At 64.0% G+C, this 112,002-nt stretch carries 108 protein-coding genes (2 of these 108 cut by a window edge); 65 read left to right on the forward strand and 43 right to left on the reverse strand.

Annotation, left to right across the window (positions count from 1 at the left end):
• The 5 genes in view from def (CXR43_RS02235) to CXR43_RS02255 are tightly spaced (at most 52 nt apart) and all read left to right on the forward strand, a layout consistent with a single transcriptional unit that may run on beyond the window.
• A protein-coding gene (def, locus tag CXR43_RS02235) for a peptide deformylase (protein WP_103332400.1) crosses the window boundary here: on the forward strand, positions 1 to 140 show its end. 376 nt of this gene lie to the left of the window's left edge; the window shows 140 of its 516 coding nt (coding positions 377–516); the start codon falls outside the window, past its left edge; the stop codon is at positions 138 to 140.
• Positions 140 to 640, forward strand: coding sequence for a peptide deformylase (def, locus tag CXR43_RS02240; protein ID WP_103332401.1), 501 nt, complete (start codon positions 140 to 142; stop codon positions 638 to 640). Before def (CXR43_RS02235) ends, def (CXR43_RS02240) begins: the two co-directional genes overlap by 1 nt.
• Positions 637 to 1,137, forward strand: a complete 501-nt coding sequence (gene def, locus CXR43_RS02245) for a peptide deformylase (RefSeq protein ID WP_103332402.1) — start codon at positions 637 to 639, stop codon at positions 1,135 to 1,137. Before def (CXR43_RS02240) ends, def (CXR43_RS02245) begins: the two co-directional genes overlap by 4 nt.
• The gene (gene fmt, locus CXR43_RS02250; protein ID WP_103332403.1) at positions 1,134 to 2,030 is read left to right on the forward strand and encodes a methionyl-tRNA formyltransferase; all 897 of its coding nucleotides are present in this window, start codon (positions 1,134 to 1,136) and stop codon (positions 2,028 to 2,030) included. Before def (CXR43_RS02245) ends, fmt begins: the two co-directional genes overlap by 4 nt.
• Before the next feature lie 52 nt (positions 2,031 to 2,082).
• On the forward strand, positions 2,083 to 2,325 hold the full coding sequence (locus CXR43_RS02255; protein WP_103332404.1) for a GlsB/YeaQ/YmgE family stress response membrane protein: 243 nt from the start codon (positions 2,083 to 2,085) through the stop codon (positions 2,323 to 2,325).
• A 12-nt stretch (positions 2,326 to 2,337) separates the two neighbouring features.
• On the opposite strand, the gene CXR43_RS02260 is transcribed toward CXR43_RS02255, so the two are convergent.
• The 7 genes from CXR43_RS02260 to CXR43_RS02290 form a co-directional block, all read right to left on the reverse strand.
• Entirely contained in the window at positions 2,338 to 2,859 is a 522-nt protein-coding gene (locus CXR43_RS02260; protein WP_103332405.1) for a TetR/AcrR family transcriptional regulator, read from the reverse strand.
• A 39-nt stretch (positions 2,860 to 2,898) separates the two neighbouring features.
• Positions 2,899 to 3,543: a trimeric intracellular cation channel family protein gene (locus tag CXR43_RS02265; protein ID WP_103332406.1), complete on the reverse strand. Its 645-nt coding sequence runs from the start codon at positions 3,541 to 3,543 to the stop codon at positions 2,899 to 2,901.
• Positions 3,540 to 4,001, reverse strand: a complete 462-nt coding sequence (rnhA, locus tag CXR43_RS02270) for a ribonuclease HI (RefSeq protein WP_103332407.1) — start codon at positions 3,999 to 4,001, stop codon at positions 3,540 to 3,542. Before rnhA ends, CXR43_RS02265 begins: the two co-directional genes overlap by 4 nt.
• A gap of 60 nt (positions 4,002 to 4,061) precedes the next feature.
• On the reverse strand, positions 4,062 to 4,514 hold the full coding sequence (locus tag CXR43_RS02275; protein WP_103332774.1) for a DUF3429 domain-containing protein: 453 nt from the start codon (positions 4,512 to 4,514) through the stop codon (positions 4,062 to 4,064).
• A 228-nt stretch (positions 4,515 to 4,742) separates the two neighbouring features.
• On the reverse strand, positions 4,743 to 5,696 hold the full coding sequence (gene ispH, locus CXR43_RS02280) for a 4-hydroxy-3-methylbut-2-enyl diphosphate reductase (protein WP_103332408.1): 954 nt from the start codon (positions 5,694 to 5,696) through the stop codon (positions 4,743 to 4,745).
• A 74-nt stretch (positions 5,697 to 5,770) separates the two neighbouring features.
• Positions 5,771 to 6,208, reverse strand: coding sequence for a YqaA family protein (locus tag CXR43_RS02285; RefSeq protein WP_246831250.1), 438 nt, complete (start codon positions 6,206 to 6,208; stop codon positions 5,771 to 5,773).
• A gap of 141 nt (positions 6,209 to 6,349) precedes the next feature.
• Positions 6,350 to 6,928, reverse strand: coding sequence for a LabA-like NYN domain-containing protein (locus CXR43_RS02290; protein ID WP_103332409.1), 579 nt, complete (start codon positions 6,926 to 6,928; stop codon positions 6,350 to 6,352).
• A gap of 170 nt (positions 6,929 to 7,098) precedes the next feature.
• Between CXR43_RS02290 and folK the strand changes: the two genes are divergently transcribed.
• The 11 genes from folK to CXR43_RS02345 all read left to right on the forward strand — a co-directional run bounded on the left by folK (position 7,099) and on the right by CXR43_RS02345 (position 15,919).
• On the forward strand, positions 7,099 to 7,674 hold the full coding sequence (gene folK, locus CXR43_RS02295) for a 2-amino-4-hydroxy-6-hydroxymethyldihydropteridine diphosphokinase (RefSeq protein ID WP_103332410.1): 576 nt from the start codon (positions 7,099 to 7,101) through the stop codon (positions 7,672 to 7,674).
• 75 nt (positions 7,675 to 7,749) lie between these two features.
• On the forward strand, positions 7,750 to 8,103 hold the full coding sequence (gene rpoZ / locus CXR43_RS02300) for a DNA-directed RNA polymerase subunit omega (protein WP_103332411.1): 354 nt from the start codon (positions 7,750 to 7,752) through the stop codon (positions 8,101 to 8,103).
• A gap of 30 nt (positions 8,104 to 8,133) precedes the next feature.
• On the forward strand, positions 8,134 to 10,251 hold the full coding sequence (locus tag CXR43_RS02305) for a RelA/SpoT family protein (RefSeq protein WP_103332776.1): 2,118 nt from the start codon (positions 8,134 to 8,136) through the stop codon (positions 10,249 to 10,251).
• A 48-nt stretch (positions 10,252 to 10,299) separates the two neighbouring features.
• Positions 10,300 to 10,977 (forward strand): DUF2062 domain-containing protein, encoded by a 678-nt coding sequence (locus CXR43_RS02310; protein WP_103332412.1) that lies wholly within the window; start codon positions 10,300 to 10,302, stop codon positions 10,975 to 10,977.
• Positions 10,978 to 11,122: 145 nt separating this feature from the next.
• Complete coding sequence (locus CXR43_RS02315) at positions 11,123 to 11,839, forward strand: DUF2062 domain-containing protein (protein ID WP_103332413.1); 717 nt, start codon at positions 11,123 to 11,125, stop codon at positions 11,837 to 11,839.
• Positions 11,840 to 11,866: 27 nt separating this feature from the next.
• The gene (locus CXR43_RS02320; RefSeq protein WP_103332414.1) at positions 11,867 to 12,619 is read left to right on the forward strand and encodes a pyridoxine 5'-phosphate synthase; all 753 of its coding nucleotides are present in this window, start codon (positions 11,867 to 11,869) and stop codon (positions 12,617 to 12,619) included.
• Positions 12,620 to 12,707: 88 nt separating this feature from the next.
• On the forward strand, positions 12,708 to 13,130 hold the full coding sequence (acpS, locus tag CXR43_RS02325; RefSeq protein ID WP_103332415.1) for a holo-ACP synthase: 423 nt from the start codon (positions 12,708 to 12,710) through the stop codon (positions 13,128 to 13,130).
• 62 nt (positions 13,131 to 13,192) lie between these two features.
• Positions 13,193 to 13,981 carry a signal peptidase I gene (gene lepB, locus CXR43_RS02330; RefSeq protein ID WP_103332416.1) on the forward strand — a complete coding sequence of 263 codons (789 nt, stop codon included), beginning with the start codon at positions 13,193 to 13,195 and terminating at the stop codon, positions 13,979 to 13,981.
• A complete protein-coding gene (gene rnc / locus CXR43_RS02335; protein ID WP_103332417.1) occupies positions 13,978 to 14,664 on the forward strand; it encodes a ribonuclease III in 687 nt (228 codons plus the stop codon). Before lepB ends, rnc begins: the two co-directional genes overlap by 4 nt.
• Complete coding sequence (gene era, locus CXR43_RS02340; RefSeq protein ID WP_103332418.1) at positions 14,661 to 15,578, forward strand: GTPase Era; 918 nt, start codon at positions 14,661 to 14,663, stop codon at positions 15,576 to 15,578. Before rnc ends, era begins: the two co-directional genes overlap by 4 nt.
• 2 nt (positions 15,579 to 15,580) lie before the next feature.
• Complete coding sequence (locus tag CXR43_RS02345) at positions 15,581 to 15,919, forward strand: DUF1491 family protein (RefSeq protein WP_246831251.1); 339 nt, start codon at positions 15,581 to 15,583, stop codon at positions 15,917 to 15,919.
• On the opposite strand, the gene CXR43_RS02350 is transcribed toward CXR43_RS02345, so the two are convergent.
• Positions 15,911 to 16,516 (reverse strand): Pr6Pr family membrane protein, encoded by a 606-nt coding sequence (locus CXR43_RS02350; RefSeq protein WP_146036453.1) that lies wholly within the window; start codon positions 16,514 to 16,516, stop codon positions 15,911 to 15,913. The genes CXR43_RS02345 and CXR43_RS02350 overlap by 9 nt on opposite strands.
• Before the next feature lie 76 nt (positions 16,517 to 16,592).
• Between CXR43_RS02350 and recO the strand changes: the two genes are divergently transcribed.
• Both recO and CXR43_RS02360 read left to right on the forward strand, forming a co-directional pair.
• Entirely contained in the window at positions 16,593 to 17,318 is a 726-nt protein-coding gene (recO, locus tag CXR43_RS02355) for a DNA repair protein RecO (RefSeq protein WP_103332420.1), read from the forward strand.
• 116 nt (positions 17,319 to 17,434) lie between these two features.
• Entirely contained in the window at positions 17,435 to 18,646 is a 1,212-nt protein-coding gene (locus CXR43_RS02360) for an MFS transporter (RefSeq protein WP_103332778.1), read from the forward strand.
• Between the two features lie 117 nt (positions 18,647 to 18,763).
• On the opposite strand, the gene CXR43_RS02365 is transcribed toward CXR43_RS02360, so the two are convergent.
• On the reverse strand, positions 18,764 to 20,431 hold the full coding sequence (locus CXR43_RS02365; RefSeq protein ID WP_103332421.1) for an acyl-CoA dehydrogenase family protein: 1,668 nt from the start codon (positions 20,429 to 20,431) through the stop codon (positions 18,764 to 18,766).
• Between the two features lie 201 nt (positions 20,432 to 20,632).
• Here CXR43_RS02365 and CXR43_RS02370 point away from each other — a divergent pair, with 201 nt between their 5' ends.
• Positions 20,633 to 21,418, forward strand: coding sequence for a sulfite exporter TauE/SafE family protein (locus tag CXR43_RS02370; protein WP_103332422.1), 786 nt, complete (start codon positions 20,633 to 20,635; stop codon positions 21,416 to 21,418).
• A 101-nt stretch (positions 21,419 to 21,519) separates the two neighbouring features.
• On the opposite strand, the gene CXR43_RS02375 is transcribed toward CXR43_RS02370, so the two are convergent.
• Positions 21,520 to 23,118 (reverse strand): phosphoenolpyruvate carboxykinase, encoded by a 1,599-nt coding sequence (locus tag CXR43_RS02375; protein ID WP_103332423.1) that lies wholly within the window; start codon positions 23,116 to 23,118, stop codon positions 21,520 to 21,522.
• A 359-nt stretch (positions 23,119 to 23,477) separates the two neighbouring features.
• Between CXR43_RS02375 and CXR43_RS02380 the strand changes: the two genes are divergently transcribed.
• The 7 genes from CXR43_RS02380 to CXR43_RS02410 are packed head-to-tail and all read left to right on the forward strand — an operon-like array spanning position 23,478 to position 28,847.
• Positions 23,478 to 24,179, forward strand: a complete 702-nt coding sequence (locus CXR43_RS02380) for a response regulator transcription factor (RefSeq protein WP_103332424.1) — start codon at positions 23,478 to 23,480, stop codon at positions 24,177 to 24,179.
• Positions 24,176 to 25,879, forward strand: coding sequence for a sensor histidine kinase (locus CXR43_RS02385; RefSeq protein ID WP_103332425.1), 1,704 nt, complete (start codon positions 24,176 to 24,178; stop codon positions 25,877 to 25,879). Before CXR43_RS02380 ends, CXR43_RS02385 begins: the two co-directional genes overlap by 4 nt.
• 18 nt (positions 25,880 to 25,897) lie before the next feature.
• A complete protein-coding gene (locus CXR43_RS02390; RefSeq protein ID WP_103332426.1) occupies positions 25,898 to 26,320 on the forward strand; it encodes an HPr kinase/phosphorylase in 423 nt (140 codons plus the stop codon).
• Positions 26,304 to 27,269, forward strand: coding sequence for an RNase adapter RapZ (gene rapZ / locus CXR43_RS02395; RefSeq protein WP_103332427.1), 966 nt, complete (start codon positions 26,304 to 26,306; stop codon positions 27,267 to 27,269). Before CXR43_RS02390 ends, rapZ begins: the two co-directional genes overlap by 17 nt.
• A complete protein-coding gene (locus CXR43_RS02400; RefSeq protein WP_103332428.1) occupies positions 27,266 to 27,661 on the forward strand; it encodes a PTS sugar transporter subunit IIA in 396 nt (131 codons plus the stop codon). The genes rapZ and CXR43_RS02400 overlap by 4 nt, the downstream gene beginning before the upstream one ends.
• Before the next feature lie 2 nt (positions 27,662 to 27,663).
• Positions 27,664 to 27,933 (forward strand): HPr family phosphocarrier protein, encoded by a 270-nt coding sequence (locus tag CXR43_RS02405; RefSeq protein ID WP_103332429.1) that lies wholly within the window; start codon positions 27,664 to 27,666, stop codon positions 27,931 to 27,933.
• Positions 27,934 to 27,965: 32 nt separating this feature from the next.
• The gene (locus tag CXR43_RS02410; protein ID WP_354000999.1) at positions 27,966 to 28,847 is read left to right on the forward strand and encodes a lysophospholipid acyltransferase family protein; all 882 of its coding nucleotides are present in this window, start codon (positions 27,966 to 27,968) and stop codon (positions 28,845 to 28,847) included.
• A gap of 12 nt (positions 28,848 to 28,859) precedes the next feature.
• Here CXR43_RS02410 and CXR43_RS02415 read toward each other — a convergent pair whose 3' ends face one another.
• On the reverse strand, positions 28,860 to 29,735 hold the full coding sequence (locus CXR43_RS02415) for a 3-hydroxybutyryl-CoA dehydrogenase (RefSeq protein ID WP_103332430.1): 876 nt from the start codon (positions 29,733 to 29,735) through the stop codon (positions 28,860 to 28,862).
• A gap of 161 nt (positions 29,736 to 29,896) precedes the next feature.
• Here CXR43_RS02415 and CXR43_RS02420 point away from each other — a divergent pair, with 161 nt between their 5' ends.
• Positions 29,897 to 30,724 carry a DUF6473 family protein gene (locus CXR43_RS02420; protein ID WP_103332431.1) on the forward strand — a complete coding sequence of 276 codons (828 nt, stop codon included), beginning with the start codon at positions 29,897 to 29,899 and terminating at the stop codon, positions 30,722 to 30,724.
• Positions 30,725 to 30,777: 53 nt separating this feature from the next.
• On the opposite strand, the gene CXR43_RS02425 is transcribed toward CXR43_RS02420, so the two are convergent.
• The 6 genes from CXR43_RS02425 to CXR43_RS02450 form a co-directional block, all read right to left on the reverse strand.
• The gene (locus CXR43_RS02425) at positions 30,778 to 31,701 is read right to left on the reverse strand and encodes an electron transfer flavoprotein subunit alpha/FixB family protein (protein ID WP_103332432.1); all 924 of its coding nucleotides are present in this window, start codon (positions 31,699 to 31,701) and stop codon (positions 30,778 to 30,780) included.
• Positions 31,701 to 32,462 (reverse strand): electron transfer flavoprotein subunit beta/FixA family protein, encoded by a 762-nt coding sequence (locus CXR43_RS02430; protein ID WP_103332433.1) that lies wholly within the window; start codon positions 32,460 to 32,462, stop codon positions 31,701 to 31,703. Before CXR43_RS02430 ends, CXR43_RS02425 begins: the two co-directional genes overlap by 1 nt.
• Positions 32,463 to 32,577: 115 nt before the next feature.
• On the reverse strand, positions 32,578 to 33,150 hold the full coding sequence (locus CXR43_RS02435; protein WP_103332434.1) for a cob(I)yrinic acid a,c-diamide adenosyltransferase: 573 nt from the start codon (positions 33,148 to 33,150) through the stop codon (positions 32,578 to 32,580).
• 3 nt (positions 33,151 to 33,153) lie between these two features.
• The gene (locus CXR43_RS02440) at positions 33,154 to 33,360 is read right to left on the reverse strand and encodes a twin transmembrane helix small protein (RefSeq protein ID WP_103332435.1); all 207 of its coding nucleotides are present in this window, start codon (positions 33,358 to 33,360) and stop codon (positions 33,154 to 33,156) included.
• A gap of 180 nt (positions 33,361 to 33,540) precedes the next feature.
• The gene (locus CXR43_RS02445) at positions 33,541 to 34,365 is read right to left on the reverse strand and encodes an SDR family NAD(P)-dependent oxidoreductase (protein ID WP_103332436.1); all 825 of its coding nucleotides are present in this window, start codon (positions 34,363 to 34,365) and stop codon (positions 33,541 to 33,543) included.
• Between the two features lie 91 nt (positions 34,366 to 34,456).
• Positions 34,457 to 34,999: an SH3 domain-containing protein gene (locus CXR43_RS02450; RefSeq protein ID WP_103332437.1), complete on the reverse strand. Its 543-nt coding sequence runs from the start codon at positions 34,997 to 34,999 to the stop codon at positions 34,457 to 34,459.
• Positions 35,000 to 35,196: 197 nt separating this feature from the next.
• Here CXR43_RS02450 and CXR43_RS02455 point away from each other — a divergent pair, with 197 nt between their 5' ends.
• Positions 35,197 to 37,500, forward strand: a complete 2,304-nt coding sequence (locus CXR43_RS02455; protein ID WP_103332438.1) for a DNA topoisomerase IV subunit A — start codon at positions 35,197 to 35,199, stop codon at positions 37,498 to 37,500.
• Here the strand turns inward: CXR43_RS02455 and bhcR are convergent.
• Positions 37,493 to 38,323: an HTH-type transcriptional regulator BhcR gene (bhcR, locus tag CXR43_RS02460; protein WP_103332439.1), complete on the reverse strand. Its 831-nt coding sequence runs from the start codon at positions 38,321 to 38,323 to the stop codon at positions 37,493 to 37,495. The genes CXR43_RS02455 and bhcR overlap by 8 nt on opposite strands.
• A gap of 155 nt (positions 38,324 to 38,478) precedes the next feature.
• Here bhcR and bhcA point away from each other — a divergent pair, with 155 nt between their 5' ends.
• From bhcA to CXR43_RS02485, 5 genes are all read left to right on the forward strand, one after another.
• A complete protein-coding gene (gene bhcA / locus CXR43_RS02465; protein ID WP_103332440.1) occupies positions 38,479 to 39,669 on the forward strand; it encodes an L-aspartate--glyoxylate aminotransferase BhcA in 1,191 nt (396 codons plus the stop codon).
• 62 nt (positions 39,670 to 39,731) lie between these two features.
• Positions 39,732 to 40,703 carry a beta-hydroxyaspartate dehydratase BhcB gene (gene bhcB / locus CXR43_RS02470; RefSeq protein WP_103332441.1) on the forward strand — a complete coding sequence of 324 codons (972 nt, stop codon included), beginning with the start codon at positions 39,732 to 39,734 and terminating at the stop codon, positions 40,701 to 40,703.
• 4 nt (positions 40,704 to 40,707) lie between these two features.
• Complete coding sequence (gene bhcC / locus CXR43_RS02475) at positions 40,708 to 41,871, forward strand: 3-hydroxy-D-aspartate aldolase BhcC (protein ID WP_103332442.1); 1,164 nt, start codon at positions 40,708 to 40,710, stop codon at positions 41,869 to 41,871.
• Between the two features lie 78 nt (positions 41,872 to 41,949).
• Complete coding sequence (gene bhcD, locus CXR43_RS02480) at positions 41,950 to 42,909, forward strand: iminosuccinate reductase BhcD (RefSeq protein WP_103332443.1); 960 nt, start codon at positions 41,950 to 41,952, stop codon at positions 42,907 to 42,909.
• Positions 42,910 to 43,009: 100 nt separating this feature from the next.
• Positions 43,010 to 43,996, forward strand: a complete 987-nt coding sequence (locus tag CXR43_RS02485) for a type I glyceraldehyde-3-phosphate dehydrogenase (protein ID WP_246831252.1) — start codon at positions 43,010 to 43,012, stop codon at positions 43,994 to 43,996.
• A 138-nt stretch (positions 43,997 to 44,134) separates the two neighbouring features.
• Here the strand turns inward: CXR43_RS02485 and CXR43_RS02490 are convergent, their stop codons facing one another.
• The 4 genes from CXR43_RS02490 to puuE all read right to left on the reverse strand — a co-directional run bounded on the left by CXR43_RS02490 (position 44,135) and on the right by puuE (position 48,512).
• Positions 44,135 to 45,370 carry a Coenzyme F420 hydrogenase/dehydrogenase, beta subunit C-terminal domain gene (locus CXR43_RS02490; protein WP_103332445.1) on the reverse strand — a complete coding sequence of 412 codons (1,236 nt, stop codon included), beginning with the start codon at positions 45,368 to 45,370 and terminating at the stop codon, positions 44,135 to 44,137.
• Positions 45,371 to 45,685: 315 nt separating this feature from the next.
• Positions 45,686 to 46,162 carry an ureidoglycolate lyase gene (locus CXR43_RS02495; RefSeq protein WP_103332446.1) on the reverse strand — a complete coding sequence of 159 codons (477 nt, stop codon included), beginning with the start codon at positions 46,160 to 46,162 and terminating at the stop codon, positions 45,686 to 45,688.
• Positions 46,163 to 46,257: 95 nt separating this feature from the next.
• Positions 46,258 to 47,100 carry a bifunctional allantoicase/(S)-ureidoglycine aminohydrolase gene (locus CXR43_RS02500; RefSeq protein ID WP_103332447.1) on the reverse strand — a complete coding sequence of 281 codons (843 nt, stop codon included), beginning with the start codon at positions 47,098 to 47,100 and terminating at the stop codon, positions 46,258 to 46,260.
• Complete coding sequence (gene puuE / locus CXR43_RS02505) at positions 47,097 to 48,512, reverse strand: allantoinase PuuE (protein ID WP_103332448.1); 1,416 nt, start codon at positions 48,510 to 48,512, stop codon at positions 47,097 to 47,099. The genes CXR43_RS02500 and puuE overlap by 4 nt, the downstream gene beginning before the upstream one ends.
• A 155-nt stretch (positions 48,513 to 48,667) precedes the next feature.
• Between puuE and uraH the strand changes: the two genes are divergently transcribed.
• Together uraH and CXR43_RS02515 are read left to right on the forward strand one after the other, a co-directional pair.
• Positions 48,668 to 49,021: a hydroxyisourate hydrolase gene (gene uraH / locus CXR43_RS02510; protein WP_103332449.1), complete on the forward strand. Its 354-nt coding sequence runs from the start codon at positions 48,668 to 48,670 to the stop codon at positions 49,019 to 49,021.
• Between the two features lie 122 nt (positions 49,022 to 49,143).
• On the forward strand, positions 49,144 to 50,574 hold the full coding sequence (locus CXR43_RS02515) for a hypothetical protein (protein WP_168219723.1): 1,431 nt from the start codon (positions 49,144 to 49,146) through the stop codon (positions 50,572 to 50,574).
• A gap of 23 nt (positions 50,575 to 50,597) precedes the next feature.
• Here the strand turns inward: CXR43_RS02515 and CXR43_RS02520 are convergent, their stop codons facing one another.
• Positions 50,598 to 51,575, reverse strand: coding sequence for a LysR family transcriptional regulator (locus CXR43_RS02520; RefSeq protein WP_103332780.1), 978 nt, complete (start codon positions 51,573 to 51,575; stop codon positions 50,598 to 50,600).
• Positions 51,576 to 51,690: 115 nt separating this feature from the next.
• Between CXR43_RS02520 and CXR43_RS02525 the strand changes: the two genes are divergently transcribed.
• Positions 51,691 to 52,929 carry a urate hydroxylase PuuD gene (locus CXR43_RS02525; protein WP_103332451.1) on the forward strand — a complete coding sequence of 413 codons (1,239 nt, stop codon included), beginning with the start codon at positions 51,691 to 51,693 and terminating at the stop codon, positions 52,927 to 52,929.
• A gap of 51 nt (positions 52,930 to 52,980) precedes the next feature.
• Here the strand turns inward: CXR43_RS02525 and CXR43_RS02530 are convergent, their stop codons facing one another.
• Entirely contained in the window at positions 52,981 to 54,090 is a 1,110-nt protein-coding gene (locus CXR43_RS02530; RefSeq protein WP_103332452.1) for a zinc ABC transporter substrate-binding protein, read from the reverse strand.
• 77 nt (positions 54,091 to 54,167) lie between these two features.
• On the opposite strand from CXR43_RS02530, the gene CXR43_RS02535 reads away from it, so the two are divergent.
• Genes CXR43_RS02535 through CXR43_RS02545 form a run of 3 tightly spaced genes read left to right on the forward strand, consistent with a single transcriptional unit; the run spans position 54,168 to position 56,234 of the window.
• Positions 54,168 to 54,689 carry a Fur family transcriptional regulator gene (locus CXR43_RS02535; RefSeq protein WP_103332453.1) on the forward strand — a complete coding sequence of 174 codons (522 nt, stop codon included), beginning with the start codon at positions 54,168 to 54,170 and terminating at the stop codon, positions 54,687 to 54,689.
• Positions 54,686 to 55,450 (forward strand): metal ABC transporter ATP-binding protein, encoded by a 765-nt coding sequence (locus tag CXR43_RS02540; RefSeq protein WP_103332454.1) that lies wholly within the window; start codon positions 54,686 to 54,688, stop codon positions 55,448 to 55,450. The genes CXR43_RS02535 and CXR43_RS02540 overlap by 4 nt, the downstream gene beginning before the upstream one ends.
• Positions 55,443 to 56,234 carry an iron chelate uptake ABC transporter family permease subunit gene (locus CXR43_RS02545; protein WP_103332781.1) on the forward strand — a complete coding sequence of 264 codons (792 nt, stop codon included), beginning with the start codon at positions 55,443 to 55,445 and terminating at the stop codon, positions 56,232 to 56,234. The genes CXR43_RS02540 and CXR43_RS02545 overlap by 8 nt, the downstream gene beginning before the upstream one ends.
• Before the next feature lie 84 nt (positions 56,235 to 56,318).
• On the opposite strand, the gene CXR43_RS02550 is transcribed toward CXR43_RS02545, so the two are convergent.
• Positions 56,319 to 57,341, reverse strand: coding sequence for a PRC-barrel domain-containing protein (locus tag CXR43_RS02550; protein WP_103332455.1), 1,023 nt, complete (start codon positions 57,339 to 57,341; stop codon positions 56,319 to 56,321).
• 395 nt (positions 57,342 to 57,736) lie between these two features.
• On the opposite strand from CXR43_RS02550, the gene CXR43_RS02555 reads away from it, so the two are divergent.
• Positions 57,737 to 60,235 carry a GcvT family protein gene (locus CXR43_RS02555; protein WP_103332456.1) on the forward strand — a complete coding sequence of 833 codons (2,499 nt, stop codon included), beginning with the start codon at positions 57,737 to 57,739 and terminating at the stop codon, positions 60,233 to 60,235.
• 49 nt (positions 60,236 to 60,284) lie between these two features.
• Here CXR43_RS02555 and CXR43_RS02560 read toward each other — a convergent pair whose 3' ends face one another.
• The 9 genes from CXR43_RS02560 to xdhA form a co-directional block, all read right to left on the reverse strand.
• Complete coding sequence (locus CXR43_RS02560; protein WP_103332457.1) at positions 60,285 to 61,082, reverse strand: GH25 family lysozyme; 798 nt, start codon at positions 61,080 to 61,082, stop codon at positions 60,285 to 60,287.
• A gap of 94 nt (positions 61,083 to 61,176) precedes the next feature.
• Complete coding sequence (locus tag CXR43_RS02565; RefSeq protein ID WP_103332458.1) at positions 61,177 to 62,253, reverse strand: NAD(P)/FAD-dependent oxidoreductase; 1,077 nt, start codon at positions 62,251 to 62,253, stop codon at positions 61,177 to 61,179.
• Positions 62,254 to 62,385: 132 nt separating this feature from the next.
• Positions 62,386 to 63,477, reverse strand: a complete 1,092-nt coding sequence (locus CXR43_RS02570; protein ID WP_103332459.1) for a BMP family ABC transporter substrate-binding protein — start codon at positions 63,475 to 63,477, stop codon at positions 62,386 to 62,388.
• A 51-nt stretch (positions 63,478 to 63,528) separates the two neighbouring features.
• Positions 63,529 to 64,458: an ABC transporter permease gene (locus CXR43_RS02575; RefSeq protein WP_103332460.1), complete on the reverse strand. Its 930-nt coding sequence runs from the start codon at positions 64,456 to 64,458 to the stop codon at positions 63,529 to 63,531.
• Positions 64,458 to 65,546, reverse strand: coding sequence for an ABC transporter permease (locus CXR43_RS02580; RefSeq protein WP_103332461.1), 1,089 nt, complete (start codon positions 65,544 to 65,546; stop codon positions 64,458 to 64,460). Before CXR43_RS02580 ends, CXR43_RS02575 begins: the two co-directional genes overlap by 1 nt.
• A 59-nt stretch (positions 65,547 to 65,605) precedes the next feature.
• Positions 65,606 to 67,132 carry an ABC transporter ATP-binding protein gene (locus CXR43_RS02585; protein ID WP_103332462.1) on the reverse strand — a complete coding sequence of 509 codons (1,527 nt, stop codon included), beginning with the start codon at positions 67,130 to 67,132 and terminating at the stop codon, positions 65,606 to 65,608.
• Complete coding sequence (xdhC, locus tag CXR43_RS02590; RefSeq protein WP_103332463.1) at positions 67,129 to 68,058, reverse strand: xanthine dehydrogenase accessory protein XdhC; 930 nt, start codon at positions 68,056 to 68,058, stop codon at positions 67,129 to 67,131. The genes CXR43_RS02585 and xdhC overlap by 4 nt, the downstream gene beginning before the upstream one ends.
• Positions 68,051 to 70,504 (reverse strand): xanthine dehydrogenase molybdopterin binding subunit, encoded by a 2,454-nt coding sequence (xdhB, locus tag CXR43_RS02595; protein WP_103332464.1) that lies wholly within the window; start codon positions 70,502 to 70,504, stop codon positions 68,051 to 68,053. Before xdhB ends, xdhC begins: the two co-directional genes overlap by 8 nt.
• Positions 70,501 to 71,916, reverse strand: a complete 1,416-nt coding sequence (gene xdhA / locus CXR43_RS02600; protein WP_103332465.1) for a xanthine dehydrogenase small subunit — start codon at positions 71,914 to 71,916, stop codon at positions 70,501 to 70,503. The genes xdhB and xdhA overlap by 4 nt, the downstream gene beginning before the upstream one ends.
• 222 nt (positions 71,917 to 72,138) lie before the next feature.
• Here xdhA and dnaE point away from each other — a divergent pair, with 222 nt between their 5' ends.
• On the forward strand, positions 72,139 to 75,570 hold the full coding sequence (gene dnaE, locus CXR43_RS02605; RefSeq protein WP_103332782.1) for a DNA polymerase III subunit alpha: 3,432 nt from the start codon (positions 72,139 to 72,141) through the stop codon (positions 75,568 to 75,570).
• Positions 75,571 to 75,584: 14 nt separating this feature from the next.
• Here the strand turns inward: dnaE and CXR43_RS02610 are convergent, their stop codons facing one another.
• Positions 75,585 to 76,205, reverse strand: coding sequence for a hypothetical protein (locus CXR43_RS02610; RefSeq protein WP_246831253.1), 621 nt, complete (start codon positions 76,203 to 76,205; stop codon positions 75,585 to 75,587).
• Entirely contained in the window at positions 76,202 to 76,633 is a 432-nt protein-coding gene (locus CXR43_RS02615) for a DUF1489 family protein (RefSeq protein ID WP_103332466.1), read from the reverse strand. Before CXR43_RS02615 ends, CXR43_RS02610 begins: the two co-directional genes overlap by 4 nt.
• Before the next feature lie 128 nt (positions 76,634 to 76,761).
• Here CXR43_RS02615 and CXR43_RS02620 point away from each other — a divergent pair, with 128 nt between their 5' ends.
• From CXR43_RS02620 to CXR43_RS02660, 8 genes are all read left to right on the forward strand, one after another.
• Positions 76,762 to 79,038, forward strand: a complete 2,277-nt coding sequence (locus CXR43_RS02620) for an adenosylcobalamin-dependent ribonucleoside-diphosphate reductase (protein WP_103332467.1) — start codon at positions 76,762 to 76,764, stop codon at positions 79,036 to 79,038.
• Positions 79,039 to 79,393: 355 nt separating this feature from the next.
• The gene (locus CXR43_RS02625) at positions 79,394 to 80,239 is read left to right on the forward strand and encodes an AAA family ATPase (protein ID WP_168219724.1); all 846 of its coding nucleotides are present in this window, start codon (positions 79,394 to 79,396) and stop codon (positions 80,237 to 80,239) included.
• A gap of 281 nt (positions 80,240 to 80,520) precedes the next feature.
• The gene (locus CXR43_RS02635; RefSeq protein WP_146036455.1) at positions 80,521 to 81,057 is read left to right on the forward strand and encodes a DUF6634 family protein; all 537 of its coding nucleotides are present in this window, start codon (positions 80,521 to 80,523) and stop codon (positions 81,055 to 81,057) included.
• 69 nt (positions 81,058 to 81,126) lie between these two features.
• Positions 81,127 to 81,678: a metallophosphoesterase gene (locus tag CXR43_RS02640; protein ID WP_103332471.1), complete on the forward strand. Its 552-nt coding sequence runs from the start codon at positions 81,127 to 81,129 to the stop codon at positions 81,676 to 81,678.
• A 103-nt stretch (positions 81,679 to 81,781) separates the two neighbouring features.
• On the forward strand, positions 81,782 to 82,033 hold the full coding sequence (locus tag CXR43_RS18215; RefSeq protein WP_354001000.1) for a DUF6634 family protein: 252 nt from the start codon (positions 81,782 to 81,784) through the stop codon (positions 82,031 to 82,033).
• Between the two features lie 113 nt (positions 82,034 to 82,146).
• Positions 82,147 to 83,181, forward strand: coding sequence for an AAA family ATPase (locus CXR43_RS02650; RefSeq protein ID WP_246831254.1), 1,035 nt, complete (start codon positions 82,147 to 82,149; stop codon positions 83,179 to 83,181).
• A 42-nt stretch (positions 83,182 to 83,223) separates the two neighbouring features.
• Positions 83,224 to 84,452 (forward strand): IS3 family transposase gene (locus CXR43_RS02655; protein ID WP_103332473.1). Its coding sequence is split into 2 segments (ribosomal slippage): positions 83,224 to 83,476 and positions 83,476 to 84,452, totalling 1,230 coding nucleotides; the frame shifts between segments, so codons are not numbered across the junction.
• A gap of 95 nt (positions 84,453 to 84,547) precedes the next feature.
• Positions 84,548 to 84,763, forward strand: coding sequence for a hypothetical protein (locus tag CXR43_RS02660; RefSeq protein ID WP_146036456.1), 216 nt, complete (start codon positions 84,548 to 84,550; stop codon positions 84,761 to 84,763).
• Between the two features lie 307 nt (positions 84,764 to 85,070).
• Here the strand turns inward: CXR43_RS02660 and CXR43_RS02665 are convergent, their stop codons facing one another.
• Positions 85,071 to 85,331, reverse strand: coding sequence for a hypothetical protein (locus CXR43_RS02665; protein ID WP_103332475.1), 261 nt, complete (start codon positions 85,329 to 85,331; stop codon positions 85,071 to 85,073).
• Positions 85,332 to 85,546: 215 nt separating this feature from the next.
• Positions 85,547 to 86,644, reverse strand: coding sequence for a redox-regulated ATPase YchF (ychF, locus tag CXR43_RS02670; protein WP_103332476.1), 1,098 nt, complete (start codon positions 86,642 to 86,644; stop codon positions 85,547 to 85,549).
• 137 nt (positions 86,645 to 86,781) lie between these two features.
• On the opposite strand from ychF, the gene trpA reads away from it, so the two are divergent.
• Complete coding sequence (trpA, locus tag CXR43_RS02675) at positions 86,782 to 87,582, forward strand: tryptophan synthase subunit alpha (RefSeq protein WP_103332784.1); 801 nt, start codon at positions 86,782 to 86,784, stop codon at positions 87,580 to 87,582.
• 140 nt (positions 87,583 to 87,722) lie between these two features.
• On the opposite strand, the gene CXR43_RS02680 is transcribed toward trpA, so the two are convergent.
• On the reverse strand, positions 87,723 to 88,043 hold the full coding sequence (locus tag CXR43_RS02680; RefSeq protein ID WP_103332477.1) for a hypothetical protein: 321 nt from the start codon (positions 88,041 to 88,043) through the stop codon (positions 87,723 to 87,725).
• A 108-nt stretch (positions 88,044 to 88,151) separates the two neighbouring features.
• On the reverse strand, positions 88,152 to 89,069 hold the full coding sequence (gene argC / locus CXR43_RS02685; protein ID WP_103332478.1) for an N-acetyl-gamma-glutamyl-phosphate reductase: 918 nt from the start codon (positions 89,067 to 89,069) through the stop codon (positions 88,152 to 88,154).
• 134 nt (positions 89,070 to 89,203) lie between these two features.
• On the opposite strand from argC, the gene CXR43_RS02690 reads away from it, so the two are divergent.
• On the forward strand, positions 89,204 to 90,367 hold the full coding sequence (locus tag CXR43_RS02690; RefSeq protein ID WP_103332785.1) for an alpha-hydroxy acid oxidase: 1,164 nt from the start codon (positions 89,204 to 89,206) through the stop codon (positions 90,365 to 90,367).
• Here CXR43_RS02690 and CXR43_RS02695 read toward each other — a convergent pair whose 3' ends face one another.
• Positions 90,368 to 91,507, reverse strand: coding sequence for an MFS transporter (locus tag CXR43_RS02695; RefSeq protein WP_103332479.1), 1,140 nt, complete (start codon positions 91,505 to 91,507; stop codon positions 90,368 to 90,370).
• Between the two features lie 205 nt (positions 91,508 to 91,712).
• Here CXR43_RS02695 and CXR43_RS02700 point away from each other — a divergent pair, with 205 nt between their 5' ends.
• The 3 genes from CXR43_RS02700 to CXR43_RS02710 all read left to right on the forward strand — a co-directional run bounded on the left by CXR43_RS02700 (position 91,713) and on the right by CXR43_RS02710 (position 95,269).
• Positions 91,713 to 92,321: a 50S ribosomal protein L25/general stress protein Ctc gene (locus tag CXR43_RS02700; protein ID WP_103332480.1), complete on the forward strand. Its 609-nt coding sequence runs from the start codon at positions 91,713 to 91,715 to the stop codon at positions 92,319 to 92,321.
• A 130-nt stretch (positions 92,322 to 92,451) separates the two neighbouring features.
• Positions 92,452 to 93,147: an aminoacyl-tRNA hydrolase gene (gene pth / locus CXR43_RS02705; protein WP_103332481.1), complete on the forward strand. Its 696-nt coding sequence runs from the start codon at positions 92,452 to 92,454 to the stop codon at positions 93,145 to 93,147.
• 106 nt (positions 93,148 to 93,253) lie between these two features.
• A complete protein-coding gene (locus CXR43_RS02710) occupies positions 93,254 to 95,269 on the forward strand; it encodes a M3 family metallopeptidase (RefSeq protein ID WP_103332482.1) in 2,016 nt (671 codons plus the stop codon).
• 98 nt (positions 95,270 to 95,367) lie between these two features.
• On the opposite strand, the gene CXR43_RS02715 is transcribed toward CXR43_RS02710, so the two are convergent.
• Entirely contained in the window at positions 95,368 to 96,351 is a 984-nt protein-coding gene (locus CXR43_RS02715; RefSeq protein WP_103332786.1) for a GlxA family transcriptional regulator, read from the reverse strand.
• Positions 96,352 to 96,420: 69 nt separating this feature from the next.
• Between CXR43_RS02715 and bcoG the strand changes: the two genes are divergently transcribed.
• The 8 genes from bcoG (at position 96,421) to CXR43_RS02755 (ending at position 105,815) form a co-directional block, all read left to right on the forward strand.
• Positions 96,421 to 97,329, forward strand: coding sequence for a 3-dehydrocarnitine:acetyl-CoA trimethylamine transferase BcoG (gene bcoG / locus CXR43_RS02720; protein WP_103332483.1), 909 nt, complete (start codon positions 96,421 to 96,423; stop codon positions 97,327 to 97,329).
• A complete protein-coding gene (locus CXR43_RS02725) occupies positions 97,326 to 97,838 on the forward strand; it encodes a lipocalin family protein (RefSeq protein WP_103332484.1) in 513 nt (170 codons plus the stop codon). The genes bcoG and CXR43_RS02725 overlap by 4 nt, the downstream gene beginning before the upstream one ends.
• 58 nt (positions 97,839 to 97,896) lie before the next feature.
• A complete protein-coding gene (locus CXR43_RS02730) occupies positions 97,897 to 99,354 on the forward strand; it encodes a carnitine 3-dehydrogenase (protein WP_103332485.1) in 1,458 nt (485 codons plus the stop codon).
• On the forward strand, positions 99,354 to 100,517 hold the full coding sequence (locus tag CXR43_RS02735; protein ID WP_103332486.1) for an acyl-CoA dehydrogenase family protein: 1,164 nt from the start codon (positions 99,354 to 99,356) through the stop codon (positions 100,515 to 100,517). Before CXR43_RS02730 ends, CXR43_RS02735 begins: the two co-directional genes overlap by 1 nt.
• 280 nt (positions 100,518 to 100,797) lie before the next feature.
• Positions 100,798 to 102,786 (forward strand): acetate--CoA ligase family protein, encoded by a 1,989-nt coding sequence (locus tag CXR43_RS02740; protein ID WP_103332487.1) that lies wholly within the window; start codon positions 100,798 to 100,800, stop codon positions 102,784 to 102,786.
• A 3-nt stretch (positions 102,787 to 102,789) separates the two neighbouring features.
• Entirely contained in the window at positions 102,790 to 103,584 is a 795-nt protein-coding gene (locus CXR43_RS02745) for a carnitinyl-CoA dehydratase (RefSeq protein ID WP_435530779.1), read from the forward strand.
• Between the two features lie 51 nt (positions 103,585 to 103,635).
• Entirely contained in the window at positions 103,636 to 104,109 is a 474-nt protein-coding gene (locus tag CXR43_RS02750; RefSeq protein WP_103332488.1) for an OsmC family protein, read from the forward strand.
• A 92-nt stretch (positions 104,110 to 104,201) separates the two neighbouring features.
• Positions 104,202 to 105,815 carry a GMC family oxidoreductase gene (locus CXR43_RS02755; protein WP_103332489.1) on the forward strand — a complete coding sequence of 538 codons (1,614 nt, stop codon included), beginning with the start codon at positions 104,202 to 104,204 and terminating at the stop codon, positions 105,813 to 105,815.
• A 114-nt stretch (positions 105,816 to 105,929) separates the two neighbouring features.
• Here the strand turns inward: CXR43_RS02755 and betC are convergent, their stop codons facing one another.
• Positions 105,930 to 107,459 (reverse strand): choline-sulfatase, encoded by a 1,530-nt coding sequence (betC, locus tag CXR43_RS02760; protein WP_103332490.1) that lies wholly within the window; start codon positions 107,457 to 107,459, stop codon positions 105,930 to 105,932.
• Between the two features lie 114 nt (positions 107,460 to 107,573).
• Between betC and CXR43_RS02765 the strand changes: the two genes are divergently transcribed.
• From CXR43_RS02765 to CXR43_RS02775, 3 genes are all read left to right on the forward strand, one after another.
• Positions 107,574 to 109,586, forward strand: a complete 2,013-nt coding sequence (locus CXR43_RS02765) for a CocE/NonD family hydrolase (protein ID WP_103332788.1) — start codon at positions 107,574 to 107,576, stop codon at positions 109,584 to 109,586.
• A gap of 119 nt (positions 109,587 to 109,705) precedes the next feature.
• The gene (locus CXR43_RS02770; protein WP_103332491.1) at positions 109,706 to 111,289 is read left to right on the forward strand and encodes an ABC transporter substrate-binding protein; all 1,584 of its coding nucleotides are present in this window, start codon (positions 109,706 to 109,708) and stop codon (positions 111,287 to 111,289) included.
• 12 nt (positions 111,290 to 111,301) lie between these two features.
• On the forward strand, positions 111,302 to 112,002 hold the 5' portion of the coding sequence (locus CXR43_RS02775; protein ID WP_103332492.1) for an ABC transporter permease. 256 nt of this gene lie beyond the right edge of the window; the window shows 701 of its 957 coding nt (coding positions 1–701); the start codon lies at positions 111,302 to 111,304; its stop codon lies off the right edge, out of view.

Genomic DNA, 112,002 nt, shown 5'->3' on the forward strand with positions numbered 1-112,002 from the left:
GCCTGTGGTCCACCTGTGTCCAGCATGAGATCGACCATCTGAACGGCAAGCTGTTCATTGATTATCTGGGCCCGCTCAAGCGCCAGATGATCACCCGCAAGATGGAAAAGCTGAAGCGCGAACGCGCACGGCAATCCTGATGCCGGTGCGTCCCATCCTGACATGGCCTGATCCTCGCCTTGCCACCCCTTGCCTGCCAGTGGGGGACGAGGATGTGTCTTCCCTCGCCATCGACATGCTGGACACGATGTACAACGCCCCCGGTCGCGGGTTGGCAGCACCACAGGTGGGCGTGCTCAAGCGCCTGTTCGTGATGGACGTGACGTGGAAAGAAGGCACGCCCGACCCCCGCATCGTGATCAACCCGCAGATCCTGTGGCGGTCGGAAGACACGGTTGCCGGGCCTGAAGGATGCCTGTCACTTCCCGGCATCAGCACGGAGGTCACACGCGCCCGGCAGATCCGCATGGGCTGGACCGATCAGCATGGCCGGGCACAGGAAGAAACCCTGACCGGCTTTGCCGCAATCTGCGCGCAGCACGAAAATGATCATCTGGATGGGCTGGTGACCTTTGATCGCCTGTCGCCCGATCAGCGTATTGCCGCGCAGGCGGCCTATCTGCACCGGCCCTTAGCATGACCCGACCCTGCATCCCATGGCCGCACCCGGTTTTGCGCACAGCTGCTGCCGACGTGGCCCAGATCACTGATGACATCCGCGCGATCTGGGAAGAGATGATCGAGGTCATGGACGCCATGCCCGGTTATGGCCTTGCGGCCGTGCAGATCGGGGTGCCGTTGCGCCTGGCCGTTGTCGATTGCTTCGAGGCGCGCGGGCAGGCCATCCGCATGGCCAATCCCGAGGTTCTGCACGCCAGCGGTCAAATGCGCGACCATGAAGAGGCGAGCCCAAATCTGCCCGGCGTTTCTGCCGTCATCAACCGGCCGCGCGCGGTGACGGTGCGCTATCTGAACGCAGAGGGTGTGATCGAGGACCGCGATTTCGTAAACCTCTGGGCCACGTCGGTGCAGCACCAGATCGACCATCTGGCGGGGCGGATGTATTTCGACCATCTCTCCCCGCTCAAGCGCAAGATGCTGATCACCAAGGCGGAAAAGGCGCGCAAACGGCAATGAAGATCATCTTCATGGGCACGCCTGACTTTTCGGTTCCTGTGCTGGAAGCCCTTGCCAAACAGCATGACATCCTCGCCGTCTACACCCAGCCCCCCCGGCCGGCAGGACGCGGCAAGGCTGATCGTCCCAGCCCTGTGCATCAAAAGGCACGCGCGCTTGGTCTGCCGGTGCGTCACCCCGCCCGTCTGAAAGACCCTGCCGATCAGGCAGAATTTGCCGCGCTGAATGCCGATGTGGCTGTTGTTGTCGCCTATGGACTGATCCTGCCGCAAGCGGTGCTGGATGCCCCGCGCCTTGGCTGTCTGAACATCCACGCCAGCCTGTTGCCCCGGTGGCGGGGGGCGGCTCCGATCCACCGCGCGATCATGGCGGGTGACGCAACGACCGGCATCTGTATCATGCAGATGGAGGCGGGGCTGGACACTGGCCCGGTGCTGCTGCGCGAAGAAACCGCCATCGGCGCAGAGGAAACCACCGCCGGCCTGCATGACCGTCTGTCCGCACTGGGGGCAACGCTGATCTTGCAGGCGCTGGACCAACTGCCCCATCTGACGCCCCAGCCGCAGGCTGATGTCGGCGTGACCTATGCGGCCAAGATCGACAAGGCAGAGGCGCGGGTTGATTTCACGCAAGACGCCACGGTTGTCGACCGCCAGATCCGCGGGTTGTCGCCCTTTCCCGGCGCATGGGTGCAGGTCGGGGCAGAGCGGGTGAAACTCTTGCGCTCGCGCCTGACCGAGGGAAGCGGTGCACCCGGGCAAGTGCTGCATGGTTTCACCATTGCTTGCGGCAGCGGCGCGGTGGAGGTGACAGAGGCGCAGCGCGAAGGCAAGCGCCCGATGCCATCTGCCGACGTGCTGCAGGGATTGCGGCTGCCAGAGCGTCTGGCCTAGCCAATCCACATCCGGCCCCCCATAGTGGGGCTGCGCACAGGAAAGGCCCGTCATGCCCATCATTGCCCTGATCATCATTGGCGCTGCCGCAGGCTTCATCGCCACACGCATGATGAAGCTTGAAACCGACGTGCTGACGACCATCGCCATCGGCGTGTTCGGCGCATTGATCGGCGGCTTTGCCTTGCGGTTTCTCATCACCATCACCGGCTGGATGGCGGGTTTTGTAGGCGCTGTTCTGGGGGCGATGGTGCTGATCTGGGTGTGGAAGGCCTATATCCGCCCGCCCAAGTGAATGCTGTCGCGGTCAGGTCAGGCGCTTCACCGCATCTTTCAGCTTGAACCCCTTGTCCCCGGCGTCTTGCCAGAGCATCTGCCCCTGCCAGGCGGCAAACAGCAGTGCCGCCGCCTCGCGCCCCTTGGCACTGCCGCCCAGGCGCAGGGCAAGCGCCTGTTCTACCCGTGTCCGCCAGGCCATTGCGCGCTGCCTCAGGGTCGGGTCGTCCAGATGCCGGACCAACAGCGGCAGGACCGACCCATCGCCAGACACGTCCGCCAAGGCCTTGAGAAGCATATGCGCCCCCTTGACGGACAGGTCGGACAGCCCCTCTGCCGCATCCGTCGCCTGCTCCAGCACGTCCCAGCCATCCAGCAATGCGGCACGCACCATCCCCTCCTGGCTGCCATAGCGCTGCACCAGCGTCGGCGCCGCCAGCCCGGTCGCGCGCGCCACCGCGCCAAAGCTTGCCCCCCGTTCGCCCGACAGAACCAACAGCGCACGGATGCTGACAAAAACCACCGGATCAGGGATGAGCTTTGAACGGGACATTCTCTGACTGTATGCACCCGGTCAGGTCAGGCGCAACACCTATCGCTTTGGCGGCAGCGTCCGGGCGGGGCGGGGCCGGTACACCGGCAAGCGCCAGCCAAACACCAGACTGCCCGCCCGCAGAATCAGTGTCACCAAGGCGCAGGCCAACAATTGCACGCTGCCCGCCGCGCCCAGCCCGTCTGCCGCGAGTGCCGCCAGACCCCCGGCAAAGGCGCAGGAAACGTACAACTCGCCCTGCTTCAGCACCAGAGGCACCTCGTTGCACACCACATCACGCATCAACCCGCCCATGCAGCCGGTGACCATCCCCATGATCAGAACCACCGGCCAGCCCAGTCCCGCCCCAACCGCAGCCGCCACGCCCGCAGGCACCGCCACTGCCAAGGCGCAGGCGTCCAGCCACAGAATGGCGCGGTAGCGGCTTTCCAGGAAATGGGCGGTGAAGAACACGGTCACCGCCGCCAGTGTCGCCACACCCAGCATCATCGGATCGACGATCCAGAACACGTCGCGGTCCAGCATCACGTCGCGCACTGTGCCGCCCCCTGTTGCGGTCAGGCTGGCGATGAAGATGAACCCGACAATATCAAGCTGCGCCCGGCTGGCGACCAATGCCCCGGTCAGCGCGAAGACGGCGACCGAGGCATAGTCGAGGAAAGGGAGCAGCCAGAGCAGGGTCATGGCTTGCCCGGTTTGAACGGGGCCATTCCGGCACGGGCCAGGGCATCTGCGCGCTCATTCTCGACGTGGCCGGCATGGCCCTTGATCCAGCGCCATTCCACCTTGTGCCGCTCTTGCGCTGCCTCCAGCCGCTGCCATAGCTCGATGTTCTTCACCGGCTTGTTGTCAGCGGTCTTCCAGCCCCGGCGCTTCCAGCTGTGAATCCAGGTGGTCACACCATTCTTCACATAGGCGCTGTCGGTCACGATGATCAGATCCGACGGGCGGGACAGCGCCTCCAGCGCGGAAATCGCTGCCATCAGCTCCATCCTGTTGTTGGTGGTGTCCGCCTCGCCGCCCTGCAACTCGCGTTCTTTCAACACCGTCGCGCCGTCGCGCGCAATCATCAGCACGCCCCAGCCTCCGGGGCCGGGATTGCCGGAGCACGCTCCATCGGTATAGGCGTAAACTTGGGGCATCTGGCTTCCTTGCAACGACGCCCCCGGATAGGCCGGGCTGATCAGCGGGTCAACTGGCAGCTAGCCGAGGATCGGCACGATCAGACAGATCAGCACCACCGTCGTCAGCCCGATGCGCAGCCGCAGCCACCAATCCGGCGCGGTGCCCATCTTCCAGAAATGCCAGTCCAGCAGCAGCAGCCCGAGGAACCCTGCAAACAGGTTCACTGCGGCATCTCCGGGATTGCCATTCACCATGAAAAACGCCCACAGCGCCGGGGCCACCGACAGGATATAGCCGGTCGCCGCTTCCGGCCCGCTGGCCTTGGTCGCAAAGCCCCACAGCACCCCCGACATGAAGGACAGGATCACCGTGCCATAGGTCAGGCTGATATAGCTGCCAATGAACAGCGGCCCCATAAAGCGCCCGCCCCAAGCCGCCAGGGCAGGCGACAGGCCGGTCGCCGCGCCCCAGACAAAGGGGGTCAACCCTGCCACCCCAAGGATCAGGGCCGTTCTCGGAATAGGCTCCACCATCATACCTGCTCAAACGATTCTGGTCGCAAGTGATAGACTGCCCGACCGAAGGGTCCAGCCATGCGCGGCAAAATGACGGTGTTGTTGCTCTGTAGCCATCACCGGGGCGTGGCAGGTGGCCAGACGGACCAAAGGGCCGGCAATCTTGCCTCGACCTGCCGCGCGCATCAACCGCCGGAGTGTCGCAAGGATCGTGCCCCAAGGCCTGCGCCTCTGGTGTCTGATCTAGACCGGCTCCCGCAAAATGCGTGGCACCTTGAACTCCACATTCTCCTGCGCGGTTTCCACCAGTTCAACCGTGGTGGCAAAACGGGCGCGGAAGGCGTCAATCACCTCGTTCACCAGAACTTCGGGGGCAGAGGCCCCGGCGGTGATGCCCACCGAACGGATGCCCTCCAGCGCCCGCCAGTCGATATCGGTGGCGCGCTGGATCAGTTGCGCATAGGCGCACCCCGCCGCCGAGCCGACCTCCACCAACCGTCTGGAGTTGGACGAGTTCGGCGCGCCGATCACCAGCAGCGCATCGATGCGCGGGGCAATCGCCTTGACCGCCATCTGCCGGTTGGTGGTGGCATAGCATATATCCTCATGCGCCGGCGCGTGGATCGCCGGAAACCGTGCCTTGAGCGCTGCCGCAATATCGGCCGTGTCATCCACCGACAGGGTGGTCTGGGTGATGAAGGCCAGCTTGCCCGGATCGCGCACCTGCAGCCCCGCCACATCTGCCACGGTCTCCACCAGCAGCACCTCGCCTTCGGGCAGCTGCCCCATGGTGCCCACGGTTTCCGGGTGGCCGGCATGGCCGATCATGATCATCTGCAGCCCGGCCTCATGGTGCCGCGCCGCCTCGTTGTGAACCTTGGTCACCAAAGGACAGGTGGCATCGACGGCAATCATCTCGCGCCGCGCCGCCTCGGCTGGCACCGCTTTGGGCACACCATGGGCGGAGAACACCACCGGGCGGTCCGGCGGGCAATCGTCGAGGTCCTCGACAAACACGGCACCCTGGGCACGCAGCGCATCGACCACGAACTTGTTATGCACGATCTCGTGCCGCACATAGACAGGTGCGCCCCATTTCACCAAGGCCAGTTCAACAATCTTGATCGCCCGGTCCACCCCGGCGCAGAACCCGCGCGGCGCGGCAAGATACAGGTGCAGGGGCGGCAGATCGGTCATGGCAAGCCTTCGGCGTCAGGGTCGTACCAGAGGTAAGGGCAACCGGGCCGCAGGTCCAGCCCCCGATGCGGACCTTACCCCCAGATCCCCAGCCCGATCAGCGCCACCACGGCGTAGCGCGCTGTCTTGGCGAGTGTGACCAGCAGCAAGAACCGGGGCAGGGGGACGCGCAGCGCGCCCGACACGGCGACGATGAAATCGCCCCCCGGAGCCCAGCTGAACAGCAGGGCCCAGATCCCCCAGCGACCAAACCATCGCTCGGCTTTGACCCGTCGCTCCGGAGTCAGGCCCAGCCAGCGTGCCCCTCGGACACCGCCCAGACCCCGGCCAAGCGCATAGGTGACGCAAGACCCAAGGATATTGCCCACCGAGGCCACCACAACCAGCGCCAAGATTGGCACGGTCCCCTGCGCCATCAGCGCCAGAAACACCACCTCGGACTGGAATGGCACCGGCGTCGCCGCCAGAAAAGCCGCCACAAACAGGCCCAGAAGCGAAGTTCCGGTCAGCACGTTGCGTCGCCGCTTGTCATGAAATACGCTCTCATCCCGCCCGACCTAGGGCGATTGCGCGCCAAGGTCCACCCGGTCATCGCGTTGCCGCAGCCCGGGGCTGCGGCACATCAGAACGGGGCACCGCAGCGCCCCGTTCCATCATTTCACCATTTCGCCCGTGTCTTCGCGCTCGCCTGGCGAGCGGGGTTCGCGGGGGGGGCGGCCGATCACGTCGCGCAGTTCTTCCAGCTCGATGAAATTGTCGCACTGACGGCGCAATTCGTCTGCAATCATCGGCGGCTGGCTGCGGATGGTGGAGACCACAGACACGCGCACGCCTTGGCGCTGCAGACTCTCGATCAGCGGCCGGAAATCCCCATCTCCGGAAAACAGAACGATATGATCCACGCGCGGTGCAAGCTCCATGGCATCGACGGCCAGCTCGATATCCATGTTCCCCTTGACCTTCCGCCGGCCCTGGCTGTCTGTATATTCCTTGGCCGGTTTGGTCACCATGGTAAAGCCGTTGTAGTGCAGCCAGTCCACCAACGGGCGGATCGGCGAATACTCGTCGTTTTCAAGCAATGCAGTGTAGTAAAACGCGCGCAACAGCTTGCCGCGGCGCATGAATTCCTGCCGCAGAAGCTTGTAGTCGATATCAAACCCCAGCGCCTTGGCCGCTGCGTAAAGGTTTGATCCGTCTATGAACAGCGCAAGCCGTTCGTCCTTGTAAAACATCTAGTCGTCCCCTCGAAAATTCTGTCCCCGTCGCGCCAACATGTAAGTGGTCGGTCGGTAAGTGTGAGTGATAATCTGGTAATCGAAATCAGCGCTGTTTAAGGACAGGTTTTGATATCAGTCCAAAACGTGGCGCTGCAAGCTGGTCTATACGAAAGTGTAACTCTATCATGCAAAACAGATTGCAATCTCTGATTGCGCTTGGCACCAATTTACCCTTTGGCGCATTTTCACCTGACCAGATCATCACAGAGGCGCTTGAACGCCTCAACACGCCTGCCACAAGAATTAGGCACCAAAGCCGCCTGTTCAAGACGCCGGCTTTTCCAAAAGGCTCTGGTCCCGACTATGTGAATGCCGCCGCCGTGCTGGATGTTGCGCCCGAACTTGGCCCAGACGCGCTTTTGCGCCTTTTGCATGACCTAGAGGCAGAGTTTGGCCGTCGGCGTGATCGTCGCTGGGACAAGCGCACGCTCGACATTGACCTGCTGGCACTGGCCGATCTTGTCTTGCCGGACAGCGCCACACAAGGCCAATGGCGCGCCCTGCCACCTGCCGATCAGGCGCGCCTCACTCCGGACCAGCTTATCCTGCCGCATCCCCGCCTGCAGGACCGTGCTTTTGTGCTGGTGCCGCTGGCCGAGATTGCACCGGAGTGGGTGCATCCCGTTCTGCATCGCAGCGTCCGGCAGATGCTTGCGGCGCTTTCGCCCGAAGAACGTGCCGAAGTGCGGGCAATCGGCTGAATCCGGGGTTGTCAAGTCCCGGCATCACGCGTAAGTACAGCCTTTCCATGCCCCCAAACCCTACTGGAGTCGTCCATGGCCCGCGTGACGGTTGAAGACTGCGTTGACAAGGTTCCGAACCGGTTCGAACTGGTGATGCTCGCCGCCCATCGGGCACGCGAGATCCAGTCCGGATCGCCGATCACCGTGGACCGCGACAATGACAAGAACCCGGTCGTCGCCCTGCGCGAGATCGCTGATGAAACCCAGGCCGCAGAATCGCTGCGCGAGCGGATGATCGAAAGCCATCAGACCCAGATCGAGGTGGATGAGCCGGAAGATGATCAGATGGCGCTGCTGATGTCGGGCGAAATTGACCGCCCGATGCAGGACGACATGTCGGAAGAAAAGCTGCTGCGCGCCCTGATGGAAGCGCAGGGCGAACTCTAAATCCGGGGGTAACCCCTCGCAGGGGCGATGATGATCGACGTAGAAGACCTCATCGCCCTTGTCAGGAACTACAATCCGCGCACCAATGCCGATTTGATCCGCCGCGCCTATGCCTATGGCATGTCGATGCACGAAGGTCAGTTTCGCAAATCGGGAGAACCTTATTTCACCCACCCCGTCGCCGTTGCCGCCATTCTGACGGAGCAGCGGCTGGATGATGCGACCATCGTCACGGCCCTGTTGCATGACACGATCGAAGACACCAAGTCCACCTATACTGAGGTCGAACGCCAGTTCGGGCATGAGGTGGCCGAACTGGTCGATGGTGTCACCAAGCTGACCAACCTGCAACTCTCCAGCACGGAAACCCAGCAGGCGGAAAACTTCCGCAAACTGTTCATGGCGATGTCCAAGGATCTGCGCGTGATCCTGGTCAAACTGGCCGACAGACTGCACAATATGCGCACCATCAAGAGCATGCGGCAGGAAAAGCAGGCGCAGAAGGCGCGCGAGACCATGGAAATCTATGCACCTCTGGCAGGGCGCATGGGTATGCAGTGGATGCGCGAGGAGCTGGAGGATCTGTCCTTCAAGGTCCTGAATCCCGATGCCCGCAACTCCATCATCCGCCGCTTCCTCACCCTGCAACGCGAAGCCGGCGATGTGGTCCACAAGATCACCGCCGATATCCGGTTCGAGCTGGAAAAGGTCGAACTGGAAGCAACGGTTTACGGTCGCGCCAAAAAACCATACTCGATCTGGCGCAAGATGCAGGAGAAGGATCTGGCCTTTTCGCGCCTGTCCGACATCTACGGCTTTCGCATCATCTGTGCGTCCGTGGCCGACTGTTACCGCATCCTTGGCGTGATCCATCAACGCTGGCGGTCGGTGCCGGGGCGGTTCAAGGATTACATCAGCCAGCCCAAATCGAACGGCTACCGCAGTATCCACACCACTGTCTCGGGGCGTGACGGCAAACGGGTCGAGGTGCAGATCCGCACCCGTGAAATGCACGAGGTGGCTGAGGCCGGGGTCGCCGCGCACTGGTCCTACCGCGAAGGCGTGCGTGCGCACAACCCCTTTGCCATCGATCCCGGCAAATGGATCGCCTCGATGACCGAACGGTTTGACGAAGGCGATCACAGCGAGTTTCTGGAACACGTCAAGCTGGAGATGTATTCCGATCAGGTGTTCTGCTTCACGCCCAAGGGCGATGTGGTGCAGCTGCCGCGCGGGGCCACGCCCCTGGATTACGCGTATTCGATCCACACCCGCATCGGCAATTCCTGCGTGTCGGCCAAGGTCGATGGCATCCGCGTCCCGCTCTGGACCCGGTTGAAGAACGGCCAATCGGTCGAGATCATCACCGCCGAGGGACAGCGCCCGCAGGCCAGCTGGATCGACATCGTCACGACAGGCCGCGCCAAGGCGGCGATCCGCAAATCCCTGCGCGAAGAGGACAAGGGCCGCTTTGTCAAACTGGGCAAGGAACTGGCCCGCGCGGCCTTTGATCATGTCGGCAAGAAGGCGTCGGAAAAGGCGTTGCGCACCGCCGCCAAGATGCTGGGTCTGGCGGATGAGGAAGATCTGCTGGCCCGCCTCGGCTCTGCCGAACTGACCGCGCGGCGTGTGGTCGAGACGCTGTACCCCGAACTGGCCCGCGCCGATCTGGACGTGGTCGATGCCGCCCGCCCGGTTCTGGGCCTGTCTGACGATCAGGCCTTCCGCCGCGCGCCCTGCTGCCAGCCCGTGCCGGGCGAACGCATTGTCGGCATCACCTATCGCGGCAAGGGCGTTGTGGCCCATGCGATCGACTGCCCCGCATTGGAGGAATTCGAGGAACAGACCGAACGCTGGGTCGATCTGGCCTGGCATTCAGGCCGCCATGCCGCGGTGCATACCGTTACAATGGAAATGACTATTGCCAATGACGCTGGCGTGCTTGGGCGCATTTGCACCTTGATCGGCGAGCAGCGTGCCAATATCTCTGACCTGAGGTTTACAGATCGCAAGCCAGACTTTTATCGTCTGATTGTCGATGTTGATCTTCGCGATGTCGAACATCTGCATATGGTGATGACAGCGCTTGAGGCAGAAACCGATGTCGCTCAGGTGTCGCGTTATCGTGATCAGAGCCGCAAGCCCTAGTGCATCTGCGCGGGCAGGCGTGGGCGGCAGGGAAAGGGGGGCTGAACGGTGGTGTTTCGTCGCCGCAACAAACGGTCATGGCCGGAACGGCTCAAGGCGCTGGTCTATCCGCAAGGCGGATGGCTGCGTGCGGGGCAGTATGTCTGGCACCGTCTGTCGCGCCTGCCTGACCCCCCCCACCGGATTGCGCGCGGCATCTTCGCCGGGGTGTTCATTTCCTTCACCCCGCTGTTCGGCCTGCATTTCTTTGCCTCTGCCCTGCTGGCCTTTCTGATCCGCGGCAACATCATCGCGTCGATTTTCGCCACCTTCTTCGGCAATCCGATCACCTTCCCGATCATCGCCGTTTCGTCTGTGCAACTGGGCCACATGATCCTGGGGACGGGCGTCGATGCGGTCCCCGCCCGGCTGATCCTCTCGGCCTTCGCCAGTGCCGGGGGTGAGATCTGGTCGAACATCTTCGCCACCTTTACCGGCGATCCGGCCCAATGGGGCCAACTGCGCCATTTTTACTATGGTCTGTTCAAACCCTATCTGATTGGCGGCCTGTTGCCGGGGCTGGTCGCGGGGACAATCTGTTACTATGTCAGCCTGCCGGTGATCTTGGGGTATCAAAAAATGCGTCAGAAACGGCGGCGTGAGCGGGCGGAAAACTTGCGCGAACGCGCCGCTGCCCGGCTGCGCGCCAGGCATTCGGTCGATGACGGGGCCTCGGGTGGCAACTGAACTATGCCGAGCTGCGTTCATGAAACACTCTTCCCGGGGAATGATTTCTGGCGTGCCAGTCATATCGAGTTCATGTATTGCGGCTTTTGTCATGCCACGTCTTGCGCTGCCTTGCGCAGCAGACCTGGTTTAAGCGAGGATCGACGTGGTTTTTAAAAGGCGCGACCCGCGCGGCTGGTTGGCTTGGCTGCGCGAGATGTTTTACCCTACCGGCGGCTTTCGCCGCGCGACCCGCTATGTCATCCACCGCATGCGCCGCCTGCCAGACCGCCCGCACCGGATTGCGCGCGGGGTGTTTGCCGGCAGTCTGATCGGCTTTCTGCCGCTGCCGGGCCTGCAGTTCCTGGGGGCCTGGGGGCTGGCATGGGCCATGCGGGGCAATGTGCTGGCCGCCCTGCTGGCCACCTTCAACTCCAACCCGATCACGACGCCGTTTTTCGCTGTGGGGGCCATTTCGCTTGGTCACTGGATGCTGGGCATCGACACGCCGCTGAGCGCCGAAGCCATCGGCGATGGCTTTGCCCGGGCAGGGGCAGAGCTGTGGCACAACATGCGGGCCCTGTTTGGCCCCGCCGAAATGCATTGGGATGGGCTGGCGCAGTTCTGGTCTGATATTTACCTGCCCTATTTCATCGGTGCGCTGGGGCCGGGCATCGGCCTGAGCCTGATCTTTTATTACATCACCATTCCCTTGGTAGAGGCGTATCAAAAGGCGCGGGCGGACAAGTTCAGGGAAAGCAGCGAAAGACGTCTGCTGTTGCGCGAAAAGTTGGCCGTGCTGGCCAAGCGCGGCGGCGATGCGGCAAAAGACCCTGTACCCGGCACAAAACAAGGGGATGACGACACCCCGCCCGCAGCCTAACCTTCGCCCAAAGGACAGGAGGCCTGCATGACACAGACCGGAAAACTTCGGCTCGGGATCAACATCGACCACGTGGCCACGCTGCGCAACGCCCGCGGCAGCGCGTGGCCAGACCCGCTGCGCGCCGCCCTGCTGGCGCAGGCCGCCGGGGCCGATGGCATCACCGCCCATCTGCGCGAAGACCGCCGCCATATCCGCGACGCCGATATGGCGGCGCTGAAGGCGGGCATCACCATTCCGCTGAACTTCGAATGCGGCGCGACCGATGAAATGCAGGCAATCTGCCTCGCAACCAAACCCCATGCGGTCTGCCTTGTGCCCGAGCGGCGCGAAGAGCGCACAACCGAAGGCGGGCTTGATGTCGCGGGCGATGAAGCGCGGCTGTCTGCTTTTGTGACCCCGCTGCGCAGTGCGGGTGCCCGGGTCAGCATGTTCATCAGCCACGATCCGCGCCAGATCGAAGCCTCGGCCCGCATCGGGGCCGCCGTGGTCGAATTGCATACCGGGCTGTATTCAGACCTGCACGCCGAAGGCCGCAGCGATGAGGCCGAAGCCGAGTTGAACGCGTTGCGCCAGGGCGCGGGCCTTGCGCAGTCCCTTGGCCTTGAGGTGCATGCCGGTCATGGCCTGACATTCGCCAATGTCTCCCCCATCGCGGCCATCCCGCAAGTGATGGAGCTGAACATCGGCCATTTCCTGATCGGTGAGGCCGTCTTCCTGGGCCTTGGCCCCGCCATCACCGAGATGCGGCGGTTGATGGATGCGGCGCGGGGGCTGTGAGCGTGGCTGGGGTGGTGGAGCGCGACAGGATGAGCAGCCGGCAAGGGTGCAAACCAAGGCGGCAGCGCATGCTTGAAACGGCGCTGCGATGATCCTTGGTATCGGCAGCGATCTGGCCAATATCGAACGGATCGAAGCCACGCTGGCCCGCTTTGGCGACCGGTTCCGCGACCGGGTGTTCACCGAGCGGGAGCAGCGCAAGGCTGCCAGCCGCCCGCATGGCGTGGCCGCCACCTATGCCAAACGCTGGGCCGCAAAAGAGGCGTGTTCCAAGGCCTTGGGCACCGGTCTGCGCATGGGCATTGCCTGGAAGGATATGGCGGTGACCAATCTGACCACCGGTCAGCCGGTGATGCACCTGACCGGCTGGGCCGCCGAGCGTTTGCGGCGCATGACCCCGCCGGGACATGAAGCGGTGATCCATGTCACTCTGACGGACGATCACCCTTGGGCACAGGCCTTTGTGGTGATCGAAGCGCGTCCGGTGGCAGCCCCCGCCCCGCCGGGCTGAACTTGACTCGGCGGGCCTGCGGGCGCATGTAGCGGCCCGAAGAGCAGCAAGGTGAACACGATATGGCCAGCAAGGCAAAAGAAGACGGCGGCATCGTCGAGACGATCAAGACGGTGGTCTATGCGCTGTTGATTGCAGGCGTCTTCCGCACCTTGTTTTTTCAGCCGTTCTGGATTCCGTCTGGCAGCATGAAAGACACGCTGCTGATCGGGGATTTCCTGTTCGTCAACAAGATGGCCTATGGCTACAGCCGCTTTTCCTGCCCGTTTTCGGCCTGCCCGTTTTCGGGCCGCCTTTTCTTCAGCGAGCCCGAGCGTGGCGATGTCGTGGTGTTCCGCCATCCGGTCAACGGCAGCGATTTCATCAAGCGTCTGATCGGTCTGCCCGGGGACACGGTCCAGATGCGTGGGGGCATGGTTTATCTGAACGGCACCGAGGTGCCGCAGGAAGAGGCGGGCGTGTTCAGCGAACTTTACGAGCAGCAAGGCCCGATGGGCCAGTTGCCGCGCTGCGAAAACGGCCCGGTGGGGCAGGGCGATACCTGCACCAAGAGCCGGGCACGCGAAACCCTGCCGGGCGGGCGCACCCATGATGTGCTCAACATCGACAGCAATGGTGCCGGGGACAACACCGATGTGTTTACCGTGCCCGAAGGCCATTACTTCTTCATGGGCGACAACCGCGACAATTCGCAGGACAGCCGCTTTGTGCAGGCTGTGGGGGGCGTGGGCTTTGTGCCCGCCGACCACCTGATCGGCCGCGCCGACCGGATCATGTTCTCCTCTGCCGGACGCTCGATGCTGTATTTCTGGACCTGGCGGTCTGACCGCTTCTTCAAGGCGGTGGAATGAGGCTGGCTGCGGACCTCAAGGCCTTTGAAGGCCGGATCGGGCACACGTTCCACACGCCCGAATTGCTGGTCCGCGCCGTGACCCATGCGTCCTTGTCCTCACAGACCCGGCCCGACAATCAACGGCTGGAGTTTCTGGGCGACCGGGTGCTGGGCCTGGTGATGGCCGAGGCGTTGCTGGGCGCCGATGAGGCCGCGAGTGAAGGCCAGCTAGCGCCGCGCTTCAACGCCATGGTCCGCAAGGAAACCTGTGCCGATGTCGCCCGCGCCGTCGGGCTGGGCGAGGTGATGAAGCTGGGGCGTTCGGAAATGCTGTCCGGGGGCCGCCGCAAGGAGGCGCTGCTGGGCGACGCGATGGAGGCGCTGATTGCCGCCGTCTATCTGGACGGCGGGTTCGATGCCGCCCGTGCCATGGTGCTGCGGCTCTGGTCAGACCGGATCGGGACGGTGGACCGTGACGCCCGCGACCCCAAGACCGCCCTGCAGGAATGGGCGCAGGCGCGCGGCATGACCCCGCCCGCCTATACACAGACCGGGCGCACAGGCCCGGATCATCAACCGGTTTTCACCGTCGAAGTGACTCTGGACAATGGCGCGCGTGAAACCGCCCGCGCAGGCTCCAAACGCATCGCCGAACAACAAGCCGCCCGCGTTTTGCTGGCCCGGCTGGAGCAAGAGACATGACAGACACACCCACCCGCGCCGGCTTTGTCGCGCTGATCGGCGAACCCAATGCCGGCAAATCCACCCTGCTCAACCGCATGGTCGGGGCCAAGATCTCGATCGTGACGCACAAGGTGCAAACCACCCGCACCCGGATTCGCGGTGTGGCGATCGAGGGTCCGGCGCAGATCGTCTTTGTCGATACGCCCGGCCTGTTCCGTCCCCGGCGGCGCCTCGACCGCGCCATGGTCAAGGCCGCCTGGGGGGGCGCGTCAGATGCCGATGTGATCGTGCTGATGATCGAAGCGCATCGCGGCATGACCGAGGGGGTCAGCGCGATCATCGACCGGATGCGGGATGAAATGCCACAGGGCCAGCCGGTGGCGCTTGCCATCAACAAGATCGACCGGGTGCAGGCCGAAGTGCTGCTGGCCTTGGCCGAAAAGCTGAACGAGGCCTTTCCTTTTGCCCGCACCTTCATGATCAGCGCCGAAAAAGGCTATGGCGTCAAAGACCTGCGCGAATGGCTGGCCGAACAGATCCCGACTGGCCCGTGGTTCTATCCCGAAGACCAGATCGCCGATCTGCCGATGCGGATGATCGCGGCCGAAATGACCCGCGAAAAGCTGACCCTGCGCCTGCACGAGGAACTGCCCTACCAGCTCACGGTGGAAACCGAAAAATGGGAGGACAAGCCTGATGGGTCGACGCGCATCGACCAGATCGTCTATGTCATGCGCGACGGTCACAAGGGCATTGTGCTGGGCAACAAGGGTGAAACGATCAAGGCCATCGGCTCTGCCGCCCGCGCCGACATCTCGGAATTCCTGGGCCGCACCGTGCACCTCTTCCTGCAGGTCAAGGTGCGCCCGAACTGGCTGGATGAGCCCGAGCGCTATTCCGAAATGGGCCTCGACTTCAAGGACGGCGACTGATCTTGGCTGCCGATATCCGGCTCAAGGCCGACCTTTGGGTTTCGGCCTACCTCAACCGTCTGCGCCTTGCCGACATCCCGGCCTATGTCACCCGCAAGGGCGACCCCACGGCGGGAACCGTGCTGGTGAAGGTGGCCTTGCTCGACGGCACCGCCCGCGCCTTTGAGCGTGGCTATGACATGGCCAGCGGGGCGCGCGTCTGGCGGCTGATGTCCGAGGGGCCCGAGCGCGATGTCGATGCCCTGCTCAGCCGCGCCGGACAGCGCGACCCCGACCTTTGGGTGATCGAGCTGGAGGACAAGACAGGCCGCACCCTGCTGGACGAAGACGGCCTAACCTAGCCGCCGCTTGAGGGCGATCAGCACAGTCCCGACGCCCGTGAAGGCCAGCACCATGCCGGCTGAATTCAGCGCCACGCCCCCCCAGCCCAGCCGCGCCACATCGAGAAACGGATAGGGCCAGAACCCGGTCACGCCACCGCGCAGCAGAGCATAGATCAGATAGACCATGGGCCAGATCATCCCGCTGATCAGGGCCTGCCACCGTGGCACGGGCGCAAACATCAGCCACCACCCCAGCATCAGCAGCGGCACCGCCGTGTGCAGCCCCTGATCTGCCCACCACGCCAGATCCTGCGGATCGTTCAGCCCCGCCAGCAGCGTGTGATAGACCAGCCCCACCATCACAATGGCCAGCACCGCAGCATAGGCCAGCCCTCCGGGCACCCGCCATCGCAGCGCCACAAGGGCCGTCATGAGCGCCACCAGCAGATTGGTCAATATCGTGAAATAGCCCGCCAGCCGCCAGAGTGTGTCGGCCGCCGATCCGCTGCCGGGGAGGGCCCTGCTGGCATCAAACTGCATCCGCAGCGACAATGCCGCCACGACAAAGACACTGAGCGCCGCCAGACGGGCCGCGTTGGAAACTGGATACGTCATCCCCCCAATCTGCATTGCCAGACGCAAGGGGCAAGCCCCCTCTTGCTGCTGACACCCGGCCCTGCAAAGATCAGCCATGGAATGGCGCGAAGACGGCATCCTTCTGTCCATGCGGCCGCATGGCGAAGGCTCCGCAATCATCGAGGTGTTTACCAGCGGCCATGGCCGCCATTTCGGCGTCGTTCGTGGCGGGGCCTCGCGCAAGCGTGCGCCGCTCTTGCAACCCGGTGCCCAGCTGGACCTCACATGGCGGGCGCGGTTGGAGGACCAGATCGGCAGCTTTCTGGCCGAGCCCGTGCAGTCGCGCGCTGCCGTGCTGGAAAGCCCGCTGGCGCTTGCCGGCCTGACCGCCGCCTGCGGTCTGTTGCACATCAGCCTGGCCGAGCGCGATCCGCACCCGCAGCTGTACCGCCGCACCCTGTCGCTGATGGATGCGATGGCCGGTGGGGCGGATTGGCTGGGCGATTACCTGCGCTGGGAATTGCTGCTGCTCGATGAAATCGGCTTTGGCCTTGATCTGTCGCGCTGCGCCCTCACCGGCCAGCGCGATGATCTGGCCTATGTCAGTCCGCGCACCGGCCGCGCGGTCAGCCGCGCTGCTGCCGGGGACTGGGCACCGAAACTGCTGCCGCTGCCACAGGCGTTGATGGGGCAGGGGCCTGTCTCCCGGGCTGAGGCGGCGCAGGCGCTTGCGGTCACCGGCCATTTCCTGAGCCGCGAACTGGCCAACGAGTCCCGTCCCGTCGCGCTGCCCGAATCCCGCAACCGCCTGCTGGCCCGTCTGAGCCGCGACACCCTCTGAGGCGGCGATCTGGCGGCTGCCGAGCACCATGCCCCACGAGTCACAAACGACCTGTAATGTCGCGCCCGGCGCAGACCCGCCGCCTGATCCTTGAGCAGATGGCACAGAGACAGGACATGGCCAACAAATTCATCCCCCTCCACCTGAAACATGCGCCGACCCCACGGGTCGAGAGCTTTGCCTTGCTTTCAGGGATCGAATCTTGCGTGCGCGGCATGCTGGTGTCGGCCATGCCTCTGGCGGTCTATGATGCGCTTGGCAGTGCCGAGGGCACGTCCTCCGCCTATTTCGTCGCCGGGATCGTGTCGATGCTCTGGGGGTTGATGGTGCCATGGGGCACCCGCCACGTTCCGCGCCGCTGGATGTATACGCTGGGCTGTGGATTGTATCTGGTGGGCATGGCGCTTGCGGTCATCGGTACCAGCTGGGCGCTGCCTCTGGCGCTGATGTGTCTGGCCATGGCAACGGCGACCACCTTTGTCTGCTTGAACGCCTATATCCTTGATTACATCGATCGCCAGAACCTTGGCCGCACCCAATCCATGCAGATGGTCTTCTCTGCCGGTCCCTGGGCGGTGGGGCCTTTGCTCGGGGTCTGGCTGCGCAGTGTCTGGGCGCCTCTGCCCTTCCTGGTGGCGGGCGGCTGCGCGATTGCGCTTTTGGCCACGTTCTGGGTGCTTCGCCTTGGCAATGGCAAGCAGATCACCCGCGCCAGGGGCCCCGCCGCCAATCCGCTGGCCTATTTGTCCCGCTTTTTTGCCCAGCCACGCCTGATTGCCGGTTGGCTGTTTGCGGTGATGCGATCCTGCGGCTGGTGGGTCTATGTGGTCTACCTGCCGATCTTCTGTATCGAGACCGGATTGGGTGACAAGGTGGGGGGCGTCGCGCTGTCGCTGTCCAACGCCCTATTGTTTGCCTCGCCCGTCATGCTGCGCCATGCCCGCGCCGCCTCGGTGCGCCGCACGGTGCGGTTTGCCTTCGGCTGCTGCGGCCTGCTGTTCATTGCCGCTGCTCTGGTCGCCCCGCTGCCATGGGCCACGGTCGCGGCCTGCATGGCGGCAGCGGTGTTTCTGGTGCTGTTGGATATCGTCGGTGGCCTGCCCTTCCTGATGGCGGTCAAACCGTCCGAGCGGACCGAGATGTCGGCGGTCTATTCCAGCTTCCGCGACGTGTCCGGTATCCTGACCCCCGGAGCTGCCTGGCTGGTGCTGCTGGTGGCACCCTTGCCGGGCATCTTTGCCGCCTCGGGGGCCGGGATGCTGATCGCCTGGGCCATTTCGGGCCGCTTGCATCCTCGTCTGGGCAGCCAACGCGAAAGCGCCGCCTGACGCGGCACAGCAGGGGGCTGTCTTTGCGGTCAACCGTTAAAAATCTCTTAATGCTGAGGGGTCAAGTTGTTGATATCAAAAGATATCATAACTTGTCCCCCTGTGTTACACGCCACCTCAGTCCAACAGCCGCCGGGCAATCACCTGCGCCTGAATCTCGGCGGCCCCTTCAAAGATGTTCAGGATCCGCGCATCGCACAGGATGCGGCTGATCTGATACTCCAGCGCAAAGCCGTTGCCGCCATGGATCTGCAGGGCATTGTCCGCCGCCGCCCAGGCGACGCGCGCGCCCAGCAGCTTGGCCATCCCGGCCTCCAGATCGCAGCGCTTGTCATGATCCTTCTGCCAGGCGCTGAAATAGGTCAGCTGCCGCGCCACCATGATCTCCACCGCCATCATCGCCAGTTTGCCCGCCACGCGCGGGAATTCGATCAGGGCTTTGCCGAACTGCTTGCGGTCCTCGGCATAGCCCATCCCGACATCCAGCGCGTTCTGAGCCACCCCGATGGCACGGGCGGCGGTCTGGATGCGGGCCGATTCAAAGGTCTGCATCAGCTGTTTGAAGCCTTGCCCTTCGACCCCGCCCAGCAGATTGGCCCCCTTTACCCTGAAATCATCAAAGTTGACGGTGTATTCCTTCATCCCGCGATAGCCCAAAACCTCGATCTCGCCACCCGACAGCCCCGGGTCGACAAAGGGGGCCTCATCGGTGCCGGGGGTCTTCTCGGCCAAGAACATCGACAGACCACGATAATCGGTGGTTGCATCCACAGAGCGCGCCAGAACCGTCATCACATGGGTCCGCGCGGCATGGGTGATCCAGGTCTTGTTGCCGGTGATGGTCCAGTCTTCGCCGTCGCGCCGCGCGCGGGTGCGCAAGGCTCCCAGGTCAGACCCGGTGTTGGGTTCGGTGAACACTGCCGTCGGCAGGATCTCCCCACTGGCCAGCTTGGGCAGCCACTGTGCCTTTTGCTCGGGCGTGCCGCCGCACAGGATCAGTTCCGCAGCGATTTCCGACCGCGTGCCAAGCGACCCGACACCGATATAGCCGCGCGACAATTCTTCCGACACCACGACCATGCTGGCCTTGGACAGGCCAAAGCCGCCGAATTCTTCCGGAATGGTCAGACCGAACACGCCCATTTCGGCCAGCTGGTCGATAACCGACATCGGGATCAATGCATCTTTCAGGTGCCATTCATGGGCAAAGGGCGTCACCTGTTCGGCGGCAAAGCGGCGGAACTGGTCACGGATCATTTCCAGCTCGTCCTCCAGCCCCGTCGCGCCAAAGGTGGCATTGGCGCGCGAGTCGCGCATCAAGGCCACCAGCGCCGCGCGGGCGGCACTGGTATTGCCCTGCGTCATGAGGGTTTGTGCCGCCACGCCAAGGGGCGTGACTTCAAGCCCAAGATCCTGCAGGCGGGCGATTTCGCCCTGGCTCATGGGGATGCCGCCTTGGATCTGATGGAGATATTCGCCAAAGGCGATCTGCAGGATCAGCGCCTCCATCTGGCCAAACTGCCCACCATCCTGCAGTCGCAGCGCCCAGGCCTGCATTTGCCGCAAGGCCTCGGTATAGGTCGCGAGCCAGGACAGCGCATGGGCGGCATATTGATGCTCTTCCATCGCCGGCGCCGAAACCTTGCCCGCGACCGTGACCCGTTCCCGTAAGTTTTCGCGCCCTTGGGCGAAGATCGCCTCGACCTCGGGCAGGGCCCGCGCGGTCAGATCAAGCAGGTCTGCCAGCAAGGGCGAGGTCGGTTGGGTCTGTCCGTCATGGGCCATGGCGTGAGTCCTGTCCTTGAGTCTGTGGGTGAGTCCGAGCTAATCACTTTGCAGGTGCAGCGCAACTTAATTTCAACATAAACCGCGTCAACTGATCGAATATGTCGCGGTCAAAGCGTCGCAGTCGCGCCGCTGCAACGCGTTTCTTCTGCGCGTGCCAAGGGGGTTTTCATTTCCGTTCCGGCGCGCGATGCAGGCGGGATGACGGATGCATTTCTCCTCCATATCTCTGCCGGGCAAGGCCTTTGGCCGTTGTTGGCGGCATTGGCTGTGACCCTGTTTGCCGGTTTTGTCAAAGGCGCAGTCGGCTTTGCCATGCCGCTGATCATGATCTCGGCCTTTTCGGCCTTTCTGCCGCCCGAGGTGGCGCTTGCGGGGTTGATCCTGCCCACATTGATCACCAACCTGAGCCAGGCGTTTCGCCAGGGCATTGCCCCCGCACGGGCGACCGCCTGGGCTTTCCGGCGGTTTCTGATCGGCACGGTGGTCTTTATTGCGATTGCCGCGCAGTTTTTCGACCAGATCCCCCGGGTGGCCTATCTGTTGCTGCTTGGCGTGCCGGTCACGGCTTTTGCGGCGTTGCAACTGGCCGGGGTGCCGCTGGCCCTGCGGCTGGAGCATCGCAACCGCGCCGAATGGGGTCTGGGGGTGATCGGCGGGCTCTACGGGGGGGTGTCGGGCATCTGGGGGCCGCCGTTGCTGGTGTACCTGTTGTCGATCGATGCGCCAAAGCTGGAGGCGATCCGGGCGCAGGGTGTGGTCTTTCTGATCGGCGCGGTGGCGTTGTTGGCCGCGCATCTGACCACTGGGCTTGCGAATGCGCAGACATTGGCGTTTTCGGCGGCCCTGGTGGTGCCGGCGCAGATCGGGATGGTGCTGGGCTACCGGTTGCAGGACCGCTTGCCACAGGCGCGGTTCCGGCGCTGGACTCAGGCGCTGTTAGTGGTGACCGGGCTTAATCTGGTGGTGCAGGCGCTGATGACCTAGGGCGGACCCGCCCGCGTGCGGAACACGCGGGCGCGGCATATGGTCAGCGTAGGATCACCGTATGGCTGACGTATGGCTTACGTAGGGCTGTCTGTGCGGTGTCAGCAGATCGCCGCAGCTTTGATATCGTCGTCGATATAGGGCACATATTGACCGAAGTTCTTTGAGAACATCTCGACCAGTTTGCGCGCCTGCGCATCATAGGCAGCGGTATCGGCCCATGTCGCGCGCGGGTTGAGCAGCGTGGCATCCACGCCCGCCACCGCCACCGGCACGTCAAAGCCGAAGTTCGGATCACGGCGGAATTCAACCCCTGCCAGCGAGCCATCCAGCGCCGCCGTCAGCAGGGCGCGGGTGGCCTTGATCGGCATCCGCTTGCCAGTGCCATAGGCGCCGCCGGTCCAGCCGGTGTTGACCAGCCAGCAGGTGGCCCCCTGTTTCAGGATCTTGTCCTGCAACAGCTTGCCGTACACCTCGGGCCGGCGCGGCATGAAGGGCGCGCCGAAACAGGTGGAGAAGGTCGGGGTGGGTTCGGTGATCCCGCGCTCGGTGCCTGCCACCTTGGAGGTGAAGCCCGACAGGAAATGATACATCGCCTGCGCCGGTGACAGGCGCGCGATGGGGGGCAGCACGCCGAAGGCATCACAGGTCAGCATCACCACATGCTTTGGGTGCCCACCCAAGCCTGTGTCGGATGCGTTGGAAATCGCCTCCAGCGGATAGGCGCAGCGGGTGTTGTCGGTCAGCGAATTGTCGGAAAAGTCCAGATCCAGTGTTTCGGGATCATACACCATGTTTTCGACCACAGTGCCAAAGCGCGACGTGGTGGCATAAATCTCTGGTTCGGCCTTGGGGTCGAGGTTGATGGTCTTGGCGTAGCAGCCGCCTTCAAAATTGAAGATGCCGCGATCGGACCAGCCATGTTCATCATCGCCGATCAGCGTGCGGTCGGGGGCGGCCGACAGCGTGGTCTTGCCGGTGCCCGACAGGCCAAAGAACACGGCCGCATCCACCGGATTGCCGATCGCATGATTGGCCGAGCAGTGCATGGGCATCACGCCGGCTTCGGGCAAAAGGTAGTTCAGGATGGTGAATACCGATTTCTTGTTTTCGCCCGCATAGGCGGTATTGGCGATCAGCACGGTCTTTTCGTCAAAGTTCAGCGCGATCACGGTTTCTGTGCGGCAGCCGTGGCGGGCCGGGTCGGCCTTGAAGCTGGGGACGTTGATGATGGTCCATTCCGGGGTGAACCCGTCGAGTTCGGCAGATGCCGGGCGGCGCAGCAGGTGGCGGATGAACAGGCCGTGCCAGGCCAGTTCGGTGATCACCCGCACATCCAGACGGTGCAGCGGATCGGCCCCGGCATAAAGATCCTGCACGAACATGTCGCGCCCCTTGAGATGCGCCAGCATGTCGGCCTTGAGCAGGGCATAGGCATCTGGCGTCATCGGCGCGTTATTGTCCCACCAGACCGTGTTTTCGACGGAAGGGGTGCGGACCACGAATTTGTCCTTGGGGGAGCGGCCGGTGAACTGCCCGGTCGAGCACAGGAACGCGCCACCCTTGCCCAGACGCCCTTCCCCGCGCGACACGGCAGCTTCGACAAGCGCAGGCTCGATCTGGTTGTAATAGACGTTGCCCAGACCTGTGATGCCTTGCGCTTCAAGGGTCTGTCTTGGGTTCACGCGTCCGTGGTTCATCCTGCAAGCTCCCGTTGCCCGCACCGCAGCGCGGACTGATTTCGGTCATATTCGGTATCCGGGCCAATAGGATACCGGTGGCGCCCAGGGCCATTGGCCGTCACAGACCGCATATAACACAGCGATGACACTTCGGAACAGGCGGCATGACCACAGTTAGCGCAACCATTCTCAGTTTAGCGCAACCATTTTCCGTCCGGTCATGGAAGTGAGGCAAATTAGCCATTCCTTGGCAATTATCGCGTCTGATGGGAACCGAAACCGAGGTGATTCGCACTTCGTTGTTGATTCTGTTGGCAGTTCCCCTGATCATGGTAAAAAAATGAAGATATTCGGGCAGTCACAAGGAAACTCACACCATGGCAAGGATCGCCCTTGTTGACGACGACAGGAACATCCTGACGTCGGTCGCAATGACACTGGAAGCCGAAGGGTTCGAGGTTGAGACCTATAATGACGGTCAGTCGGCCTATGATGCCTTTACCCGCAGAATGCCTGACATGGCGGTGCTTGATATCAAGATGCCGCGCATGGACGGGATGGATCTGCTGCAACGCATCCGGCTCAAGACCAGCATGCCGGTCATCTTCCTGACCTCCAAGGATGACGAGATTGACGAAGTCCTGGGCCTGCGGATGGGGGCCGATGATTATGTGAAAAAGCCGTTCAGCCAGCGTCTGCTGGTTGAACGCATCCGCGCGCTGCTGCGCCGGCAGGATGCCATCGCCACGGGTGAGGTGGCGGTCACCGAAGAAACCAAGATCATGGAGCGCGGCCATCTGCGGATGGACCCGCTGCGCCATTCGGTCAGCTGGAAGGGGCTGGATGTGTCCCTGACCGTGACCGAATTCATGCTGCTTCAGGCCCTTGCCCAGCGTCCCGGTTTCGTCAAGTCGCGCGATCAGCTGATGGACGTGGCCTATGATGACCAAGTCTATGTTGATGATCGCACCATCGACAGTCATATCAAGCGCTTGCGCAAGAAAATGCGCTCGGTGGATGATGAGTTTTCGGCCATCGAGACGCTGTATGGCATTGGCTATCGTTACAACGAAGCATGACCGCGATGCCTCAGGCCGGCCCCAGGGATCCGCAAAACTCAAAGGGCGGTGATGTCCTTCTGAGTGAGGATTGGGTATCGCCTGAGGCGGCTGATCCGGTGTTGCGCGAAAGCCGGGGGCGGCGCAGTCTGGTGTCGCTGAACCGGTCGCCCTTGGCGCGCAAGATCATCATCTTCAACCTGATGGCGCTTCTGGTGCTGGTGGCGGGCGTGTTGTTCCTCAACCCGTTCCGCGACAGTCTGGTGGTGCAGCGCGAACAGGCCTTTGTGACCGAGGCACGGTTGGTGGCCGATGTGTTCGAGGCACGCCTGCCAGCGGAGGGCGTGGTGGACATGGGGCCGGACAGCGTTTTCGCGCGGTCCATCGGGGATATCAGCCTCAGCTCTGGCACGTCGATCTTTGTGATTGCAAAGGATGGCCGGGTGGTGGGCTCTGCCACCGGCGCGATCCGGGTGCCGCAAGAGCGGGAAGATCAATCGACCCTGATCACCGATTTTCTGAACGGGGTATGGGAGAATGCGTCCGCGCTGATGGCCTCTGACCGTGGGCGCGGGGCGGTGATCGACCCTGAAAGTCTGGTGCGGGCCCTGTTTGAACGGGCGATGGCCGGGCAGACGGCGGTCAACCTTAGCACCGGCGCGGAAGGCGGCGCGCTGTTTTCGGTGGTCAGTCCGGTTGAGCGGGCCGGTGAGGTGCTGGCCGTTGTCGCCTTGATCAGCGCCGAGGGTGAGATTGACGCGCTGGTGCGCAATGAGCGCGAACAGATCCTGCAGATGTTTCTGGTGGCCTTGCTGGTGTCCATCGGGCTCAGCCTTGTGCTGGCCTCGACCATCGCCAACCCGTTGTCAGATCTGGCTGCCGCTGCCGAACTGGGGCACGACCGCGACGCGCGCAAGATGCAGCCGGGGCGCATCCGCATTCCGGATCTTGCCGGGCGCCCCGATGAGATCGGGCGTTTGTCTGTGGCGTTGCGCGGTATGGTGGCGGCCCTGTACGACCGGATTGACGCCAATGAACAGTTTGCCGCCGATGTGGCGCATGAAATCAAGAACCCGCTGGCCAGCCTGCGCTCGGCCGTGGCCTCGATGCATCTGGCCAAGCGCGATGATCAGCGCACCCGCTTGCTGGAGGTGATCGATCATGATGTGCGCCGGCTTGACCGGCTGGTGAGCGACATTTCCAATGCCTCGCGGCTGGACAGCGAATTGGTCAAGGAAGAGGAAGAGACCTTCAACCTGACCAGAACCCTGACCAACCTGTGCGAGTATCTGGGCCAGCAGGCGGGTGAAAAGGGGGTTGAGCTGATCACCGATTTCCCGGCGGAGCCGATCATGATTTCCGGGCTGGAGGCGCGGCTGGCGCAGGTTTTTGTCAACCTGATCACCAATGCGGTGTCGTTCTGCGAGGACGGCGATGCGGTGCGGGTCTGGACGCGCAAGCGCGACAACCGTGTGCTGGTCGTGGTCGAGGACACCGGCCCCGGCATTCCCGAACAGGCGCTGACCAAAGTGTTCAAGCGGTTCTATTCCGAACGACCGCAGGGCCAGTTCGGCAACAACTCGGGCCTTGGCCTGTCGATCTCCAAGCAGATCGTCGAGGCCCATGGCGGGGTGATCTGGGCGGAGAACATCCGCCCCACCAATGCCGATGCCACCTCTGACCCGCTCGGCGCGCGGTTCATCGTCGGCCTGCCGGTCTGAGGCAGGGGGGGCCGGGGGATGACGGCGCCGTTGACCCTGCACGCCACCACTGTCGCCTTTGAGGGCCGGGCCATCCTGCTGACCGGGGCCTCGGGCAGCGGAAAATCCGCCCTGGCGCTGCAGCTGATGGCGATCGGCGCCACATTGGTTGCGGATGATCAGACCCGGCTGACCCTGCAGGGCACAGAGATCCTTGCCAGCTGTCCCGCCCCGATTGCCGGGCTGATCGAGGCGCGGGGCATTGGCCTGCTCAACGCGCCCCATCTGGCGCAGGGCAGCGTGGCGCTTGTGGTCGATCTGGACCGGGTGGAAACAGACCGTTTGCCCATCCATCGGTATATCACCATATTGGGACAGCGCCTTTCCCTTGTACTTGGCAGCAAATCGGCCCATTTTCCTTCTTCGCTTAAGCATTACATCCTGCATGGGAGGCGGGATTAGCAGTTTGGAAAACGTGGCAGACATCGATCACCTTTCGCCCAGGGACCATCAGGTGGTTCTGGTGACTGGCCCGTCCGGGGCCGGCAGGTCCACTGCGGTCAACGCGCTGGAGGATCTGGGGTATGAGGTGATCGACAACCTGCCACTGTCGCTGGTGCCCCGGCTGATCGACGGGCCGGCGACCGCGCAACCGCTGGCGCTTGGCCTTGATGTCCGCAACCGCGATTTTGCCGCCTCAAGCCTGATCGAGCTGATTGACCGGCTGACCCGCGACCCGCGCGTGCAGTTGACCGTCCTCTATCTTGATTGCCAGCCGGCCGTTCTGGTGCAGCGCTACAGTGAAACCCGCCGCCGCCACCCGCTGGCCCCCAGCGACAGCCCCGAAGCCGGGATCGAGCGGGAGATCGATCTGCTGGCCCCCATCCGGGCCCGCGCCGACCATCTGATCGACACCACGGATCTGACGGTGCACGGGCTCAAGGCCGAGGTCGCACGCTGGTTTGCCCGAGGGCAGGGGCCGACCCTGTCGGTGTCGGTGCAAAGCTTCAGCTACAAGCGCGGTGTGCCGCGTGGCGTCGATCTGGTGTTCGACTGCCGGTTTCTGCGCAATCCGCATTGGGAACCGGCGCTGCGCGGCCAGGATGGCCGCGATTCGCAGGTGGTTGACCATATCCGCGCCGACCCCCGCTTTGCCGAGTTCACCCAGAGGGTGAGTGATCTGATTGGCTTTCTGCTTCCGGCCCATGTCGAGGAGGGGCGGTCGCATGTCAGCATTGCCTTTGGGTGTACCGGGGGGCAACACAGGTCCGTTGCCGTAGCGGAAATGATGGGTGATACCCTTGCAGAGTCAGGCTGGGCAGTGTCAAAACGGCACCGGGAACTGGAGCGACGGGCCGCCGCCGATCCATCTGCCACGGGCGCGCAGGCAACAAGGATGGACGGCGTTTGATCGGGATCGTGATCGTGGCACATGGCGGGCTTGCGCGCGAATACCTCGCCGCCGTCGAACATGTCGTCGGACCGCAATCGGGCATGCGCGCCATTTCCATCGAGGATGACCATGACCGCGCGGCCAAACAGGCCGAGATCTGTGGGGCGGCGGATGCGGTGGACAAGGGGGCGGGGGTTGTGGTGGTCACCGACATGTTCGGCGGATCACCCTCGAACCTGTCGTTGATGGCCTGTTGCGGGCCTGACCGGCGGATCATCTATGGCGCAAATCTGCCGATGCTGATCAAACTGGCCAAGACCCGCGATGTTTCGGTGGCAACGGCGGTGGCCGCAGCGCTGGACGCGGGGCGCAAATACATCAACAGCCTCGATCTGGGCGGAGGGGCCTGACTTTGGTGGATAAAACGCTTCATATCGTCAATGAAAAGGGCCTTCACGCCCGCGCCAGTGCCAAGTTTGTCGAAGTGGTCGAAGCGCATGAGGCGCAGGCGCAGGTCAGCAAGGACGGCATGACGGTGTCGGGCGATTCCATCATGGGCCTTTTGATGTTGGCAGCCTCTCGCGGAACCTCTATTGAGGTGACGACCACGGGGGCCGACGCGGACTCTCTGGCCGAGGCGCTCAGTGCGCTGGTGGCCAACCGCTTCGGGGAAGAGTACTGAGCCACAAGGTGGTGCAGAAAGGCCGACGGATCGTGACCGAACATCCGCAGATTGAGACCCATATCCGCCAAGAGGCCCGCCGCGGGCTGCCGGAGCGCCCCTATGACATGCGCCGCCTGTCCTATGCGGGCAGCTTTTCAAACCCGGTCAAGGCCGGGACGATCCGCGCGATCGAATGGCTGACCGCCAAGATCACCCTGCTGCGGCTGATCCGCGAATTTGAGCGCGCCGGCGCGCCCTTCGGCTCGCCGTTCTGGCCCAAGGCCCTGCGCCATATGGGCATCCGAATTGATACCCCGCCGGAAGAGGTGGCGCATATCCCGCCGACTGGCCCGGTTGTGGTGGTGTCGAACCATCCGCATGGGCTGGTGGATGGGATGATCCTGGCCGAGATCGTGAATCGGGTGCGGTCGGATTTCAAGATCCTGACCCGTTCCTTGCTGACCGGGATACCGGAGGTTGAGGAGTTCATGATCCCGGTGCCCTTCCCGCATGAAGAAAACGCGCGCGAGGCGGGGCTGGTGATGCGCAACGAGACGATGGAGCATCTGAAACGCGGCGGCGTCATCATCCTGTTCCCCGCGGGCAAGGTGGCGATGTCCGAAGGCTTCTTTGGCCCGGCCATCGAGGCGGAATGGAACGTCTTTACCCACAAGATGATCCAGCGGTCCGGGGCGACCATTGTGCCGGTGCATTTCACCGGTCAGAACAGCCGGCTGTTCCTGATTGCCAACAAGCTGTCCGATACGCTGCGGCAGGGCCTGCTGCTGTATGAAATCAAGCGCGCCCTGTTCAAGCCGCAGCGCCCGCATATCGGGGCTGCCATCCCGGCGTCTGAACTGACGAAATGGGAAGGCAACCCGCGCGGTTTTCTGGCCTGGCTGCGCCAGCACACGCTTGATCTGGGCCGATAGCGGCCCGCGCGCTCAGCGGGTCGGCACCGGCGTTTCGCCGCGATAGTCATAGAACCCGCGCTGGGTCTTGCGGCCCAGCCAGCCCGCCTCGACATATTTGGTCAGCAGCGGGCAGGGGCGGTACTTGGTATCGGCCAGCCCGTCATGCAGCACGTTCATGATGGCAAGACAGGTGTCCAGCCCGATGAAATCCGCCAGCTCCAGCGGCCCCATCGGATGATTGGCCCCCAGTTTCAGCGACTCGTCGATCGATTTGACCGAGCCCACCCCTTCATACAGCGTATAGACCGCTTCATTGATCATCGGCATCAGGATGCGGTTGACGATGAAGGCCGGGAAGTCTTCGGCCGAGGCTGCGGTTTTGCCCAGGCGGCGCACCACCGCATGCATCGCATCCCAGGTTTCCTGATCGGTGGCGATGCCCCGGATCAGTTCGACCAGTTGCATCACCGGCACCGGGTTCATGAAATGGAACCCCATGAACTTTTCCGGCCGGTCCGTGCGGCTGGCCAATCGGGTGATCGAAATCGAAGAGGTGTTCGAGGTCAGAATCGTATGGGGCTTGAGATGCGGCAACAGGTCTTCGAAAATCGCCTGTTTGACGGTTTCGCGCTCGGTCGCGGCTTCGATGATCAGATCACAGGGGCCGACTTCGGCCAAGACCAGCGTGGTCTTGATTCGCGCCATGGCGGCGGCCTTGTCTTCGGCGCTGACCTTGCCGCGCGTGACCTGGCGTTCGATATTGCGGTCGATGATCGAAATGGCATTGGTCAGGGCCGCTTCCTTCACATCGGTCAGGATCACATCATAGCCGGCAAGCGCAAAGACATGGGCAATGCCATTGCCCATCTGCCCGGCCCCGACCACGCCCACAGTTGATATTTCCATCCCGGATGTCCTTTTCTGCCGTCGGCGCAACCATAGGCGTGGCCTTCGGACGGGGCAAGGGCGCTGCGTTGCGGCGCATTTGTCTCAAATCCCACTTTTAGGAGGTTGGTAACGGAAAGCTGCAAATGTGCCCGCGGGTGTCTAAAACTTTGGTGGGTGTGATGACGTATGAATATACGGGCGGCGGGTCGCTCGACTACTACCTATGCCGGTACGGCGACTCCCGCGTCGCGTTCCGTGGTCCTCGGCGTGATCTGGACCGGCCCTATGTGGTCATGGTGGGGGGCACGGAAACCTTTGGGAAATTCGTGCCCGAACCCTTCCCGGCATTGGTTGAAGCGGCAACCGGGCTGCGGGTGGTCAATCTTGGCGTCGTCAATGCCGGGCTTGATCTGTACCTCAAAGATCCCAGCGTGCTCGACATCGCGGCGCGGGCGCAGGTGGCGGTGATTCAGATCGTCGGCGCGCAGAACCTCAGCAATCGGTTCTACACGGTGCACGCCCGGCGCAACGACCGGTTTCTGTTTGCGTCACACGCGCTGCGCGATCTTTACGGGGACGTGGATTTCACCGACTTCAGTTTTACCCGGCACATGCTGCACACGCTGCAAGCCCTTTCGGCCGACCGGTTCGAGGTGCTGGCCGAAGAGCTGCGCACGGCCTGGGTGGCCCGGATGAAGACGTTGCTTGCCTTGCTGCCCTGCCCGACCATCCTGTTGTGGGTGGGTGCTACCCCGCCGCCCATGCCGGGGCGGAGGTCGGATCTGGTGCAGAATCCGCTGCTGGTCGATGCCGAAATGGTCGCTGCCCTGCGCGCGCGGGCCACCTGCTATGTTGAAATCCTGCCGTCGCCGGAGGCTCTGGCATGCGGTACGGCCGGCATGGCCTTCGGGCCGCTGGACCAGCCGGTGGCACAGCTGCTGCCGGGTCCGGCCGTTCATCGCCAGATCGCCGATCAGCTTGGGCCAGAGCTGTTGCGGTTGCTGTAAATGCAAACGGGCACCCAAAGGGGTGCCCGTCCTCGATGCGCCGTGTCAGAGCCTTAGAGCTTCTCGGTCAGTTCCGGCACGAGGGTGAACAGATCGCCGACCAGACCATAATCGGCCACCTGGAAGATCGGGGCTTCTTCGTCCTTGTTGATCGCGACGATCACCTTGCTGTCCTTCATCCCGGCCAGGTGCTGGATGGCGCCGGAGATTCCGACCGCGACATAGAGCTTGGGTGCCACAACCTTGCCGGTTTGCCCGACCTGCCAGTCGTTTGGCGCATAGCCCGAATCAACGGCGGCCCGGCTTGCCCCCACGGCCGCGCCCAGCTTGTCCGCCAGCCCTTCGATCAGCTTGAAGTCCTCTTCCGACCCGACGCCACGCCCGCCCGACACCACAATGCCTGCACTGGTCAGGTCTGGCCGGTCGCTGGAGGCCACCTTGTCTTCTACCCAGGACGACAGGGCTTCGACAGGGCCGGTCACCGGTTCTACCGCGACCGAGCCACCCGAGCCCACGCCGGTAAAGTTGGCGGTGCGGATGGTCATCACCTTGGTCGCGTCAGACGATTTTACCGTCTGGATGGCGTTGCCGGCATAGATCGGGCGTTCAAAGGTGTCGGCATCGATCACAGCCGTCACATCCGACAGCACCATCACGTCCAGCAGCGCTGCCACGCGCGGCATCACATTCTTGCAAAACGCGGTCGAGGCCCCGGCAATGTGGGAATAATCCCCGGCCAAAGACACGATCAGCGCGGCGGTGGATTCCGCCAGACCATGTTCATAGGCGGCGTCAGCGGCAAACAGCACACGCGCCACACCATCCAGCTTGGCAGCCTCGGCCGCAGCAGACTCGCCGCCCTGGCCCGCGACCAGAATATGCACATCGCCGAGCGGCTTTACCGCCGTGACGGTCTTGGCCACCGCATCGGTGGCCAGTTGTCCGTCATTCACATCGGCCAGAAGGAGAACAGCCATCAGATCACCCCCGCTTCATCTTTGAGTTTTGCAATCAGCTCGTCGACCGAGCCCACCTTGATCCCGGCCTTGCGGCCTGCGGGTTCCACCGTTTTGAGCACCGACAGACGTGGGGCGACGTCCACGCCGTAATCGGCGGGGGTCTTGGCGGCCAGAGGCTTGGCCTTGGCCTTCATGATATTGGGCAGGCTGGCATAGCGCGGTTCGTTCAGGCGCAGATCCACCGTGACGATGGTTGGCATCTTCACCGAAATCGTCTGCAAGCCGCCGTCAACCTCGCGCGTCACCTTTGCGGTGTCGCCGTCAATCACCAGCTCACTGGCGAATGTCGCCTGCGACCAGCCCAGCAGGGCCGAAAGCATCTGCCCGGTGGCATTCATGTCATTGTCGATGGCCTGCTTGCCGCAGAGCACCAGCCCGGGGGCTTCTTCCTTGACCACCGCCGCCAGCAATTTGGCCACGGCCAGCGGCTCGATGTCGGTCTGCACGCTATCGGTCGCCTCGATCAGAATGGCGCGGTCCGCCCCCATGGCCAGCGCGGTGCGCAGCGTTTCCTGGCTTTGCTTGACCCCGATCGACACCACGACAACCTCGGTCGCGACGCCTTTTTCCTTCAGACGGATCGCCTCTTCGACGGCGATCTCGTCGAAGGGGTTCATCGACATCTTCACATTGGCCAGATCGACACCGCTCCCGTCCGCTTTGACGCGCACTTTCACGTTGTAGTCGATCACACGTTTGACGGGCACCAGCACCTTCATCGACGCAAATCTCCTATAGGTTCAAGCTCTCTGCCCCGGTAAGTAGCGGGTCTGGACCCTGCGCGACAGTGCAAAATCGACGCGCTCCCCTCCGGGAACGCCACGTTTTCCCGGTTCAGCGGGTCAGACCCGGCACCCACAGCACATCGGCTTTGCCATCGTCATTGGCAATGCGCCCTGCCACAAAGAACCAGTCCGACAGCCGGTTGAGATACTTTACCGCTTCGGCATTCACCTCTTCCAGGGTGCCCAGTTCCACCACAAGCCGCTCGGCCCGGCGACAGACGGTGCGGCACAGGTGCAACTGTGCGGCCAAGGCACTGCCGCCGGGCAGGATAAAGCTGCGCAGCGGGGTCAGGCGGGCGTTCCAGGCATCAATCTCATGTTCCAGCCGGGTGACCTGGCTCTCGACCATGCGCAGCGGTGTGTAGGACAGGTCCTTGTCCTTGTGCATGTCAGGCGTGCACAGGTCGGCCCCCAGATCGAACAGATCGTTGGAAATCCGGGCCAGCGCCGCGTCCATTTCAGGATCGGCGTGCAGGCGGGCAAGGCCCACTGTGGCATTGGTTTCGTCCACCGTGCCATAGGCCGAGACCCGCAGGCTGTGCTTGGCCACCCGCGCGCCATTGCCCAGCGCCGTTTCCCCGGCATCCCCGGTCTTTGTGTAGATTTTCGACAGAACGACCAAGGCTTAGCTCCCTTTGCTGCGCAGATAGGCGAAGCCGACAATCAGCAGAACCGCCAGCGCCTGGGCCGCGATGCGGTAGCGCATCAGGCGGTTGGCATGTTTGCGGTTGAAGTCGCCGCCTTTGGCAAAGCCTCCGATTCCGATCATCAGAATGATCAGAACCCCAAGGCTGGCAACGGCAGCCAGAATGAACAGCGGATCATCAAGCATGGGTATCCCCTTCCTGTCCGCATGACTTAGGCGGCAATCGCGCAAAAGCGAAGGCCAATTTTGCACGCGCAGGCACGCGCGGGGGATCGGTCTTCGCAGCGGCGCGCGCCGCATTCCGTGGCAACGCCGCCGAGCGGGGGCTCGATGCCCCCCGAGGTGGCCCCTGTTGCGGCGGTCCTGTCAGCCTTTGGCGATCAGCCAGTCCAGCGTGCGCGTCGGCAGAACCCGGCGCAGGAAGCCCATCAGATGGGTCGGCGTTGTGACATAATAGCGCGCCCGGGGCCGGGGGCTTTCCAGCGCGTGGATCAGCTTTTTGGTCACCGCACTGGCGGGCAGTTCAAACCGGTCCGGGCCGCGGTCTTCATACAGGCGCCCGCGCAGGCCGGCGTATTCGGCGGCGCGCGCCGAGTTTTCCCAGTCGATCCACTTTTCGAAATGCGCAATCGCATTGGCGCGGATGTGGCTGGTCACCGGTCCGGGTTCGATCAGGCTGATCGAGATGCCGGTGCCCTGCATTTCGATGCGCAGCACATCGGTCAGCCCTTCCAGGGCGAATTTGGTCGAAACATAGGCCCCGCGCCATTTGATCCCGACCAGACCCAGCACCGACGAGCAGTTCACGATCCGCCCATGCCCTTGCGCCCGCATCACCGGAATCACCCGGCGGGTCAGGTCATGGGGGCCGAACAGATTGGTCTCGAAGATCTCGCGCAGCGCGCCGCGCGGCAGGTCTTCCACCGCGCCGGGGCAGGCAAAGGCGCCGTTGTTGTACAGCGCGTCCAATGTACCGCCGGTCGCGTCCAGCACCTGCGCCAGGGCCGTCTCGATGCTGGCCTCATCGGCATAGTCGAGCCGGGGGCTGTCAAACCCTTCGGCGCGCAAAAGGTCGCAATCGGCCTGTTGGCGACAACTGGCAAAGACCCGCCAGCCGCGTGCCCGCAAGCCCCGCGCTGCATCCAGCCCGATGCCCGAGGAACATCCTGTGATAAGAATTGACTGTGCCATGCTCTGCCCGTTCGTTTTTTTTCCTGCTTAGGATGAAACGACGGGGCAGCAAAGCGGTAATGCGGATAGGTTTGGCGGATGGCTCCAGGGCTCAGGGCGCGCTGTCGCTCAGGAAGGACATCGACATGAAGCCGTCGATGCCATCGCCTTCCATGCGGACGCGGGCCCAGCCATTGTCTTCCATTGCCACCACGGTGACGGCCTCGCCGCGCGTCAGCCGGCCCAGAACCTCATTGCGAGTTGACGGTCCGCTGCGCACATTGACCGACCGGCCGGTTACATACCACAGCTTGCCGTCGGTCGCGGAAGGGGTGGTCGCAGCGTCGCTGCGGGCCTGAACGGCGCGTGGCTGCATGATCGGTTGAGATGTCCCGAAGGTCACCGGAATGACGGCCGCATCAGAAGGGGCAGGGGTCTGGGGCGGGAGCGTCGCCGGTTCGGCAAAGGCGGCCCCTGTGGCTGAGGGCCTGTTGACCCTCTCCTCGGTTGCCATCGCTTCGCTTGGCGCTGCGACATCCCGCGCTGGAGCGCGCGCTGCCTCTGCCAGGCCAAAGCGCATTTGCCCCTTGTCCTGCCCCCCGATCTGAAGGGTCAGATACAACCCCGCACACAACACCAGCAGCATTCGGATCATTCGGGCACCTGAGACTTGAGCATTCAAAATTCGATATGGGGCCTGCGTTCACGCCCCTGTCACACGGTATCAACCCGCCGTGATGCAAGTGGTTCCCCATGGTGCGGACAGTTTGAAAACTTTTGGCCTCAAACCCGCGTCATGCTCGTCCGCATTTCGGTCTGGACCGGCAGCGCCCTGCAGATTACACCACCCCCATGTCAGACAATACCGATCCGCCCAAGACCGAACCTGTCGAATTGGCCGAGCCTCTGAGCCGGGCCATTGGCGAACGGTATCTGACCTATGCGTTGTCCACCATCATGCACCGCGCGCTGCCCGATGCGCGTGACGGGCTGAAACCGGTGCACCGCCGAATCCTGTTTGCCATGCGTGAGTTGCGCCTGTCGGCCACATCCGCCTTCCGCAAATCGGCCAAGATCGCCGGCGATGTGATGGGCAACTATCACCCGCATGGCGACGCCGCCATTTATGACGCGATGGCGCGTCTGGCGCAGGATTTCAACGTCCGCTATCCGCTGGTCGACGGGCAGGGCAACTTTGGCAATATTGACGGCGATAACCCCGCCGCCAGCCGCTATACCGAAGCCCGCCTGACCGCGATTGCGGAAACGCTGATGGAGGGGCTGACCGAAAACGCGGTCGATTACCGGCCCAATTATGACGGCACGCTGGAAGAGCCGGTGGTCATGCCCGCCGCCTTTCCGAACCTGCTGGCCAACGGGTCCAGCGGCATTGCGGTCGGCATGGCCACCAATATTCCGCCGCATAACCTGGATGAGCTGATCGAAGGCTGCCACGCCATGCTGCGCAACCCCGAGATCACCACCGCAGAGCTTGTCGATCTGATTCCCGGGCCGGATTTTCCCACCGGCGGCATCATGGTGGAACCCCGTTCCGTGATGCTTGATGCCTATGAAACCGGGCGCGGCTCGTTCCGCACCCGGGCCAAATGGCAGGTCGAGGATCTGGGCCGCGGCACCTGGCAGATCGTTGTCACCGAGATCCCCTATCAGGTCGCCAAATCCAAGCTGATCGAAAAGCTGGCCGAGCTGATCCAGACCAAGAAGATTCCGCTTCTGGCCGATGTGCGCGACGAATCCGCCGAAGATGTCCGCATCGTGCTGGAGCCGCGCGCCAAGACAGTGGACCCCGAGGTGCTGATGGGCACGCTGTTCCGCAATTCCGATCTGGAAACCCGGTTCAGCCTGAACATGAACGTGCTGATCGACGGCAAGGTGCCAAAGGTCTGCAGCCTGAAAGAGGTGCTGCGCGCCTTTCTGGACCACCGCCGCGATGTGCTGCGCCGCCGCTCGCTGCACCGGATGGAAAAGATCGACCACCGGCTGGAGATTCTCGAAGGCTTCATCATCACCTTCCTGAACCTTGACCGGGTGATCGACATCATCCGCTATGACGCCGATCCCAAAGCCGCCCTGATGCGTGAAGACTGGGGCAAGCCCCATGCCCGGGCGCCTTCGGAAAAGGATTACACCCCGCCCGCTGCGGGTGAGGGGGAATTGACCGAGGTTCAGGCCGAAGCCATCCTCAACATGCGGCTGCGGTCCTTGCGCAAGCTGGAAGAGATGGAGCTGATTGCCGAACGCGATGCCCTGATGAAGGAACGCGCCGGGCTGGCCGATCTGCTGGAAAGCGACCGTCTGCAATGGAAGCAGATCGGCATCGAGTTGGACGCCATCCGCAAGCAATTCGGCAAAGGCACCAAACTTGGCGCCCGCCGCACCGCCTTTGCCGAGGCGGGGGTGATCGAGGATGTGCCCTATGAGGCAATGATCGAACGTGAACCGATCACCGTGATCTGTTCAAAAATGGGCTGGATCCGGGCCTTGAAGGGCCATGTCGATCTGACCGCCGAGCAGAAGTTCAAGGACGGCGACGGTCCGCGCTTTGCCTTCCACGCGGAAACCACCGACAAGATCCTGCTGATCGCCGCCAATGGCCGGTTCTACACGCTGATCGGGGCCAACCTGCCCGGCGGGCGTGGCATGGGCGAACCTGTCCGGCTGATGGTTGATCTGCCCAATGATGCCGAAATTGTCTCTCTGACGATCTTCCAGCCGGGGCAGAAACTGCTGGTCGCCTCTTCTGCCGGGGACGGGTTCATCGTGCCATCGGAAGAGGTGCTGGCCCAGACCCGCGCCGGCAAACAGGTGCTGACGGTGCGCGAGGGTGTGACGACGGCCGTGGTGACCGTGGCGCGCGGCGACCATGTGGCCGTGGTTGGCGAAAACCGCAAAGTGCTGGTCTTCCCGCTGTCCGAGTTGCCGGAAATGGCACGGGGCAAGGGCGTGCGGCTGCAAAAGTACAAGGATGGCGGCTTGTCCGATGCCATCACCTTCACGCTGGCCGATGGGCTGACATGGAAAGACCCGGCCGGACGCACCCGCAGCGAACCTGATCTGGCCGAATGGCTGGGCCCCCGCGCCGGGGCTGGCAAGATGGCGCCGCGGGGCTTCCCGCGCGACAACAAATTCAGCTGACGCCGCCTCCGGGCTGTAGCCCCCCGGTCGCCTCTGTCACCTGATCCGCCGCCGCCCGCACCAATGCCCCGATGCGCGCGGTGTCCTCCAGCGCGATGCGGAAGGCGGGGCCAGAGACGGAAAGCCCGGCCACCGGCTCACCATGGCTGTTGAAGATCGGGGCCGCCACGCAGCGCATGCCGGGCGCGCGTTCCTGATCATCAATCGCGTAGCCGCGCGCCCTTGTGGCCGCCAGATCGCGGAACAGATCGGCCTCGGTGCCCAGCGTCCGGTCGGTGAAGCGCTCCAGCCCCTTGCGCTCGATCACCCGCCGCACCCGGAGGTCGCCATACCAGGCCAGCAGCGCCTTGCCGATGCCCGACACATGCATCGGGGCCTTGGTGCCGGGCGGAAAGAAGGCGCGGATTGCCTCATGCGTTTCCACCTGAGACAGGAACAGCACCTCATCCCCGGCCTCGATCCCCAGATTGGCGGTCTCGCCGCTGTCGCGCATCAGCATGTCCATCGGATGGCGCGACCGCTCCACCACCTTGGTGCGGCGCAGGAAGGTGCTGCCGACGCGGAAGGCGCCGGGGCCGATGTGCCACAGCTGCCCGCCCTCTTCGGCCTCGACCATGTCGCGCCCCTGCAGCGTGACCAGCGCGCGGAACACGGTTGCAACCGCCTCGTTGCTGGCCGCCGCCAGTTCTGACAGCGACAATCCGGGCCGCGCTGCCACCAGTTCCAAAAGCGCCAAACCGCGATCCAGCGCCTGCACCGTGTTCTGATCCGTCTTGTCATGAAAGGCCCTGGGGCGGCCGCGTGGACGAGGGGGGGTGGTCATGTCCTGCACCTTTGTGATTGGTGTGAAAAACGGTTGAGCGTTGATTATGCTTATGAATAGCGGGTTTTCAAAAAAATGAAAAACCTTTCCGAAAAAATTGTCTGATGGCTCTCCATCGCCTAGAGTCACCTCAACAGCGCTTTGGAGGAGCCGCCATGTCTTCGCAGAACCCTGTCTTCATTCCCGGCCCGACCAATATTCCCGAGGTCATTCGCAAGGCCTGCGACATGCCCACGCTCGACCACCGCTCCCCCGCCTTTGCCCGGCTGTTCCGTCCGGCGGTGGCCGGCGTGCGCCGGGTGCTGAAGATGGCCGAGGGTGAGGTCATCATCCTGCCCTCCACCGGCACCGGCGGGTGGGAGGCGGCGATCACCAATACCCTGTCGCCCGGCGACACCGTGCTGGCCGCGCGCTTTGGCATGTTCAGCCACCGCTGGATCGACCTGTGCCAGCGCCACGGCCTGACCGTGCAGATCATCGAGACGCCATGGGGAGAAGGCACCCCGCTGGACCGGATAGAAGCCGCGCTGAAGGCCGACACCAGTGGCACGATCAAGGCCGTCCTCGCCACCCATAACGAGACCGCCACCGGCGTGCGGTCCGACATTGCAGGCCTGCGCCGCGCCATGGATGCGGCGGTCCATGGCGCGATGCTGATGGTTGATGGCGTGTCGTCCATCGGGTCGATGCCGTTCGAAATGGGGGCTTGGGGCGTTGATATCGCGGTGGCGGGCAGCCAGAAGGGGTTCATGCTGCCCGCCGGTCTGGCGATTGTTGGCGTCAGCCCCAAGGCCCTGGCGGCGATGGACAGCGCGATGCTGCCGCGCACTTTCTTTGATTTCAAGGACATGCTGAAAAGCTATGCCGCAGGTGGGTTCCCCTATACCCCACCGGTCGGGTTGATCGCCGGCCTTGCCCGGTCGATCGAACTGCTGGAGGATGAAGGGATGGAGGCTGTCTATGCCCGCCATCACCGCCTGGCGGAAGGCGTGCGCCGTGCGGTTGCCGCCTGGGGCATGCGCCCCTGTGCCGTGACGCCTGACCTGTATTCCGACACGGTGACCGCCGTGATGGTGCCCGAGGGCTGCAATGGCACGGATCTGGTGAAGCTGGCGGCCGAGAAATACGGTGTGGCCTTTGGCGTCGGCCTGGGCGAGGTGGCGGGCAAGGTGTTCCGCATCGGACACCTGGGGATGCTGACCGATGTGATGGTGCTGTCCGGCCTTGCCACCGCCGAGATGTGCATGGCCGATCTGGGCTGGCCGATCACGCTGGGGTCGGGCGTGGCGGCGGCGCAGGAGTATTATCGCGGGTCATCCGTGGCGCTGGCCATGGCCGCGGAGTGAGGCGGCACCCCCGGGGCTCTGCCCCGGACCCCGGGATATTTTGAAACAGATAATGACCAAGGATGAAGGATCTGCCCCAGATGCATGTGCCGACCTTTGACGATGTGATTGCGGCGCATGACCGCATTCGCCCCCATATCCACCGCACGCCGGTGCTGACATCGCGCTATTTCAATGAGTTGGTGGGCGCTGAGCTGTTCTTCAAATGCGAGAACTTTCAGAAGGCCGGGGCGTTCAAGGTGCGCGGGGCCTGCAATGCGGTGTTTGGGCTGGGGGAGGATCAGGCAAAGGCGGGGGTTTGCACCCATTCCAGCGGCAACCATGCGCTGAGCCTGTCTTATGCGGCGGGGCGGCGGGGCATCCCGTGCAATGTGGTGATGCCGCGCACGGCACCACAGGCCAAGAAGGATGCGGTGCGGGGCTATGGCGGGGTGATCACGGAATGTGAGGCATCCACCAGCAGCCGCGAGGCGGTGTTTGCCCAAGTGCAGGCGCGGACGGGGGGAGAGTTTGTGCACCCCTACAATGACCCGCGCGTGATTGCCGGGCAGGCCACCTGTTCGCGCGAACTGCTTGAACAGGTTGAGGATTTGGACTGCGTTATCGCACCAATTGGTGGGGGCGGCATGATCTCGGGCACCTGTCTGACCATGAGCGCGATTGCCCCGGGGGTGGATGTCTATGCGGCTGAGCCGTTGAATGCCGATGACGCCTATCGCAGTTTCAAGGCGGGCAGGATCATTGTCGATGATGCGCCCGAAACCGTGGCCGACGGGTTGAAGGTGCCGCTGAAGGACCTGACCTGGCATTTCGTCTCGAACCACGTCGCCGATATTTTCACGGCCACGGAAGAAGAGATCATCGCGGCGATGAAGCTGACCTGGCAGCGGATGAAGATCGTGATGGAGCCAAGCTGCGCCGTGCCGCTGGCCACCCTATTGAAAAACAAGGATGTCTTCCGGGGGCGGCGCGTGGGCGTCATCATCACCGGGGGGAACGTCGATCTGGACACTTTGCCTTGGATGAAAGGGTAACACCATGAACAAGCACGCAGATTTCGAAGGCTTCGAGGTAGGCTATGACATTCCGGCCCTGCCGGGGATGGATGAGGCGGATATCCAGACCCCGTGCCTTGTGCTGGATCTGGACGCTTTGGAGCGCAATATCAAGAAGATGGGCGATTATGCCCGGGCGCATGGCATGCGCCACCGGGTGCATGGCAAGATGCACAAATCGGTCGATGTGGCCTTGCTGCAAGAGCGGCTTGGCGGGTCGGTGGGTGTGTGTTGCCAGAAGGTGTCGGAGGCCGAGGTTTTTGCCCGGGGCGGCATCAAGGATGTGCTGGTCAGCAATCAGGTGCGCGATCCGGCCAAGATTGACCGGCTGGCGCGGATGCCGAAATTGGGTGCAAGAACAATTGTTTGCGTCGATATGCTGGACAATGTCGCCGACCTGTCGGCGGCGGCGGTGCGGCATGGCACGACCATCGAATGTCTGGTGGAGATCGACTGCGGGGCCGGGCGCTGCGGGGTGAAGACCACGCCGGAGGTGGTTGCCATCGCACAGGCGATTGACGGCGCGCCGGGGCTGAAATTTGCGGGGCTGCAGGCCTATCAGGGGGCGATGCAGCATATGGACAGCTACGCCGACCGCAAGGCCAAGATCGACCTTGCCGTGGCGCAGGTCAGGGACGCGGTGGAGGGGCTCAAGGCCGTGGGGCTGGCGTGCGACATCGTGGGCGGCGGCGGCACCGGCAGCTATTATTTTGAAAGCAATTCCGGCGTTTACAATGAGTTGCAATGCGGCAGCTATGCGTTCATGGATGCCGATTATGGCCGGATTCTGGACAGGGATGGCAAGCGGATTGATCAGGGCGAATGGGAGAATGCGCTGTTCATCCTGACCTCTGTGATGTCCCATGCCAAGGCGGACAAGGCCATTGTGGATGCCGGATTGAAGGCGCAATCGGTGGATTCCGGGCTGCCGGTGATCTTTGGGCGGACGGATGTAAAGTACGTCAAATGCAGTGATGAGCATGGCGTGGTTGATGACCCGGCCGGGGTCTTGAGCGTCAATGACAAGCTGCGGCTGGTGCCGGGCCACTGTGATCCGACCTGCAATGTGCATGATTGGTATGTCGGTGTGCGCGGCGGGAAGGTCGAAGTGGTCTGGCCGGTGTCTGCCCGGGGCAAGGCCTATTGAGATGGGAATTGACCGTATGGTTCGTGTCTGGCCCGCGTATGGTGCGCGTATGGCAAACGTCATGACGCGGGTGCGGGCATGAGGATTGTGCCGGAAGCGCTGATTGCGGGGCTGGTGTCGCCCGAGGATGCCTTTGCGGCGGTCGAGGCGGTGTTTGCCGCCATGTCGCGGGGAGAGGCCTATAACTTCGACGTGGTGCGCGAAGCCTTGGGCGAAGGGCGGCAGTACGGGTTCAAGTCGGGGCTGGACCGGGCTGGCGGGCAGCTGGGGGTGAAGGCCGGGGGGTACTTTCCGGGCAATGCGGCGCGGGGGATCATCAACCACCAATCCACCGTGTTCCTGTTCGATCCGGAGACCGGGCGGCCCACGGCCATGGTGGGGGGCGGGCTGTTGACCGCGCTGCGCACCGCCGCCGCCTCGGCCATTTCCATCGACCGGCTGGCGCGGCGGGAGGCGCGCGTGCTTGGCATGGTGGGGGCCGGGCATCAGGCCGGGTTCCAGCTGCGCGCGGCGGCGCGGGTGCGGGAGTTTGAGCGGGTGATCGCCTGGAACCTGCACCCCGAGATGCTGGACAGCCTGGGCACGATTGCGGCCGAGCTGGGCCTGCCGTTCGAAGCGGTGCCTCTGGCGCGGATGGCAGAGGCGGATGTGATTGTGACGATCACCTCTTCGCCCGCGGCCAGCCTGATGAGTGCGCCTGTGGCACCGGGCACGCATCTGGCCTGTATGGGGACCGATACGAAGGGCAAGCAGGAGGTGGAGCCGGCGCTGCTGGGCCGTGCGTCCGTCTTTACCGATGAGATTGCGCAATCGGTGAGCCTTGGCGAGGCGCAGCATGCGGTGGCGGCGGGCCTGCTGGATGCGACGGCGATCACGCCTTTGGGCGATGTGATCACCGGCAGGCACCCGGGGCGGCGGTCGGCGGAGGAGATCACGCTGTTTGATGGCACCGGCGTTGGCTTGCAGGATCTGGCGGTGGCGGCGATGGCCGTGCGCCGGGCGGAAGAGCGCGGGCAGGGCGTGGTGGTTGAGGTTTAGACCCGAGCTGGCGCGCGGGAAACCTTGTCCGGGTGACAAAGCCGCGCTTGCGCGCGGGGCGGGGGCGTGCTGATCCTGCCGTCCGGGAATGAGGTGCAGGATGCGGGTCTTTATCAACGGGTTTGGCCGGATCGGCCGTTCGGTGCTGCGGGCCTGGGCGACGGACCCGGCGCTGTGGCCCGGGCTGGAGGTGGTGGGGATCAATGACATCGCAGCCCCCGAGATGTGCGCGCATCTGTTTGAATATGACAGTGTGTTTGGCCCGTGGCGCGGGACGGTTGCCTTGGAAGGCGGCTGTCTGGTTGTGAACGGGCGGGCGATTCCGCTGCACCGGGTGGCGGATCTGTCGGGTCTGGATCTCGGCGCTGTGGATGTGGTGATGGAATGCACCGGGCGGGCGGATGGCCGCGAGGTGGCGGCACGCGGGCTGCAAGCCGGGGCGCGGCGGGTGCTGGTCTCTGGCCCGTCGCAGGCGGCGGAGGTGACGATTGTGCTGGGGGCGAATGAGGACGTGCTGGGCGATCAGCAGATCGTGTCGAACGCGTCCTGCACCACCAATGCGCTGGCGCCGCTGGCGCGGCTGATTGACCGCGACTGGGGGGTGGTGACGGGGTCGATGACCACGATCCATTGCTATACCGGCAGCCAGCCGACGGTGGATGCCCCGGCGGCGGATTACGCACGGTCGCGCGCGGCGGCGCTGTCGATGGTGCCGACGACCACCAGTGCCTCGCGCCTGCTGGATGCGGTGCTGCCCGGGATGGCGGGGCGGATCGAGGGGTCGGCGGTGCGGGTGCCGGTGGCCAGCGTGTCTTGCGTTGATCTGGCGGTGATGACGGCGCGGCCGGTGACGGTGGAGGCGGTGAATGCGGCGTTCCATGCGGCGGCCAGATCGGGGGGCGCTGTCATTGGCGTGACCGACCGGGCGCTGGTGTCAACCGATCTGCGGGCAAGGCCGGAAAGCATCGTGATGGCCACGCCGGAGACGCGGGTGACGCAGGGCGGGATGCTGCGGGTGTTCGGCTGGTATGACAATGAGTGGGGATTCTCCAACCGGATGCTGGATGTGGCCTTGCGGATGGGGTGACCGGTGCCGGTGCATCTGCCCGAACGGGATCTGATTGAGCGCGCTGCGCGCGCGTTGTCTTGTGTCGCCTGCGGGCCCTTCGGCCCTCGGCTCCGCTGAGGGGGGCGCGGCCCCCCAAGCTGCTGTACACTGGCGCTGTCAGGCTTTGGGAGGGCGGGTTTCATCTGTGCCGGGCGTCAGGCCGTAGCGGGCGGCGATGGCCCAGACATGGGGCGGGATCATGTTTTTCATCCGCGCCGGATGGGCGCGGCGCAGATGGAGGATGGTTTCCACCGCTTTCATCTCGACCCGTGCACGGGCGAATTCCAACCCCTTGGGACCGAAGCGGCGTTGCATCAGGCCGACCAGCGGGCGCAGCCAGTTGGGCATGCGGCGGAGCGGCAGGCCACCGGCGGCGCGGGCGGTGTTTTCCATGAAGCCTTTGACGGCGGCTTCGCGTTTGCCGGAGGAGGTGAGGGGGGTAGTGGTCAGGCGGTCAGCGATCATTGCCAGCAGGTCTGCACCGCGCGCGTTGCGGGCGATGATCCATTGGTCGCCGTCGCCGCCCATATAGCCCACGGTGATATCGGCCAGACGGTTGGTGTAATCGACGCAGGTCTTGCAGGTCATCGGGAAGAAATCGGCGGGCAACTGGCTGATGGGGAGCTGCAGGAAGGGGATGAAGCGGGGTTTGCGGCCATCGTCGAAGCGCAGTTCCACGCGGAAATCGGCGCGGAATTCGAGGTAGCTGATGGTCTGGGGGGCCGCGTCCAGCAGGTTCAGGAAACTGTGGAAATTCGCGGTCGTGGTGTTGTCGGAGCAGGGGGTGCCGATGATGTAGAGCGCGTCCAGCCCCAGTTCGGATTCGAGCGCGCGCAGGGCGTAGGTCTGGCAGGGGATGCCGATCATCGCCAGCCGCTTGTATCCGGCGGCGCGGGCGGGTTCCAGCAGCGCCAGCGTGGGCGCCCAGCCCATGCGCATGCCGCGGGCAAGCGCCATGTCGGCGGGGTTGGTGATGAGGGCGGGCAGGGGTTTCCAGCGGTCGGACGGGTCTGGCAGCACGGTCAGGACGGCATCAACCAGCCCGCGTTCGAGCAGCGTGGCGGCGAGGGTGGTGGTGATGCCGGTCCATTGCGCGCCGGGGGCCGGGGGGGTGAGGCGGGCGCGCAGCATGGTCTGGGTGACGCCGAAGAAGGAGTCATCCGTGCCGGGGGTGGCGCTGCGGCCATGCACCGCCAGTTCCAGTGCGGGGTAGTCGGGGGCGATGAACTGGCAGGCACGCCCGCAGGCGCGGCCATCGCCCAGGCGCGAGATGCCGCAATCGGTGCAGAGCCCGTCGCGCGGGCCACCGGGGAGGGTGGGGATCTGCGGGCCGGGGGTGGTGTGGTCGAACATGGGGCCTCCTTGGCGATGGGGGCAGAATAGAACTGTCAGGAAAAAATGACAGTGCCTTGTGGCGGGGGGGGGAGGCGGACAGTCGGGCGGAGGCCGCATGGCAGGCTGACCCCAAATCCTGCGGCAATGGACAGGGGCGGGGTGGGGTATGCCTGTTGCAGGCCGGGCGGCCTGCTGTCCTGTGGCCGAAGGGGGCCCCGCTGCGGTGGCGGGGGCGGCTTTGCCGCTGCGGACCCTGTTTCCGGTGCGTTTGGCTTTGGGCGTTTGGCAGGTCCCTTGGCGCAGCCTCTATGTCCGGGCTGGCCTGCCCCCCGTTCAGGGTGCCAGGACCGTCCAGCTGTCGCGGTAGCGGTGTTCTTCGAGGTTTGGGCTGGCACCGATGCGGTCGACCACGGCGAAGAGGCCGGGGGCGTGGAGCGGGGTCAGCACGCCATGCCAGGTGCCGCGATGCAGATTGATGCCCTGGCTGCCATCGGTCAGGAAGGCGAGGGGGGGCGCATCGGGGCCGGGAGCGACGATGACCAGAAACGGATGCGCGGTCATCGGGAGGAAGGCCTGGGAGCCGTCGGGGTGGCGTTCGATCAGGTCAAATGTGTAGGGCAGGGTGCGGGGGGCGGCCTGGAAGATGGAGATCCCGGCGCGGCCATCGGGCCCGAAATCGAGGGTGGCGCGGTCGTGGTGGCGCTGGCAGAGGCCTGCGTTGATGAGGCGGAACTCTCCCGTCGCGTCGAGAATGTCGCCATAGGGGGCGAAGGCCTGGGCGGTGAGGGGGATGGGCGTGATGACCTGCATCGGGCGTGCCTTTGGGCTGGGGGCGGAGCGGGGGGTTTCACACCCCCCGGACCCCCCGTGGGATATTTGGGAACAGATAATGGGCAGGGGCGGGATTACAGTGCCGGGCCGAAGGCCCCGGGGCCGCGCAGTCTGGCGTGGCGGTTGACGTCCTTGTAGAGCAGGTAGCGGAAGGGGCCGGGGCCTGCGGCATAGCAGGCCTGCGGGCAATAGGCGCGCAGCCACATGAAATCGCCGGCCTCAACCTCGACCCAGTCCTGATTGAGCTTGTAGACCGCCTTGCCCTGCAAGACGTAGAGCCCGTGTTCCATCACATGGGTTTCCTCGAATGGGATCGTGCCGCCGGGCTGGAAGGTGACGATGTTGACATGGGCATCGTGGCGCAGATCGGCGGGGTCGGCAAAGCGGGTGGTGCCCCAGACCTGGTTGGTGCCGGGCATGAAGGTGAGGGGCATGTCGCGGTCATTGGTGAGGATGGGATCGGGGGGCGCGATGCCGGGGGCGGGGTCGTAGAGTTTGCGCAGCCAGTGGAAGCGGGCGGGGCTGCTGCCCGTGGCCAGCAGGGTCCAGGGCATGCCTGCGGGGATGAAAGCGTAGCTGCCGTCTTGCAGGGGGTGGCTTTGGCCGTCGAGGGTGAGGGTGGCGGTGCCTTCGGTGAAGAACAGCCAGTGTTCGGCGCCTTCCTCGGCGTCGGGGGTATCGGAGCCGCCGCCGGGGGCCACTTCCATCACATATTGGCTGAAGGTTTCGGAAAACCCGGACATCGGGCGGGCGATCAGCCAGAGGCGGGTGTCGCGCCAGCCGGGCAGGGCGCTGGTGACGATGTCGGAAAAGCAGCCCTTGGGGATCACCGCATAGGCGGTGGTGAAGACGGCGCGGCCGGTCATCAGCTGGGTTTGCGGCGGCAGGCCGCCAGGGGGGGCGTAATACTGGGTCATGGCAGGATGTCTTTCAGGCGCAGGGCGGCGATGCGTTCCACCTGGGCGCAGGCGGTGGTGAATTCGGTGGCGGTGTCATTGGCGATGCGGGCGTGGAAGGCGGCAAGGATGCTGTCCTTGCTGTGGTCGCGCACGGCGATGATGAAGGGAAAGCCGTGCTTGGCGACATAATCGGTGTTGAGCCGCTCGAACGCCGCGCGCTCGGCATCGGTGAGCGCATCCAGCGCCGCGCTGGCCTGTTCGGCGGCGGAATCGGGTGTCAGCCGTTTGGCGGCGGCCAGTTTGCCGGCGAGGTCGGGGTGGGCCCGCAGCACGCCCAGCTTTTCGGCGGGGGTGGCGCTGCGGAACATCCGGGTCAGGGCGGAATGCACCCCGGCGGCGCAGTCATGCGCGGGGCCAAGTTCGAGGGCATGGGCGCGGTCGGCGATCCAGGGCGAGTGTTCAAAGATGCTGCCGAAGCACGCGGTGAAGCGGGCGCGGCTCATCTGGCTGGGGCGTTCAAAGCGCCGGTGTGGGTGGGTTGCGGCCCAATGGCGGGCGATGTCGATGCGGCGGGGGAACCAGACGCCATCGTGGGTTTGTGCGTAGTCGAGGAAGCGTTGCAGGCCGGCAAATTTTCCGGGGCGGCCGATCAGGCGGTTGTGCAGGCCGATGGAAAACATCTTGGCCCGGCCTGCCTCGCCTTCGGCATAAAGCACGTCGAAGGTGTCTTTCAGGTATTGGAAGAACTGCTCGCCGGTGATGTAGCCGGGGGCGGTGGCGAAGCGCATGTCGTTTGCTTCCAGCGTATAGGGGATGACCAGCTGGTCATGGTCGCCGAGCGCCAGCCAATAGGGCAGGTCGTCATCATAGGTGTCGGAGATCCAGGCCAGTTTGCGGGACTCGGCGGTGAGGCGCACGGTGTTCATCGAACAGCGGCCGGTGTACCAGCCCTGAGGGGGCGCGCCGGTGAGCTCTTCGTGCAGGCGGAAGGAGTCTGCGATCTGGGCGCGTTCTTCATCTTCGGCCATGTCGCGGTGATCGACCCATTTCAGCCCGTGGCTGGCGATTTCCCAGCCTGCGGCCTGCATGGCGGCCAGCTGTTCGGGGTTGCGCGCCAGGGCGCTGGTCACGCCGTAGACCGTGACCGGCAGGCCGCGCGCGGTGAACAGGCGGTGCAGGCGCCAGAACCCGGCGCGGGCGCCGTAGTCATAGATCGACTCCATGTTCCAATGCCGCTGGCCCGGCCATGGCGCGGCCCCGGCGATGTCGGACAGGAAGGCCTCGGACTGGGCATCACCGTGCAGCAGGTTGTTCTCGCCGCCCTCTTCGTAGTTGAGCACGAGGGAGATGGCGATCTTGGCGCCACCCGGCCACCCGGCATCAGGGGCGTCGGGGCCGTGGCCACGGAAATCTCGGGGGTAGCGGGTCACCGGGACACCTCACTTTCAGGTATTGCGGAAGGATAGACGCGAATTCTGCGCTGGTTTATCAAGAAATTCGAGAAAGACATATTGGGTGCACAGGCTGTCGTATCGGGGCGCGTTTCGTGCTGTGATGCAAGCCGGATCACAGGAAGGACCACAGGATGGGACGGCTTTCGACGCATGTGCTGGATACGGCGCTGGGCAAACCGGCGGCGGGCGTGAAAATCCGGCTGTACCGGGTGAGCGGCACCTCATCCGAGCAGATTGCCGAGGTTGTGACCAATGGTGATGGCCGCACCGATGCGCCGCTGTTGACTGGGGATGGCTTGACAGCGGGCACCTATGAGCTGGTGTTCCTTGCGGGCGATTACCTGCGCCAGACCGGGCAGGCGACGGGTGAGGTGTTGTTTTTGAACGAAATTCCGATCCGCTTTGGCGTGCCGGATGCAGGGCAGCATTATCATGTGCCACTGCTGATTTCGCCCTTTGCCTATTCCACCTATCGCGGCAGTTGACCGGGGGGCGCAAAACCTGACCTTGCACTGCGCGCCGGAAAGCTATTCTGTCTTGCCACAACGATAGCACTTTTCTGGAGAGTGACATGTTCAGGACCAATGTTTTGATGACGGCGCCGGTGATGGCGATTTTGATGTGTGGCACGGCGCAGGCTGCGTTGACGGCGGATCAGGTCTGGGCCGACCTGCAGGCGGCGGCCACCGAGGGCGGGATGAAGATCAGCGCGGCGACGGAAGTGGCAGGCGATGGCGAGCTGACGCTGAATGGTGTGAGCATCACCCCCGATGGCAAGCCCGCGATTGCCACGATTTCCGAAGTGTCGATCGTCGAGCAGGAGGATGGCAGCGTGGCCTTCTTCCCCGGCGAGATCCGGTTGGAGAACACCGGGCCGGGCAAGGTTGCGATCACGCATGAAGAGCTGTCGATCAGCGCGTTCGAGGATGCGGGCGGGCTGGGCTATGGCATGGACGCAGACAGCCTGTCGGTTGCGGTCAATGTCGTCGAGGGCGCGAACATGTTTGACGGCACCTTTGATCTGACCGCGGTTTCGGGGCGCTATACGCGCGGCTTGGAGGCGCTGGGGATGGAGATGTCGGCGGACCAGCTGCTGTACAACATCACGCAGAAAGACCCGTCGCTGGGCATCGACTCGGTGAACAGCAGCGATACGGCCGATCTGGTGCTGACCGGTGAGCTGACCCTGCCCGAAGGCATCAACCTGATGTCTTTGCAGGACACGCCTTCGTTCATCGCGGCGGTGCGCGCGGGGCTTGGCCTCAGCTTTGAAGCGACGCAGGGCGTATCGACCGGCGACATGGTCGAGAACAACCCGATGATGCCGGTGAGCGTGGCGTTTTCAGCGGCACCGGGGACCACCTCGGTGAAGGCGGGTGCCGATGGGGTGGATATTTCGACCACTGTCGAAGGATTTGACGTGACCCTGCGTCCGCCGATGATGCCGATGCCGGTCGAGGCCACGAGCGGCACCTTTGGCCTTGGGCTGAGCCTGCCGGTGGTGGCGACCGAGGAGGCGGGCGCCTATGGCCTGCAGCTGACGATGGAAAATCTGGTGCTGGATGATGCGGCCTGGGGCATGATCGACGCGGGCAATGTGCTGGAGCATGGGCCGCTGGATGTGGCGCTGGATCTGGGCGGTACGGTCAAGGTCGATGTGCTGGACCTGATGCAGGCGGGCGAAACCGGTGCGCCGCCGAACACCACGCCGGAGCTGCTGACGCTGGATATCCGCACGCTGGCGGTTCAGGCGCTTGGGGCCGTGGCCAATGCGACAGGGGCCTTTACCTTTGACAATTCGATGGTGGCCATGGGCGGGCCGCCGATGCCGGTGGGCACTGCCGATGTGCGGCTGGAAGGCGGCAACAAGGTGATCGACGGGTTGATCGCCATGGGGGTGATCACGCAGGAGGATGCGATGGGCGCGCGCATGATGATGGCGATGTTCGGCCAGCCTGCGGGTGACGATGTGCTGACCTCGAAGATCGAGGCGCGCGAGGGCGGGTCGATCTTTGTGAACGGCCAGCAGATTCAATAAGCGGACCGGGTCTGCCTGACCTGTCAGACGCCCGCGCCATCCCCGGTGCGGGCGTCTTGCGGTGCAGCCTCCGGCGGTGTGTCTGGGCCATCGGTGGCGCGCCGCAGTTCTTCCTTGATCTTTGCCGCCATGTAATCGGTGAAGATCCGCACCTTGGGGTCTTTCAACCGGCGGTGCTGGCTGAGGCTGGACAGTTGCACCGGGATGGGGGGCGTGGCCACTGCCACGGGTCGCAGGGTGCCCGCGCGCAGATGGTCGGCCACTTCGAACCGGGGTTTGAGGACAATGCCGCGCCCGGCAAGCGCCCATTGCGTCAGCACATCGCCATCATCGGATTCATAGGGGCCGGTGATTTCGAACCGGCGCGGGCCGTCCGGGGTGATCAGGGTCCATTGGAACTCTTTCGCGCCCGGATAGCGCAGGTTCAGGCAATCATGCCGGTCGCGCAGCAGGGCCGCCCCGTCCTCGGGCATGCCGCGCCGCGCGATATAGGCGGGGGCGGCGCAGAGCACCCGCTGACAATCGGCGATCAGCCGGACCTTGAGTGTGCTGTCATCAAGGATGCCAAGGTGGAAGGCCACGTCGATGCCTTCGCTGACCACATCAACCCCGCGGTCCGACAGGCGCAGGCGCACGTCGATCTGCGGGTAGAGATCCTTGAAGGGCGGCACATGGGGGGCGATGAAGCGCCGCCCGATGCCAAGCGGGGCCGCGACAAAGATGGTGCCGCGCGGGTTTTGCGTGACATCCATCACGGCGGATTCGGCATCCTCGATCGCTTCGAGGATGCGGATGGCACCGTCATAGAAGATGCGGCCGTTTTCGGTGGGTTGCAGGCTGCGGGTGGTGCGGTTGAACAGGCGCACGCCCAGATGCTTTTCGAGGTCCGAGATCCGGGCCGAGGCCACGGCGGGCGAGGTGCGCTGATCGCGGGCCGCCGCACTCATGCTGCTCAATTCATAGACGCGGACAAACATGCGGATGGTGTTGACGTAGGACATCTGGGCATATCCCATTATACGGACGTATTTGAAAGTGATGCGGTATTTCGCAGGATTAACAGAAGATACCGGCTTGGTATAGCGTTTGCGCCAAGGACAGGCAGGAGGGCGTGCGATGTATGATCTGGCGGTGATGTGGGAATGGGTCGAGATCGGCGTGCGCTGGCTGCATGTGATCACGGCCATCGCCTGGATCGGGTCGTCGTTCTATTTCGTGGCGCTGGACCTTGGCTTGCGCAAGACCCCCAGCCTGCCGCCGCTGGCGCATGGCGAGGAGTGGCAGGTGCATGGCGGGGGGTTCTACCATATCCAGAAATATCTGGTGGCCCCCGAGATGATGCCCGAGCATCTGACATGGTTCAAATGGGAGGCCTATGCGACCTGGCTTTCGGGCTTTGCCATGCTGGTGCTGGTCTATTATCTGGGGGCAGAACTGTTTCTGATCGACCCCACCGTGATGGATCTGGCGGTGTGGCAGGCGATCGGCATTTCGCTCGCGTCGCTGGCCTTTGGCTGGCTGGCCTATAACACGCTGTGCCGGCTGTTCGTGAATGCGGATCAGACGGTGCTGATGGTGGCGCTGTTCGGGGTGCTGGTGGGGATGTCGTGGTTTTACACGCAAGTGTTTTCGGGCCGCGCGGCGCTTTTGCATCTGGGGGCGTTCACCGCCACGATCATGAGTGCGAATGTGTTCATGGTGATCATGCCCAATCAGCGCATTGTGGTGGCCGATCTGAAGGCGGGGCGCAAGCCGGACCCGAAATACGGCAAGATCGCCAAGCAGCGCAGCACGCATAACAATTACCTGACGCTGCCGGTGATCTTCCTGATGCTGTCGAACCATTATCCGCTGGTGTTTGCCACCGAGTATAACTGGATCATCGCGTCACTGGTGTTCCTGATGGGGGTGACGATCCGGCATTGGTTCAACACCAAGCACGCGCGCAAGGGCAACCCGCACTGGACCTGGGGGCTGACGGCGATCCTGTTCCTGCTGATCGCCTGGCTGTCCACCGCGCCCTTGCGCACGGTGCCGGAGCCCGAGACTGCGCTGTCCGGGGCGGCCTTGCAGCACGCGGCGGCGGATGGTTTTGAAGATGTGGTGGGCATCGTGCAGGGCCGTTGCAGCATGTGCCACGCGGCAGAGCCGTCTTGGGAGGGCATGGTCTGGCCGCCCAAGGGCGTGGTGCTGGAGACGCCTGCCCAGATCGCGCAAGAGGCGCGGCGGATCTATCTGCAATCGGGGGTCAGCCATGCGATGCCGCCGGGCAACCTGAGCTATATGGAGCCGGAAGAACGGCTTGCCATCCTCCGCTGGTTCCGCGCCGCGGACTTGGGCGGGGTAGAGGGGTGACAGGCAAACGGGCCGGGATGATCCCGGCCCGTTGCGTTTGACAGGGCCGGATCAGCCGTTCAGGCAATCGGCCAGATTGGTCGCCAAGGCGCGCATCATCGTGGCGTAGGCGTCCGGTCCCGGCTCCACCGTGCTGCCTTCGGGGTCCAGCGCCGCGCCGATGCGGGCTTGCGTGCCCTCGGCCATCTGCGTGACAAGCGCCGGGTCGTGCTGTGCTTCGGGAAAGAGGCACAGGGCGCTGCCTGTGGCCACCGTTTCCGACAGATCGCGCAGCCGCGCCGCACCCGGAGAGCTTGCATCGCCAAGCGCCACGGCTCCGGCCAGGGACAGGCCGTAATGGCTGACGAAATAGCTGTAGGCGTCGTGATAGACCACAAAGGGCCGGTCTGCGACCGGGGCCAGGGTGGCCACCAGTTCGGCATCAAGCGCGGCAAATCCGGCCTTGGCGCTTTGCGCATTTGCCGCATAGGTCGCCGCGTTTTCCGGGTCCAGCCGCGACAGTTCGGCGGCGATCACATCGGCCCAGAGGCCTGCGTTGGCCGGGTCGAGCCAGGCGTGCGGGTCGGTCCCGGCGTGGTCGTGGCCCTCGTGATCATCGTGGCCGGCGTGGGAGTCGTGATCGTGGTCATGGTCATGGGCCTCGGCACTGGCCTCTGCGCCATGGTCATGCCCGGCGTGAGTTTCGTGGTCGTGGTCGTGGGCATCGGCACTGGCTTCGGCGGCGTGGTCTTCATGGTCATGCCCGGCGTGGGCTTCGTGGTCATGGACCTCGGCGCGCGCCTCTGCGGCGTGGTCGTGGTCATCATGATCATGCGCGCCGGTGTCGCCGTAGTTCTGGCGGTAGGTGCCTTCTGCGGCCAGCAGGCCAAGGCGCGGCACATCGGCGGAGAGGCCGTCCAGCGCGCGCGCCATCCACGGGGTCAGTTCTGGCCCGACCCAGACGATCAGCCCGGCATCGGCAAGGCTGGCGGCCTGGCTGGGGCGCATCTGGTAGGAATGGGCATTGGCCCCACGGTCCAAGAGCAGATCCGGCTGGCCCAGATCGCCCATCACCTGCGCGACAATCGAATGGACCGGCGGGATATCGGTGACCACGCGCGGCACTTCTGCCAAGGCGGGGCCTGCGGTGCTGGCCAAGAGAAGGGATATGATATAACGCATGTGAAAGCCTTTCGGAACATCGTTCGGGGCCTTATGTATGTTATACCATAACTGGTCAACCCAGCAAGGAGCCCGTCATGCCGCATGACCACACCGACAGCGATTGTCCCGGCTGCGCGGCCCCTGATCTGGCGTTTTCCAGGCATGATCACGCCCATTGCGCCGCCGATGTGCTGGCGCGGGCAGAGGCGCTGACCACCGCTTCGGGGGCGCGGTTGACGCCGGTGCGCAGGCGGGTGCTGGAGATCTTGCTGGAAAACCACAAGGCGATGGGGGCCTATGACGTGCTGCAACGGCTGGCGGCGGATGGCTTTGGCAACCAGCCGCCGGTGGCCTATCGCGCGCTGGAGTTTCTGGTGGAGCATGGGCTGGCGCATCGCATCCGCCGGTTGAATGCCTTTGCCGCTTGCATGCACCCCGGCGAAGCGCATGCGCCCGCCTTCCTGATCTGCCGGGCCTGCGATACGGTGGCCGAGGCCCCGGCCGCCCCGGTGCGCGCGGCGCTGGATGCGGCCGCTGCCGACCTGGGGTTCAGGATCGAGCGGTCGAATGTCGAGGCGCTGGGCCTGTGCCCCGCCTGTCAGAAGGCCGCAGCATGAGCCTGATTGCGGCAGAGCGGATCTGCGTGGGATTTGGCGGGGCCGAGGTGTTGCACGATGTGTCGGTTGGCGTGCAGCCAGGCGAAATCGTGACGATTGTCGGGCCGAACGGGTCGGGCAAATCGACCTTGCTGCGCGCCTTGCTGGGGATTTTGCCGGTGGCGCGGGGGCGGGTGACCCGCGCGCCGGGCCTGCGCATCGGCTATGTGCCGCAGCGGCTGGCGCTGGACCGCAGCCTGCCGATGACGGTGCGGCGGTTTCTGTCGCTGCCGGTCCGCGTCAGTGATGCGGCGGCGCGGCAGGCGCTGGTGCGGGTGGGTGTGCCGGATGTGGGCACATTTCAGATGGCCAGCCTGTCGGGCGGGCAGTTGCAGCGGGTGCTGCTGGCGCGCGCCCTGCTGGCCGAGCCGCAGCTTCTGGTGCTGGATGAGCCGACGCAAGGGCTGGACCAGCCCGGCGAGGCGGGGTTTTACCAGCTGATCGCGGATGTGCGCGCCAGCACGGGCGTGGCGGTGCTGATGGTCAGCCATGATCTGCATGTGGTGATGGCGGCGAGTGACCGGGTGATCTGCCTGAACGGCCATGTCTGCTGCGAAGGCACGCCAAAGGTGGTGTCTTCGGCGCCGGAGTACCGGGCGCTGTTCGGGCTTGGCACCCAAGGCGCGCTGGCGCTGTATCAGCATGTGCATGACCATGACCACACGCATGACCATGACCACAGCCACGACCACCCTCATGACCACGAGCACCACCATGCTTGACGATTTCCTGACCCGTGCCGCCCTTGCCGGGGTGGGCCTGTCGCTGGCCACCGGGCCGTTGGGCTCTTTTGTCGTGTGGCGGCGCATGGCCTATTTTGGCGATGCCACCGCGCATGCTGCCCTGCTGGGGGTGGCGCTGGCCCTGGCGAGCGATCTGCCGGTGGAGTTCGGCATCATGGTGGTGTCGCTGGCCATGGCGGTGACGGTGGCGGTGCTGGCGGCCAAGGGCTGGGCGATGGATACAACGCTGGGGGTGCTGGCGCATTCGGCGCTGGCCTTTGGTCTGGTCGCGGTGTCCTTTGTGCCCGGCGTGCGGACTGATCTGTCCGCCTGGCTTTTCGGTGACATTCTGGCCGTCAGCCGGGGCGATCTGGCCTTTGTCTGGGGCGGGGCGGTTGCGGTTCTGGGTTTGCTTGCCTGGCGCTGGCAGGCGCTGTTGACCGCCACGCTGAACGAGGATCTGGCGCATGCCAGCGGGTTGAACCCTGACCGGGAGCGTCTGGTGCTGACCCTTGCGCTGGCCATTGTAGTGGCGGTTGCCATCAAGGTGGTGGGGGCGCTGCTGATTGCCGCCATGCTGATCGTACCGGCGGCCGCGGCGCGGGGTCTGTCGCGCACGCCCGAGGTGATGGCGGGGCTGGCCATTGTGATCGGGGCGGTGTCGGCCTTGGGGGGGCTGCATCTGTCGTTGTGGCAAGACACGCCTGCGGGCCCGTCGATCATCCTTGTGGCGGCGCTGATCTTTGCCGCGACAACGGCGCTTGGCCGACGCTTTTCCGGTTGATCCGCGCGGCAGGGTGCGGCGCATGAAAAAGGGCGGGATGGCTTTCGCCACCCCGCCTGTCACTCTTATTCATACCAAGCTGGATCAACCTTCGTAGGTCGGCAGCGATTCCAGCTGTTCCTGCGTCATCGTCACGCGGAAGTGGTCAAGCGAGCCATCGGTGTCGCGCACCATGGTCAGAGCATCCGACCCCAGAGCGACACGCTTTTCGCCGATGCCGAGGAAACCGCCGACATCAACCACGGCACCCTCGATGGCACCATTGGCACCAATCGCAACAGCGCTGACCTCGCCGACATCTTCATCGTTCGGACCCATGACGCGCGCCCCGATCAGATCGGTTTCGGTCATCGCGGCGAAGTCTACCATTTCACCGTCGGTCATGGCCGCGCCTGTGGCGGTCGTGCCGTCAGCTGCCATGGTGCCATCTGCGGCGACAGTGCCATCAGCTGGCACGGTGCCATCGGCTGCCATCGTGCCGTCTGCGGCGACGGTGCCATCAGCTGGCACGGTTCCGGTGGCGGTGGTGCCCATCGGGGCGGTGGTGCCCATGCCGTCCGACCCGGCGACGGTGGCGTCGGTGGCGGCGGCTTCGAACACCATGTCTTCGTCGAATTCCGGTGCGCCTTCGAGTTCAGCCTGGTTGCCGTGGAACACGATGAAGTAATCATCGGCGCTGTTGGCGTCCGGCACCATCACCAGATCGTCGATCGACAGGGCGACGGTCTTTTCACCAATGCCAAGGAAGCCGCCGAAATCGACCAGAACCGCCTGTGCATCGCCGTTCATCGAGATGATCAGATCGGAAATCTCACCAGCGTCATCCCATTCGGCATCGGCCTGAGCAAGGGCTTCGACCTGCATGGACGAGGTGTCCTGCTCGGTGACATAGATGCGCTTGCCGATGAAGTCCGAGGCGCGCACGCCCTGATCAATGCCTGCAAAGTAAGGCGACGTTGCATCCATAGCGGTCGTGCCGGCGGGTGCGGCGGTGGTGTTGTCCATGGTGGCGGCCGGAGCGGTGGTGTCCGCTGGCGCGGTGGTCTGGGCAAAAGCCGGCATGGCAAGTGCCATCACCAGGGCTGTCGTTCCAAAAAGCTTTTTCATGGTCGTCTCCTGTTAATGCGATGACGGCAGGGTGGGGGGCGTTTTGGCCATCCGCTCTGTCGTCGGTATGAACAACAAACACCCGCGCCGCCGATCTGTTCCCAGAATCGCGCTTAATTTGTTTCGGATCTTGCAGGGAACGACTGGCGGCATTGTGCGTTTGCATGCCCGCCGCGGCACAGGGCAGGCGCTTGGGGCGATGTGCCAGGCGACGGAGGATGCATCGGCGCGGGCATCGACAGGCTCTGTGCCGCGCGCGGCTGGCGGTCACGCAGGTGTCGTCTGCGGCCAATGTCGTTTTCGTCTGTCAAAGGTCGGGGGATCTTGCCCGTCTGTGTGCCGATCAGGCATTGATGGCGCACATCTGCCCCATACCCTGTTCCGGAGTCGTCCCGATGAAAACCCATGTCAAAGCGCTTGTTGTCGGTGGTGGTGCCGTTGGCAACGGTATTGCCTATCATCTGGCCAAGGCGGGCTGGGACACGATGCTGGTGGAGCGCGATGAGCTGACGGCGGGATCGACCTGGCACGCGGCGGGGCTGTTGCCGCTGTTTAACATGTCTTATGCGACGACCCATATCCACAAATACTCGGTCGATCTGTACAAGGCGCTGGAGGCCGAAACCGGGCTGAACGCGGGCTTTGCCGTGGTGGGCAATCTGCGGATGGCGCAGCATCAGGCGCGGATGGATGAATACATGCTGTATTCCTCGGTCGCCGAGACTGCCGGGGTGTACCACGAATTCCTGACACCGAAGGAGATGAAGGACCGCTGGCCGCTGTTGCGGACCGAAGACCTTGTCGGCGCGCTGTACCATCCGCAGGACGGCTATATCAATCCGGCCGATGTGACCCAGGCCATGGCCAAGGGCGCGCGGCAGTTCGGGGCGACGATTGAACGCAAGGTGCAGGTCAACGGCTATCGCTGGACCGGGTCGGAATGGATTGTCACCTGTGCCCGCATGGTGGAACAGGGCGGCAATCTGGTGGCGAGCGAGGACACGTTCGAGATCACCGCCGAGCATGTGGTCACCGCCACCGGCAACCATGCGCAGCGCACGGCGCGGCTCTTGGGCGTCAAGCTGCCCGCCATTCCGGTGGAGCATCAGTATATCGTCACCGAACCCGACCCGGCACTGGTGGCCTGGCGCAAGGCGGGCAATCCCGAGCACCCGGTGCTGCGCGACGCCGATGCCAAATGGTATGTGCGGGAAGAACGCGGCGGCTGGATTCTGGGGCCCTATGAGCGCAACGCGCCGGCCCGCTTCCTGTATGACGTGCCGCAATCGTTCCGCGCTGACCTGTTCCCGCTGGATCTGGAGCGGATCGAGGCGGAATACATGTCGATGATCCACCGCCTGCCGTCCTCGGAAACCGTGGGGCTGAAGGATGATTTCAACGGCCCGATCTGCTATACGCCTGATGGCAACCCGCTGGTCGGCCCGGTGCCGGGGCTGCGCAACATGTGGATTGCGGAAGGGTTCTCATTCGGGATCACCGCTGCGGGCGGCACGGGGCATTATCTGGCGCAGCTGATGACGGAAGGGGAGGCCGAGATCGATATGGCCAGCCTTGACCCGCGCCGCTATGGCCAGTGGATCACCACCGAATATTCCGCCCGCAAGAATGAGGAATGCTATGAGCATGTCTTCATCCTGCACCACCCGGATGAAGAGCGTGAAGCCTGCCGTCCGCTGCGCACCGCCCCTGTCTATGACCGGCAAAAGGCGCTGGGGGCGCAATTCGGGCAGGTGAACGGCTGGGAACGGCCGATCTATTATGGGCCCAAAGATGCGCCCGAGGATTTCGACCACAATTCCCGCAGCTTCCGCCGGGGGGCCTGGTGGCAATATGCTGTCGAGGAGGCCAAGGCGATCCGCGAGACGGCCGGGCTGATCGACGCCACGGCATTTACCAAGCATCTGGTGCGCGGGCCGGGGGCGACGCAGTTCCTTGACTGGTTCACCTGCAACAAGCTGCCCGCCGTGGGCCGCATCAACCTGACCTATGCGCTGACCCCGACGGGGACCACCCGCACCGAATATACCATCGTGCGGCTGGCGCAGGATGAATATTATCTGGTGTCGGCGGGGGCCTGGACCGATTACGACAGTGATTACCTGCGCAAATGCGCCGAGGATAAAGCGCCCGAATTCGGTCATATCGACATCCATGATGTCACCACGCAATGGGGGGTCTTTGCGCTGGCCGGGCCGAACGCCCGCAAGATCTTGGCTGAGATCGTCAAGGATGCCGCGCCCGAAACCGTGCTGTCGAACAAGCGCTTTCCGTGGTTGACGATGCGCAACATCGAGCTTGGCATGGTGCCGGTGCGCGCGATCCGCGTGGCCTATACCGGCGAATTGGGCTGGGAGCTGCACCATCCGATCGAGATGCAGCGCCACCTGTGGGAGTTGCTGCTGAAAGCCGGTGAGAAGCACGGGATGAAGCTGGTCGGGGCCCGCGCGCAGAACTGGCTGCGGCAGGAAAAATCCTACCGCGCCTTTGGCAACGAGTTGGGCCGCGACGCCACCCCGCTGGAGGCGGCGCTGGACCGTTTCGTCGATCTGTCAAAGGAGTTTCAGGGCAAGGAGGCGATGCTGGCGCATGGCATCCGGTCGAAATGCTGCACCCTGCTGATCGACGGGCCAGAGGATTGCGACCCATGGGGCAAGGAGGCCCTGCTGCTGAATGGCGAGAAGATCGGGCGGCTGACCTCGGGCGGCTATTCGGTCGCCTTTGGCAAGCAGATCGGCATGGGCTATGTGCGCCCCGATCTGGCCGAGGTGGGCACCAGGCTGAAGGTCAGGATGATGCGGCAGGAATGGGATGCGGTGGTGGTGGAGGACAGCCCCTATGATCCGTCCAACGCCCGCATCCGGAGCGATGGCTGAACCCGCCGGGGGCAGAACGCCCCCGGGGCGGAGCCAAAGCCTACTGGCCTCAGGGATGGGCGCGGCGGGCCAGCCAAGCCTGCCAGTCGGCTGGTGATCCGGCGAAGACGTTCAGATCACCATCGCCCGGCTTGCCGGGAATCTGCCCGGTGCCGGAATATTGCCAGAAGGTCCAGCGCGTGCCGGGATAGACCTTTGACGGATGGTTCGCCACCGAGCGCACCCAGAATTCCACCCCGCGCAGCCGCCACAATTCGCGTGCGGCAAAGATGTCTGGGCTGACATAGACAATCGGCATCTGGCCGTAATGGCGGGCGACAGTGTCGATGAACACCTGCGCTTCGGCCAGCAGTTCGGCCTGCGGCGGGCGGCGGGTGCAGGTGGGGGAAAACGGGGTCCATTCCAGATCGAGCACCGGGGGCAGGGCCCCACGGGTCTTTGGCACCCGGCGGATGAAGTTGAGCGCCTGAGGCCGCCCGGGCGCGCAATGATACCAGAAGTGATAGGCGCCGGTGGCCACCCCGGCGTCCCGCGCCGCGGTCCAATGCTCTACGAACTTCGGGTCGGCGTCATCGACGCCTTCGGTGGCCTTGATGAAGGTGAAGTTGATGCCATTCGCCCGCGCCGTGCGCCAGTCCACCCGTTCCTGATAGCGTGACGTGTCGGTGCCATGCACCGCATAGGCCGATGGCGCGCGCCCGTCCCAAGGGTGCGGCTTGCGGTCGCCGAAATTGGGCGAAGTGACCGTGCCGGGGGCAACGGTCACGCTGCGGTCGGGTGTGACGACCCTTGGTCCGCCACAGGCGGTCAGGGCGAGGGCGGCGGCGAGGAGGAGGGCAAATTTCATGCGCCAAAGGTGCCGGAAATCGTGGGCGGTGTCATCCCCGCAGATGCGGCGGCACGGCGGGCGGATGGCAGATATCCGCCGGTGGGATCGACCGCTATCCGAAGCGAGACGGCGACAGGGCCTGCACCAGATCGGCCCCAAGTTCTGGTGCGCGCCCTGTGATCAGGTCGGCGGCAAGCTGGCTGGCGGCGGGGCAGGACTGGAAGCCTTGCCCGCCCTGACCGGCCAGCCAGAAGAACGACGGCGCGCGCACATCCGGCCCGATCACCAGCGCGCGGTCGGGGGCAAAGGTGCGCAGGCCGGCCCAGTTTGACAGGAGCCGGGTCACCGGGGGGGTCACCATCTCCTCGTACCGTCCCAGACCCTCGGCCAGAACCATGTCATCGGCCCAGGCGTCATGGGGGTCCATCGCGTGCTCTTCGGCGGGGGAGACGATCAGCGCGCCTGCGTCGGGCTTGGCATACCATGCCTCGCCCGCGCCAAACAGCATCGGCCAGCGTGACACGTCATGGCCGCCGGGTGCCGGAATCCGCGCCATCGAGCGGCGGAAGGGGGTGAAGCCAAGGGGGGGCACGCCTGCCATCTGCGCCACGCGGTCCACCCAGGCCCCGGCGGCATTGACCAGCACGCGGCCCGTTACCGGACCCTGCGCCGTGGTCAGATGCCACTGGCCCGCCTGCCGGGTGATGCCGGTGACCGTGGCACCGGTGCGCAGCTCTGCCCCGCTCGCGCGGGCGCTGCGGGCAAAGCCTTGCAGCAGGAGGTCGGTATCGATGTCCCAGGCGTCGGGCGAATAGGCCGCCATCGCCACGGCATCGGGGTTCAGCATCGGCACCATCGCCCGCGCTTCGGCCAGCGTGACCGGGGCCAGCCCCATGGCGGCCGAGTCTGCCGCGAAGCTGGCCGCGTCTTCCGTCTTGCCCACCATCATCAACCCGCGCGGCGACAGAATCCCCGGCGTGTCGCGGAAAAACGCGCCCGAGGCCAGCGACAGTTCCACCACCGCCGGGCTGCCATAGCGCGGCTCATAAAGTGCCGCCGACCGGCCGGAGGCGTGATGGGCCAGTGCAGGCTCTGCCTCCAGCAGCAGGACCGAGGCCAGCGGAGCCAGCCGTGCCGCCAGCGACACCCCGGCGATACCGCCGCCAATGATCACCACATCTGCATCCATGGCCCGCACCTCCTGCCGCTCTGTCCGGGCCCACAGATACCGCGTGCGCGGGCCAATGGGCAGCCCCTGCGGCCCATGCCAATGAAAAAGGCCCGCGCAGCGCGCGGGCCTTTTCAGCGTCAGATCAACGGATCACTTCGGAATGTCGCCGGTGATGCCTTCGACAAAGAAGTTCATTCCCAGAAGGTCGCCATCGGGGGCCACGGCGCCCTCGGCCAGCCATGCGCTGCCGTCCTGCTTGTTGATCGGCCCGGTGAACGGGTGATAGGAGCCAGCCGCAATCGCATCGCGCATGGCCTCGGCTTCGGCCTTCACATCGGCGGGCACGGCATCGGTGATCTCGCCGATTTCGACCTCGCCTTCCGGGATGCCGGCCCAGCTGTCGATCTGTTCATAGGTGCCATCGAGCAGCGCGCCCACGCGCTTGATGTAATAGGGGTTCCAGTTGTCGATGATCGAGGCCACGCGGGGGCTTGGCTTGTAATCGGCCATGTCTGAGGCCTGACCAAAGCCGATCACGGCGCCATTGGTCTTGGCCGCTTCGGCCAGCGGGGCGGTGGAATCGGTGTGGGCGGCGATGACATCGACGCCCTGATCGATCAGCGCCTTGGCGGAATCGGCCTCTTTCGCCGGGTCGAACCAGGTGAAGGCCCAGACCACCGACAGTTCCACATCGGGGTTCACCTTCTTGGCGTGCAGGTAATAGCTGTTGATGCCCATCACCACCTCGGGGATCGGGAAGGACCCGATATAGCCGATCTTGTTGGTCTTGGTCATCTTGCCGGCGATATGGCCCTGTACCGCGCGGCCTTCATAGAAGCGGGCGTTGTAGGTGGAGACGTTGGGATGCTCGCGCTTGTAGCCGGTGGCGTGTTCGAACTTGATGTCGGGGAATTTGGCCGCGACATTGTTGGTCGGGTCCATGTAGCCGAAAGACGTGGTGAAGATGATGTTGCAGCCCGACAGCGCCATCTGGGTCAGCACGCGTTCGGCATCTGCGCCTTCGGGCACGTTTTCCTGATAGGCAATCTCGACTTTGTCGCCGAATTCCTCTTGCACGGCCAGCGCGCCCTGATGGTGCTGATAGGTCCAGCCCAGATCACCGATCGGCCCCACATACACAAAGCAGGCCTTGACCTTGTCCATGCCCTGCGCGCTTGCAGCCGTGCCGAAGGCAAGGCCCAGACCCAGCGCGGCCGTGGCAAGAAGTGTTCTGCGATTCATTGTCGTCTCCCTGAAAGGGGCCGTTGTCCGGCCCCGGTTTGAGTGGTGCCCCTAGCGTGAGGCGTGAAAGTTCTGGCCCAGACTTGCCGGCGCGTTCAGGGCGGCCTTGCCCTTGCCCGAAGACATGATGACCAACACCAGAATGGTTATCAGATACGGCGACATCGACAAGTATTCGACCGGAATACGCGCCCCTGCCGCCTGCAGATTAAGCTGAAGCACCGAGATTCCGCCAAAAAGATAGGCGCCGACCAGCGCGCGCCATGGCCGCCAGGCCGCGAAGACCACAATCGCCAGGGCAATCCAGCCTGCGCCCGAGGTGATGCCATCGGTCCACTGCGGCACCCGGACCATGCTGATATAGGCCCCGCCCAGACCTGCCATGGCGCCCCCGAACAGGATGGCCAGCATGCGGATGCGCCGCACCTTGTACCCCAGCGCATGGGCCGCATCATGGCTTTCACCCACGGCGCGCAGGATGAGCCCGGTGCGGGTGGCTTTGAGCATCCACCAGGTCGCCGCAACGGACGCGATGGAGAGGTAAACCACCCAGTCATGGCTGAACAGCACCCGGCCAAAGAACGGAATATCGGCCAGCGGGCCAAACGGCACCGCCCCGGTGGCGGGCGGGCGGATGCCGACGAAGCTTTGCCCCATCAAGGAGGACAGGCCGAGGCCGAACAGCGTGAGCGCAAGGCCCGAGGCCACCTGATTGGCCAGCAGGAACTGCGTCAGCACCCCGAAGATAAGCGCCATGGCCGCACCGCCCAGCGCGCCGCCGACAAAGCCCAGCACGGCGCTGCCCGACTGGACCGACACGATGAAGCCGCAGACCGCGCCCATGATCATCATGCCTTCCACCCCAAGGTTCAGCACCCCGGCGCGTTCCACCACCAATTCGCCGATGGCCGCCAGGATGATCGGCACCGAGGCCACCATCAGCGCCGAAATCAGCAGCGCGGGATCAATGCCTCCGAACATCAGAGAGCCTCCTTCTTGGTGGCAAAGCGGATGCGGTAATTGCTGAGCAGATCGACGGCCAGCAGGAAGAACAGCAGCATACCCTGAAACGCCTGAATGGCGGCGGCGGGCAGGCCCAGCATGAATTGCGCCAATTCCCCGCCGATATAGGTCAGCGCCATCAGCAGCCCTGCGAGCAGGATGCCGATGGGGTTCAGCCGGCCAAGGAAGGCGACGATGATCGCGGTAAAGCCATAGCCCACGTTGAAATCGATGCTGATCTGGCCCGCCGGCCCCGACACTTCGAACAGGCCCGCCAGCCCGGCCAGAGCGCCCGAAATGCCCATGCACAGCACGACCAGCCCCGTGGGGTTGACCCCGGCATAGCGCGCGGCGCGCGGGGCCTGGCCTGCCAGCTTGATGTGAAAGCCAAGGATATGGCGTTGCAGCAGGATATAGGCCGCGATCACCGCCATGAAGGCCGCGATCACGCCCCAGTGCAGGCCGGTGCCCGCAATCAGTTCGGGGTTGGATGCTGCCGGATATTGGCTCAGGTTCCGGCTGCCCGGAAAGCCGCCGCCTTCGGGGTTGCGCAAAAGGCCCAGCGACATCGACGACAGGAAGTTCTGCGCGATATAGACCATCAGCAGGCTGACGAGGATTTCATTGGTGTTGAACTTTGTCTTCAGCACCGCCGGGATCATTGCCCAGATCCAGCCACCGAAGGCACCCGCCACCACCATCAGCGGGAAGATGAACCAATGGTCCGCCGGGTAGAAGGCCAGCCCCACCCCCGCGCCGAACAGCGCGCCCATGATATACTGGCCCTCGGCCCCGATGTTCCAGATCCCGGCGCGAAAGCCCAGCGAGAGGCCGATGGCGATCAGGATCAGCGGCCCGGCCTTCACCAGCAGTTGCGGCCGCGAGTAGCTGGCGAATTGCGCGTTGAACAAGGGGTCCCAGAAGATCGTGCGAATGGCCTCGAACGGGTTCTTGCCAAGGGCGGCAAACATCAGCCCTCCCGCGATCATCGTCAGCACCACCGCCAGCACCGGCGTGGCCCCTTGCCAGAACCGGCTGGGCGAGGGTCTCTTTTCAAGCCTCAGCATGGATCTGCCCTTTCATCCTGGCAAAAATGCGCATCTTCTCTTGGCACGGTGTAAAGCTGTCAGTGCCCATGATGTGCCACCTCCATGCCATGCGCCCCGCCCATCATCAGGCCGATCTCATCTATCGTCAGCCCTGCCACAGGGCGGGGCTGTGTCAGCCGCCCTTCGTTCAGCGCGGCAAATGTATCGGCGATTTCCAGCAGCTCATCCAGATCCTGGGAAATCACCACGACCGCCGCCCCTCCGGCGGCGCGGTCGAGGATGGCCTGCCGGATGCTCGCCGCCGCTGCCGCATCCACCCCCCATGTCGGCTGGTTGATGACGATAACGCTTGGCGTCTGGCTGAGTTCGCGACCCACCACGAATTTCTGCAGGTTGCCGCCCGACAGAGCGCGTGCCGCCACATGGGTGCCCGGTGTTCGCACATCGAAGTCTTTGACAATGCCAGCGGCAAAGGCTTCGGTGGCGGTCCAGTCGATGAAGCCGCGTGTTGTCAGCCCCTTGCGCAGGGCACCCGACAGCAGGGCATTTTCCACAAGGCTCATATCCGGTGCCGCCGCATGGCCCAGCCGTTCTTCGGGGGCGGCCACCAGCCCCAGCGCGCGACGGTCATTCGGGCCGGTATGCCCCACGCCCGCGCCGTCGATCTTCACGGCACCTTGGGCCGCGCGCACCTCGCCCGACAGGGCGAGCAGCAATTCATCCTGCCCATTGCCCGCCACGCCGGCGATGCCCAGCACTTCGCCCTTGGCGACCCTGAAGCTGACATTCTTCAGTGACGTGCCGAACGGGATGGGCGAGGCGACCGACAGATCCACCACCTCCAGCGCGGTGGCCCCCTTGGTGCCGCCCGCCCGTTCCGGCGGGGTCAGGGTGGCGCCGATCATCAATTCCGCCATCTCGCGCGCCGAACGGTCGCGCGGCGTGCAGGTCGCCACCACCTTGCCCCGCCGCAGGATCGTGGCCTCGTCGCACAGGGTGCGGATCTCTTCCAGCTTGTGGCTGATATACAGGATCGCGGTGCCTTCGGCTGACAGTTGCCGCAGGGTGCGGAACAGGATTTCCACCTCTTGTGGGGTCAGCACGGATGTCGGCTCGTCCATGATCAGCAGCTTGGGGTCCTGCAGCAGGCAGCGCACGATTTCCACCCGCTGCCGTTCGCCGGCTGACAGGTCACCCACCATGCGGTTCGGGTCCAGCGGCAGGCCGTAATCCGCGCTGACCTGCCGGATGCGGCTGGCCAGTTCCTTCATCGGGGGCGGGTTTTCCATGCCCAAGGCCACGTTTTCGGCCACGTTCAGCGCCTCGAACAGGCTGAAGTGCTGGAACACCATGGCCACGCCGCTGGCCCGCGCGGCGCGCGGCTCGGCGGGGGTATAGGCGGCCCCGCGCAGGGTCATCCGGCCGGAATCGGGTTTCACCAGCCCGTAGATCATCTTGACCAGCGTGGATTTGCCCGCGCCATTCTCGCCCAGCAGGGCATGGATCTCGCCTTCCGAAATGGCAAAGGACACATCAGAGTTCGCGACCACGCCGGGATAGGCCTTGGTCACCCCCTCGACGCGCAGCAGTTCGGGCCGTGTCATAGGGCGGTCTCCTTGAGCAAAGGACGGGCGGGTTGCCGCAGAACAGCCTGCGCCACGCCGATGGCGATGGCCTGTGGGTGCTTGCCAAGGGCGGGGTCGCCGATCGGGCATTCGATGCGGGCGATTGTGCTTGGCGCGTGGCCAAGGGCGGCCAGCCGCGACCGGAACCGCGCCCATTTGGTGGCCGAGCCGATCACGCCCGCGCGGGCAAAGCCGTGGGTCAGCAGGCGGTGGCACAGATCCAGATCCAGCGCATGGCTGTAGGTCAGCACCAGATGCTCGGCATCCTTTGGTGCATGGGCCACCAGCCGTGCCGCATCGGCGGCAGGCAGGGCGGTCACGCCGTCGGGGAGGGTTGCCGGAAAGCGGTCTGCCGCCACATCGACCCAGGTGATCCGCAGCCCCGGCAAGGGGGCCAGCACCGCCACCAGCGCCCGGCCCACATGGCCCGCCCCCCAGATCCACAGATCGCGGGCCGGGTCGGCTACCGGCTCGATGAACCAGCCTTGCAGCAGCTGCGCCGCGGGGCTGATGCCTTGCCCCCGCGCCCGGTCCAGCACCCGCTTCACCGCCAGCGGCATGTCGCGCCCATCGATGCTGCGCGCGATCACCCCGGCCTCTGGCACCGGCAGCGCGTCATAAACTTCCGTCAGCAGGCTGACCGCCCCGCCGCAGCACTGGCCCAGCGCCGGGCCCAGCGGCACCCGCCGCAAGCGGTGGCCCCCCGTCGCCAGCATCGCCCGTGCCTCAGCCGCCGCCGCATATTCCAGCGCGCCGCCGCCGATCGTGCCCGATTGGCCATCCTGCCAGACCAGCATCGCCGCCCCCGGCTCGCGCGGGGATGACCCGTCATGCCCCGCAATCACCACCCGCGCGACCCGGCCATGGCTGGCCAAAGCCGCTGCCAACCCTGCCAGATCAAACATGGGCCTGCACCCGCTGCACCGCCGCCAGCACCCGTTCGGGCGTGGCGGGCGCGTCCAGCGCCGGATAGCCCGGCCCGCAGGCCGCCACCGCATCCGACAGCGCATAGAAGGCCGAGATGCCCAGCATGAAGGGCGGCTCGCCCACCGCCTTGGACCGGCCGACACTGTCTTCGCGGTTGGGCCTTCCCCACAGGGCCACGTTGAACACATCCGGACGGTCCGAACAGGCCGGGAGCTTGTAGGTGCTGGGGGCATGGGTGGTCAGCCGCCCCTTGCCGTCCCAGACCAGCTCTTCGGTGGTCAGCCAGCCCGCGCCCTGCACGTAGGCCCCTTCGATCTGGCCGATGTCCAGCGCCGGGTTCAGACTGTTGCCGGTGTCGTGCAGCAGGTCGGCGCGCAGGATGCGGTTTTCGCCGGTCAGGGTGTCGATCACCACTTCCGTCACCGCTGCGCCATAGGCGAAATAGAGGAAAGGCCGCCCCTTGCCGGCCTTGCGGTCCCATTGCAGCTTTGGGGTGGCATAGAACCCGGTCGAGGACAGGCTGACCCGCGCGAGGTAAGCCCAGGCGGCGACCTGATCAAAGCCATAGCTTTCGCCCGCCACCCGCACCCGGCCGCCCTCGAACCGCACGGCATCCGCTTTCACCTGATGCTTGCCGGCGATGAACGCGGCCATCCGGTCGCGCAGGGTGAGGCAGGCCGCCCGCGCCGCCATGCCGTTCAGGTCCGAGCCGGAACTGGCGGCGGTGGCGCTGGTGTTGGGCACCTTGGCGGTGTCGGTCGCGGTAATCTTGATGGCGTAAGGATCCACCCCGAACACGCCCGCCGCCACCTGCGCCACCTTCTGGAACAGGCCCTGGCCCATCTCGGTGCCCCCGTGGTTCAGGTGGATGGAGCCATCCTGATAGACATGCACCAGGGCACCAGCCTGATTGAGATGCGTCAGCGTGAAGGAAATGCCGAATTTTACCGGCGTCAGCGCAATCCCGCGCTTGAGGATCGGCGACGCGGCATTCCAATCCGCAATCGCCGCCCGCCGCGCGGCGTAATCCGATGTCTCCACCAGCCGCGCCACCAGCTCATGCCCGATGAAATCCTCCACCGGCATGAAAAAGGGTGTTGTCTGCGCCCCGGGTGACGCCGGTGCGACCCCCCGCTCCGGCTGCCCCTCAACCGCGCCGCGCGAGGTCAGATCAACCGTCTCATCGGGTGACGGAGGCACAGGCCCTGCCCCTATTGCCTGTTCGGAAATATCCTCTGGGGGTCCGGGGGGCGAAGCGCCCCCGGCGGAGGCCACAGGCTCCGCCGGCGCGTAGAAATTCGCCCGCCGCACCTCCAGCGGGTCGCGGCCAAGGGCATGGGCCACATGATCCATCACCCGCTCGATGCCCACCATACCCTGCGGCCCGCCAAATCCGCGGAAGGCGGTGGCGCTTTGGGTGTGGGTTTTCAGCCGATGGCTCTCGATGCGGATATGGGGCAGATGATAGCAGTTGTCGGCATGCAGCATGGCGCGGTCCGCCACCGGCAGCGACAGATCCTGCGCCCAGCCGCAGCGGAACAGATGGGTGAAGGCGACCCCGGTCAGCTGGCCCCGGTCATCGAACCCGGCGCGATACAGGAGGCGCAGATCATGGCGTTTGCCGGTGATCATCATGTCATCATCGCGGTCATAGCGCATCTTGGCAGGCCGCCCGGTGCGGGCGGCCACCACGGCGCAGGCGATGGCCAGCGCGTTGCCCTGGGATTCCTTGCCTCCGAAGCCGCCGCCCATGCGCCGCACCTCGACCCGCACCGCGCTCATCGGCAGGTGCAGGGCGTGGGCGACCTTGTGCTGGATCTCGGTCGGGTGCTGGGTGGAGGCGTGGACCAGCAGATCGCCGCCTTCCAGCGGCAGGCAGGCCGCGACCTGGCCTTCCAGATAGAAATGCTCTTGCCCGCCCAGCTCGAACTGGCCCTCCACCACATGCGGGGCCGTGGCGATGGCGCGGGCCGCGTCGCCCTTGGCCCAGATCACCGGCCCGTCCTCGAAGCGGCTGTTTGCGGCCAGCGCGTCATCCACCGTCAGCAGGGCGGGTTTTTCGGTATAGCTTACCTTGGCCAGCCGTGCGGCCTTGCGCGCCGCCAGATGGCTGTCGGCCGCCACCAGAAACAGCGGCATGCCGAGGTAGAGCACCTCGCCCGTGGAGATCATCGGCTCGTCATGCGCCGAGGGGCTGCAATCGGGCACCGGGTCGAAATCCTCTGGCCCATAGACTGCAACCACTCCGGGGGCCGCGCGCACGGCAGAGAGGTCAAGCGCCGTCACCTCGCCATGGGCGATGGTCGAGAGGCCGAAGGCCAGATGCAGCGCCGTGGCGGGCAGCGGGATGTCATCGACATAGCGCGCCTGTCCGGTCACATGCAGCGGGGCCGCGTCATGCGGCAGGGATTTGCCCAGGCTCATGCCCGCACCTCCAGCACCGAAACTGGCACGCCCGCCAGATCATGCATGTATCGCCGCAGCATGTTCTGTGCGGTGGTCAGGCGATAGGCCGCACTGGCCCGCATGTCGGACAGGGGGGCGAAATCCTGTGCCATCAGGGCGGCCGCCGCCTCGGCCGTGGCGGGCGTCAGCGGCTGGCCGATCAGCGCGGCCTCGACCGTCGCGGAGCGTTTCGGCGTGCCGGCCATGCCGCCAAAGGCGATGCGGGCAGAAGTGATGAGGCCATCTGTCACAATCAGATTGAAACAGCCGCAGACGGCGGAGATGTCCTGATCGAAGCGTTTCGACAGCTTGTAGCAGCGCAGGTTGGGGGCCTGCGCGGGGATCGTCACCGCTTCGACAAATTCGCCCGGCTGACGGTCCTGCTTGCGGTATTCGATGAAGAAATCCTCCAGCGGCATCTCGCGCCGCGCGTCCCCCCGGCGCAGGTGCAGGGTTGCGCCAAGGGCGATCAGCGCTGGCGGCCCGTCGCCGATGGGCGAGCCATTGGCGATATTGCCGCCGATGGTGGCGGCATTGCGGACCTGTTCGCTGGAGTAGCGGCGCAGAAGCTCGCCGAAGGACGGAAAGCGGGGGCCGAGGGCCGCGCGCAGGGCGGCGATGGTGACGCCCGCGCCGATGCGAAGGGTGTCGCCGTGATCCTCGATCTGCTGCAGATCGGTGATACCGGACAGGAAGGCCACGGGGGAAAGGTCGCGCAATTGCTTTGTGACCCAGAGGCCGACATCGGTGGCCCCGGCGATCAGCGTGGCGTCGGGGTTGGCGAGGTACCATTGCGCCAGATCGTCACTGCTGCGCGGGTGGAAGCCGGGCAGGGGGGCTGCCTGCCCCCCTCGGCCTGCGGCCTCACCCCCCGGGGATATTTGAGAACAGGTAATATCAAGATCGGTTGTCATCCAGTCGGGCACCGGGGCGGTCTGGGCTGCTTTTGCCGCACGGATGATCGGGGCGTAGCCGGTGCAGCGGCACAGGTTGCCGGCCAGCTGGTCATCATGGTCGGTGGCCCCGTTCAGATGGGCGCATGCCATCGACACGATGAAGCCTGGCGTGCAGAAGCCGCATTGCGAGCCGTGGTGGTCGACCATCGCCTGCTGCACGGGATGCGGCTCGCCCTTTGGGCCGGCGATGCCTTCGACCGTGCGCACGGCCTTGCCGTGAAGTTGCGGCAGGAACAGGATGCAGGCGTTGAGCGCGCGGCTGCCGGTTGCGTCGGTGACCATCACCGTGCAGGCCCCGCAATCGCCCTCGTTGCAGCCTTCCTTGGTGCCGGTCAGGCCACGGCTTTCGCGCAGCCAATCCAGCAAAGTCCGCGTGGGCGCCTCATCGGACACGCGGACGGGCGCTCCGTTCAGGTGAAACGCAATCTGCGACATGTCTCTTCGTCCGCCGCCTTCTCCCCGTTCGAGGTTTTTCGCATGCCCGTCCGATGCGGCGTAAAACGGACATGCACCCCTTGTTTCACTGTCAGATCATCAAGCAAGGCGATGCGCCACAACGCAAGACAAATATCATGGCCCGCATTTGAAGCACCATCCGGATTTGCCGAAGAATGAGGCACCCTTTCCCCCGGCCGGATGCTTCGCTAGGCTATGGCCATGTCACAAGCCCCGCGATTCATTCATCTGCGTGTTCACACCGAGCATTCCTTGCTGGAAGGCGCGGTGCCGGTCAAGGCCCTGGTCAAGCTGGCGGTGGCGGCGCAGATGCCGGCCATCGCGGTGACGGACACCAACAACATGTTCGCCGCCCTGGAGTTTTCGGTGACCGCGCAAGGGGCGGGGGTGCAGCCGATTGTCGGCTGTCAGGTCAGTCTGGCGCATGATCCGGCGCAGCCGGGGGAGCGGCCGCGCGCGCCGGCGCCGGTGGTTCTGCTGGCGCAGACCGAAGCGGGTTACATGAATCTGATGAAGCTGAACTCGTGCCTCTATCTGCGCGGCGACGGGCAGCTGCCGCATGTGACGGTGGAGGAGCTGGCGCGCCATGCCGGGGGGCTGATCTGCCTGACCGGGGGGCCGGACGGGCCTTTGGGCCGCTTCTTGCAGGCCGGGCAGATGCCAAAGGCACGGGCGCTGCTGGAGCGGCTGGCGCAGGCGTTTCCGGACCGGCTTTATGTGGAATTGCAGCGCCATCCGGGCGAAGGGGGCAAGTTGCCGCCGGCCGAAGCCGGGTCGGAGCGGGGGCATATCGAGCTGGCCTATGGCATGGGCCTGCCGCTGGTGGCGACCAATGACGTGTATTTTCCCAAGGCCGAGATGTATGAGGCGCATGATGCGCTGATCTGCATTGCCGAGGGTGCCTATGTCGATCAGCAGCAACCGCGCCGTCGGCTGACCCCGCAGCACTATTTCAAATCCGAAGCCGAGATGTGCGCGCTGTTCGCCGATCTGCCCGAGGCGCTGGAAAACACGGTGGAGATTGCGCGGCGCTGCGCCTTTGCCGCCTACAAGCGCAAGCCGATTTTGCCGAAGTTTGCCGATGACGAGGTGAACGAGTTGCGGCGTCAGGCCAATGAGGGGTTGCAGGCGCGCCTTGCCATCATCCCGCATGCGGTGACGCCCGAGGAATATCAGGCGCGGCTGGATTTCGAGCTGAACGTCATCGAAGGCATGGGCTTTCCCGGCTATTTCCTGATCGTGGCCGATTTCATCAAATGGGCCAAGGAGCAGGGTATTCCGGTCGGGCCGGGGCGCGGGTCGGGGGCCGGGTCGCTGGTTGCCTATGCGCTGACCATCACCGACCTTGACCCTTTGCGCTATGCGCTGCTGTTTGAGCGGTTCCTGAACCCGGAACGGGTGAGCATGCCCGATTTCGACATCGACTTCTGCATGGATCGCCGGGAAGAGGTGATCCAATACGTGCAGGCGAAATATGGCCGCGACAAGGTGGGGCAGATCATCACCTTTGGCGCGCTGCTGTCCAAGGCCGCCGTGCGCGATGTGGGGCGGGTGCTGCAACTGTCCTATGGGCAGGTGGACCGGCTGTCGAAGATGATCCCGGTCGAGGGGGTGAAGCCGGTTTCCATCACCAAGGCCTTGGCGGATGAGCCGCGCCTGCGCGAGGCCGCGAAGGAAGAGGTGGTGGGGCGGCTTCTGGGCTATGCCCAGCAGATCGAGGGGCTGTATCGCAACGCATCCACCCATGCCGCCGGGGTGGTGATCGGCGACCGCCCGCTGGATGAGCTGGTGCCGCTGTATCAGGACCCGCGCTCCGACATGCCCGCCACCCAGTTCAACATGAAATGGGTGGAAGCCGCAGGGCTGGTGAAGTTCGACTTTCTGGGGTTGAAGACCCTGACCGTGATCCAGAACGCGATGGACCTGCTGGCCTTGCGGGGAGTGGCCTTTGACATCAACCTGATCCCGCTGGATGACAAGCCGAGTTACGAGCTTTATGCCGCCGCGAAAACGGTTGCGGTGTTTCAGGTGGAATCCAGCGGCATGATGGATGCGCTGCGCCGGATGAAGCCGACCTGCATCGAGGATATTGTGGCGCTGGTGGCGCTGTACCGCCCCGGCCCGATGGAGAATATCCCGGCCTATTGCGAGGTGAAGAACGGGCTGCGCGAGATTGAATCGCTGCACCCGACCATCGACCCGATCCTGAAAGAGACCCAAGGCATCATCGTCTATCAGGAACAGGTGATGCAGATTGCGCAGGTCATGGGCGGCTATTCGCTGGGCGGCGCCGATCTGCTGCGCCGCGCGATGGGCAAGAAGATCGCCGAGGAAATGGCGAAGGAGCGGCCCAAGTTCATCGAGGGGGCGAAGAAGACCCACGGGATTGATGCGAAAAAGGCGGGTGAGGTGTTCGACCTGCTGGAAAAATTCGCCAATTACGGGTTCAACAAATCGCACGCTGCCGCCTATGCGGTGGTCAGCTATCAGACCGCTTATCTGAAGGCGAATTACCCGGTGGAGTTCATGGCCGGGGTGATGAACTGCGATATCCATCTGACCGACAAGCTGGCAGTGTACAAACGAGAGGTCGACAAGCTGGGGATCACCCTGGTCGCGCCCTGCGTGAACCGATCCTTGGCCACCTTTACCGTGCGCGATGGGGCGCTGGTCTATGCGCTGGGGGCGTTGAAAAACGTCGGCGTCGAAGCGATGAAGCTGATCGTCGAGGCGCGGGGGGACCGGCCCTTTGTCAGCCTGTTCGACGTGGCCCGCCGGGTGGACCTGAAACGGGTGGGCAAGCGCCCGATGGAAATGCTGGCCCGCGCCGGCGCGTTTGACCAGCTGGACCCGAACCGCGCCCGGGTGTTCGAGGCCCTTGATGCGCTGGTTGCCTATTCCGCCGCGATCCATGAGGCGAAATCCAGCAGTCAGGTGTCGCTGTTCGGCGAGGCCGGGGCCGATATTCCCGAACCGCGCCTGCCGTTCCGCGATGACTGGCAGCCGGTGGAGCGGCTGGGGCATGAGCATCAGGCGGTGGGCTTTTACCTGTCGGGTCACCCGCTGGATGATTACATGGGGCCTTTGAAGCGCAAGGATGTGAAGACGCTGTCCGAGATTACCCAACTGGCCCAACGCGGTCCGCTGATTGCGAAAATCGCAGGCTCGGTCGCGTCGAAACAGGAACGCAAATCGGCCAAGGGCAACCGCTTTGCCTTTGTTCAACTGTCGGACCCGACGGGCCTGTATGAGGTGACCGTGTTTTCCGACGTGCTGGAAGCCGCGCGCGATTTTCTGGAACCGGGGCGCAATGTGGTGCTGACGGTCAAGGTTGACCCCGATGGCGATGGCGTCAAGCTGTTGGCCAATGCGGTGCAGCCCATTGACGCCGTGGCCGATCAGGCGGGGGCCGCCGACCTGCGCATCCATTTGAACCGGGCCGAGGCGGTGCCGTCGCTTGCCACTCTGCTGGGAAGGGTCGAGGGTCGGAACCATGCCCAGATTACCCTGTGCGTGCCGGATGATCAGGGCCGCGAGATCGATTTGATCCTGCCGCAGCGTTATCCGGTGACGCCGCAGATCAAAGGGGCGATCAAGGCGATGCAGGGTGTGGTGATGATCGAGGAGGTGTGAGGGTGAGGCAGCGATTATTGGTTGCAGAAGCTAAGTTCATCAACAGCGGCAAGCGTTTCTAAGGGCGTCGAAATCTTCCGCATTCCAAGTTTTGAAAGCTTGTCAGAGTTCTTTTGAAAGTCTCGGATATTGTTGGTCACAAAGATGTCTCTGCCTGCGTGGATGTGAGAATAGGCTGAAACGACATCGCACCATGTGTTCCGCCACTTCCAAAGGTGTTCAGATTGAACTGAATCATCATTTAACATCATGCTAGGTGGCAAGTGATCGGCAGGTTTTCTTGGGACTTTTGCTGCGATTGCTTGCCAAAGCGCATCCATGTCGCGTTTAAATTTTTCGACATCATCAACAAAATAACAAAAATCCCAGTAGCTTAGGCCAAACACTGCAGGCATGGGCACAATGGGCAAATCTTGCCAGCCGAGAGCTGATATTCTTTCCATAAACACCGTTGCGTTCCCGGGAAAGCGCTTTGACTTGGAGTTTTCGGACGCCGATGCGGCAAGAAGACCTACCTCGAACTGACCCTCCCTGTGGCGATCGACTAGATCTTGAACGCAAGCGGCTTGTGGGCGGCGTTCTTCAAGCTCAATTACACAGTTCCAATCGAGGGTAAGCTTAATCCCTGTGGTCACCGCAATCCGAACTCCGCCATCGCCTCTGCCAATCCCGGTGGCAAAGCCTCTTCCTTCTCCCGCCCTGGCAGCAGGTCGGGCGGGGCGTCTTTCGGGTCCAGATAGCGCCAGCCTTGGAACGGGCGGCGGGGCACCGCTTGGGTGCGGGTGACTTCGGCATCCAGCACGATGGCGCAGCGGGAAATGCCGTCCTCGCCCGTCACCTGCTCCAGCCCGACAATCCGCTGCCGCGCCAGCACCACGCTTTTAATTACCCAATACAGCGACCCGCCCGCCAGCACCTCGTCTGCGCGCTTTGGCCACATGCGGGTGACATGCACCGCACGACCCTTGGGCCAGCGCGCCCGCTGGCTGCGCTGCCAATCCAGCAAATCCTCGACGGACTCGGCCCCGACGCAGAGTTTCAGGATATGAATATGATCTGCCACCGACTCGGCCCCCGTTGCGAAGGGCAGAGCATAGGCCGCTGATTGGTAAGGGCAAGCCGTTGACCCCCGCGCGTTAGGGGCGTATTTTGTGCCTTCCTCCAAATTTCCCACAAATACAAGGCTGTCCCATGACCCGATTCGCCGCGCCCATTGCCGAACAGATCTGGGACATGAAATACCGGCTGAAAGCACAGGACGGCACGGCGATTGACGGATCGGTGGAGGATACCTGGCGTCGCATCGCCCGCGCCATGGCGGCGGTGGAAAAAGACCCGGCGCATTGGGAGGCGAAGTTCTACCACGCGCTGGAGGATTTCAAATACCTGCCCGCAGGCCGGATCACCGCAGGGGCGGGCACCGGGCGGGCGGTCACGCTGTTCAACTGCTTTGTCATGGGCACCATTCCCGACAATATGGGCGGCATCTTCGACGGGCTGAAAGAGGCCGCGCTGACCATGCAGCAGGGCGGCGGCATCGGCTATGATTTCAGCACCATCCGCCCGCGCGGGGCCGAGGTGAAGGGGGTGGCCGCCGATGCCTCTGGCCCCTTGTCCTTCATGGATGTCTGGGATGCGATGTGCCGCACCATCATGTCGGCGGGCAGCAGGCGTGGCGCGATGATGGCCACCATGCGCTGTGACCATCCGGATATCGAGGCCTTCATCGAGGCCAAGAAAGACCCGGCCCGCCTGCGCATGTTCAACCTCAGCGTGCTGGTGACCGACCCGTTCATGGCGGCGGTCAAGGCCGATGGCCCGTGGGAACTGGTGTTCGACGGCAAGGTGTACCGCACCCTGCAGGCGCGCGATCTGTGGAACAAGATCATGCGCAACACCTTTGATTTCGCAGAACCCGGCGTGATCTTCATCGACCGCATCAACGCGATGAACAACCTGAGCTATTGCGAGACCATCGCCGCCACAAACCCCTGTGGTGAACAGCCTTTGCCGCCCTATGGTGCCTGCCTGCTGGGCAGCATCAACCTGGCCGCGCTGGTGACAAACGCCTTTGCCGCCAATGCCGCGCTGGACCTTTCGGCGCTGGATGATCTGGTCCGCACCGCCGTGCGGATGATGGACAATGTGGTCGATGCCAGCCGCTTCCCCCTGCCGCAGCAAGAGGCCGAGGCGCAGGCCAAGCGCCGCATCGGCCTTGGTGTCACCGGGCTTGCCGATGCGCTGCTGATGATCGGCGCGCGCTATGGCAGCGAAGAGGCCGCCGCGATCACGGAGCGGTGGATGCATGCGATTGCCCGGTCTTCTTACCTTGCCTCGGTGGATCTTGCGCGCGAGAAGGGGGCCTTTCCACTGTTCGATGCGGATAAATACCTCGCCTCCGGTGCCCTCGCTGAGATGGACGCCGATGTGCGGGATGCAATCCGCCAGCACGGCATCCGCAACGCGCTGCTGACCTCGATCGCCCCCACCGGCACCATCAGCCTCTATGCGGGCAATGTGTCGTCTGGCATCGAGCCGGTCTTCGCCTATGCCTATACCCGCAAGGTGCTGCAAAAGGATGGCTCGCGCACGGAAGAAGAGGTGGTGGATTATGCCGTCCGCCTGTGGCGCGAAAAGTTCGGGGATGCGCCGCTGCCCGACCATTTCGTCAACGCCCAGACGCTGCCGCCGCTGGATCATGTGCGGATGCAGGCCGCCGCGCAGAAATGGGTGGACAGCAGCATTTCGAAAACGATCAACTGCCCCGAGGACATCAGCTTCGACGATTTCCAGCAGGTCTATATGGCCGCCTGGGACCAGGGCTGCAAAGGCTGCACCACCTATCGCCCGAATGATGTGACCGGATCGGTGCTGACCGTGTCGGAAACGTCGGACAAGACCCCGTCCGAGGCCCCCGCCGCGCAACAGGATGGCGAGGTGATCTACCTGTCCGAACCGCTCGACCGCCCCGCCGCGCTGGAAGGTGCGACCTACAAGCTGAAATGGCCGGGGTCGGAACACGCGCTGTACATTACCGTGAATGACATCATCATCTCAGGCCACCGCCGCCCGTTCGAGGTGTTCATCAACTCCAAGAACATGGAGCATTTCGCCTGGACGGTTGCGTTGACCCGCATGGTCTCGGCGGTGTTCCGGCGCGGCGGTGATATTTCCTTTGTGGTCGAAGAGTTGAAGGCCGTGTTCGACCCGCGCGGCGGGGCCTGGATGGAGGGCAAGTACATCCCGTCCATCCTTGCCGCGATCGGCGGGGTGATCGAACGCCACCTGATCGAGATCGGCTTCATCGAAGGCGAAGGCATGGGCCTGAAATCCGACCCGCAGGCCGAAGTCGTGGCCATCGGTGCGACCCCGCGCGGTAAAAGCTGCTCCAGCTGCGGCAGCTATGACATGCGCATGGTTGAGGGCTGCATGACCTGTGCAAGCTGCGGCTATTCCAAATGCGGGTGAAATGAAAAGGGGCGGCATGCTGCTTGTAGAACCAACCATAAGAGAGCCACTTTGACGGTTTTGTTTGCCACTCGCCAAGCATAAGTTTGCCACGATTGGCTAAGCCATTGAAATATCTAAATTCCCAAAGTGCCGTCCCAAGAGGGGCGGCACCTTTGTTTTGGGCCGCATTCAGGGCCCCCTGGCTTGACGAAAGCAGGGTTTAGCCGCCTATTTCAGACCATGACGCTGACGGACCACCCCACCTGACGACCGGCCGCCTGAGGGAAAACCTCACAAGCCATCGCGCCACAGCCATCGAAACAGACCGCCATGACACTGGTCGAGCCCCGCTCGCACTGGAAGGAGAAGTATTGTGAAAAGACTGAAAGTGATCCAGCTTAATGAGCAGAAGGATATCGGAGACCCCGAGAAGGTCCGCCGCCGATTGCGAGATTTTCTGTTCGACTGTCGCATCGACAAGCTGGCTCGCGCTGCCCATGGAAAGCGTTTCTCCGAAGTCTCGACGGTTGCAAATGGCGACGAAATCGCGCGTCTGGAACACGAAGCCCTTCTCAAAAGAGTTGATGAAGAACGGATCCGTGCGCGTGTCGAAAAACTGTTCTCTCGCCACGCAGCTGCGTCCGGAACTTCGCACTTGAGCAAAGCCGAGATCGCGAGGCTTCAGGCTGCATGGGGAGACATCCCTGTTGCCGTGGCTAAGAGCGAAGCTTGGGCCGATGAAGTTGCCGCCAAGCTCCACCAAGAGTCCCCGTGGCTGGCTTCCGCGACCGAGGTTCTCTGGCATTCACTGCGCAGATCTGCACGTCTGGGGGCGCCTATCAAGATTTCCCCACTTATCATCAACGGCCCACCTGGCGTCGGCAAAACCCGCCTTGCAAAACGTTTTGCTGAGCTCGTTTCCGTTCCTTCTGTCGCTCTCGGCGCGTCCACTGGAAGCCTTGGTTTCAGCATTGTCGGCCTTGAGCGTGGTTGGGGTTCAGCCCAACCCGGACGTCCTGTTGAGATGATCTTAGAAGGCCGCATCGCAAACGGCATCGTTGTCGTCGACGAAATCTGCAAAGCAAAGTCAGCGGAAACGAAAAAGGGCACGGCCTTTTCGTTCTACGATGCGCTTCTGTCCCTCTTGGAGCCCGAGTCTGCGCGGCGCTGGGAATGCCCGTTCTTCCGCGTCTCGTTCGACATGTCGTACTTGTCTTGAATTTTCACATCGAACAATGTCGACCTAGTGCAGCCGACGGTCAAAAGCCGTTGCACCGTTGTGAACGTCCGCGCGTTGAAAACCTTCGAGCTCCAAGACTTCGCGATCCGTCGCGGTCGCGAGATGTCCCTGTCCGATCCTTCGATCGAGGCGATCATCGTCGCTCTCATGCACGCAAATGACCGATTGGAGCGACGCCTCAGTTTGCGGGACGTCTCGAGGATGCTGGCGCGGGCCCAAGATCTCGAAAGCAAACCCATTTTTCAGTGACGGAGGCCATTATGAATACGAAGCTCTACAGGGATCCGCGTCGACCTTTCCTTGAACGTGCCGAAATTCTTAAGGAACGCTTGGGGCGACCAAGAGGCGAGGATGACCTTCTTGCAGCACTTGACGCCGATCGAGCTATGACCGGCATGTTTCACCAATTTCAGCGGGAAATGGCTCTCACATGGCTGCAGACCCATCGCCCAGACTGGCACGAACAACTCGAAGAATTTCTTGCCCATGTTGAGGACCTCATTTCGATTTCGCCTACCGAAGAGCTTCTCCGGGATGCGCCAGTCCTAGCAAAGTGGTGCGCCGTGCATTTCGGGGGATACCCTCACTTGTTTGGGCAAGTCGCTGGGCATCCACGACTGGGAGACCAGCGCTATATCGCGACGTCGCCCTATTTTCAGATTGATCCGTCTGGGACATGGGCACGGACTTGGAGCCGGTTTTACGTGCTTGGCGCTTACGACGAGAGCACGGTTCAGCGCGCGAAAGGGCGCAGAGCGATTGAAGAAGGCGTCGAATTGATCAGGTTGCCTGTTTGACCTACCTTGCCCCATTTTCGCCGCGTCTCATTTCGCTGCGTTTGCGCTTCATTCAGTAGGAGCGGTCCAATGAACTGGTATACAGCCGACCTACACCTGAACCATGATGCGGTGATCCGCTTCTGTAAGCGTCCGTTTGGCAGTGTCACTGCAATGGATAACCAGATTTGCAAGGCTATCGCCTCGCTGGTAGCTGTGGACGATGACCTATGGATCTTGGGTGATTTCGCTTTTGCGCGCTTGGAGGATCGACCCAAGATCGCTGCACGATTTTCCGCATTGCCCGGACGAAAGCATCTGATTGTTGGCAATCATGATAGGCCATGGGTGCGCGAACTAGCCTGGACTAGCCGACATGACATCGCAGTTGTTCGCGATGACGACACCAATTTCGTGCTCTGTCATTATCCAATGATGACGTGGCCTATGGCCCGGTATGGGTCGATTCAACTCTTTGGACACGTGCATAACAACTGGCTCGGCAGCCGAAATGCAATCAATGTCGGTGTAGATGTCTGGAATTTCCCTCCCACAAATCGGCTAGACATCCTACGCCGCGCGACAGCTCAGCCCCTAAATGCCCATTGGAATGATGTTGAACCAGGCTCCTATCTCGAATGACTGATGTGCCCTGGAAGCGCAAACAGGTTGCCGAGTTCTTACGTCATGTAGATGACCTCAGTTTTGTTCCGACAACCGAAGAGCCTCTCAGGGGGCACCGGCTCTGGCAAAGTGGTGTGCTGTTCACATCGCGGGATCCCCGCATTTGCTTGGGCACGTCGCTGGGCATCCGCGTCTTGGAGATCGGCGCATGATCGCGACGTCGCCTTACTTTCAGATTGATCAGGCAGGCGCTTGGGCCAGGACTTGGAGCCGGTACTACGTGCTGGGGGCATACGACGAGAGCACGATGGGGCGCGCGAAGGGGTGCAGGGCGATCGCAGAGGGGGTTGAGCTGATCAGGTTGGCTGGTTGATCTACTCATTTTTGAGATAGGGTAGCGAAAAAACATCAGGACAGGTTAGCAGGATATACTTAAGTTGATGCGACCGCCTTTTCGATGGCGTGAGTGCTGTTGCGGAATGAAAGATGATCGAGCGTATTCAACTTCTGAGAAACATTGGCCAGTTTGACAATGTTAGCCCACCGCCGCAGACGGCCCTGACTCCGTTCTCCTTGATATATGGGGAAAACGGTCGTGGTAAGACAACTCTCGCCGCTATTCTGCGCTCTCTTGCTACGAACAATGTCATTTTACTGACTGATCGGCGCAGGCTTGGCGCGCAGCATCCGCCACATGTGGTTATCGGTCATACGGGTGGGCAATGCGTCTTTCAGAATGGCGCTTGGACACAGCCGCGGCCGCAAGTTGCCGTCTTCGATGACGCCTTTGTCTCAGCGAATGTCTGCTCCGGTATCGAGCTACAGACGTCACATCGCCAAAATCTTCATGAGCTAATCCTGGGCGCCCAGGGTGTCGCGCTGAACAATACGCTTCAAGGCCATGTCACAAGCATCGAAGAACACAATACCAGGCTCCGCGAGTTGGCCGACGCAATACCTGCGAGTGCTCGAGGCCCATACAAGGTCGATATCTATTGTAGTCTTGAGCAAGACCCGGACATCGACGCGAAGATTCAGGACGCAGAGCGCAGATTGGCTGCCGCACGCTCCGCCGACGCGATACGCCAGAGACCGGGTTTTCAGGAATTAGGACTGCCAGATTTTGATCTTGATGCGATAGACGCAGTATTGGATCGCAGTTTGGCCGAGCTTGAAGCCGCTGCCGCCAACCGAGTTCGCGCCCACATTGCGAAGCTCGGGCGTGGCGGCGAGCCCTGGGTCTCGGACGGCATGACCCGCATCGAACCGGTCTCAAATAGGCATGACGGTGAGATCTGTCCGTTCTGTGCTCAGGACCTCGGCGGCTCTGGGCTGATCGGTCACTACTGCGCCTACTTCAGCGAAGCCTATGAAGACCTTAAGCTTGCAATCACGCAGACCGGAATTGCGATACGCGATACGCATGCCGGGGACATTCCGTCTGCCTTCGAGCGCGACATTCGAACCGCTGTTCAGGCTCACGAATTTTGGAAGGACTTTGACGTTGCCCCCTGCACCTAATCCAGTTTGAGATAGACTCTGGCCTAACCGAGAGGACCAGAGATGAAGCGCAGCAGGTTCACCGAAGACCAGATCATCGGCATTTTGAAAGAGCATGAGGCCGGGATTTCCGTCGCCGATCTGTGCCGCAAGCACGGCGTCAGCGATGCGACGGTCTACAAGTGGAAAGCCAAGTATGGCGGGATGGATGTCAGCGAGGCGAAGCGGCTGAAGGGTCTCGAGGACGAGAACGCGCGTCTGAAGCGGTTGCTGGCAGATGCGATGCTCGACAATGCCGCGTTGAAGGATCTCCTGGGAAAAAAGTGGTGACGCCCGCCGCGAAGCGGCAAGCGGTCGCGCATCTGGTGGCAGGTCACGGGATGAGCGAACGGCGGGCGTGCCGGGTGATCGGCTGTTGTCGGATGACCATGCGATACGAGGCTATCCGGCAGGACGATCCTGTGCTGCGCGAGCGGCTGAAAGAACTGGCCAAGGTCCGGCGCCGGTTCGGTTACCCACTGGCCGGTAGGCGATTGCTTGCAATCGCCGTAAGGCGGCGGCTGCATGTGTTCCTGCGGCGCGAAGGCCATGAGGTCAATCACAAGCGCCTGTTCCGCATCTACCGCGAAGAGCAGTTGCATGTGCGCCGCCGGGGTGGGCGCAAGCGGGCCATGGGCACACGTGCCCCGCTGGTGCTGCCATTGATGCCGAACCAACGTTGGTCGCTGGATTTTGTGTCGGATCAGCTGACGGATGGCCGCCGGTTCAGGATCCTGACCGTGGTCGATGATTGCACCCGCGAATGCCTCGCGCTGATCGCGGACACCTCACTTTCGGGCGCAAGGGTGGCGCGGGAACTTGCGACGCTGTTCGACGCCCGCGGCAAGCCCCAAACGATTGTCAGCGATAACGGAACGGAGTTCACCTCGAACGCGATCCTGAAGTTCGTGGATGATCGCAAAATTGACTGGCACTATATCGCGCTAGGAAAGCCGACCCAGAATGCCTTCATCGAAAGCTTCAACGGCCGTCTGCGAGATGAGCTATTGAACGAGACCCTGTTCCCATCTCTGCACCATGCCCGCGTCACGCTTGCCGCCTGGCGCACCGACTACAACACCGAACGGCCCCACTCCCGCCTCGGCTGGCAGACCCCAGCCGAATTTGCCCGAACCTTCGCCCCGCAACGGGGCCTGACGCTGCGTAACCCGCAAAGCTCCGCGCCAGCCCCCGTTGCCCAACCCGCCCAAATGGGCAAAACTCAAACCCGGAGTCTCGCTCACCATGGATAAAAGTCGGGGGCAACGTCAACATGTCTGCGGCAAACCTGAATTTCCTTGCAAAACTGACTGACGTTGCGGGCAAGCCATACGTGCAAGAGCACTTCATGGAGAACAGCAAGGGTGCCAAAATTCGGATCTTTTCCTCCGAAGACATTGCCGCCTTCCTGCGTGACCACATCTCGTTGAAGGACTACGCAAAGTCCTTGATGTTCTCTTCAAAGGTGATGCGCATGAAGCTGGAGGGCCGCGGCATCAAACCGATCACCGAAGAATACGGCCTTGGCCGACTTTACTATCGCAAGGCAGACTTGGCCGCCTGACAGGCCTGCTACCCGAGACGGTCCGGCACATCGTCAAAAACATCCAACAATCCACATGAAAGCCGCCCTTCGGGGCGGCTTTTTCGTTGGAGACGGGTCATCTTGGATGTCATCGTAAGTATTTTGATGGTAAAGTTATGCTGGGCATAGTGGCAATGTAAACCGCGTTGGTTGACAAGGTTATACAATAAAATCAATGACTTAGGTTTTTGAGTGGCGCTCTTATGGTATGTTTCTACAGCTGCCGCCCCGCAATCGCGCTGTCTGCTTCTGCATAAAGTCGACGGCCTGACTTCAGATCGCACTTTTAGCGCTGGCGTTGACGATCCTTGTTCAGGATGAGGCCAGCTTTGCCCAGTATCAGGATCACTATGCCGCCGACCCAGCCTGCAATGAGCGAGTTGACCGCTATTGCAGTACCCATCAACGCCAGCCCCATATTGCCTACCAAGAAAGTAAAAGCGATGGCACATGCTACTGGGAAGACAAGAAGCAGTTGCATGAAGAATGGCAGCTTGCGAAATCGCACCCACAAACCCTTCACATAAGGCTTGCACTTCTGAAGCATACATTGGCCCTTTTCAGACTAGGAACTTGCTCGCGCTACTAGTCCCGACTAAATCTGACCTTTTAACGGCACGGCTTTGTGCGGCGACAAAAAAATGCCTCCGGCGACTTAACAGTGGTCGTAAATGCCCTGCGGGGGCTTATGACAGACTTTCCCAAAGCAGGTGGTCACGGCAGGGAATGCATGCGGCTCATGCGTCTGTCCCCTCAAGCCGATCAGCCGCTGAACAGGAAGTGCAGCACGTCGCCGTCCTTGACCTCATAGGTCTTGCCTTCCACGCGGAACTTGCCGGCCTCTTTGGCGCCCGCTTCGCCCTTGCCGGCGATGTAATCGGGGTAGGCGATGGTTTCGGCGCGGATGAAGCCTTTCTCAAAGTCGCCATGGATCACCCCTGCCGCCTGCGGGGCCAGCGTGCCCTTGAGGATGGTCCAGGCGCGGGCCTCTTTTGGCCCCACGGTGAAATAGGTCTGCAGTTCCAGCAGCTCGTACCCTGCGCGGATCAGACGGTCGAGGCCCGCCTCGGCCAGCCCCATTTCCTCAAGGAACATTGCCGCCTCATCCTCGGGCAACTGGCTGATCTCTTCCTCGATCCGGGCCGAGATCACCACGGTGCCCGCGCCCTGTGCCTTTGCCATTTCGGCCACCCGGGCCGACTGGCTGTTGCCAGAAGCGGCGGACGACTCTTCGACGTTGCAGACATACAGCACGGGTTTGGAGGTCAACAATTGCAGCAACCGCCAGGCGCGCAGGTCGTCTGCTGCGACGGTAATCGTGCGGGCCGGCTTGCCTTCTTCGAGCACCTTTTGCGCCATGGCGAGCAGCCGGTCCTGATCGGCGGCTTCCTTGTCGCCCCCCTTCATCTTGCGCGCAAGGTTGGCGCGGCGGCGTTCGATGCTTTCCAGATCGGCCAGCATCAGTTCGGTTTCGATCGTCTCGGCATCCGCCACCGGGTCGATGCGCCCCTCGACATGGGTGATGTCGCCATCCTCGAAACAGCGCAGCACATGGGCAATGGCATCGCATTCGCGGATATTGGCCAGGAACTGGTTGCCCAGGCCTTCGCCCTTGGACGCCCCCCGCACAAGGCCCGCGATATCGACAAAGGTCATCCGGGTGGGAATGATCTGCTTTGACCCGGCAATTGCGGCCAGCTTGTCCAGCCGGTCATCGGGCACCGCCACTTCGCCCACGTTTGGTTCAATCGTGCAGAACGGAAAGTTCGCGGCCTGTGCTGCGGCAGTCCGGGTCAGTGCGTTGAACAGGGTCGATTTGCCCACATTCGGCAGACCCACGATACCCATCTTGAAACCCATGATACTCTCCATCCGGCGGTTGACAGGCTCTTAAGCGCGATGGCGGTCAGGATCAATCCCGGCCACCCGCCGCGCCCCATTGATTTTCCGCGCCCAGCCGTGCAAACCGCAAAGAGACAAAAGGGATGGGGCGGGACATGACCAGAATCGACGATACCTTCGCACGCCTGCGCGCGCAGGGGAAAAAGGGCTTCGTCGCCTATATCATGGCCGGTGATCCGGATATTGCCACGTCATTGGCGGTGATGAAGGGCCTGCCCGGGGCGGGTGTCGATATCATCGAACTTGGCATGCCTTTCACCGATCCGATGGCCGATGGGCCGACCATCCAGCTGGCCGGTCAGCGCGCTTTGGACCATCATATGAAGATGGATCAGGTCCTCGATATGGTGCGTGCGTTCCGCAAGGGCGATGCGGTCACGCCCATCGTGCTGATGGGCTATTACAACCCGATCTACGCCCGGGGGGTGGACCGGTTTCTGGCCGATGCGGTCAGCGCAGGGATTGACGGGCTGATCGTGGTCGATCTGCCGCCAGAAGAAGACTCCGAGCTTTGCATCCCCGCTCAAGCCGCCGGGCTGAACTTCATCCGGCTGGCGACACCGACGACGGATGCCAAACGCCTGCCTGCGGTGCTGAAAAACACCTCCGGTTTCGTCTATTACGTATCGGTCACCGGGATCACGGGGGGGGCCGCCGCGCAGGCGGCGGATGTGGGGCCCGAGGTGGCGCGCATCAAGCAATCGACCGACCTGCCGGTGATCGTGGGCTTTGGCATCAATACACCCGAGGCCGCACAGGCGATTGCAGGCGTGGCCGATGGCTGTGTGGTAGGCTCGGCGATCGTGAAGGATATCGGCGCAGGGAAACCGGTGGCCGAGGTGCTGGCGAATGTGGCGGCCCTGGCGGCAGGGGCGCATGGGGCAACCACAGCGTAAGACAGACTGCGCAGGGTGCCGGCACAAGCTGCGTGTAGCGCCGACTGCCAAACCTGGCCTTGGGGATCGCAAGCGTGTTTAGGACATGCATCCGAAGATGTCAGGGTTTCACAGCCCGCGCCTGAAGGGAGTCTGGTCCATCAGAGCGTCAACGTAAGTTCAAGAGTTGGCTCCAAAAAGCCTTTGCAAAACAAATGTGAGGTTTCCAGAAACACCCTCTGATCGAGGTTTGCCGCAATGGCGGGATACATTTCACTTTCCAGCCACCACCTCGCCGCTTCAGGATAGCCCTGTATGCCGCGCATGACATAGTTCATTCTTGGCGCGCCTTCGTGTACGGCCTGCACGCCTCGAATTTGGCCCGCCAGTCGCGCCAGGAGTTTGCTGCCGCTGCGTCCGGGCGTCACCGCGAAAACAAGCCGGGCCTTGCGCAGTTTTTCCAGAGCTTCCGTCGACTCCATCACGGTATTCCCTCTGCCCGAAGCGTTTCTGGTCCTTTGGAGATCTGCCGGCGCAAGACTCCCGACACGGTGGCGTCAAGGGTCGTCACACAGTGGCACGCCGCCGCGCTACAGCCCGGCCCCCTCATCCATCCCCAGCATCAGGTTCAGGTTCTGCACCGCCGCCCCCGAGGCCCCTTTGCCAAGGTTGTCCAGCGTGGCCAGCAGCACCACGCGGTCATCCTCTGGCCCTGCATGGACCGACAGTTCCATCACATTGGTGCCGTTCAGACGTTCCGGATTGACGCGGGGCAGCAGGCTGGTCCCCTCCACCACCTTTACGAACTGCCCGCCCGCATAATGCGCGGTCAGCGCCGCCTGCAGGTCCGCAGCCTTCTGGCCGGGTGCCAGATGCAGCGGCACCTGCACGATCATCCCTTGGGCATAATTCCCGACAGAGGGAATGAAGATCGGCCGCCGCGTCAGGCCGGTATGGGCCATCATTTCGGGCACATGCTTGTGCTTGTGCTCCAGCCCGTACACGAAGAAAGCGCCGGCGGTGCCCGCCTCAAACTCTGCAATCATCGCCTTGCCGCCGCCCGAATAGCCCGAGACGGCGTTGATCGTCAGGCCCGCATCGGGGGCCACCAATCCCGCCGTGACCAGAGGGGCCAGCAAGGCAATCGCCCCGGTCGAAAAACAGCCCGGGTTTGACACCCGTGTGGCCGAAGCGATCCGCGCCCGGTTGGCGGCACTCAGTTCGGGAAAGCCATAGGCCCAGTCCGGGTTGACGCGGTACGCCGTGCTGGCGTCGATGATCCGGGTGGGCAGCCCGTCGCACAGCGCCACGGCCTCGATCGCCGCCGCATCGGGCAGGCACAGGATGGCCACATCGGCAGCGGCAAAGGCCTCACGCCGCGCGTCCGCGTCCTTGCGCCGCGCGGGGTCCACCTGCACCAGCGTGATATCGCCGCGCGCCAGCAGCCGGTCACGGATCTGCAACCCGGTGGTGCCTGCTTCGCCGTCAATGAATACCGATGCTGTCATGGTGGCCTCCTGTTTGGCGCGAGTGCTAGCGCATCCTGGCCAGAGGGGAAACAACCTTTGACGCGCCTGCCTTTGCAATTGCGCGGAACAGCGCCAATTGGTAATGCGGTTTGACCACATCAGAGGGGCGGATGATGCCAGTGATTACCTGTATCGAGGATCTCAAGCGCATCCACAAACGCCGCACGCCGAAGATGTTCTACGATTACGCGGAATCGGGCAGCTATACCGAGCAGACCTTCCGCGAGAACAGCTCTGACTTTTCCCTGCTCAAGCTGCGCCAGAAGGTGGCGGTGGATATGCTGGGCCGCAACATTGCCAGCACGATGGCGGGCGTTCCGGTGACCATGCCGGTGGCCCTTGCCCCGGTGGGGCTGACGGGCATGCAGGCCGCCGATGGCGAGATCAAATCGGCGCGTGCGGCGGCAAAGTTCGGGGTGCCCTTCACCCTGTCCACCATGTCGATCTGTTCGATCGAGGATGTGGCGGCCAACAGCCCGGACCCGTTCTGGTTTCAGCTGTATGTCATGCAGGATGAAGATTTCGTCGACCGCATCATCCAGCGCGCCAAGGATGCCAAATGCAGCGCATTGGTCCTGACGCTGGATTTGCAGATCCTGGGGCAGCGGCACAAGGATCTGAAAAACGGCCTGTCTGCACCGCCGAAACTGACCCTGCCCGTGCTGCTGGACCTTGCCACCAAATGGGGCTGGGGGCTGGAGATGTTGGGGACCAAGCGCCGCCAGTTCGGCAATATCGTCGGCCATGTCAAAGGCGTGGGCGACACCTCCAGTCTGATGAGCTGGATTTCCGATCAGTTCGACCCGCAGCTTGACTGGACCAAGATTGCCCGCATCCGTGACCAATGGGGCGGCAAGTTCATCATCAAGGGCATTCTGGATGAGGATGACGCCCGCAAGGCCGCCGATTTCGGGGCCGATGCGATCATCGTATCGAACCACGGCGGGCGGCAATTGGATGGCGCGGTCAGTTCCATCCGCATGCTGCCCCGCATCGTCGATGCGGTGGGCGACCGGATCGAGGTCTGGATGGACTCCGGAATCCGGTCTGGTCAGGATGTGCTCAAGGCCCTGGCGATGGGAGCCAAGGGCACCATGATCGGGCGCAGCTATATCTATGGTCTGGGTGCAATGGGCGAGGCAGGGGTCACCAAGGCGCTGGAGGTGATCCGCAAAGAGCTGGACACCACGATGGCGCTGTGTGGTGAGCGCGATGTGCACGACCTTGGCCGCCACAACCTGCTGATCCCCAAGGGGTTCTCTGACGGTTGGGAATGATCAGCGCTGGTGCCGCGCCATCAGCGGTGTCAGGATCAGCACCATCACCAGCAGGCAGGCGGCAAAGACAAAGGCCATGCGCAGGCCAAAACTGCCGGCGATGAACCCAAGCATCGGCGGCCCGAAGAAATAGCCGAAATAGCCAAAGAGCGTGGCGCGGGCCACGGCGCGCGCCCGCGCCTCTGGCCGCGCCAGCCGCCCGACCAGTGAAAACGCGGTCGGCGCGATCACCGATGCGCCAAGGCCCATCACGATGAACCCCGCATAGGCCATCAGGGGCGTCTGCGCCGCCGCAGCACCCAAGGCACCGATAGCCGCGATAACGGCACCGCCGGTCAGCAGCCGATAGGGGTTGACGCGCGACACCAACCCTTGCCCCGCCAGCCGCGCAAAACCCATGGTCAGCGCCAGCGCCGCCGGTCCCAGTGCGCCTTGCTCGGGGCTTCCGCCCAGCGTCTGTTCGATATGCAGGGCCGACCACGCCTCGGCGGCATTTTCGGTCATGAAAGCAATCAGCACCACACCGCCGCCGATCACCGGCAGCCACCCAAGGGCCGCTGCCCCCGGCCCTTTGGGGCGGCGCAACCCGTCGATCTGGCCATCCCGCTCCCATGTGGTCAGCGCCAGACCGCCCGCCACCAGCGCCATGGTGCCCAGCACCCAGGCCGGGCTCCACTGCGCGCCGCGCATCACTCCGGTGCCGATGGCCGCGCCCGCATAGCCAAAGCTGTAGGCTGCGTGGCACAGGTTCATCAGGTGGATCTTGCGGGTGTTTTCAAGCTCGGCCACGCGGGCGTTCATCAGCACATCGGTCAGACCGGTGCCCGCACCGCACACCATCATGAACAGCGGGAACAGAACAAGACTGGCCGTCTGCCCCGGAAGGGCAATCCCCAGCCCCATGATCACCGCCGCCACGGGCAGGGCCATCCGCCCCATCGCAGCCCCAAACGCCGGGGCCAGCAGCATCGCCGTCACCGCTGCCAGCGGGGTGAACAGGAGCAGCAGGCCAAGCTGGGTTTCGTCCACCGCCAGCATGGTCTTGATATCGGGCAAAGCGGCCGCAAACGTGCCCCAGACCACACCCATGGCGGCAAAAGCCGCAATCGGCGCGCGCGCGACGGTCACGAGATGGATCATGAGGGGAACTCCGCTACCTGTCCGCCGCGTCTAGCAGGCCCGGCTTGCGCACACCATCCTGCGGGCGACGGCGCGGGGTTTGGCCGCGACACCCGGGGCCGGGGCAACGATTACCGCTTTCCCTTGCCCTGATTCCCCGCTATAGCCCCCCGGTCGCGCCGCGCACCCTTGGAGGGCGGTGGACTTATTTATATGGAGAACTGCAATGGCTGGTGAGATCCCTGATCTGATCGCCGAGGCACGTACGGGGACAGGCAAGGGGGCCGCCCGTCAAGCTCGTCGTGAGCAACTCGTGCCCGGTATTGTTTACGGTGGTGGTGTGGACCCGCAACCGATCAACATCAAATACAACTATCTGCTGACCAAACTGCGCAAGGGACGTTTCCTTTCGACGCTGTTCAACCTGAAGGTTGAAGGTCAGGAAGATGTCCGCGTGATCTGCCGCGGTGTGCAGCGCGATGTGGTCAAGGATCTTCCGACCCACGTCGACCTGATGCGCCTGCGTCGCACGTCGCGGATCAATCTGTTCATTCATGTGAACTTTGAAAATCACGACAAGGCCCCCGGCCTGAAGCGTGGCGGCACGCTGACCGTGGTGCGCCCGGAAGTCGAACTGGAAGTGACCGCGGGCGACATCCCCGATCACATCACGGTTGACCTGACCGGCAAGAACATCGGCGATGTGATCCACATCGACGACGTGAACCTGCCAGAGGGTGTTACCGCAACGATCAAGCGGAACTTCGTGATCGCCAATATCGCTGCCCCATCGGGCCTGCGGTCGGAAGACAACGCAGAAGAAGCCGAAGCCTGATCCCGCGCCCAAGGGCCGGATCATCGCGGAGCCAAAGGGCGCGACAGGGAAACCTGCCGCGCCCTTCTTTATCGGGGAAGGTTGACGGGCCTGCGCTGGTTCGCCAAGGAAGAGAGCGAAGGAGACCGCGATGAAACTCTTTGTCGGCCTTGGCAATCCGGGCGCAAAATATGCGGGCAACCGGCACAACATCGGCTTCATGGCGCTGGACCGGATTGCGGCGGACCACGGTTTCGGGGCATGGAAACCGGCGTTCAAGGGCGAGGTGGCCGAGGGCCGCTTGGGCGAGGAGAAGGTGCTTTTGCTCAAGCCCGGCACCTTCATGAACCTGTCAGGCCAGTCGTTGCAGGCGGCAATGGCGTTTTACAAGCTGGCTTTGGGCGACATCACGGTGTTCCATGACGAGCTGGACCTTGCCCCCGGCAAATGTCGGGTCAAGCAGGGTGGTGGGCATGCCGGGCACAACGGGTTGCGCTCGATCAGCGGGATGGTCGGCGAAGGCTATGGCCGGGTCCGGCTTGGCATCGGCCATCCGGGCCACAAGGATGCGGTGGCAGCTTACGTGCTGCATGATTTTGCCAAGGCCGATCAGGACTGGCTGGATGATCTTCTGCGCGGGCTGTCTGATGGCGCGGCGCTTCTGGCGGCAGGGGACGGCCCGAAGTTCCTGAACGCGGTTGCCTTGCGCGTGGCTCCGCCGCGGTCTTCCGAGAAGACCCGCCCCGAAGGCAAGCCCGCAGAGACGTTGGCAGAAAAGCCGGTGCCGGTGGCAGAGCCCCCGGACGCCCGCAGCCCGATGCAGAAACTTCTGGACCGGTTTCGCTAACGGCACCTGCCGAGGCCCCGGGCGGGAGTATTTGCAAGGCAGCAAGCCCATGAGGTGTGGACCTTTGCGGCTGTCGTGCCTAGCGTTGCCGCCAAAGGAGACCCCGATGACCATTTTCGCCCAAGACTGGACCACGCCCTTTGGCCTGCCCCCCTTTGACCAGATCCGCGATGAGGATTTCGCGCCCGCCTTTGATGCCGCTTTGGCTGAGGCCCGCGCCAATATCGCCGCAATCGCGGACAGTTCCGATGCCCCGACCTTTGCCAATGTGATCGAGGCGCTGGAACTGGCCGAAGGGGCGTTGGACCGGGTGGCGGGGGTATTCTACAACCTGTCGGGCGCGGATTCGAACGACGCGCGCGAAGCGCTGATGCGCGATCTGGCCCCGAAAATGAGCGCGTTTTCATCGGAAGTGTCGAACAACAAGGCACTCTTTGCCCGGATCGAAGCGCTGTGGCAGGACCGCGATGGCCTTGGTCTGACGCCGGAACAGATGCGGGTGCTGGTGCTGTACCGGCAGATGTTCGTGCGCTCCGGGGCGCTGTTGGAGGGGGCGGCGGCAGAGCGGTTGACAGCGGTGAAATCGCGTCTGGCGGTGCTGGGCACGCAGTTCAGCCAGAACCTGCTTGCCGATGAGCGCGATTGGTTCATGCCCCTAGACGAGGCCGATCTGGAGGGTCTGCCGGAGTTCGTGGTGGCCAGTGCCCGGGCTGCCGGGGCGGAACGCGGGGCGGCGGGGCCGGTGGTGACGCTGAACCGCAGCCTGATCGTGCCGTTCCTGCAGTTTTCCCCGCGCCGCGCGTTGCGGCAGCGCGCCTATGAGGCCTGGGGCGCGCGGGGGGCGAATGGCAATGCCCATGACAACCGGGCAATCGCGGCGGAGATCCTTGCGTTGCGGCACGAGCGGGCCCAGCTTCTGGGCTATGCCAGCTTTGCCGATTACAAGCTGGAACCCGAGATGGCCAAGACTCCGGCGGCGGTGCGTGACCTGCTGATGCGGGTCTGGCAGCCTGCACGCGGCAAGGCCATGATGGATGCGGCTGTGCTGGAAGCGATGCTGCATGCCGATGGGATCGCCGGGCCGCTGGAGGCCTGGGACTGGCGGTACTACAGCGAGAAACGCCGCCGGGCCGAGCATGATCTGGATGAGGCCGCGCTGAAACCCTATCTGTCGCTGGATGCGATGCTGGCGGCGCAGTTCGACTGCGCGAACCGGCTGTTCGGGCTGGAGTTCCGCGAACTGGACGGGCCGTTCTACCACCCGGATGTGCGCGGCTGGGAGGTCACCCGCAACGGCGCGCATGTCGCGGTGTTCCTTGGGGATTACTTCGCGCGCGGGTCGAAACGCTCGGGCGCATGGTGTTCGGCCATGCGGTCGCAGCGCAAGCTGGGCGGTGAGGTGCGGCCCATTGTCGTGAACGTCTGCAACTTTGCCAAGGGCGATCCGGCGCTGCTGTCTTATGATGACGCCCGCACCCTGTTCCATGAATTCGGCCATGCGCTGCATCAGATGCTGTCGAATGTGACCTATGGGTTCATCTCGGGCACGTCGGTGGCGCGGGACTTTGTGGAACTGCCCAGCCAGCTGTATGAGCATTGGCTGGAGGTGCCTGCGGTGCTGGAACAACACGCCCGGCACTGGCAGACCGGCGAGGCGATGCCGGCCGAGATGCTGGAACGGCTGCTGGCGGCGAGCACCTATGATCAGGGCTTTTCGACCGTGGAGTTCGTGGCGTCGGCGCTGGTCGATCTGGCCTTTCACGAAGGTCCGGCCCCCGCCGATCCGATGCAGAAGCAGGCCGAGGTGCTGGAGGCGCTGGGGATGCCACCGGCCATCCGCATGCGGCACGCGACGCCCCATTTCGCCCATATCTTCTCGGGCGACGGCTATTCCTCGGGCTATTACTCCTACATGTGGTCCGAGGTGATGGACGCCGATGCCTTCGCCGCCTTTGAGGAGACCGGGGATGCCTTTGATCCGGCGACTGCCGCGCGGCTGGAGCGGTTCATCCTGTCGGCGGGCGGGTCGGAGGAGGCCGAGGCGCTGTATCTTCAGTTTCGGGGCAAGATGCCGGGGGTGGAGGCTTTGCTGAAGGGGCGGGGATTGCTGGAGGAGGTGTGACCGGCCCCTGCCTTCCCCCTGTGTTACAAGAGGCAAATCCCAATAAAAACAAGGTCTTGACTGCGTTGAATTAAGGCTTTGTTCATCTTTTGGCCCGCCTATGCCTTTGGCCGCCGGAGCGATGCCGGGGGGTGGCCGAAGGCGCGGCGGAAGGCGCGTGACAGGGTGGCAGGGCTGGAAAAGCCGCAGCGCAGGGCGATTTCGGCCATGGGATGTGCAGTATCGGTCAGCATCCTGCGGGCGGCGGCAAGACGCAAGGACAGCGCATGCGCGCCCGGCGTGGTGCCAAGGCTGCTGCGGAACAGGCTTTCCAACCGGCGGGGCGACAGGCCGACATCTGCGGCGAGGCGGGCCATCGGTTCGGGCGCGTCAAGGCTTGCCTCCATCCGGGCCAGAACGCGGGCGACGCGCGGATCAAGGCTTGGATCGGCGGTCAGCGGGCCCGGGGCAGGGGCGATCTGGGCGGTGTGGCCGGGGCGGGGCGATTGCAGAAAGCTCTGCGCCACCTGCCGCGCGAGTCCTGCCCCGTGGCGGGCACGGATCAGGTGCAGCATCAGGTCATAGGCTGGGGCGGCGCCGCCTGCGGTCAGGCGGTTGCGGTCGATCACATAGCGGTCGGGGCAGACCTCGACCTGCGGATGCGCATGCGCCAGATCTTCCAGATCTTCCCAATGCACGGTGGCGCGGTGGCCATCGAGCAGGCCGGCGCGGGCCAGCACCCAAGGGGCGGCATCCACCCCGCCGATGGTGGCAAAACCATGTGCCATCCGGCGCAGATCGCGGATCAGGGGCCGGGTGGCCACCTCGGCCAGCCGGTAGCCTGCAATTACCATCAGCAGCGCCGCCCCCTTCGCCGCTGCCAGCGGGCCGGAGGCGGGCAGTTCGATTCCGCAGGTCAGGGGGGCGGGCTTTCCATCCGGGGTGACGATGCGAAAGCGAAAGGCGTCGCGCCCCAGATGGCGGTTGGCGTTGCGCAGCGGGTCGAGCACGCTTGCCACTTCGAGGATTGAGCAATGCGGCAGGACCAGAACCGCCAGATCCAGCGGCTGATCGGTTGCTGAAAAGAGGGCATTTTCCGTCATCCCCATTTCGTAAAATGCAAAGCGTGGGCTGGCAAGCGCGTTAAGCTGGCCCCAACAAAGGGGGATGCCATGCCACTGACCATGAACCGCGAGGTTTTCATCACCTGTGCCGTGACCGGATCGGGCGGCACGCAGGATCGCAGCCCGCATGTACCGCGCAGCCCCAAGCAGATTGCGGACTCGGCCATCGACGCCGCCAAGGCAGGCGCGGCCGTGGTGCATTGCCATGTGCGCGACCCCGAAACCGGCAAGCCCTCGCGCGCGCTGGCGCTGTACCGCGAGGTGACCGAGCGCATCCGCGACGCGGGCGAGGATGTGGTCTTGAACCTGACCGCCGGTATGGGCGGCGACATCTATTTCGAGGGCACCGAGGATATGGGCCGGATCGGGCCAAGGTCTGACATGGCAGGCGCGGCGGAACGCGTGGCGCATGTGGTCGAGTGTCGCCCCGAGATCTGCACGCTTGACTGCGGCACGATGAATTTCAACGAGGCCGATTATGTGATGGTCAACACGCCGGGCATGCTGCGCGATATGGCGCGTCGCATGACGGCGGCGGGGGTGCGGATCGAGATCGAGGCCTTTGACACCGGGCATCTGTGGCTGGCCAAGGAGCTGGTGCGCGAAGGGGTGATCCCCGATCCGGTGCTGGTGCAGCTGTGCATGGGCGTGCCATGGGGCGCGCCGGATGACCTGAACACATTCATGGCGATGGTCAACAATGTGCCAAGCGGCTGGCACTGGTCGGCCTTTGCGCTGGGGCGGCACCAGATGGCCTATGTTGCGGCCTCCGTGCTGGGCGGCGGCAATGTGCGGGTGGGGCTGGAGGACAACCTTTGGCTCGACAAAGGCGTGCTTGCGACCAATGCTCAGCTGGTCGAGCGCGCGGCCACGATCATCGAGAACATGGGCGCGCGGGTGATCACCCCCGCCGAGGTGCGGGCGCGGCTGAAACTGGAGAAAAGGGCCCCGCTATGAAACGACTTCTTTTGCTGTCTGCACTGGCTTTGGCGGGGTGCGATGTCCACACGCCATCGCCCCGCTATGCCTTTGCGCCGATGTATCTGCTGGATATCGCGCCGGAGCGGTTGCTGGGCACCTGGTATGAGGTGGCCAGTTTCCCGGCCCCGTTTCAGGACGGCTGCAGCCATACCACCGCGACCTATGGCGCCATCGAGGGTGGGTTGAGCGTGGTCAACCAGTGCCGCAGAGGTGGCCAGACGGTGCAGATCACCGGAACGGCGGTCCCGGTTGGCCCGGGGCAGTTCAAGGTGAAGCTGGGCGGCGTGCCCTTTGCCGGGGATTACTGGGTGATTGGGCAAAGCCGGGATGGGCGCACGCTGCTGGTTGGCACGCCGACACGGCTGGCGGGCTGGATGCTGCACCGTGATGCCCATGTGACCGAGGCCGAACGGCGCTGGGCGGCCGGTGTGTTCCGCAAGAACGGCTATGATGAGGCGGCACTGCAGCGGACGGACCAGCGCTGACGGTGGCCCCTTCCCTTTCCGGGGCGGGGGCTTTGACAGACAGAATTTGGGGTGAGGCATGGCGCGCAAGGCGGCAATCATTGGCGGCGGGGTGATCGGTGGCGGCTGGGCGGCGCGGTTCCTGCTCAACGGCTGGGACGTGGCGGTGTTCGACCCCGACCCCGAGGCCCCGCGCAAGGTGGGCGAGGTGCTGGCCAATGCCCGCGCCGCGCTGCCCGCGCTGTCGGACGGGCCGATGCCTGCCGAGGGGCGGCTGGTCTTTGCCGGCACGGTCACCGAGGCGGTGGAAGGGGCAGAGTATATTCAGGAGTCGGTCAGCGAACGGCTGGACCTGAAGCACCGGGTGTTTGCGCAGATCCAGCAGGTGGCAAGCACGACGCCGATCGGCAGTTCCACCTCTGGCTTCAAGCCATCGGAATTGCAGCAGAATGCCGCCAATCCGGCGGTGATCTTTGTCGCGCATCCGTTCAACCCGGTCTACCTGTTGCCACTGGCCGAGGTGGTGCCGTCGGCCGTGTCTGATCCTGCGGTGATCGAGCGGGTGAAGGAGACCCTGCGCGAGATCGGCATGTTTCCGTTGCATGTCCGCAAGGAGATCGACGCCCATATCGCCGACCGTTTCCTGGAGGCGGTCTGGCGCGAGGCGCTGTGGCTGGTCAAGGACGGGGTGGCGACGACCGAAGAGATCGACGAGGCGATCCGCATGGGCTTTGGCCTGCGCTGGGGCCAGATGGGGCTGTTCGAAACCTACCGGGTGGCGGGCGGCGAGGCCGGGATGAAGCATTTCATGGCGCAGTTCGGGCCCTGCCTGCAATGGCCCTGGACCCGGCTGACCGATGTGCCGGAGTTCACGGAGGAACTGGTCGATCTGATCGCAGGCCAGTCGGATGCGCAATCGGGGGCCTATACGATCCGCGAACTGGAACGCATCCGCGACCAGAACCTGACCGGCTTCCTGCGGGTGCTGAAAGAGCGCAACTGGGGCGCGGGCAAGGTGCTGCTGGACCATGACGCGCGGCGCCGTGCGGCTACCCCGGTGCCAGTGGCGGGCGATGGCCCGATGGAGACGGCTCGGATGACGGTGCTGCCGGGCTGGATCGACTATAACGGCCACATGACCGAAAGCCGCTACCTGTTCGCGGCCTCCGAAACCTCGGACGCTTTCCTGCGCCACATCGGTGCCGATATCGCCTATGTCGGAACGGGCTTCAGCTATTACACCGCCGAGACGCATATCATGCATCTGGGCGAGGCCAAACTGGGCGATGCGCTGACCGGCACGGTGCAGGTGCTGGCGGCGGATGAAAAGCGGCTGCATCTCTTCATCCGCATCCTGAAGGACGGCGCGCCTGTGGCAACGCTGGAACAGATGCTGCTGCATGTCGACATGGCGCGCGGCAAGACCTGCGCCGCGCCGCGGGCCATCCTCGACCGCCTGCTGCCGCTTGCACAGGCCCATGCCGCGCTGCCCCGCCCAGAGGCGGCAGGCCGCCATGTCGGACAAAGGACCGCGTGATGCAGTTTGGCCTGAGCGACGAACAGCGCATGATCATCGACACCACCCGCGCCTTTGTGGAGGTCGAGCTGTACCCGCATGAGCTGGCGGTGGAACGCAGCGGCCACCTGCCGCTGGATCTGATCCGGGACATTCAGCAAAAGGCCATCGCCGCCGGGCTCTATGCGGCCAATATGCCGGCAGAGGTGGGGGGCGCGGGCCTCGATACCCTGTCCTGGCTGCTCTATGAGCGGGAGCTGGGCCGGGCAAATTATGCGCTGCACTGGACCTGCGTGGCGCGCCCCTCCAACATCCTGCTGGCCGGAACGCCCGAACAGCGCGACCGCTACCTGATGCCCTGCATCCGGGGCGAAACCTGGGATTGCCTTGCGATGACCGAGCCCGGGGCGGGATCGGACCTGCGCGGCATGAAGGCCAGCGCCCGGCAGGACGGCGGCGACTGGGTGCTCAACGGCACCAAGCATTTCATCAGCCATGCCGATCTGGCAGGCTTCACCATCGCCTTCATGGCGACGGGCGAGGAGGACACCCCACGCGGGCCGAAAAAGAAGATCACCGCCTTCTTTGTCGACAAGGGGACCAAAGGCTTTACCGTGCGCGACGGCTATCGCAACGTGTCGCACCGCGGCTATACCAACGCGGTGCTGGAGTTCGACGATTGCCGCGTGCCCGCCGCGAACGTGCTGGGCGAGCCGCACAAGGGCTTCGAGGTCGCCAATACCTGGCTTGGCGCCACCCGTCTGCAAGTGGCCGCGACCTGCCTCGGCCGTGCCGATCGTGCCTTGCAACTGGCGATCTCCTACGCCGCCGAACGCCGCCAGTTCGGTCAGTCCATCGGCAAGTTCCAAGGCGTCAGCTTCAAGCTTGCCGATATGGCGATGGAGTTGAAAGCGGCGGAACTGCTCACCTGGGAAGCGGCCTGGAAATTCGATCAGGGCACAGTGAGCGAAGCCGATATGAGCATGGCAAAACTGAAAGCCAGCGAGGTGCTGGCGATGATCGCCGATGAGGCGATCCAGATCCACGGCGGCATGGGGTTGATGGACGAGCTGCCGCTTGAACGCATCTGGCGCGACGCGCGGGTAGAGCGGATCTGGGAAGGCACATCTGAGATCCAGCGGCATATCATCAGCCGTGAGCTTTTGCGCGCGCAGGGCGGGTGACTGCGCCCGAACCGGCGCGGCTTTGGCCGCCCCCCGGGGCTCTGCCCCGGACCCCGGGATATTTGAGAACAGGTAATGCAATGAATCAGTCTTGCGACAATCTTTCCTTAATCTTTCACTATCAGAATGAAAGCGCGGTACAGGCGGGGACGCCGATGACCGTAACAGGTAATGGCACCTCGCTTCCTTCGTGGAAGCGGGGTGTTCTTATTATCTGTTCAAAAATATCCCGGGGTCCGGGGCAGAGCCCCGGGGTTTGCCACAGAGTGCGAGGCCGCAGATGACGCGGCTTTCCCGCCTTCTGCGGCCGCGCTCGATTGCTGTTCTGGGATCGGTTTGGGCGGAGAATGTCATCGCGCAATGTCGCAAGATGGGGTTTGCCGGGGCGGTCTGGCCGGTGCATCCGACGCGCGACAGCCTTGGTGGGTTGCCGGCCTTCCGGTCCGTGGCAGATTTGCCGGAGGTGCCGGATGCCACGTTTATCGGCGTGAACCGCCATGCCACGCTGGATGTGGTGCGCGAACTGGCCGCCCTGGGGGCGGGCGGGGCGATCTGTTTTGCCTCCGGTTGGGAGGAGGCGGGGGAATCGGGGTTGCAGGCGCAGCTTGTTGCTGCGGCGGGAGAGATGCCGGTTCTGGGGCCGAATTGCTACGGGCTGATCAATTATCTCGACGGGGCGCTGTTGTGGCCCGATCAGCATGGCGGGCGGCGGGTGGAGCGGGGGGTGGCGCTGCTGTCGCAATCATCCAATATCGTGATCAACCTGACCATGCAGGCGCGCGGGTTGCCGGTGGCCTATGTTGCCTGCGTCGGCAATGCGGCGCAGGTGGGCCTTGCGGAACTGGCAGCGGCGCTGGTGGCGGATGACCGGGTGACGGCGCTGGGCATGTATGTCGAAGGGGTCGACGATGCCCCTGCTTTGGCACGGCTTTCGGCTGAGGCCGCCCGGTTGGGCAAGGGGATTGTCTGCCTCAAATCCGGCAAGACCGAGTTGAGCCGGGTGGCGGCGGCGTCGCATACGGCCTCGCTCGCCGGAGAGGCGGCGGTGTCCTCGGCCTTTCTGCGCAAGGCGGGGATTGCCGAGGTGGCGACCTTGCCGGAATTGCTGGAGACCTTGAAGATCTTTCACGTTCATGGCCGGGGCTTGGGTCCGCGTCTGTGCTCGCTGTCCTGTTCGGGCGGCGAGGCGGGGTTGGTGGCGGATCTGGGGGCGGCTGCGGGCGTGGCGTTTGCGGCCCCGCCCGAGGCGCAGCGGGCGCGGCTGGGCGAGATCCTGGGCCCGATCGTGACCATCGCCAATCCGCTGGATTACCATACCTTCATCTGGGGCGACGGGCCGCGCACCACCGATGTCTTTACCACCATGCTGTCGGGCTATGACGCCGGGGTGTTCATCATCGACCCGCCACGTCCGGACCGCTGTGATCCGTCCTCCTTTGAGCCCGCCCTAGAGGCGATTGTGGCGGCGGCGCAGGCGACCGGCAAACCTGCCTTTCCGGTGGCCTCCCTGCCGGAAAATTTCGACGAGGCCCTGGCGGACCGGCTGATGGCGCGGGGTGTGGCGCCATTGATGGGGCTGGAGGCGGCGCTGGGGGCGATCCGGGCGGCACAGGGCGTGTGGGGGACAGAGCCTGATGTGCCATGGACCGCACGGGGGGCGCGGGATGTTGCGCTGTTGGATGAGGCCGCGGCGAAGGCCGTGTTACGGACGGCGGGGGTGGCGGTGCCTGTGGGGGTCAGTGCCCCGACTTTGGCGGGGGTGAGCGTGGGCGCGGCGGGGCTCCGGCCGCCGCTGGTGCTCAAGGGGCTGGGGTTTGCGCACAAGACCGAGGCCGGGGCGGTACGGTTGGGGCTGGCCTCGCTTGACGGGCAGGCAGAGATGCCGGGGGCGACAGGCTATCTGGTCGAGGAGATGGCGGTGGGCGCGGTGGCCGAGATGCTGGTGGGGCTGCGGCGCGACCCGGTCTATGGCGTGGCCTTGACGCTGGGCATGGGCGGGGTGACGGCGGAGCTGTTGGCCGATACGGTGACGCTGGTGCTGCCTGCCAGCCGGGATGAGGTGCTGTCGGCCATGCGGCGGTTGCGGCTTTGGCCACTGCTCGACGGGTATCGCGGGCGGGTGCCCGCCGATGTGGGCGCGCTGGCCGATCTGGTCGGGCGGCTGTGCGATCTGATGGCGGATGACACATTTGAAGAGATCGAGCTGAACCCGGTGCTGGTGTTTGCGCAAGGGGTGGTGGCGGTCGATGCGTTGATACGGAAAGGATAGGCGATGGAGATGCTGGACGAGGGTCCGATCCGGACACGGGTGGAGGGCGCGGTGCTGGAGGTGACGCTGGACAGGCCGAAGGCGAATGCCATCGACCTTGTGACCAGCCGGATCATGGGGCAGGTGTTCCGTGCCTTTCGGGATGAGGATGCCTTGCGCGTGGCGATCCTGCGGGCCGAGGGCGAGAAGTTCTTTTGCCCTGGGTGGGATCTGAAAGCGGCGGCGGGTGGCGATGCGGTGGATGGTGATTACGGCGTGGGGGGCTTTGGCGGCTTGCAGGAATTGCCGAACCTCAACAAGCCGGTAATCGCGGCGGTCAACGGCATCTGCTGTGGCGGCGGGCTGGAACTGGCGCTGTCTTGTGATCTGATCCTGTGTGCGGAGCATGCGACCTTTGCCCTGCCCGAGATCCGGTCGGGCACGGTGGCGGATGCGGCCAGCATCAAGCTGCCCAAGCGTATCCCCTATCATGTGGCGATGGACCTGTTGCTGACCGGGCGCTGGTTTGATGCCGAGGAGGCGCTGCGCTGGGGGATCGTGAAGGAAATCTGCCCGGCGGAGGTGTTGCTGGCCAAGGCCTGGGATCTGGCGCGGCTGCTGGAATCCGGGCCGCCGCTGGTTTATGCGGCGATCAAGGAAGTGGTGCGCGAGGCCGAAGCCATGCGCTTTCAGGATGCGCTGAACCGGGTGACCAAGCGGCAGATGCCGACGGTGGACCGGCTCTATTCATCGCAGGATCAGCTGGAGGGGGCGCGGGCCTTTGCCGAAAAGCGCGATCCGGTCTGGACGGGGCGGTGAGGGTTTTTGGCCTCAAAGATGAATATTGGAGCCAAGAGGAAAGGGCAGGCCATGGCATCGCATGACTATAGCAGCCGGATCGTCTGGACCGGCAACAGCGGTGCGGGCACGCGCAGCTATAAGGGCTATGCCCGGACCTGGGACATCGCAGTGCCGGGCAAGCCGGTGGTGCCCTGTTCCAACGATCCGCTGCTGGGCGGCGATCCGGGGCGGATGAACCCGGAAGATCTGCTGCTCTCGGCGCTCTCGGCCTGCCATATGCTGTGGTATCTGCATTATGCTTCCGAAGCCGGGATTGTGGTGACGGGCTATGAAGACACGCCTGTCGGGGTGGGTGAGATCGGGCCGGGCGGCGCGGGGCGGTTTGTCCGGGCGGAGTTGCGGCCTCTGATCACCCTTGTGCCGGGGACGGATGTGGCGGTGGCCGAGGCGATTCATCACCGCATTGCGCAGGTGTGTTTCATTGCGCGGTCGGTGGCCTTTCCGGTCACCCATGCGCCGCGCTTTCGGTTCGCGCCTGCGTGACATGACAGGAGCGCGACACGAGGTGTCGGATTTGCGCAAGTGGTTGTGTGGGCCGCGACTAGTCTGACCCTTTGATGAGCAGCCGGGGCAGTATGGAAGACAGCGATTACATCATCGTGGGTGCAGGATCGGCGGGCTGTGTGCTGGCCGACAGGCTGACGGCGAGCGGCAGGCACCGGGTCACCTTGATCGAGGCGGGCGGCAGTGACCGGCGGTTTTTCGTGCAGATGCCGCTGGGCTATGGCAAGCTGTTCTACGATCCGGCGGTGAACTGGATGTACTCGGCCGAACCCGACCCCGGGCTGGCGGGGAACAAGGACCATTGGCCAAGGGGGAAGATCCTTGGTGGATCATCGTCCATCAATGCGATGGTCTGGATCCGGGGGCACCGGGCGGATTACGAAGACTGGGGGGCTGCCGCACCCGGCTGGGGCTGGGAGGATTGCCTGCCCGCCTACCGCCAGATCGAGGATACCGAGGCCGGGGCCGATGCGTGGCGCGGGCGGGGCGGGCCGCTGTCCATATCCGCCAACCGGCAGGGGCTGCATCCGCTGGTGGGCGATTACATCGCCGCCTGCGGGCAGGCTGGGCTACCGGAGAACGCGGATTTCAACGGGGCCGAGCAGGAGGGGGCTGGCGTTTACCAGATGACCATCAAGGGCGCGCGGCGCAATTCCACCGCGCGGGCCTTTCTGCGCCCGGCGATGCGGCGGGCCAATCTGCGAGTGGTGACCCATGCGCAGGTGACGCGGGTGATTGTTGAAGCGGGCCGCGCGGTGGGGGTGGAATTGCGGCGCGCGGGCCGGGTGGAGACCTTGCGCGCGCGGGGCGAGGTGATCCTGTCGGGCGGGGCGGTCAACAGCCCGCAGCTGTTGCAGCTGTCGGGCATCGGGCCGGGGGCGCTGTTGCAGGGGATGGGCCTGCCGGTGCTGGTGGACAACGCCAATGTGGGGGCGCATCTGAGCGACCATCAGGGCATCAACTATACCTGGTCGATGCGGGTGCCGACCTATAACGATGTGCTGCGGCCCTGGTGGGGCAAGGCCTTGGCCGGAATGCAATACCTGCTGGGCGGGCGCGGGCCGCTGGCCAAGTCGATCAACCATGCCGGCGGGTTCTTCCGCACCGATCCAGAGCTGACCCGGCCCAACATGCAGCTTTACATGCAGGCGTTTTCCACCCTGATCCCGCGCAATGGCGAGCGGCCGATCCTGTCACCCGATCCGTGGTCGGGCCTGTCGCTGGGGCTGTCGAACTGCCGCCCGACCTCACGCGGGGAGATCCGGCTGGCCAGCCCCGATCCGCTGGCGCATCCGGTGATTCGGGCCAATGCCTTTGCCACCAATCATGACGTTGAAGAGATGTTGGCAGCGGTGAAGTTCCTGCGCAAGATTGCCGCGCAGCCGGCGATGGCGCGGCTGATCAAGGAAGAGTTGCGGCCCGGCCCGGCGATTGCATCGGATGAAGACCTGATCGCCGATTTCCGGGCGCGGTCTGGCACCGTCTATCACCCGTCCTGCACCTGCCGGATGGGGGCGGACCCCGCGACCAGCGTGCTGGACGAGCGGCTGCGGGTGCGCGGGGTGGCAGGGTTGCGGGTGATTGATGCGTCGAGTTTTCCCAATATCATTGCCGGAAACACCAATGCCCCCGCGATCCTGATGGGATGGAAGGGGGCGGAAAAGGTGCTGGAAGATGCACCGTGAGCCGGGTGCCGCCTCGGGGGGCATCGAGCCCCCGCTCGGCGGCGTTGCCACGGAAGGCGGCGACCGGTCGGGTGCTGCCCGGCCGGGGGCAGCGCTGCGGTGGTGACGCGGGCGCTATTCTCCGCGGGGAAAGCGCTTGCTGTCTTCCAGCACGTTGAGGTCCATGTGGTTGCGCATGTAGCGTTCAGAGGCGGCGCGCAGGGGTTGGTAATCCCAGGGGAAATAGGCCCCGTTGCGCAGCGCCTCATACACCACCCAGCGGCGGGCCTGGCTTTCGCGCACGGCCGAGTCAAAGCGGGGCAGATCCCAGCGGGCGGCGGCGGCCTTGCGGAAATGCGCCAGCACGGGGGCGGCGCGCGGGTCTGTGGCGAGGTTGTCCCGTTCGTCGGGGTCGGCGGCAAGATCAAAGAGCTGGTCGGGATCTGCGGGGCAGTGGATGTATTTCCACGCCCCTTCGCGCAATGCGACCATCGGGGTGATCGTGCCCTCTGCCGCGTATTCCATGGCGACCATCGGCCGTGTGCCGGAGCTGGCCACCGCCGTCAGATCGACACCATCGGTCCAGGGCATCACCTCGGCCATGTTGACGCGGGCGAGGGCGGTGAGGGTTGGGGTCAGGTCGATGGTGGAGACCGGATCGGTGAACAGGCCGGGGGCAAGGCTGGGGGCGGAGATCATCAGCGGGACGCGGGAGGACCCTTCAAAGAAGTTCATCTTGAACCACAACCCGCGTTCGCCCAGCATTTCACCATGATCCGACAGGAACACCACCACCGCATCCTGCCGCGTGGCTTCCAGCACGGCGAAGATTTCGCCGATCTTGTCATCAACATAGGAGATATTGGCGAAATACCCTTGCCGGGCCCGGCGGATCTGATCGGGGGTGATGTCAAAGGCGCGCCAGTCGCAGGCATCCATCAGGCGGCGGGAGTGGGGGTCCTGATCGGTATAGGCGATGGGGTCGGGCGGGGCGCATTCGGGGGCGCCGTCATAAAGATCCCAGTATTTGCGGCGGGCGACAAAGGGATCATGCGGATGGGTGAAGCTGACCGTCAGGCACCAGGGCCGGGGATCGGCCCCCCGCGACAGATCGTAGAGTTTCTGTACCGCCTGAAACGCCACATCATCATCATATTCCAGCTGGTTGGTGATCTCGGCCACGCCGGCACCCGTGACCGAACCAAGGTTGTGGTACCACCAGTCGATCCGCTCGCCGGGTTTGCGGTAATCCGGCGTCCAGCCGAAATCGGCGGGGTAGATGTCGGTGGTCAGCCGGTCCTCGAACCCGTGCATCTGATCGGGGCCGACGAAATGCATCTTGCCCGACAGCGCGGTGTAATAGCCGGCGCGGCGCAGGTGATGGGCATAGGTGGGAATGTCGGAGGCGAATTCGGCGGCGTTGTCATAAACGCGGGTGCGGCTGGGCAGTTGGCCCGACATGAAGGAGGCCCGCGCCGGCGCGCAGAGCGGCGAGGCGGTGTAGCAGTTCTGGAACCGCAGCGAATGCTGTGCCAACCTGCGCAGATGAGGCGTGTGCAGAAAATCGGCCGGACCATCCGGAAACAGGGTGCCGGTCAGCTGGTCGACCATGATGATCAGGATATTGGGACGGTTGGTCGCTGCATCAGTCTGGGCATCGGTCATTGTTGGGGTCGTCCTTCGGGCTTTGGGTCTGGGCACAACGGTGTTGCGCATGTCTGACCCTGTCTTGAACGCTTGCGACAGCTGCAGGCCAAATGCGCCATCAAGGGAAATCGCATGAAAACAGTTAATAAGTTTCCTCAAAACATTGTCGAATTTGAGGATATGGGGATCGAGATGCCGGATGGCACGCGGCTTTCGGCGCGGGTCTGGATGCCGGAGGGGGCCGAGCGCGCGCCGGTTCCGGCGGTGCTGGAATACATCCCCTATCGCAAGCGTGACGGCACCCTGCCGCGCGATGAGCTGATGCACCCCTATGTGGCAGGGCATGGCTATGCCTCTGTCCGCGTGGATATGCGCGGGAATGGCGACAGCGAAGGGCTGATGGCCGATGAATACACGGCGCAGGAATTGCAGGATGCCTGCGATGTGATTGCCTGGCTGGCGGCGCAGCCGTGGTGCTCGGGCGCGGTGGGGATGATGGGCAAAAGCTGGGGCGGGTTCAACTGTCTGCAGACCGCGTTCCTGCAGCCGCCTGCGCTGAAGGCGGTGATCTCGGTCTGTTCAACGACCGATCGCTTTGCCGATGACATCCATTTCAAGGGGGGGTGTCTGTTGGGCGAGAATTTTGGCTGGGGGGCGGTGATGCTGTCCTTTTCCAGCCGTCCGCCGGACCCGGTGCTGCGGCCGGACTGGCGGGCGGACTGGCTGGCGCGGCTGGAGGCGGAGCCATGGCTGGCACCGCGCTGGGCGGCGCATCAGGCGCGGGATGACTATTGGAAACACGGGTCTGTCTGCGAAGATTTCGCCCGGATTCAGGTGCCGGTGCTGTCGATCGGCGGTTGGGCGGACAATTACATGAACACGGTCGATGCGCTGGTGCGCCATGCGGGGGCTAAGGGCATCGTCGGGCCTTGGGTGCATCAGTACCCGCATACGGCAGTGCCGGGGCCTGCGATCGGGTTTTTGCAAGAGGCGGTGCGCTGGTGGGACCGGTGGTTGAAAGGGATCGAGAACGGGGCCGAGGCAGATCCGGCAATGCGGGCCTATATGCTGCATTCCGCGCCCCCTGATGCGAGCGCCCGGCACCGGGCCGGGCATTGGGTGGCGGAGGCCGACTGGCCGAGCCGCACGGTCTCCGAGCGGGTTCTGACCCTGTTGCCGGGGCGCGAACCGGACGCGGGGGTGGCCTATCTGGGTCAAGGTCAAGGGGCCGCTCTTTCCAGGATTGTGTCATCATCGCAACATCTTGGGCTGTCGGCGGGAGAGTTTTTTCCGATGGGTCTGAATGCCGAAATGCCCGGCGACCAGCAGGAGGATGATGCGCAAAGCCTGTGCTTTGACGGCGATGTGCTGGAGGCCCCGCTCGCGCTTTTGGGCGCGGCGCGGCTGCGGTTGCGGCTGAGGTCTGACCAGCCGCTGGGCTTTGTGGTGGCGCGGCTGTGCGATGTGGCACCCGATGGCCGTTCGGTCCGGATTGCGCATGGCATGCTGAACCTGTGCCACCGGAACAGCCGGGAACACCCGGAGCCGATGGCGCCGGGAGAGGCGCAGGAGGTGGAATTTGATCTGGACCAGATGGCCTACCAACTGGCCCCCGGCCACCGCTTGCGGCTGGCGCTGTCGAATGCGTATTGGCCCTTTGTCTGGCCATCGCCCGCGCAAGGCAGGCTGACGATCACCCAAGGCAGCTTGACCCTGCCGCTGCATCAGGGCGGCACCGGTTGGCAGCCGCCAGAGCCGGAAGCGGCCCCGGCTTGGGCACACCGGGTGCTGCGCAAGGGGAGGTCATCGCGCCATGTCGAGACCGACATGATCACCGGCACGCGAAGGTTGTGCGTGGTGGAGGACAGCGGCGATGTCGAGAACCTGACCCATGGGCTGTGCACCGGCGAGACATTGACGGAACGCTGGGAAATTCATCCGGATGATCCGTTGTCGGCACAGGCCACCCATGTCTGGGAACAGCGGTTGTCGCGCGGCGATTGGCGCGTGAGGACCGAGGCGAAGGCGGTGATGACCTCTGACATGTCGCATTTGCACATGCAGGCCAGGCTGACCGCCTGGGAGGGCGACAACGTGATCTTTTCACGCGAATTCAACGAAAAGGTGCCGCGACGCTTTGTCTGAAAAAATCACGATCACGGGGCACGAATCGTTGCCCCGTGGCAAAACACCCGTTTCTATTGACTCACCAGTCAACAAAACCGGCGCGGGGTTAACCGCAGCCATTCAGGGAGATGACCAGAATGACCGACCAGCTTGACCGTATGATTGCTGCCGCAAAGGCAGGCCGCATGTCGCGCCGCGACTTCGTGGGGCGCACCACTGCACTGGGGGTGTCCGCCGGGCTTGCCTCGGCGCTGTTCACCAAAGCCGCACATGCCCAGCCCAAAAAGGGCGGGCTGATCCGCATGGGGATGCAGGGCGGCGAGTCGACCAACAGCCTTGATCCGGCGCTTGCCGCGTCGCCGGTGCCCTTTGCCATCAATATGAGCTGGGGGGAAATGCTGGTGAACGTCGGCGCGGACGGCGCGCTGCAGATGCGGCTTGCCGAAGAGGTCAGCGCCAATTCCGATGCGACCGAATGGCAGTTCAAGATCCGTCAGGGCGTGGAATTTCAGAACGGCAAGACCGTGACGGCAGAGGATGTCGTGGCCACCCTGCGGCGGCATACTGACGAAAAGTCACAGTCCGGTGCGCTGGGCATTGTCCAGGGCATCAGCGAGATGTCGGCCAGTGGCGATATGGTGACGCTGAAACTGGCCAGCGGAAATGCCGACCTGCCTTTCCTGCTGGCCGATTATCACCTTGTCATTCAGCCCAATGGCGGTGTGGACAACCCGACCGAAGGTGTGGGTGCAGGCCCCTACAAGGTGGTGGTGCATGAGCCGGGCATCCGCCACGGGTTCGAGAAATTCGCGAATTATTGGGACCCGGAGATTGGCCATGCCGATCAGGTCGAGATTCTGGTGATCAACGATGGCACGGCCCGGACCGGCGCGCTGCAATCGGGTCAGGTTCACATGATCAACCGGGTGGACCCCAAGATTGCCGAACTGTTGAAGCGTGCGCCGGGGGTGCAGGTCAAGAACGTGCCGTCGCGCGGGCATTATGTGTTCATCATGCATTGCGACAAGGCCCCGTTCGACAACAACGATCTGCGGATGGCGCTGAAGCTGTCGGTCAACCGGCAGGAGATGGTGGACAAGATTTTGGGCGGTCTGGGCAGCATCGGCAACGACTTCCCGATCAACGCGGGCTATCCTTTGTTTGACGACACCATTCCGCAGCGGGAATTTGACCCGGCGGCGGCGGCGGATCACTATGCGAAATCCGGCCATGACGGCAGCCCGATCGTGCTGCGTGTGGCGGCAGGTGCCTTCCCCGGCGCGGTCGAGGCTGCTCAGCTGTTCCAGCAATCGGCGAATGCCGCCGGCATTCCGCTGGAAATCCAGCGCGAGCCCGATGACGGCTATTGGTCGAATGTCTGGAATGTGGAACCGTTCTGCGCCAGCTATTGGGGCGGTCGCCCGGTGCAGGATCAGATGTATTCCACGGCCTATCTGTCCACTGCCGACTGGAACGACACAAGGTTCAAGAACGCCAAGTTTGACGAGCTGCTTCTGGCGGCGCGGGCAGAGCTGAACGACGAGACCCGCAAGGCAACCTATTCGGAAATGGCCCGGATGGTGCGCGACGAGGGTGGCCTGATCCTGCCGATGTTCAACGACTTTGTCGAGGCGATCCGCGACGAGGTTCAAGGCTGGGAAGAAGACCCGGTGCACGAGCTGATGAACGGCCGCGCCCATGTTCGTTGCTGGCTGGCATAAGGACGGCCGCGCGTGCATCCGGTTTTGACTCTGGTGGTCCAGCGCGTTGCGCTGGGCCTGCTTTTGCTGCTGGCGGTGTCGGCGGTGATTTTCCTGGGCGTGGCGGCGCTGCCCGGGGATACGGCGCAGGCCATTCTGGGGCAGTCGGCGACCCCGCAGGCGCTGGCCAATCTGCGCGCCGAAATGGGGTTGGATCAGCCGCCGCTGACCCGCTATTTCCAGTGGCTGGGCGGGGTGCTGACCGGTGACCTGGGCACCTCTATTTCCAACGGGACCGATATTGCCTCGGCCATCGGCCAGCGGCTGGGCAATACGCTGTTTCTGGCCGCCTGGGCGGCGGTGATCTCGGTGCCGCTGGCGATCCTTCTGGGGCTGGTGGCGGCGCGCTATAACGGGCGCTGGCCGGACAAGCTGATTTCAGGGGCGACGCTGTCGGCGATCAGCCTGCCGGAATTCGTGGTGGGCTATCTGGTGCTGTATTTCCTTGCGGTGAAATGGCAGCTGTTCCCTTCGGTCGCCATGGTGTTTCCCGGCATGGGGATGATGGACCGGCTGAACGCGGTGATCTTGCCGGTGATCGTGCTGGTGCTGGTGGTGCTCGCCCATATGATGCGGATGACGCGGGCGGCGATCCTGAACGTGATGCAATCGGCCTATATCGAAACGGCCGAGCTGAAGGGCCTGTCGCCGATGCAGGTGATCTGGCGCCATGC

It is taken from the genome of Pseudotabrizicola formosa (assembly GCF_002900965.1).
GTDB lineage: Bacteria > Pseudomonadota > Alphaproteobacteria > Rhodobacterales > Rhodobacteraceae > Pseudotabrizicola > Pseudotabrizicola formosa.

What these genes read in the sequence shown, in the direction of transcription:
- CXR43_RS02580 (WP_103332461.1), bottom strand. Translation starts at nt 65,546, where the DNA reads ATGCTGAGGCTTGAAAAGAGACCCTCGCCCAGCCGGTTCTGGCAAGGG.
- CXR43_RS02450 (WP_103332437.1), bottom strand. Translation starts at nt 34,999, where the DNA reads ATGATCCGAATGCTGCTGGTGTTGTGTGCGGGGTTGTATCTGACCCTT.
- def (WP_103332402.1), top strand. Translation starts at nt 637, where the DNA reads ATGACCCGACCCTGCATCCCATGGCCGCACCCGGTTTTGCGCACAGCT.
- CXR43_RS02735 (WP_103332486.1), top strand. Translation starts at nt 99,354, where the DNA reads ATGCAGTTTGGCCTGAGCGACGAACAGCGCATGATCATCGACACCACC.
- CXR43_RS02635 (WP_146036455.1), top strand. Translation starts at nt 80,521, where the DNA reads ATGAATACGAAGCTCTACAGGGATCCGCGTCGACCTTTCCTTGAACGT.
- CXR43_RS02755 (WP_103332489.1), top strand. Translation starts at nt 104,202, where the DNA reads ATGGAAGACAGCGATTACATCATCGTGGGTGCAGGATCGGCGGGCTGT.
- CXR43_RS02665 (WP_103332475.1), bottom strand. Translation starts at nt 85,331, where the DNA reads ATGCTTCAGAAGTGCAAGCCTTATGTGAAGGGTTTGTGGGTGCGATTT.
- acpS (WP_103332415.1), top strand. Translation starts at nt 12,708, where the DNA reads ATGATCCTTGGTATCGGCAGCGATCTGGCCAATATCGAACGGATCGAA.
- CXR43_RS02550 (WP_103332455.1), bottom strand. Translation starts at nt 57,341, where the DNA reads ATGAAAAAGCTTTTTGGAACGACAGCCCTGGTGATGGCACTTGCCATG.
- CXR43_RS02320 (WP_103332414.1), top strand. Translation starts at nt 11,867, where the DNA reads ATGACACAGACCGGAAAACTTCGGCTCGGGATCAACATCGACCACGTG.
- uraH (WP_103332449.1), top strand. Translation starts at nt 48,668, where the DNA reads ATGGGACGGCTTTCGACGCATGTGCTGGATACGGCGCTGGGCAAACCG.
- fmt (WP_103332403.1), top strand. Translation starts at nt 1,134, where the DNA reads ATGAAGATCATCTTCATGGGCACGCCTGACTTTTCGGTTCCTGTGCTG.
- CXR43_RS02565 (WP_103332458.1), bottom strand. Translation starts at nt 62,253, where the DNA reads ATGGATGCAGATGTGGTGATCATTGGCGGCGGTATCGCCGGGGTGTCG.
- bhcB (WP_103332441.1), top strand. Translation starts at nt 39,732, where the DNA reads ATGAAGGATCTGCCCCAGATGCATGTGCCGACCTTTGACGATGTGATT.
- CXR43_RS02725 (WP_103332484.1), top strand. Translation starts at nt 97,326, where the DNA reads ATGAAACGACTTCTTTTGCTGTCTGCACTGGCTTTGGCGGGGTGCGAT.
- CXR43_RS02690 (WP_103332785.1), top strand. Translation starts at nt 89,204, where the DNA reads ATGCCAGTGATTACCTGTATCGAGGATCTCAAGCGCATCCACAAACGC.
- xdhB (WP_103332464.1), bottom strand. Translation starts at nt 70,504, where the DNA reads ATGAGCCTGGGCAAATCCCTGCCGCATGACGCGGCCCCGCTGCATGTG.
- CXR43_RS02640 (WP_103332471.1), top strand. Translation starts at nt 81,127, where the DNA reads ATGAACTGGTATACAGCCGACCTACACCTGAACCATGATGCGGTGATC.
- CXR43_RS02710 (WP_103332482.1), top strand. Translation starts at nt 93,254, where the DNA reads ATGACCATTTTCGCCCAAGACTGGACCACGCCCTTTGGCCTGCCCCCC.
- rpoZ (WP_103332411.1), top strand. Translation starts at nt 7,750, where the DNA reads ATGGCCCGCGTGACGGTTGAAGACTGCGTTGACAAGGTTCCGAACCGG.
- CXR43_RS02745 (WP_435530779.1), top strand. Translation starts at nt 102,790, where the DNA reads ATGGAGATGCTGGACGAGGGTCCGATCCGGACACGGGTGGAGGGCGCG.
- CXR43_RS02265 (WP_103332406.1), bottom strand. Translation starts at nt 3,543, where the DNA reads ATGACCCTGCTCTGGCTGCTCCCTTTCCTCGACTATGCCTCGGTCGCC.
- bhcR (WP_103332439.1), bottom strand. Translation starts at nt 38,323, where the DNA reads ATGACCACCCCCCCTCGTCCACGCGGCCGCCCCAGGGCCTTTCATGAC.
- CXR43_RS02525 (WP_103332451.1), top strand. Translation starts at nt 51,691, where the DNA reads ATGTATGATCTGGCGGTGATGTGGGAATGGGTCGAGATCGGCGTGCGC.
- rnc (WP_103332417.1), top strand. Translation starts at nt 13,978, where the DNA reads ATGAGGCTGGCTGCGGACCTCAAGGCCTTTGAAGGCCGGATCGGGCAC.
- rnhA (WP_103332407.1), bottom strand. Translation starts at nt 4,001, where the DNA reads ATGCCCCAAGTTTACGCCTATACCGATGGAGCGTGCTCCGGCAATCCC.
- bhcC (WP_103332442.1), top strand. Translation starts at nt 40,708, where the DNA reads ATGAACAAGCACGCAGATTTCGAAGGCTTCGAGGTAGGCTATGACATT.
- CXR43_RS02555 (WP_103332456.1), top strand. Translation starts at nt 57,737, where the DNA reads ATGAAAACCCATGTCAAAGCGCTTGTTGTCGGTGGTGGTGCCGTTGGC.
- CXR43_RS02390 (WP_103332426.1), top strand. Translation starts at nt 25,898, where the DNA reads ATGACGGCGCCGTTGACCCTGCACGCCACCACTGTCGCCTTTGAGGGC.
- CXR43_RS02715 (WP_103332786.1), bottom strand. Translation starts at nt 96,351, where the DNA reads ATGACGGAAAATGCCCTCTTTTCAGCAACCGATCAGCCGCTGGATCTG.
- CXR43_RS02570 (WP_103332459.1), bottom strand. Translation starts at nt 63,477, where the DNA reads ATGAATCGCAGAACACTTCTTGCCACGGCCGCGCTGGGTCTGGGCCTT.
- CXR43_RS02660 (WP_146036456.1), top strand. Translation starts at nt 84,548, where the DNA reads ATGGAGAACAGCAAGGGTGCCAAAATTCGGATCTTTTCCTCCGAAGAC.
- CXR43_RS02650 (WP_246831254.1), top strand. Translation starts at nt 82,147, where the DNA reads ATGATCGAGCGTATTCAACTTCTGAGAAACATTGGCCAGTTTGACAAT.
- CXR43_RS02540 (WP_103332454.1), top strand. Translation starts at nt 54,686, where the DNA reads ATGAGCCTGATTGCGGCAGAGCGGATCTGCGTGGGATTTGGCGGGGCC.
- CXR43_RS02750 (WP_103332488.1), top strand. Translation starts at nt 103,636, where the DNA reads ATGGCATCGCATGACTATAGCAGCCGGATCGTCTGGACCGGCAACAGC.
- xdhC (WP_103332463.1), bottom strand. Translation starts at nt 68,058, where the DNA reads ATGTTTGATCTGGCAGGGTTGGCAGCGGCTTTGGCCAGCCATGGCCGG.
- recO (WP_103332420.1), top strand. Translation starts at nt 16,593, where the DNA reads ATGGAATGGCGCGAAGACGGCATCCTTCTGTCCATGCGGCCGCATGGC.
- def (WP_103332401.1), top strand. Translation starts at nt 140, where the DNA reads ATGCCGGTGCGTCCCATCCTGACATGGCCTGATCCTCGCCTTGCCACC.
- CXR43_RS02535 (WP_103332453.1), top strand. Translation starts at nt 54,168, where the DNA reads ATGCCGCATGACCACACCGACAGCGATTGTCCCGGCTGCGCGGCCCCT.
- CXR43_RS02415 (WP_103332430.1), bottom strand. Translation starts at nt 29,735, where the DNA reads ATGGAAATATCAACTGTGGGCGTGGTCGGGGCCGGGCAGATGGGCAAT.
- CXR43_RS02370 (WP_103332422.1), top strand. Translation starts at nt 20,633, where the DNA reads ATGACGGATGCATTTCTCCTCCATATCTCTGCCGGGCAAGGCCTTTGG.
- rapZ (WP_103332427.1), top strand. Translation starts at nt 26,304, where the DNA reads ATGGGAGGCGGGATTAGCAGTTTGGAAAACGTGGCAGACATCGATCAC.
- CXR43_RS02740 (WP_103332487.1), top strand. Translation starts at nt 100,798, where the DNA reads ATGACGCGGCTTTCCCGCCTTCTGCGGCCGCGCTCGATTGCTGTTCTG.
- ychF (WP_103332476.1), bottom strand. Translation starts at nt 86,644, where the DNA reads ATGGGTTTCAAGATGGGTATCGTGGGTCTGCCGAATGTGGGCAAATCG.
- CXR43_RS02620 (WP_103332467.1), top strand. Translation starts at nt 76,762, where the DNA reads ATGACCCGATTCGCCGCGCCCATTGCCGAACAGATCTGGGACATGAAA.
- xdhA (WP_103332465.1), bottom strand. Translation starts at nt 71,916, where the DNA reads ATGTCGCAGATTGCGTTTCACCTGAACGGAGCGCCCGTCCGCGTGTCC.
- ispH (WP_103332408.1), bottom strand. Translation starts at nt 5,696, where the DNA reads ATGACCGATCTGCCGCCCCTGCACCTGTATCTTGCCGCGCCGCGCGGG.
- betC (WP_103332490.1), bottom strand. Translation starts at nt 107,459, where the DNA reads ATGACCGATGCCCAGACTGATGCAGCGACCAACCGTCCCAATATCCTG.
- CXR43_RS02545 (WP_103332781.1), top strand. Translation starts at nt 55,443, where the DNA reads ATGCTTGACGATTTCCTGACCCGTGCCGCCCTTGCCGGGGTGGGCCTG.
- era (WP_103332418.1), top strand. Translation starts at nt 14,661, where the DNA reads ATGACAGACACACCCACCCGCGCCGGCTTTGTCGCGCTGATCGGCGAA.
- CXR43_RS02680 (WP_103332477.1), bottom strand. Translation starts at nt 88,043, where the DNA reads ATGGAGTCGACGGAAGCTCTGGAAAAACTGCGCAAGGCCCGGCTTGTT.
- CXR43_RS02560 (WP_103332457.1), bottom strand. Translation starts at nt 61,082, where the DNA reads ATGAAATTTGCCCTCCTCCTCGCCGCCGCCCTCGCCCTGACCGCCTGT.
- CXR43_RS02375 (WP_103332423.1), bottom strand. Translation starts at nt 23,118, where the DNA reads ATGAACCACGGACGCGTGAACCCAAGACAGACCCTTGAAGCGCAAGGC.
- trpA (WP_103332784.1), top strand. Translation starts at nt 86,782, where the DNA reads ATGACCAGAATCGACGATACCTTCGCACGCCTGCGCGCGCAGGGGAAA.
- CXR43_RS02385 (WP_103332425.1), top strand. Translation starts at nt 24,176, where the DNA reads ATGACCGCGATGCCTCAGGCCGGCCCCAGGGATCCGCAAAACTCAAAG.
- CXR43_RS02730 (WP_103332485.1), top strand. Translation starts at nt 97,897, where the DNA reads ATGGCGCGCAAGGCGGCAATCATTGGCGGCGGGGTGATCGGTGGCGGC.
- CXR43_RS02495 (WP_103332446.1), bottom strand. Translation starts at nt 46,162, where the DNA reads ATGCAGGTCATCACGCCCATCCCCCTCACCGCCCAGGCCTTCGCCCCC.
- bhcA (WP_103332440.1), top strand. Translation starts at nt 38,479, where the DNA reads ATGTCTTCGCAGAACCCTGTCTTCATTCCCGGCCCGACCAATATTCCC.
- CXR43_RS02360 (WP_103332778.1), top strand. Translation starts at nt 17,435, where the DNA reads ATGGCCAACAAATTCATCCCCCTCCACCTGAAACATGCGCCGACCCCA.
- CXR43_RS02350 (WP_146036453.1), bottom strand. Translation starts at nt 16,516, where the DNA reads ATGACGTATCCAGTTTCCAACGCGGCCCGTCTGGCGGCGCTCAGTGTC.
- CXR43_RS02365 (WP_103332421.1), bottom strand. Translation starts at nt 20,431, where the DNA reads ATGGCCCATGACGGACAGACCCAACCGACCTCGCCCTTGCTGGCAGAC.
- argC (WP_103332478.1), bottom strand. Translation starts at nt 89,069, where the DNA reads ATGACAGCATCGGTATTCATTGACGGCGAAGCAGGCACCACCGGGTTG.
- CXR43_RS02770 (WP_103332491.1), top strand. Translation starts at nt 109,706, where the DNA reads ATGACCGACCAGCTTGACCGTATGATTGCTGCCGCAAAGGCAGGCCGC.
- bhcD (WP_103332443.1), top strand. Translation starts at nt 41,950, where the DNA reads ATGAGGATTGTGCCGGAAGCGCTGATTGCGGGGCTGGTGTCGCCCGAG.
- CXR43_RS02290 (WP_103332409.1), bottom strand. Translation starts at nt 6,928, where the DNA reads ATGTTTTACAAGGACGAACGGCTTGCGCTGTTCATAGACGGATCAAAC.
- CXR43_RS02585 (WP_103332462.1), bottom strand. Translation starts at nt 67,132, where the DNA reads ATGACACGGCCCGAACTGCTGCGCGTCGAGGGGGTGACCAAGGCCTAT.
- pth (WP_103332481.1), top strand. Translation starts at nt 92,452, where the DNA reads ATGAAACTCTTTGTCGGCCTTGGCAATCCGGGCGCAAAATATGCGGGC.
- bcoG (WP_103332483.1), top strand. Translation starts at nt 96,421, where the DNA reads ATGCCACTGACCATGAACCGCGAGGTTTTCATCACCTGTGCCGTGACC.
- CXR43_RS02515 (WP_168219723.1), top strand. Translation starts at nt 49,144, where the DNA reads ATGGCGATTTTGATGTGTGGCACGGCGCAGGCTGCGTTGACGGCGGAT.
- dnaE (WP_103332782.1), top strand. Translation starts at nt 72,139, where the DNA reads ATGTCACAAGCCCCGCGATTCATTCATCTGCGTGTTCACACCGAGCAT.
- CXR43_RS02490 (WP_103332445.1), bottom strand. Translation starts at nt 45,370, where the DNA reads ATGTTCGACCACACCACCCCCGGCCCGCAGATCCCCACCCTCCCCGGT.
- CXR43_RS02485 (WP_246831252.1), top strand. Translation starts at nt 43,010, where the DNA reads ATGCGGGTCTTTATCAACGGGTTTGGCCGGATCGGCCGTTCGGTGCTG.
- CXR43_RS02380 (WP_103332424.1), top strand. Translation starts at nt 23,478, where the DNA reads ATGGCAAGGATCGCCCTTGTTGACGACGACAGGAACATCCTGACGTCG.
- folK (WP_103332410.1), top strand. Translation starts at nt 7,099, where the DNA reads ATGCAAAACAGATTGCAATCTCTGATTGCGCTTGGCACCAATTTACCC.
- CXR43_RS02305 (WP_103332776.1), top strand. Translation starts at nt 8,134, where the DNA reads ATGATCGACGTAGAAGACCTCATCGCCCTTGTCAGGAACTACAATCCG.
- CXR43_RS02260 (WP_103332405.1), bottom strand. Translation starts at nt 2,859, where the DNA reads ATGTCCCGTTCAAAGCTCATCCCTGATCCGGTGGTTTTTGTCAGCATC.
- CXR43_RS02445 (WP_103332436.1), bottom strand. Translation starts at nt 34,365, where the DNA reads ATGGCACAGTCAATTCTTATCACAGGATGTTCCTCGGGCATCGGGCTG.
- CXR43_RS02420 (WP_103332431.1), top strand. Translation starts at nt 29,897, where the DNA reads ATGACGTATGAATATACGGGCGGCGGGTCGCTCGACTACTACCTATGC.
- CXR43_RS02455 (WP_103332438.1), top strand. Translation starts at nt 35,197, where the DNA reads ATGTCAGACAATACCGATCCGCCCAAGACCGAACCTGTCGAATTGGCC.
- CXR43_RS02700 (WP_103332480.1), top strand. Translation starts at nt 91,713, where the DNA reads ATGGCTGGTGAGATCCCTGATCTGATCGCCGAGGCACGTACGGGGACA.
- CXR43_RS02255 (WP_103332404.1), top strand. Translation starts at nt 2,083, where the DNA reads ATGCCCATCATTGCCCTGATCATCATTGGCGCTGCCGCAGGCTTCATC.
- CXR43_RS02765 (WP_103332788.1), top strand. Translation starts at nt 107,574, where the DNA reads ATGAAAACAGTTAATAAGTTTCCTCAAAACATTGTCGAATTTGAGGAT.
- CXR43_RS02425 (WP_103332432.1), bottom strand. Translation starts at nt 31,701, where the DNA reads ATGGCTGTTCTCCTTCTGGCCGATGTGAATGACGGACAACTGGCCACC.
- CXR43_RS02500 (WP_103332447.1), bottom strand. Translation starts at nt 47,100, where the DNA reads ATGACCCAGTATTACGCCCCCCCTGGCGGCCTGCCGCCGCAAACCCAG.
- CXR43_RS02575 (WP_103332460.1), bottom strand. Translation starts at nt 64,458, where the DNA reads ATGTTCGGAGGCATTGATCCCGCGCTGCTGATTTCGGCGCTGATGGTG.
- CXR43_RS02430 (WP_103332433.1), bottom strand. Translation starts at nt 32,462, where the DNA reads ATGAAGGTGCTGGTGCCCGTCAAACGTGTGATCGACTACAACGTGAAA.
- CXR43_RS02440 (WP_103332435.1), bottom strand. Translation starts at nt 33,360, where the DNA reads ATGCTTGATGATCCGCTGTTCATTCTGGCTGCCGTTGCCAGCCTTGGG.
- CXR43_RS02520 (WP_103332780.1), bottom strand. Translation starts at nt 51,575, where the DNA reads ATGTCCTACGTCAACACCATCCGCATGTTTGTCCGCGTCTATGAATTG.
- lepB (WP_103332416.1), top strand. Translation starts at nt 13,193, where the DNA reads ATGGCCAGCAAGGCAAAAGAAGACGGCGGCATCGTCGAGACGATCAAG.
- CXR43_RS02530 (WP_103332452.1), bottom strand. Translation starts at nt 54,090, where the DNA reads ATGCGTTATATCATATCCCTTCTCTTGGCCAGCACCGCAGGCCCCGCC.
- CXR43_RS02695 (WP_103332479.1), bottom strand. Translation starts at nt 91,507, where the DNA reads ATGATCCATCTCGTGACCGTCGCGCGCGCGCCGATTGCGGCTTTTGCC.